Genomic DNA, 115,343 nt, shown 5'->3' with positions numbered 1-115,343 from the left:
TCGAAGGCGATATCGCCTTCATCGGCCCGGGGTTCGAGCTGCACGGCCGTGGCGACCTGGCCGGCGTGGCGGTGGACCACTTCGATGCAGGCATCGCCGATTTCGGCGCCTCCCAGCTGTACGTCAAGGCGGCCAGCCGCAGCGACGCCGGCGCGCTGCTGGCGATGCTCAAGCAGAGCCCGCTGCACAAGACCTATGCCGATTCGCTGGACAACCTGGCGGCCAAGGGACCGGCGGCGGTGACCTTCGACCTGCTGCAGCCGCTGCACCACGCCGAGGGCGGCGGGCACCTGCAGGGCACGGTGGATCTGGACGGTGCCACGCTGTCGGACAAACGTTTCGACCTGACCTTCGAGGCGATGCGCGGCCAGGCCAGGTACAGCCAGGACGGGTTCGGTGCCGAGGCACTGGCCGTGCGCCACCTGGGCCAGGACGGCCAGCTCAGCCTGCGCGCCGGCGGTTATGCGCGTGACCCGCAGCATGCGTTCGAAGCCGAGCTGGCCGCGCGGATGGATGCCGGCCAGCTGCTGGACCGTGCGCCCGAGCTGGGCTGGCTCAAGCCTTACATCGAGGGGACGTCGCGCTGGACGATCGGGGTGACGCTGCCCAAGCTGGCGCCGGGCGGCAAGACCGCGCCGCCGACCCTGCTCACCCTGCACTCGGACCTGGTCGGCACCCGGCTGGACCTGCCGGCACCGCTGGACAAGCCAGCCGAGGTGCCCCTGGCCACCGCCGTGAAGGCGCAGCTGCCGATGGGCGCCGGTCGGGTGGACGTTGCCTTCGGCGAACGCCTGGCCTTGGCCGCGCGCACCCACGACAACAAGACGGGCGTGCAGGTCACGCTGGGCAGCGCCACCGTTGACCGCGACCCGCCCGCCAGCGGGCTGGTGGTCAACGGCCGCAGCGGCTCGCTGGATGCCCTGGACTGGATCGCGCTGGCGCGTTCGCCGGGCGGGACACCCGGTGCGGACCCGATGCCGCTGCGCCAGGTGGACGTGCAGGTCGGGCAGTTGCTGCTGGCTGGCGGCGTGTTCGCGCAGACGCGCCTGCAGCTGCGTCCGACTCCCACCGGCGTGGACGTGCGCCTGGACGGACCGTCGCTGTCGGGCGACCTGAGCGTGCCCAATGCCGATGGCGCGGCCATCGTCGGCAAGCTGGACCGGGTGCACTGGCAGTCGCTGCCCACCCCCGTGAAAGCCCCGGCCGATGGCGCGCCGATCATCCTGCCGGCCGACGCCAGCTTGCCGGCGCGGGTCCAAGCCAGCGCCAACGACACCAACCCGGCGAAGATTCCGCCGCTGTCGCTGGACATCAACGACCTGCAGTTCGGCAAGGCGCGGCTGGGCCAGGCCGTGCTGCGCACGCGTCCGTTCGGCAACGGGCTGAGCGTGGACCAGCTGCAGTTCCGCGCGCCCAAGCAGGCGATCGACATCCAGGGCCGCTGGCTGGGCATGGGTGAGGCGGCGCACACCCAGTTCCAGGTCAAGGTCGACAGTGAGGACCTGGGCGGGCTGATGCAGAACCTGGACTACGGCGGCCAGCTGCGCGGCGGGCAGGGCCAGATCAACCTGGATGCCGGCTGGCAGGGCGGTCCATCGGACTTCCAGCTGGGCGCATTGCAGGGCCAGATGCAGGTGCACGCACGCAACGGCCAGCTGCTGGAGCTCGAGCCGGGCGCCGGCCGCGTGCTGGGCCTGCTCAGCGTGACCCAGCTTCCGCGCCGGTTGATGTTCGATTTCCGCGATTTCTTCTCCAAGGGCTTTGCCTTCAACCAGGTGGAGGGCACGCTGGCGTTCGCCGACGGCATGGCCACCACCGACAAGGTGCTGATCGAAGGCCCGGCCGCCAACATCAGCATCCGCGGCCGCACCGACCTGCGCCGCCAGCAGTTCGACCAGACCATCGACGTCAATCCGCGCGCCGGCAACCTGCTTACCGTGGTCGGCGCCGTCGCCGGCGGTCCGGTCGGCGCGGCGGTGGGCGCGGCCGCCAATGCGGTGCTGTCCAAGCCGCTGGGCGAGATCGGTGCCAAGACCTACCGCGTGACCGGTCCCTGGGCCGAACCCAAGGTCGAAGTGATCGACCGCGACGACGCGCCGCCACGTTGATCCCGGCCGTTACCCCCACAATGTCCCGCGCACGGCTTGCGATATCGGCCCGCGCCCACAGATCAAGACCATGACCGACAACGCACTCACCCTTGCCCAAGACCGCCTGCTGCTGCCCGCCGGGCTGGATGCCGGTGGCCTGGAACGCACCTTTGGCACCCTGTTGGGTCCCGGTATCGATTTTGGCGACCTGTACTTCCAGCACGCCCGCCGCGAAAGCTGGAGCGTGGAAGATGGCATCGTGAAAGACGGCGCCCATTCCATCGAACAGGGCGTGGGCGTGCGCGCCATTGCCGGCGAGAAGACCGGGTTTGCCTATTCCGACGACATCCATGGCGATGCGCTGCTGGGCGCGGCGCGCTCGGCGCGCGCGATCTCCCGCGAGGGCGGGGCGCAGCCGGCGCGGTCGCTGGTGCGCGGCAATGCACGCGCGCTGTACCCCGCACTGGACCCGATCGATGGCATGGGCAACGAAGCGAAGGTGGAGGTGCTCAAGCGCCTGGACCGTTTCCTGCGTGCGGCCGACCCGCGCGTGCAGCAGGTGATGGTGAGCCTGTCCGGTGGCGTGGATACCATCCTGATCGCGCGCAGCGACGGCGTGCTGGCCGGCGACATCCGCCCGCTGGTGCGGCTGAACGTGCAGGTGATCGTGGAGCAGCACGGCCGCCGTGAATCGGGCTATTCCGGCGGTGGCGGGCGCTACAGCTACGAGGAACTGTTCGCTGACGGGCGCCCGGAGGCCTTCGCCCGCGAAGCGCTGCGCCAGGCGCTGGTCAACCTGGACGCCATTCCGGCCCCGGCCGGGGTGATGACCGTGGTGCTCGGCCCGGGCTGGCCCGGCGTGCTGCTGCACGAGGCGGTCGGCCATGGCCTGGAAGGTGATTTCAACCGCAAGGGCACCAGCGTGTACGCCGGCCGTATTGGCGAGCGCGTGGCCGCGCCGGGCGTGACCATCGTTGACGACGGCACCCTGGACGGTCGCCGCGGCTCGCTTAACATTGACGACGAGGGCCACCCGACCCAGTGCACCACGCTGATCGAGGACGGCATCCTGGTCGGCTACATGCAGGATTCGCTCAATGCACGCCTGATGGGCGTGGCCCCGACCGGCAACGGCCGCCGCGAATCGTTCGCGCACATGACCATGCCGCGCATGACCAACACCTACATGCGTGCCGGCCAGCATGACCCGGAAGAAATGATCCGTTCGGTCAAGCGTGGCCTGTACGCGGTGAACTTCGGTGGCGGCCAGGTCGACATCACCAGCGGCAAGTACGTGTTCTCGGCCACCGAGGCCTACCTGATCGAAGATGGCAAGGTCACCGCGCCGGTGAAGGGCGCGACCCTGATCGGCAATGGTCCGGAAACCATGCAGAAGGTGCGCATGATCGGCAACGACCTGGCCCTGGACGAAGGCGTGGGCGTGTGCGGCAAGGATGGCCAGAGCGTGCCGGTGGGCGTGGGCCAGCCGTCGCTGCTGATTGATGGCATCACCGTGGGCGGCACCCAGGCCTGATCGCCGGATGCGCCCGTCCTGCCAGCCCGGCTCAGTCTTCGGCGCTGTCGGCGTCGCCGATGTCGCCGTCGTCGGTGTCAGCCGCCGTCGCTTCCAGGCCCAGCGCGGCCGGCAGCAGCAGGGTGCGCAGCACCTGGTAGATTTCACGGAAGGCACGCGGCGGCTTGTTCTTGGCCCGCTCGGCCTGCGCATTGCGCACCAGCGTGCGCAGCTGCTGGCGGTCGGCCTGCGGGTACTCGGCCAGCAGCGCGCTCAGCGCGGTGTCGCCGTCCTTGAGCAGGCGCTCGCGCCAGTCCTCGGCGCGGTGCAGCGCGGCCACTTCGCGGCGCGAGGTATCGCTGTTGGCGTCCAGCGCATCGCGGATCGCGTCCAGGGTGGCATCGTCCTCGCGGCGCATGTGCTTGGCCAGGAACGCCAGCTGGCGCTTGTGGGCGATATGGGCGGTGATCCGCTTGGCCTCGGCGATGTGCGGCAGCAGGTCTTCCGGCACCGGCACGCGGGCCAGCTGGGCCGGGGTCAGCGACACCAGCTTCTCGCCCAGGGCCAGCACGTCCAGCGCGTCGCGCCGGTTCTGGCTGCGGCTGATATCAAGGAATTCACCGGTTTCTTCGTCGCGTCCGCGCATCGTCTTCTTTCCACATCCAGAACTGTGCCCGGCGTTGCGCCAGGCACTCACCCGTACAGGATAAAGCATTGAACGTGATCTCCCCTGAAGCCCATGCCGCCGACGACAGCCTGCCGAGGCTGGAACAGCTGGCCGACATCTCCCAGCAGCTGCTGGCCCGGGCCCGGGTGCTGGGCGCCACCCAGGCCGAAGTCAGCTGCAGCGAGGAGCGCGGGCTGGATGTGAACGTGCGCCTGGGCGAGGTCGAAACGGTGGAATCCACCCGCGATCGTGGAATCGCGGTCACGGTCTACTTCGGCCAGCGCAAGGGCAGCGCCAGCACCGCCGACCTGCAGCCGGCCAGCCTGGAATCGACGGTGGCCCAGGCCTGCGCGATCGCCCGGCATACCGAGGACGACGAGGCCGCCGGCCTGGCCGACCCGGACCTGATGGCGCGCGAGTTCCCGGACCTGGACAGCTGGCACCCGTGGGCGCTGCAGGCCGACCAGGCGGTGGATCTGGCGCTGGCCTGCGAAGCGGCCGGGCGCGAGGCCGACCCGCGGATCAGCAACTCCGACGGCGCATCGGCGTCCACCGCCACCAGCCTGTCGGTCTATGCGAACTCGCACGGGTTCATCGGCCGTGACCGCAGCAGCCATCATTCGGTGGGCTGTGCGCTGATCGCAGGGCAGGGTGACGGCATGCAGCGCGACGGCTGGTACAGCAGCGCGCTGGCCCGCGAAGACCTGGAAGATGCGGCGTCGATCGGTCGCCGCGCCGCCGAGCGCACCCTGGCCCGGCTCAACCCGCGTTCGATGGCCACCGCGCAGATGCCGGTGCTGTATTCGCCGGAAGTGGCGCGCTCGCTGATCGGCCACCTGCTGGGTGCGGTGTCCGGCGGGGCGCTGTACCGCCGTGCCAGCTTCCTGCTCGACAGCGTGGGCACGCAGCTGTTCCCGGACTGGTTCGCGATCGAGGAGCGGCCGCTGCTGCGCCGTGGCCTGCGTTCGACCGCGTTCGATGGTGATGGCGTGGCCACCCGCGATTCGTCGCTGATCGAAGGCGGGGTGCTGCAGCGCTATGTGCTGGGCAGCTATTCGGCGCGCAAGCTGGGCCTGGTGACCACGGGCAACGCCGGCGGTGTGCATAACCTGCGGGTGCATTCCAACGCGGGCGATCTGGCCTCGATGGCGCGGCAGATGGGCAACGGCCTGCTGGTGACGGAGCTGATGGGGCAGGGCGTCAACGGCGTCACCGGCGATTACTCGCGCGGGGCCGGCGGCTTCCGGGTGGAAAATGGCGAAATCCAGTACCCGGTCGACGGGATCACCATCGCGGGCAACCTCAAGGAGATGTTCGCGGCGATCGAGGCGGTGGGCAGCGACATCGACCGCCGCTCGCACGTACACGTCGGCTCGATCCTGGTCGGGCGGATGACCGTTGCCGGTAACGATTGACGGCATCGATTGACGTATCCTGTGCCCGCTGCCTCGGCAGGCGGGGAGCCTGCCACGCACCACCCATACACTGGACAAGGAGTTTCACGTGAGCGAATTCGACAACATCACCGCCCCGCCGCCGCCGCCGACCAGCGCCGGCCCGGTTCCCAGCGACCAGCGCACCATGGCGCTTGCCGCGCACCTGCTGGGCATCTTCACCTGGTTCATCGGCCCGTTGATCATCTGGCTGATCAGCAAGGACGACGCCAGCAAGGGGTTCGTCACCGACCAGGCCAAGGAAGCGCTGAACTTCCAGATCACCATCGCCCTGGCGATGATCATCTGCTTCATCCTGATGATCGTGATCATCGGCGGCCTGCTGGCGCCGCTGGTGGGCATCCTCAACATCGTGTTCTGCATCATTGCGGCGGTGAAGGCGAACAACGGCGAGGCTTACCGTTATCCGTTCACCCTGCGCCTGATCAAGTGACCGCTGGCGTGTACCGGGCAACGCCCGGTGCCGCCGAGGTCACGGTAGATACCGACCGTTGGTCGGTATTCCACAAAAAACGCCCGGCAATGCCGGGCGTTTTTCGTTCTGATCCGTGACGCCACGGCCTGCGTGGCTGCCGTACCCACCAACGGTCGGTACCTACCGTCAGTGGTTGCGCTCGACCGCCAACCGCCCAAGCGCACGCAGCGCATCAGCGCGTTCGTCATACCCGGCAAGACTGTCGTGCATGCGCTCGCTCAGCGCCGCAAGTTCAGCTTTGGCACCGTCCATTCCCAACAACGCCGGGAAGGTGGATTTGGCCTGCGCCTGGTCCTTGCCCGCCGTCTTGCCGAGCTGTTCGGAACTGGCTTCCACGTCCAGGATGTCATCGCGGACCTGGAAGGCCAGGCCGAGGGCGTTGGCAAAATCATCCAGCTGCAGCAGGTCCGCGTGCGGCGCATCGCCGCACAGCGCGCCCATGCGGACCGCCGCGCGGATCAGCGCGCCGGTCTTCAATGCATGCATGTGCTGCAGGTCGGCCAGCGGCTGCGCGTGGCCCGTTGCATCGATATCCAGCGCCTGGCCGCCGCACATGCCGGCCGCACCCGAGGCGTGGGTCAACGCCTGCAGGCAGTGCACCCGCAGCAGTGCCGGCAACGCCGCATCGGCCAGCAGCCCGAACGCGCGCGTCTGCAGCGCATCGCCGGCCAGGATCGCCGTGGCTTCGTCGAAGGCGATGTGCGTGGTCGGGCGGCCGCGACGCAGGGCGTCGTCGTCCATTGCCGGCAGATCGTCGTGCACCAGCGAATAGGCGTGGATCAGCTCCACCGCCATCGCCGGTGCGTCCAGCGCATGTTCGTCGGCACCGAAGATCTGCCCGCTGGCGTACACCAGCAGCGGGCGCATGCGCTTGCCGCCACCGAGCACTGCATAGCGCATCGCCTGGTGCAGGCGCTTGGGCGCCTGTTCCGGCGGGGGCAGGCTGGCGTCGAGCTGGCTTTCAATGCGGTCGCGCCAACGCGCGAACGTGGACTCAACCGTCATGGCTGGGCGGGTCGAACGGCTCGGCGGTTTCCGGGCGGGCCGGGTCGCTGAGCAGCCGCACGCGCAGTTCTGCCTGCTCCAGCGCCTGCTGGCACTGGCGGTACAGGCCCACGCCACGCTCGTAGGCGCTCAGCGACTGCTCCAGGCTCATGTCGCCGGTTTCCATCTTCTCCACCAGCTGCTCCAGTTCTTCCAGCGAATGCTCGAAGTGGGCGACCGGGGAGGCGTCAGTGGGGGATTTCTTGGCCATGCGGCAAGTGTGAAGCGCCAGCCCCAAGGGGTCAATTCACGCCGCGCCCGGCGTCCAGCGCAGTCGGGCGTGCTGTTCATCCAGCCACTGCTGCAACGGTGCCGCGATCACCTGGTCGCCGGCCGCAACCAGCACCTGGTCTGCATACAGCAGCGGCACCTGGCGGCGCTGCCACGGAGGCAATCCGCTCTGTTGCAGCAGATCTTTCAGCGCGTGCGAATGACTGCGCCCGCGCAGCTGGATGCGCTCGCCGCCCCGGCGTGCGCTGACCTGCACCGGTTCACCCAACCGCTGGGCGCCGATCAGTGCCAGTTCGCCACCATCGGGGAGTGCCAGCGGGCTGGCGCCATCCCAATGCACGCTCCAGTCCAGCGGCAGTGCCAAGGCCATCGGCAGCAGGTACAGGTGGCCGCGCCAGCGGCGGATGCGCACGCCCTGCCAGGCGAACTGCGCATCGGCATCCTGGGCAGCGGGCAGCAGTTCGCGTTCGATGGCCTGGACGCCCGCGGCCGGCAACGGCGGTTGTCCGGCGCTGCGCACCCACTGCCGCAGCAGCCGCGCGCGGCGCTCGCGCGGCTGCCGTTGCAGCTTGGCGCAGTCGAGCACGCCGGGCGACACCGTGCAGCGCCGCAAGGCGTCGTGGTCGGAGGCATCGAGCAGGCGCTGCGCCTGCGCGCTCAGTTCGGCGCTGCGTGCGAACGCCGCATCGGCCTGCGGCCAGCGCTGCTGCAGCAGCGGCAGCACGTGCAGGCGGAGGAAGTTGCGGTCGGCCACGTCGCTGGCATTGCTGGGGTCTTCGATCCACTCCAGCCCGTGCGCCGCCGCATGCGCCCGCAGGTCGCTGCGCGGGATCTGCAGCAGCGGGCGCCAGATCGATCCGGCACCGAACGGCGCATGCGCCCGGATCGCCGCCAGGCCATCCACCCCGGAGCCGCGCAGGGCCCGCAGCAGGAACGTTTCGGCCTGGTCATCGCGGTGGTGCGCCAGTGCGAGGTGTTCGCCTTCGCGCAGGACGCGGGCGAACGCTTCGCGGCGAACGTGGCGTGCCGCGGCTTCCAGGCCCGCACCGCTGTCGCGCGGCACCGCCACGCGGATCACCTGCAGCGGAATCGACCAGGCCGCGCAGATCGCCTCGCAGTGCGCCGCCCAACGATCTGCATCGGCCTGCAGGCCGTGGTGCACGTGCACCGCATGCAGGCCGGCGGCGCGCTGTGCGGGTGACTGGGCCAGCCAGTGCAGCAGCACCGTCGAATCCAGTCCGCCACTGAAACCCACCAATACGGGTGCGGGCAGGTCGGGGGCAGGGGGCAGCGCAGTAGGCATCGAATGGGACATGTCAGGCAGAGGGCCAGTATCGGCCCTGCCGGAAGCCGACGCCATCACGCGGCTTCAACCGCATGATGGGGCCGCCGGCACGCTGCATCAGTTGCCTGCGTCCTTGCGCTCGAACGCCTTGGGTGCGGGCAGTTCCACCGGCACGCCCTTGGCGTTGCAGGTGCCGGCATCGCACAGGCGCTGGCGCAGGCGCGGGGTGGCCTGCACGATCATGTGGTAGATCGCGTTCTGTTCCATGGTGCCGCGCACCGCCTTGCTGCCCGGGCCACGGGCCCAGATGCCGACATCTTCGCCGCCGTGGCTTTCGCTCTTCATCGGCACCAGCGCTTCCTGCATGTAATCAGGGTGCTCGGTATCCACGTGGGTCAGGTCCGGGCGGCCCTTGGCCGGGTCGAAGCTGCTCGGGTTGTGCGGGTAGGCCTTGGGGCCTGCCGGCTGCTGGTTGGTGGCGCCGGTGAAGCCGGGGCCATTGGCGTAGCTGAGGGTGGTGTAGGGCAGGCCGAGGCCGTCGCGGGCGAGGTCGAGCGCGCCGGCGCCGTCTTCGCCGCCCTTGTCCTTGACCTTGCCGAGGATCGGGTTGCCACGCGCCGGGTAGCCCACGAAGTTGAGCGTGTGCGAGTGGTCGGCGGTGACGATGATCAGCGTGTCCTGGTCGGAGGTGGCCTCCACCGCTGCACGCACCGCGTCGGACAGCGCCACCGTATCGCTGAGCGCACGGTAGGCGTTGCCGCTGTGGTTGGCGTGGTCGATGCGCGCGCCTTCCACCATCAGCACGTAGCCTTCCTGGTGGCGCGACAGGTTGGCGATGGCCGCCTGGGTCAGTTCTGCCAGGCTGGGCTCGCCGGACGGGTCGTCCTTGCGTTCGATCTCATAGCGCATGTGGTCCGGCTCGAACAGGCCCAGGATCGCCGGGGCGTTGGCGGCGGCCTGCAGCTGCTGCGCGTTCCAGACATAGGCGCCCTGCGGGTGCGCCTGCTTCCATTCGCCGACGAGGCTGCGCCCGTCCAGGCGCAGGCCCACCTTGTCGTCGTACTCCGGGTCGGTTTCTTCCACGTTGGTGAACTGGGCGCGACCGCCGCCCAGTGCCACCAGCGGACCTCGCCCGTAACGCGAGGTGTCCAGCAGCTGCTGGGCGATGTCCTTGCAGCCGGCCGCCTTGGCCGCCTCGGGCAGGTCCGCGTCGCTTTCCCAGTTGCGCTCGGGCGAATGGGCGTAGGTCGCGGCCGGGGTGGCGTGGGTGAGGCGCGCGGTGGTCACCACGCCGGTGGCCATGCCGGCGCTGTCGGCCAGCTGCAGCCAGGTCAGCAGGCCCTTGCCCAGGCTGTCGGCGCAGTCGCTGCGGCTGCCGGCGCTGACCCCGATGGCGCCCATGTGGGTCTTCACGCCGGTGGTGATGGCGGTCATGGTGCCGGCCGAATCCGGGGTCTGCGAATCGGTGTTGTAGGTCTTGCTGAACGCGGTGGCCGGGAAGCGCTCCCAGGAGAGCAGGTTCTCTTCGCCCGGGTTGCCGTTGCGCTGGCCCTCGAAGATGCGTGCGGCGGCCACGGTGGTCAGGCTCATGCCATCGCCCAGGAACAGGATCACGTTTTTGGCGCGGCCGTCCATCGCTCCACTGCCGGCGGCACGGGCGGCGCCGCTGCGGTACCACCACTGCGGGGTTTCACCGACCGGGTGGGCCACTGCCGGTACATCGACCTGAACGGCGCCGGCGTTGGCGCGGGAAGCGGGGGCGGAGGCGGCGCAGGCGCCAAGCAGCAGGGTGGTGGCGAGGGCCGCCACAAGAGGCGTGAAACGGGACATGGACGCGCGTATCTCAATGGTGAAACGGGCGTTCATTATGCAGAACGCCGCAAGGCACGCCGATGACACGCTGATTTGTTTCTGTGCGCCTCGTCCGCAGGGGCGCGTTGGGCTAAGGTGAGGGGCTGTCACCCACTCCCTGGAATGCTCATGACGCTGGTGTCTGCCTGGCTGCGGATCCCGTTCTGGCAGCGCGTACTTGGCGGCTTCGTGCTCGGCGCGCTGGCCGGCTGGCTGCTTGGCCCCGCCGCCGAAACCTGGTTCGGCCCGCTGGGCGACCTGTACGTCACGCTGATCAAGATGATCGCGGTGCCGCTGGTGTTCTTCGCGGTGATCAACGCCATTTCCTCCCTGCACGGGCAGAAATCGGTGGCGGCGCTGGGCGGGCGCACCTTCCTGTGGTTCATCATCACCGCCGCGCTGGCAGTGGGCATCGGCCTGGCCGTGGGCACCCTGATGCAGCCGGGTACCGGCAACCTCAGCCTGAGCATGGACCACGGCTACACGCCGCGCGAAGTGCCCAGCGTGGTCAAGGTGGTCATGGACGTGGTGCCATCCAACGTGTTCTACGCGCTCACCGGCATCGGCACCAAGGTCAACGCGGCCGGCGAGACGGTGCTGGCCGCGGGGCGCGGTTCGATCCTGCCGGTGATCTTCTTCGCCGGCCTGCTCGGTTTTGCCATGGTCAAGCTGGGCGACAAGGTCGCCGAGGCGCGCAAGCTGACCGGGCAGATGAGCGACATCATGATCCAGGTCACCCGCTTCGTGCTGGAGATGACCCCGCTGGGCACCTTCGGCCTGATCGCCGGGCTGGTGGGCAGCTACGGCTTCGAAAAACTGTTGCCGCTGGGCAGCTTCGTGCTGGCGCTGTACGTGGCCTGCGCGCTGCATATCGTGCTGGTGTACGGCAGCCTGCTGCTGGTGCACGGCCTGAACCCGCTCAAGTTCTTCCGTGGTGCCGCGCCGGGCATGCAGGTGGCGTTCGTCAGCTCGTCCAGCTTCGCGGCGATGCCGGCGGCAATGCGTTCGATCACCCACAACCTTGGCGTGAACAAGGACTACGCGTCCTTCGCGGTGCCACTGGGCGCCAGCATCAAGATGGACGGTTGCGGCGCGATCTATCCGGCGCTGTGCGCGGTGTTCATCGCGCAGTACACCGGCGTGCCGCTCACCCCCGAGCAGTATGTGGTGGTGCTGATCGCTTCGGTGCTGGGCAGCTTCGGTACAGCCGGGGTACCCGGTACGGCGGTGGTGATGGCCACGGTGGTGCTGAGCGCAGCCAACCTGCCGCTGGAGACCATCGGCTACCTGTACGCGATCGACCGGATCCTGGACATGATGCGCACCATGACCAACGTCACCGGCCAGATGCTGGTGCCGGTGCTGGTGGCCAAGGAAACCGGGCTGCTCGACCGCGAGGTCTACGACAACCCGTCCACCAACCTGGGCGTGGACGAGGGCGAAGAGCGCACCTCTTAGCACGATCGGTCAGGTCGTCATGCAGCGGGCCGGCGATTGTCGGCCCGTCTGCGTTTGATGACTGCGCACTGTGACATCTGTATCCGACGGTGTAACAACGCTGATACACCTACATGTGAAGTGAGCGTTATCCGCCTTCCTGACGCGCGCACGTTCGTGTTCAGGACGCGTGAACGCCACGCGGGTGTAACACCTGCGTTGCAGTGACAGCGGTCGCTGCCGGCAACATGCCCGCAAACAGGGCCTTTCGGACTTGGCACGATTGCTGCTCCATCCCTCCGCATGTATCGGGAGGTCGCAATGGACAGCGTTCGCGTACGGAGCAAGGCAACGGCGGTGACGTGGCTGCTGCTGGTGATGGTGCTGGCACCGGCAGCGGTGCAGGCCTCGGGCGCACGGCAGGGCGTGAAGCAGCAACCGGGTGAAATCGTGCTGCTGCGGGATGTATCCGCGCGGCCGGCGTATCGGCCCGCTCCCCCGGGCGTGGCCTTGATAGCCGATCCCTCGCCCAAGCGCGAAGTCGCTGGCGCACTGGGCACCTCGACCGGCATGGACGAACTGAGCGACGACGATTACGCCTCGCTGGGCTCCAACACCGGCCTCTCTGCGGGGCACCCGCAGACCACCGTGGAGCGCGTCACCACCAGCACCATCAACAGCACCCTGGGCAAGGCCACCAGCAGCGGTGTGCTGTCGGGCAGCTCGCTCGGCCGCAGCATCGGCGGGCCGATGGGCGCGGTGGGCAACGCCACCCGCGGTATCGGTGACCAGGTGCGCGGTGCGCTGGCGCAATTCCCGCTCGGCCAGCCGGCCGGTGCGCCTGCAGGTGGGCCCGGCAAATGAAGCGCGCCACCGTGCTGCTCTCGCTGGGGCTCTCGCTGGCGCTGCCACTGCCGCTGAACGCGCAACAGGCAGACGACTACGCCGGCATGCTGGGCTACCTCAACAACACCCGCCTGGAGGGCCGCGCGCTGAGCGGCGCCGACGGCGCCATGGTGGTCAACATGGCCGCCGGCGACCTCAACCTGCAGGCCAACCTGCTGGGTATCGCCAGTGGCGAAAACGCACAGGTCAACATCGATGCACGCCAACGCCTCGCCGGCAACCGCGTGCGCGCCGATGGCGCGCTGGATGCCAGCGCCAGCATCGGCGGCCAGGCACTGAACGGCGCCAGCGGCGTCGCCATGATCAACCAGGCCAGCGGTATCGGCAACGCGGCGCTCAACGTCGTCACGGCCACGCTGGCGCAACAGGGCATACGCGAGACGAACGACGAGGCCTTGGCCGCGTCGGGGGCACTCGCGTCAGCAGGGGGGCAGGGCACCGCACGTCGCGGTGGTTCCGCCGGAACCCGCAGTGTCGCCGTGGAGGACACCGCACTGCAGGGATTCGACGGCGTTCTGCAACTCAATCAAATCGCGGGTACCGGCAACACCACCGCCAACCAGTTGGGCATTTCGGTGCAGTCCACCCCGTGAGCAGTTCCATCCACCCGATTGACCGTGAAGAGAGAGGGCACCATGAACACCATGAACAAGACGGTACTTGCGCTGGCCATCGCAGTTGCGGCTACCGCATCTGCCTCCGCACAGGACAACCAGAACGCAAGCGCGTTCATCAACCACATCCACAACGTGTGGGAAACCCGCACCAACACCAACACGAACACGAACACCAACCTCAATACCGACGTTGATACCAACATCAACACCGATATCGACACCGATGTCGACACCGACATCACCACCAGCATCGATACCGATATCGATACCAACATCGATACCAACATCCGCAATGACTGGGATTCGCGCACCCGCGTACGCAACAACAGCACCACCAACACCAGCTCCGACACCAGCACCAGGACCACGACCAAGAGCTACAGCGACACCAGCGACGTGAACCACACGCGCAATGTCTCGGTCAACGAAAACGTGCAGAAGAACAGCAACATCCAGGCAGACGAGCGCAAGGAAAAGAACAACCACGGCGTGGACGTGAACCTGGAATCGGACCTGCAGGTGGGTGCGGACGTGCAGTTCCGCGGCCGTCCGACCGTCTCGGGTGACCTGGAAGTGGACTCGGCCGCGATTGCCATCATCGACAACCGCCAGTCGATCACCGACAACGAAGGCGACAACCAGCTGCTCGAGAACAATTCCTCGATCAGCGAAAACGTGGCGCAGGACGCGTCGGGCAACCTCGGCTTCAACACTGCCGCCGGTGACAACAATGCCCAGGACAACGCCGCCTCGCTGTCCGCCGCCGATGCTTCGTTCACCTTCGGCATGTCCGATGCGCAGGTGTACGTGAACCAGTACGGCGCCGGCAACACCACCACCAACGAAGGCGTGGTCAACAACTCCAGCCTCAGCGGCAACGCCTTCCGCGGCGCCACCGGCAACATCGGCGTGAACAGCGCCGCCGGCAACAACAACGAGCAGAAGAACGCCCTGGCTGCGTCGGTGTCCACCGCCCGCATGGCCACCGCGAGCATCAGCTCGAACCAGGTGTCCACCGGCAACAGCGTGTCGAACGAGGGCTACGTGAAGGCCATGCGTGACACCACCCAGGTCACCCTGCGTGGCAACGTCCGGGGCGGTACTGCAGCCATCGGCGTGGGTGGTTACGCCGGTCGCGGCAATGCCTACCAGAAGGAAAACTTCTACCCGGATACCTGGAGCGGCTCGTCGCACACCGGTGGCAACCAGACCGGGCACATCGACCTGGATGCTGACGCCCAGGGCGCCACCGACAACCCGTACAACGAAGGTGCGGGCGGTCTCGCCTTCGACACCGACGAGCGCGGCGTTCTGGCGTACGGTGAAGTGGGCTATGCCGATCTGCAGGCCAGCCTGAGCGGTACCGTGGCCACCACCCGTTGGGTCGTGGAACGTGCCGAAAACAACGCTTCGCTGTCGGGTGACTCGTTCCGCGGCGCCAGCGGCAACATCGGCGTGAACGTCGCAGCCGGCACCGGCAACCTGCAGGCCAACAGCCTGGCCCTGGCCGTGGCCCAGCCGTCCACTGGCGGCAACCCGGGCGGCGGTGGCGGCGAGTAACGCTGTCCGTTTTCGCAGGCAACACGCGTTGAGCGCAACAAACCCGGCCATCCGCCAATGGCCGGGTTCCCCGGGAGCCCCTGTTCCATCCTCCCCCTTTGGGGCAGGGGCTCCTTCCTTCTTCCGGAGCCATGCCGATGTGGTCGACCCGAGCCCTTTGCTGCGCGTTGTCACTGCTGATCCTGCCGGTGGGCGCCTCGCGCGCCGGTGATGTGTCCTTCAGCGGCGTGCTGCCCAATGGCGCGGTGTACTCCCAGCGCGTGGAGAGCATGCAGGAACGGCGCTTCCGCAACGTGGTGCGCCAACACACCGATTACAGCTGCGGCGCGGCCGCTTTGGCCACGATCCTGCGTTATGCCTACCACCTGGACGCGGACGAAGGCACGGTGATCGAAGGAATGATGGGGGTGTCGGACCCTGAACTGGTCCACCAGCGTGGCTTCTCGCTGCTGGACATCAAGCGTTACGTGGAATCGATGGGCATGCGTGGGCGCGGCTACCGCGTCAACGAAGAGCGCCTGCGCTCGCTGCGCGTGCCCGGGTTGGTGTTGATGGATGTGCGTGGCTTCCGCCACTTCGTGGTCCTCAAGCAGGTCCGCGGTAACGTGGTGGACGTAGCGGACCCGATCCTGGGCAACCGCAGCATCCCCGTCAACGAATTTCTCGAATCATGGCCGTCGCGCGCCGTGTTCGTCGTGATCGGTACCGATTTCGACCGCAACACCGTGTTGCTGCAGCCAGGCGAACAGCCAAGCGCGCGTTCGCTGTATGCACGGCAGGGCCCGATCACCGACGCGGAACTGGTGGATTTCGGTTTCACCCACGCCGATCTGTTCTAGGAGGCACCATGAACATCGCAAACTGGACGCACAGTGCATTGCTCATCGCGTTGCTCGGGGTCGCCCCGGTACACGCCGCCGATGCACCCACGGCGCAGGAGCAGGGACGCCCCGGCAAGGGATTGAGCGAGATCCCCGACCCGGAACTGAAACTGATGCGCGGCCGCTACACCGTCAACGGCAATGCCGTGGCCTGGTTCGGCGTGACCATGGTTTCGCAATGGCAGGCCGGCAACCAGTCCGCACAGAGCGCGCTGACCCTGGGCATGGATTTCAGCCATGGCGGCAACACGCCCAAAGTGAGCTTCACGCCCAGCGTCACCGTCACCGCGGCCGACGCGCCGCTGCCGGAAACCCCGGGGCGCAGCGTGGATTCGAGTGGCCTGCAGAACGTGGCCGGGCTCACCCAGAGCATCCAGGTGGCCGGTGACAACAACGTGGCCAGCAACGCCACCCAGTTGAACGTGCGCGAAGGCACCGCACCCACCACCACCGAACAGAGCGCCCCGCAGGCCAGCGCGCAGCAGGGCGGCGTGAGCGCCGTGGCCCAGCAGGATGGCAACAGCGCCAGCGTGCAGCTGCAGATCCAGGGCGTGGGCCAGGTCCAGCAATGGATCCGCAACGGCAGCGTCGGCCAGAGCATCGCCGTGGCCAGCGATGGGCAAACGGCCAGCAACCGCATGCAGATCGACCTGGTGCGGCAGACCCTGGCCAACAGCGCGTCGCTGAACCAGAACGTGGCCCAGGCGATGAACCTGGTACGCGGCGTAGGCATGGGGCCCGGCCAGTAACACCGGTCGGGTGGGGGGAACGACACCAGAACGCAGGGCAAGGAAATGCACACCTCGATATGCACGACACCGCTGGCGCTGGCGGCGCTGGCACTGACCGCGTCAGCTGCGGCAAACGCCCAGGACGCACCGGCCACCCCGGCAGACGAAGCAGACGTAAAAGCACTCATCCAGCAGCTGGAAACGCTCAAAGCCAATTACGCCCAGGAAGTGCGCCGGCTGCGCGAACTGGACATGCAGGTGCAGGCCATGCAGGCCCGCTTGAGCGGCAAGACCGCACCGCTGGCCGGCGCCGCCCCGCCCGAACCGCTGCCCTCGAGCACCCCCGCCGCACCCCCGACCGGCGATGGCTACGCCAGCACCGCCGCCGAAGCGCAGCAGGCCAAAGAAGCCTCGCGCCGCAGCGTCGACGACGTCAAACAACAGACCTCGACCCTGTTCACCCGCCGCTTCACACTGGAAAACAGCCTCAGCTACGCACGCTACGACCGCAAGCAGCTGACCCTCAACGGCTTCCTCGCCCTCGACGCGATCTTCCTCGGCAACATCGCCATCGAAAACGTCGAGTCCGACACCCTCACCTACAACCTCGCCGCACGCTGGGGCCTCACCCCGCGCCTGGCCCTGAACCTGGACGTGCCGTACCTGGCCCGCAAGACCGTCTTCCAGAAGGGCGGCGCCGGCGGCTCGGCGGCGGCCATCGCCCAGGAAGAAACCACCGGCAACGGCATCGGCGACATCAGCCTCAGTGCCAACTACAAACTGTTCTCCGAAAAAGGCCGCTGGCCCGAAACCGTGTTGACCGTCGGCGCCACCGCCCCCACCGGCCGCGAACCCTACGGCCTGAGCTGGAAAGTGCTCGAGCGCGACGATGACGACTTCATCCGCTTCGCCGTGCCCGAACAGCAACCCACCGGCAACGGCGTCTGGCAGGCCAACGTCGGCCTGTCGGCGGTCAAGACCGCCGACCCGGCCATCCTGTTCGCCAACATCGGCTACATCCACTCGTTCGAAAACAGCTTCGACGACCTCGACGCCAACCCCGATACCGTCAACCCCGGTGACGTCAAACTCGGCGGCTCGTACTACTTCGGTGCCGGCGTCGCGTTCGCCTTCAACGAACGCACCAGCCTCAGCATCTCCTTCAGCGACAAGCTCAGCGCCCGCGCCTCCACCCGCTTCAAGGGCGGGCAGTGGGTCAAGATCGTCGGCAGCGACGCCAACGCGGCCACGCTCAACCTGGGCATCACCTACGCACTCAACCAGAACACCACGATCGTGAGCCTGCTGGGGATCGGCCTGACGCCGGATTCGCCGGACTTCACCCTGGCATTCAAGGTGCCGTACATCCTGTAACGCGCGTATCGACCAGCGGTCGATACCTACCGCGGCCATGGTGACGGCCGGCCAACGGAAGGCATCAGCGAAGCCCCAGCTTTTCCCATGGCCACCGACCCGATGTCGAAGGGTCGGCGGGGGCGGGTTTGCGGGACCGTAGAGCGCCATGGATGGCGCGAACGAGCCTACATGGGTGAAGGCGCACTGCTTGCGAGGCACTGCCTCGCGTGCGACTGAACGCACAGCCGCTGGCGGCTGGGCCGGGCCGCGGAGCGGGACTTGCGGCGTGTCCCGCAAACCCGCACCCGCCGGCCCAAAGCCCGTACGTTCGCAAACCAAGGCGTTTGACGTTAGCGCAACTCAGGCAGGGCGAGTTGATGCTTGCGGCAGAGGCGATACACGGTCACACGAGACACCTGCATCGTTCGGGCGCAGGCAGTGATGTTGAACGCGTTATCGCGCAGGGCCTGCAACAAGGCATCGCGCTCGGCCGCCTGGCGCGCGTCGTGCAGCAGCCGCTGCGGCATCTCCACCTGCGGTGGCAGCAGCTCCAGATCGGCCACATTGATCAGCTCGGCCTCGCTCACGATCGCCGCCCGCTGCACCCGGTTCAACAGCTCGCGCACATTGCCCGGCCAGTTGAACCGCAGCAGCGCCTGCGCCGCTTCCGTCGTGAACCCGCGCGCGCGCGTCACGTGCCGACGGCGGAAACTGGCCAGGAAATGCTCCGCCAGCAGCACGATGTCGCTGCCGCGGTCGCGCAGCGCCGGCATCGGCAAGCGCAGCACATTGAGCCGGTAGAACAGATCGCGGCGGAACTGCCCACGCTCCACCGCCTGCTCCAGATCAATGTGCGTTGCCGCCACCACCCGTACATCCACCGCCAGCGGATGATTGCTGCCCACCCGCTCGATCGTGCCTTCCTGCAGCACCCGCAACAGGTTCGTCTGCGCATCCAGCGGCAGGTCGCCGATCTCGTCAAGGAACACCGTGCCCCCGCTGGCCGTCTCGAACAGGCCCAGCCGACGCGTCGCCGCACCGGTGAACGCCCCACGCTCATGCCCGAACAGTTCCGACTGCACCAGCGCCGCCGGAATCGCCCCGCAGTTCACCGCCAGGAATGGCCGCGCATGCCGCGGTGACAGCGCATGCAGTGCCTGCGCCGCCAGCTCCTTGCCCGTGCCCGTTTCACCCGTGACCAGCACCGGCAGTTCCACCGGCGCGAACTTGCGCAACGCCGCCCGTGCCACCTGCAGCACCGCACTGTTCCCGACGAGTGCCTGTGCACCGGCCGGCGAACGCGTCTCGTCGCCGTCCGCCAGGTGCTGCAGCCGCTGTACCAGGCTGGAGAGATCCAGCGGCGCCGTGAACGTCTCCACACACCCCGCCAGCAACGACTGCAGCGGCGGCGGCGTGGGGTAGGGCCCGGGCGGCAGGATCGCCAGCACGCGCATGTGCCGGTGCTGCTCCAATAGCGCCTGCAGGTGCTCCACGTTGCCGGGGGCCGCCCCGCGCAGGTCAAGCAGCCCGACCACCAGGTCGCTGCCGCGCATGCCGATGGCCACGCATGCATCGCTGGCCACCCCGCGCACCTGCCACCCTTCCGCTGCCAATGCGGCGCGCTCGGCCGCGTGTGGTTGCCCAAACCAGATCACACACCGGGCCGGAAATTCAGGGACTGCCGCCATGCGTCACCTTTACTGGAAAGATCCCGGGCGGTGTCTACTGGTCGGCGTGACCCCGGCGAGCCGCCCCACGCCGGAGTCAACAACCCCTGCCGAAGCCGGCCTGGGCTGGTCGCACGCACTTGGAATTGCTCGAACGACAGTAGGGACAACGCCGGTTGCCCCCGTTACCGGCCACCGGCGCCCATAACGAAAAAGGCCGCTGCACGGGGCAGCGGCCTTCAAATGGCGGGGCGGGCCGGCCGGCTCAGAGCTCGACGCGGCGGGCCTGCATGAACTTGCCGCTCCAGTAACCCGAGACCAGGCTGTCCACGCGGACGTCCTTGCCGGTGCTGGGGGCGTGCAGGAAGCGGCCTTCGCCCACGTAGATGCCCACGTGGTCGACCCGGCCCCTGCGGCCGAAGAACACCAGGTCACCGGCCGCCAGCGCGTTGCGGTCGTTGATCAGCTCGGCTTCGCCGTCATGGGCCATTTCACGCGAGACGCGCGGCAGGTCGATGCCCAGCGCGGTCTTGAATACGTAGCCGACCAGCCCGCTGCAGTCGAAACCGCTGTCCGGCGAGGTGCCGCCCCAACGGTACGGGGTGCCCAGCAGCGTCATCGCACGGCGCAGCAGCGACTGCACCTTGCCATTGTCGGCGGCCCCGCCGACCACGACGCCATTGGCGCCGGAGCTGGCATCGTAGTTGGCCAGCAGGCGGCTCAGGTCGCCGGCGAACATCGCCGAGCGGTCCATGAGCGGAATGGTGTCGTTGGCCGCCAGGTGCGGAAGCAGGGCGGCGAGGGTGGCACTGGCAGCGGCATCGGCCTTGCTGCGGGCCGGCGCGTCAGCCTTGGGCTTGGCGGCGGCGGGGATCTCGGTGGCGGCTGCGGTGGCAACCGGAGCAGCATCGACGGCGGTCGTCGGTGCCGTCTGCGCCCAGGCCGGAAGGCTGGCCAGGCAGAGGGCGAAAGCGATAAGAGCGGGGCGGGCAGTGCGCCGGAAAGTGGCGGTCTGGCCTTGGCACGTCAGGTCGGCTGTCGTCACGCGGCGGTCACTGAATAAAAACGATGGGTGATGATGCCGTGTAAGACGTGTGATTTGGTACAAATTTCGTTAAATTTTCGTTTATATGAACGTGATGAAGGTCACATTTTTAGACCTTTGCCCTGTTCATTTCAGTGAAGGACACGTTTCGCCCCTGTGTAGTGCTGCTTCCAGTAGGTGCCGCCGAGCGAATCCAGCCGGACCGTTCCGCCGGTGCTCGGGGCATGCACGAAGCGCCCTTCGCCCACGTAGATGCCGACGTGGAAGACGTTGCCGCGGTCGCCGAAGAACACCAGATCGCCCGGTGCCAGCCGCTGCGGATCGATCTTCGGTCCCTGCACCGCCGCCAGGTCGCGCGAAGTCCGGGGCAGCTTCAGGTCCAGCATTTCCCGGTACACGTAGGCCACCAGCCCGCTGCAGTCAAAGCCCGACTCGGGGGTGTTGCCGCCGTAGCGGTAGGGCGTGCCGACCAGCCCGATGGCGCGCATCAGCACCGCATTGGCCGCCTGCGGGTCGTTGGGTACCACCGTCGGCCAGACCTGGGTGGAGGCGGCCGGCGCACTCGGGCGGGTGGTCTTGCCGCCGCCGCAGGCGGCCAGCAGGGCCAGGGCAAGCACGGCGGCAACCCGGGCAACAGAGCGGTTCAAGCGCGGAACTGGCGTCATGTGCGTGATGTCCGGATAATGCGCGGCCTCAGAAGGCCGTCATGATGGCGGCGTACTTGGCGGGCGACAACCCGTCCCACCCGTCTGCCCTGGCAGCCTCAGCACAAGAGTTCCGCATGAAGATCGAAAAAGACCGCGTCGTCCGCTTCCATTACACCGTCGCCGAGCAGGGCCATGAGCCGATCGAGAGCTCCAGGGACCGTGACCCGCTGGCGATCCTGATCGGCCACGGCAACATCATCCCGGGCCTGGAAGCCGCCATGCTCGACAAGGAAGCCGGCGCCTCCTTCGAGGTCGATGTGAAGGCCGCCGACGCCTATGGCGAGCGCAAGGAAGGCCTGAGCCAGCGCGTGCCGAAGAAGCACTTCGGTGAAACCCGCCTGGTGAAGGGTCAGCAGGTCGTGCTGCAGACCAACTTCGGCCCGCGCGCCGTGACCGTTGAAAAGGTCGGCATGAGCGTGGTCGACGTGGACCTCAACCACCCGATGGCCGGCAAGGACCTGCACTTCTCGGTCGAGATCGTCGACGTGCGTGAAGCTGCTGCCGCAGAACTCGAGCACGGCCACGTGCACGGCGACGGCGGCCACCAGCACTGAGTGCAGGCCACCGTATGAGGCAACGGCCCGCTTCGGCGGGCCGTTGCGTATCTGCAGCCCCGAAATGCCGGGCGGCCTGCGGGCTGCGGCGGCATACTGTCCGCCCTGCCAAGTGAGTCGCCCGTGAAGCCTGTTTCCCCCACGCTGCAGCCGGTGGCTGCCGGCGACCGCATCGAAGTCATCGACATCCTGCGCGGGGTCGCGCTGCTGGGCATCCTGTTGATGAACATGGAAGCGCTGAGCGGCCCGCTGGACCTGGCCTTCACCGGCATCGACCCGCACTGGCAGGGGCTGGACTACTGGATTGATGCCGCCGTCTACGTGCTGGTGCAGGGCAAGTTCTTCACCCTGTTCTCGCTGTTGTTCGGCGCCGGCTTTGCGATCATGGCGCAGCGTGCCGAAGCGGCGCGCCGCGACTTCACGACCTTCTACCTGCGCCGCAGCGGCGGGCTGCTGCTGATCGGCCTGTGCCATGCGTTGCTGGTGTGGTCCGGCGACATCCTGGTGATCTACGCGCTGGTGTCGTTGCCGCTGCTGGCCACGCGCGAAGCGCCGCAACGCTGGCTGCCGGCGATGGGCGTGGCCACCTACCTGTGTGCGGCGGCGATGATGCTGCTGCTGGGCGCGATGCTGGGCCTGGTCGGACAGGTCGAAGGCGATGGCGGCGCCCTCGGCTCGGCCATGGCGCAGGGCCAGCAGACCGTCGAACTGCAGCGTCAGGCGTATGGCCATGGCAGCTTCGGCCAGGCGGTGGCGCAGCGGGCCAGCGATCTGGGCACGGCCCTGTCCGGGGCGCTGATCATTGGCCCGGAAGTGCTGGGCATGTTCCTGCTCGGCAGCTGGTTCGCACGCAGTGGCGCGCTGGCCGACCCGGCGCGGTTCGAGCGCCTCTACCGTTGGTTGCGGCGCGGCGCGTTGCCGGTTGGACTGCTGTTGATGCTCATCAGCGCGAGCTGGGTGCCGTACCTGGCGCCCGGCACGTTCACCCCCACCACCGGCGCGGCGTATGCGCTGTCGTCGGTGGCCAGCCTGTTGATGTGCCTGGGCTACCTGGCCTGGATCGTGCGCTGGCGGGACCGCCTGCGCGTGCTGGCGCCGATGGGGCGGATGGCGCTGACCCAATACATCCTGCAGTCACTGGTCTGCACCTGGCTGTTCTACGGCTACGGGCTGGGCGCGTTTGAAACGATGCCGCGTGCCTGGCAGGTTCCGTTCGCGGTGGCGCTGTTCGCATTGCAGGTGCTGCTCAGCCATGCGTGGCTGCGCCATTTCCGGTTCGGGCCGCTGGAGTGGATCTGGCGCGCGATGACCTACGGGCGTTGGCCAGCGTTGCGCCGATGAAACGATTCAGGCCGCGTCGTCACGTTTGAATCGCGACGTGGCGTGGCATGCTGGCGCCCATGACAACGCATTACGACTACGATCTGATCGTGCTGGGCGGTGGCTCCGGTGGCCTGGCCGCCGCCTTCCGCGCAGCGCAGCACGGCAAGCGGGTGGCGATGCTGGAACCGGGCGAACTGGGCGGTACCTGCGTCAACGTGGGCTGCGTGCCGAAGAAGGCGATGTGGCTGGCGGCCGACCTTTCCGGGCGGATCGGCCTGGCTGCGGCGATGGGCTTCGATGTACCGGCGCGACCGGCGCTGGACTGGAAGGAACTGGTGGTGCATCGCCAGGCTTACATCGCCAACATCCATGCCAGTTACCTCAAGCGCCTGAACGACAGCAAGGTGGTGCGCGTGCCGCGCAAGGGAAGGCTGCTGGATGCCCACACGGTGGAATGCAGCGATGGCATCCGCATCAGCGGGGAACACGTGCTGCTCGCCACCGGTGCCCACCCGCAGCGCCCGGACATTCCCGGCGCCGAACTGGGGTCGGTGTCGGACGACTTTTTCAACCTGTGCGGCGCCCCCGGGCGCGTGGCGATTGTCGGTGGCGGTTACATCGCCGTGGAACTGGCCGGCCTGCTGCAGGCACTGGGCAGCCGCGTCACGTTGCTGGTGCGCGGCGAACGCCTGCTGGAGCGCTTCGACGCGGAGCTGACCGCACAGTTGGCCGAGAACCTGCGCCACCAGGGCGTGCAGCTGCACTTCAATTACCGGCTGCGCGAACTGCGGCGCGAGGGCGATGATCTCATTGCCTACGGCCACGATGGCCCGGCCGAACCGCACTTCGACCAGGTGTTCTTCGCGACCGGTCGGCGTGGCAATAGTGCCGGGCTGGGACTGGAGGCACTGGGCATCGTGGTCGGTGACAAGGGCGAGGTCGAGGTTGACGACTGGCAGACCACGGCGGTGCCCAGCGTGCACGCGGTGGGCGATATCGCAGGCAAGGTAGGCCTGACCCCAGTGGCCATCGCCGCCGCCCGCAAGCTGATGGACCGCCTGTTCGGCGGACAGCCGCAGGCGAAGATGGATTACCAGAACATCGCCAGCGTGGTGTTCTCGCACCCGGCGCTGGGCGCGGTGGGCTTGAGCGAAGAAGAGGCGCGCGCCCGTCACGGTGACGTGCGCATCTACCGCACCAATTTCCGACCGATGCTGCAGGCGCTGGCCGATGGCACCCAGCGCAGCCTGTTCAAACTGGTCTGCGTGGGCGAAGAGGAGCGGGTGGTAGGCGTACACCTGCTCGGCGAATCGGCCGACGAGATCCTGCAGGGTTTCGCGGTCGCGGTGAAAATGGGCGTCACCAAGGCCCAGCTCGACGACACCGTCGCCATCCATCCGACATCGTCGGAAGAGGTGGTGTTGATGCGCTGAGGCGTATCAACACCACCTGGGTAGCTGCCGACCGTTGTTCGGTAGACATCCGCTGATGCGACAATGCGTGGGATGTCGCACGCGCTTCCCACCTCCTCCCCACGCCTTGCCACCTCCGGCATCCTGCTCGCCGCCGTCGGCGCGGTAGCCGCCTCCGGCAAGGCCGTGATCGTCAAACTGGCCTATCGCCACGGCGTGGACGCTACCACGCTGCTGGCATTGCGCATGCTGATGGCGTTCCCGTTGTTTGCGTTGCTTGCAGTCTGGTCGGCCCGCCGCGCCACCGCCTTGTCCTGGGCCGACCGGGGGCGGGTGGTGTGGCTGGGCTTCACCGGCTACTACCTTTCCAGCCTGCTCGACTTCCAGGGACTGCAGTACATCAGCGTGACCCTTGAACGGCTGATCCTGTACCTCAATCCCACCCTGGTGCTGCTGATCAGCCTGGTGCTGCTGAAAAAGAAGCCCGGGCGCTGGCAGGTGGCCGCGCTGGTACTCAGCTATCTCGGCGTGCTGCTGGCCTTCGGCCACGACCTGCAGCTGGAAGGCGGGCGCATCGTACTGGGCAGTGCGCTGGTGTTCGCCAGCGCGCTCAGCTACGCGCTGTACCTGTTCGGCAGCGGCCAGGTGGTGGCGCGGATCGGCGCGGTCCGGCTCACCGCCTATGCCAGCTGCGTGGCCTGCGTGCTGTGCGCGCTGCACTTCGCGGTCCTGCACCCGCTGCCGGTGCTGTTCCAGCAGCCGGTACCGGTGTACTGGCTGTCGCTGGTCAACGCGACGGTCTGCACGGTGCTGCCGGTGCTGGCGATCATGCTGGCGGTGAAGCGGATCGGCTCGTCGCTGGCCGCGCAGGTGGGTATGCTCGGGCCGGTATCCACCATCGTGATGAGTCTATGGCTGCTCGACGAACCCATGGGCCCCTGGCAGATCCTGGGGACGGCGCTGGTGCTGGTCGGCGTGCTGCTGGTCAGCCGCGTGCGCGCGTGAAAAAACCCGCGTCGCCAGCCGACGACGCGGTGGACGCTGCCGCGCAGGCGCGCGAGCGCATCCTGGCGGTGATCCGTGCCATTCCGCGCGGGCAGGTGATGGGCTACGGCCAAGTGGCCGCCAAGGCCGGGCTGCCGGGCCGGGCACGACTGACCGCACGTGTGCTGGGCATGAACGAAGATCCGGAGCTGCCCTGGCACCGGGTGCTGCGCTCGGACGGGCGGATCGCGATGCCGGAAGGCTCGCGTGGCTGGCGCGAGCAGAACCAGCGGCTGCGCGCCGAAGGGGTGGTGATGGAGCGCGGGCGGGTCAAGCACATGCCGCGTGGCAGCGGCGATGACCTGGACGCGGCGGTGTGGGGACCGGGCTAGCCCGTTATGATGGGCGCGGTTCCAAAGGATGCCCCCATGTTCCCGCGACTGCCCACCGTCACCAAGGCACTGTTGATCGCCAACATCGTGCTGTTCCTGCTGCAGCAGCCGTTCCTGCTCGGCAACGGCACGTTCGAGCCGTTCATGCTGCAACCGCTGCGCGGTGGCTTCGACCCGTTCTCGCCGGGTGGCAATTTCCAGCCGTGGCAGCTGCTGACCTATGGGTTCCTGCACGGCAGCTTCGGGCACCTGTTCTTCAACATGCTGGCGCTCTTCATGTTCGGTGCGCCGCTGGAGCAGACCTGGGGCGAGAAGCGCTTCCTGACCTACTACCTGGTGTGCGTGGCCGGTGCCGGCCTGTGCCAGCTGGCCGTGGGCGCCATGATCGCCGACCCGGCCACCGTGCTGGGCGCATCCGGCGGCGTGTTCGGCCTGTTGCTGGCCTACGGCATGCTGTTCCCCAACCAGCGCGTGATGCTGCTGTTCCCGCCCATTCCGATGAAGGCGCGCACCTTCGTCATCGTGTTCGGCGTGATGGAACTGGTGCTCGGCGCCACCGGTTGGCAACCGGGCGTGGCCCACTTCGCCCACCTGGGCGGCATGTTGTTCGGCTGGCTGCTGATCCGCTACTGGCGGGGGCAGCCGCCATTCAACCGGCGCCCGCCAGGTGGCCCTAAGCGGCCCAACCACCTGCACAGCGTGAAGTAACTGCGCGACGTTCGCGCCGCCGCCAGCCTCTACCGGCAGGTGGCTCTACGTGCATGAAAAAGGGCGCCCCTGGGGGCGCCCTCATTCAATCCATCAACGTTTCGCTCAGCGCCAGATCTTGATCTGGTCGCTGTCCACGCGCTGCATCGGCTGTCCCGGCTTGCAGCTGAAGGTGGCACCGAAGGCGGGCAGGTTGGACAGCGGCACGTTGGTGCGCCACTTGCCCGGGGCCAGCGTGTCCGCGGTCAAGCGCTGCGCGGCTTCGCCCGGCGAGAGCTGCTGCGGCCACAGGCTGGCCCAGGCGCGGAAGAAGCCCTGCTGCGCGGCCGGCTTGGCGGCGGGTTCGGCCGATTGGTAGGCCGCCCATGCCAGTTCCACGCCGGCCAGATCGGCCAGGTTCTCTTCGCGGGTCAGTTCGCCATTGACCTTGGCCCCCTTCACGCCGGGGAAGTCCAGGCTGCTGTACTGCGCGGCCACGCGGTTGCCCAGCAGGTTCCAGGCGGTCTTGTCGGCCGGGGTCCACCAGCTGCGCAGTTCGCCCTTGGAATCGACCAGGGCACCCTTGGCATCGATCGCACGGTTCAGTTCGTGGGCAACCAGCGCGCCGAAGCTGCCGTACTTGTCGGCGTTGTCGGCCTTGGCATTGAACACCGGGCCCTGCAGCACGGCGGCTGTGACGATCAGGCGGTTCTGCGCGATGTCATAGGCCAGTGCCGGCTGCTGCGGCAGCACGTCCCAGCGGCGGTCGGCGTTGCCTTTGCCGATGCGCTTCATTTCTTCGCGATGGCGCCAGGTGGAGGCGATCAGCATGTTGCCGCCGAAGCTGCCACGGCCCATCGGCTGCACGCTGTAATCGAGGTCGCGCAGCGGCGTGCCGATCTCGATCTTCAGCGCGGCCAGCTTGGCTTGTGCTTCGGTCTTGGCTTCCGGGCTCAGCCAGCCGCTGGCCTTGACCGCCTCGATCTGGGTTTCGCGGATCTTGTCGACGATCACGGCGGCCTGGCGGCGATCGTCGGCCGACAGGTAACGTGCGGCATATTCACGACCGACCATCGGACCGGCGGCCACGTTCATCGCATCCAGCACCTGCTCCCAGCGGGCCGGGGCGATGGTTTCGCCACGGATCACGCGGCCGCGGAATTCAAACTCCGCGTCGCGGTAGGCCTTGGACAGGTAGGGGGCCATGGCATCGCCCACGCGCCAGCGCAGATAGGCCTTCCACTGGTCCGGCTTGATCCGGGTGACCATGCCGTCGAGCGCCTTGAACAGCTCCGGGTCGGACAACGAGACCAGGTCGTCGTTGACGCCCTGCGCCTTCAGGAACGCATCCAGCTGCAGGTTGCGGAAGCGGCTGTTGAGTTCCTTGGTGGAAATCGGCGCGTAGTTGTTGAACGGATTGTTGATGCCGGCCAGCGACTGCGCATTGCGCGCCAGCTCGGTTTCCAGCGCGATCACCGCCTGCGATTCGGCCTCCAGCTTGTCGGCCGGGGTGCCGGTCAGGGCCAGGATCTGCTTCACGTACGCACGGTAACGGCCCATCAGCGCCACGGTATCGGCGTCGGTGCGGGTGTAGAAGGCCGGGTCGGGCAGGCCCATGCCGCCCTGCATGAAGTAGCCGATGTGGCGATCCAGCGCCTTCAGGTCCACGTCCGGGGCGAAGTTGAAGGCCACCGGGATGCCGACCTGGTGCAGGGCGGCAATCGAGGCCGGCACATCCTTGGCCTTCTTGATGGCGTTGATGCGGGTCAGCAGCGGCGCGATCGGGGCCGAGCCGTCGGCTTCCACGGCCGCTTCATCCAGGCCGCTGGCCCAGAAGTCGCCCAGCAGCTTCTGCACGTTGCCCTGCGGTGCCTTCATCGCGCCGTCCAGCAGCTCGCGCTGCTGCACGCGGGTGCGCTCGGCGAGCTGGCCAATGGCGGTGGTGGCACCGGTCTGCGGCACCGGGTTGGCCTTCAGCCAGCCGGCATTGGTGGCGTCATGGAAGTCGCTGCACTGCGCGCTCACCGCGGGCGCACGGCTGGCGGCCTTCTTCTTCGGGGCGGCGGAGGCGTCGGTGACGACCAGGGTGGCCAGGCCCAGGCCGAGGGCGATGGCAAGCGGACGAAGGTTGGGCATGCGAAACAAATCCAGGAGGATTGAAGACCGCGGAACTATAGCAAGCTCGCATGAAAACGCAGCATTCACCGGCGCCGACGGTAGCCCCGGCCGTTGGCCGGCAACCGGGCAAACAAAAAGGCCCGGGAAAATCCCGGGCCTTTCTGCTTCACGCCACCGCGTGAACCATTACCAGATCACCACCTGCTTGTCGCCGGCGCGCACCATCGGCGTACCCGGCTTGCATTCGAACGCGGCCGCGAAGGTCGGCAGGTTCGACGGCGCGCCCATGGCACGGAACGCGGCCGGGGCGTGCGGATCGGTGGCCAGGCGGACCTTGGCGTTTTCCGGGGTGTACTTGGTGCGCCACACGGTGGCCCAGTTGAAGAAGAAGCGCTGGTCGCGGCTGAAGCCGTCCACCTTCGGGTCTTCCTTGCCGGCGCTGGCCTTCTGCAGGGCGTCGTAGGCAGTGGCCAGGCCGCCCAGGTCGGCGATGTTCTCGCCCAGGGTCAGCTTGCCGTTGACCGCCTGGTCGCCGACCTTGTAGCCGTCGAACTGGTTCACCAGCTTGCCGGTCAGCCCGCTGAAGTTCTTGGTGTCCGCATCGGTCCACCAGTTCTCGAAGTTGCCGGTCGGCCCGAAGCGGCTGCCCTGGTCGTCGTAGCCGTGGGTCATTTCGTGGCCGATCACCGCACCGATGCCGCCGTAGTTCAGCGCGTCGTCGGCCTTCGGGTCGAAGAACGGCGGCTGCAGGATGGCGGCCGGGAACACGATCTCGTTCTGCAGCGGGTTGTAGTAGGCGTTGACCGTCTGCGGGGTCATGCCCCACTCGGTCTTGTCCACCGGCTTGCCGATCTTGCCCAGCGCGAACTTGTAGTTGAATTCGTTGGCCGCGCGCACGTTGCCGAAGTAGCTGTCACGGCCGGTGCTCAGGCCGCTCCAGTCGCGCCACTTGTCCGGGTAACCGATCTTCGGGGTGAAGGTTTCCCACTTGGCGATGGCCTTGGCCTTGGTCTCATCGCTCATCCAGGTCAGGCCCTGGATGCGCTCCTTGAGCGCAGCGGCCAGGTTCTTGACCAGCTCTTCCATCTTGGCCTTCGACTCGGGCGAGAAGGCGACCTTGACGTACAGCTGGCCGAAGGCTTCACCGGCATCGTTTTCGATGGTGCCCAGCACGCGCTTCCAGCGCGGCTTCATTTCCTTCTGGCCGTTGAGGGTCTTGCCGTAGAACTCGTAGTTTTCCTGGGCGAAGGTGTCAGCCAGGAACGGCGACGCCGCATCCACGGTGTGGAAGCGCAGGTACGAACGCCACACCGACGGGTCGGTGTCGCCCAGCGCCTTGCTGACTTCCTGGTGGAAGCTGGGGATGGCCAGCGAGAACTTCTCCGGCGCGGCAATGCCCTGCGCTTCGAAGAACCGGCTCCAGCTGAAGTTCGGGGTCAGCTTGTCGGCGTCGGCCACGGTGACCGGGTTGTAGTACAGCGAGACATCGCGCGAGAGCTGCTCGCTGGACTTGGAGGCCTTGGCCAGGCGGGTTTCGAACTTGACCACGTCCGCGGCCTGCTTGGCGGCGTCGGCAGCGGCCACGCCGGACAGTTCCAGCACCTTGGCCACGTGCGCCTGGTAGGCCTTGAGCTTGTCGGCGTTCTTGGCGTCGGTGTAGTACGTGGTGTCCGGCAGGCCCAGGCCACCCTGGCTGGCGTAGGCCATGTTCATGCTGGAGTTCTTGAAGTCCGCTTCCGGACCGAACCCGAACAGCACGTTTTCGCCCTTGGCGGCGGTGGTGCGCAGGTAGTTGGCGATGGCGTCCTTGTCCTGCAGGCCGTCGATGGCGGCCAGGTCGGCCTTGATCGGCTCGATGCCCTGCGCGTTGATCTTGGCTTCGTCCATGCCGGTGGCCCAGAAGTCGCCGACGATCTTTTCGATGCCGGTCGGGTTCTTCACCGCTGCGACCTGTTCGGCCAGCTGGTGCTGCACGGCGACCGAGCGCTCGTCCAGGATGGTGAAGGCGCCCCAGCTGGTGCGGTCGCCCGGGATTTCATTGGCGGCCAGCCACTTGCTGTTCACGTAATCGCCGAACGCGGTGCAGGCGTCCAGGCTCTTGTCCAGGTCGGACGGGTGGAAGGCGTTGTAAGCCGGCAGCTTCGCTTCGTCGAGCTTGAACTCGGTGGCGGCCGGGGCGGCGGCGGTCGGGGTGGCGGTGGAGGCCGCGCTGTCCGTAGCCGGGGTTTCGTTCTTGCCGCAGCCGACCAGCGCGGCCGAAACGGCCAGGGTCAGCAGGACAATCTTGGGAGTACGAGAGATCACTAGTATGGCCTCCGGGCCGAAGAATCTTTCAGGAAGGCCCCCTGATGGGGGCCGTGGGCCAGACGATACGCCGCTGGCCCGGCCTGCAAGGGTGTCGAAGGTCATGTATACAGCGAGCATGGACACTTCAACGACGCGTGCTTGGGATGCAGTCATCATCGGCGGCGGGCACAACGGCCTTGTCTGCGCGGCCTACCTGGCCCGGGCCGGGCAGCGGGTGCTGGTGCTGGAACGGCGGCCGGTGGTGGGCGGGGCGGCGGTCACCGAGGAGTTCCATCCCGGTTTCCGCAATTCGGTGGCTTCCTATACGGTGTCGCTGCTGCAGCCGCGCATCATCCAGGCGTTGGCGCTGGCCCAGCACGGGCTGCGGGTGGTGCCGCGGCGGATCAACAACTTCCTGCCGCTGGACGGGGATTACCTGTTGGCCGGTGCCGGGCTGACCCGTTCGGAGGTGGCGCGCTTTTCCGCACGTGATGCCGAGCGCCTGCCGGCCTTCGAGCAGCGCCTGGAGGCATTCGCCGATGTGCTGCGCGATCTTGCGCTGCAGGCGCCGCCCAACGTGGGTGAAGGCCATTGGCTGACCCAGCTGCCGGCGCTGTGGCAGGCCGGCCAGCTCGGCAGGCGGCTGCATGGGCTGGCGCCGGCGTTGCGCCAGGAACTGCTGGACCTGTTCACCATCTCGGCCTCGGAATACCTGGACCGCTGGTTCGAAAGCGAGCCGATCAAGGCCCTGTTCGGGTTCGACGGCATCGTGGGCAACTACGCCAGCCCGGACGCGCCCGGCTCGGCCTACGTGCTGCTGCACCACGCCTTTGGCGAGAGCAACGGAGTGAAGGGCGCCTGGGGCCACGCCATCGGCGGCATGGGCGCCATCACCCAGGCTATGGCGCGCTCGGCCATCGCCGCCGGGGCGAGCATCCGTACCGACAGCGGCGTGCGCAGGGTCGTCGTCGAGCAGGGGCGCGCCGTAGGGGTGGAAACGCTGCAGGGGGATGTCATCCGCGCCCGCAGGGTGGTGGCCAACGTCAATCCCAAGCTGTTGTACGAACAGCTGCTCGCGCCTGGGGAGGTGCCACTGGCCACGCGCGAGCGCATGGCGAACTGGCGCTGTGGTTCAGGCACGTTCCGCATGAACGTCGCGCTGTCCGGCCTGCCCTCGTTCTCCGTGCTGCCCGGGGCAGGGGACCACCTCACGGCCGGCATCATCATGGCGCCCACGCTGGCTTACATGGACCGCGCCTACCGCGATGCGCGCCAGCACGGCTGGTCACGCGAACCGATCGTGGAAATGCTGATCCCGAGTACGCTGGACGACTCGCTGGCGCCGCCCGGCCAGCACGTGGCCAGCCTGTTCTGCCAGCACGTGGCCCCGGTGCTTTCCGGCGGGCGCAGCTGGGATGACCACCGCGACGAAGTGGCCGACCTGATGATCGCAACGGTCGAGAAGCACGCGCCGGGATTCAGTGCACTGGTGCTGGGCCGGCAGGCGCTCAGTCCGCTGGATCTTGAGCGCACCTTCGGGCTGATCGGCGGCGACATCTTCCATGGCGCGCTCAGCCTCAACCAGCTGTTCAGCGCCCGGCCGATGCTGGGACAGGCCGACTACCGCGGTGCCCTGCCGGGCCTGTACCTGTGCGGTTCGGGGACGCATCCTGGCGGCGGCGTCACCGGCGCGCCGGGACACAACGCGGCACAGGCCATTCTTCGCGAATAAAAAGAGGCCACCCGAAGGTGGCCGATAATCATCGGGAGCCCCCGACCGTGGGTCGGGTGCCCCTCAGCGGCGATTACAACCCGCCGCCACCACACCCCTTGCCCAGGTAATCATCGATCAGCCGCAGCTGGTCGCCCATGATCGCGCGCGTCCACGCCGGGCCATGCGCGTAATCGGCGATTTCGTGGTACTCCACTGGCTGGCCGGAATTCTTCGCCTTGGCCACGAACCATTCGGACTGTTCGATCGGCACGGTGCGGTCGCGGTCGCCGTGGTAGACCATCAGCGGGATCTTCATCTCGCCGGCCTTGTCCAGCGGGTTCAGGCCGTCCACCGTCTTGGCCTGGGCCTGGCGGAAGAACGGGTTGGTGTAGAACCGCGACCAGATCTTCTTGATGTCCGACACGCCGGCACCGGCAATGGCGCACTTGTACAGCCCGTTGGGCCGCACCGATGCGGCGAATGCCGAGTAGCCGCCGTAGGAGAAGCCGAACATGGCGATGTGGCCGGGCTGGGCGATCTTCTGGTCGATCATCCACTTGGCGCCGTCATCCTTGTCGTCCTGCATCTTCTGGCCCCACTCGGCATCGCCGGCCATCCACAGCTTGCGGCTCCAGTCGGCCGAGCCGCGGAACTGCGGGCGCAGCACTGCCATGCAGCGCGATGCCATCAGCGGCACCCACATGGAACCGTCGAAGTCCATGCCATCGCGCGCCCACGGACCGCCGTGCGGGTGCACAACGGCCTTCCACGGACCGGCACCGCACAGTTCGGTGTTCGGGGTGGTCAGGAAGGCGGGAATGTCCAGCCCGTCGCGCGCCTTGTAATAGACCAGCTTGGTCGTGCCCAGCGCGGCCGGGTCGATCTGCGGGTAGGACTTGGCCAGCTCGGTCAGCTGCCCGTTGTTGAACAGGTAGTAGGTGGGCGGGTCGGACGGGCCGGACACCACCACCAGGAACGTCTTGAGGTTGGCGCTGTAGTCCAGCAGGCGGATCGACCTGCCACCGTCGAGCTGGGTGGTGGCGCGCTGGCCCGTGCCCGGATCGACCAGGGTGACCTCGCTTGCCTGGATGCCCAGGGCCTGGCGCAGGCCCTGTTCCAGCGCCTTGAAGGTCGGATCGGTCCACTGGATCTCGTTTTCGCGCGGGCCGCTGTAGCCGACGCCGAGCAGTGCACCGAACGGCACGCCGTCCACGTTTTTGTAGCGGTTCAGCACCACGGTGCCGGCATTGAAGAACTTGTGCTCGAACAGCACTTCCTTCTGCTTGCGCGCGGCGATGTCGTATTCGTAGATGACCGTCTTGTCGCGGCCCACGTTGCTCTGGATGAACGCGATGTTCGGGTCATCGGCGAAGCCGACCACCTGGTTGATGTCGCGATCCTTCACATGCGAACGGAAGTGTTCTTCCCAGGAGCCGGTAGCGGGGTTGCGGAATTCAGTGGCGATATACGCACCGGTGCCATCCACATCCTGGCGCAGGCGCGCGCGCAGTTCGCTGTTGAGATCGGTGACATAGCCGGCCACGCGCTCTTCGGTTTTCTGGATGCGCTGGGAGGTGAAGCTGCGCAGGTTCACCTTGTACACGTCACCGGAATTGCTGCCCGAACCGTTCACCACCAGGATGTGGTCCGGGTCGTTGGGCAGGGTATCGAGCACGGTGGAGTTGGACAGGGCCTGCTCCAGTTCTTCGTTGCGGCTGGTGGCACGGGCCGGACTGATCGGCTCCTTCCACTGCTTGCCTTCGATGTCGGTGATGAAGAACTTGCTGATGAAGGTCTTGTTGACCCGGTCGGTACGCAGGTCGTAAGGCTGCCACAGGGTGACGGCCAGCAGGCCGTTCTTGATGAAGCTCACGCTCTGGAACTTCATGCGGCCGGCACCGATGACGGTGGGCGCCTTGTCCAGGGCGTTGGTTTCCCAGACGACGATGACGCGTTCTTCGCCGTTGGCGCGCAGGCCGGCGATGTGCTTGCCATCGGGCGAGAGTGACAGGCTGGAAATGGCCGGGAAGGCGGCCATCTGCTCGATGGTCGGTGCCACCGGCTTGGCGTGCAGGAGCGAGGAAGCACTGGCCAGGGCGGCCAGCAGAAGAATCCGTTTCATTGATGACCTCTGTTCGTGGAGCGGGCCGGCCACCGGTTTACCAGGGCCGGAAACGAGACCGCCGCCCCGAAGGGCGGCGGCTCGCGAAGCGGGATCAGAACGAGTAGGTGACGTTTGCGAAGTACTGGCGGCCCCAGTAGTCGAAGCCGCTGTACAGCAACGCATTGCCGACGGTGCTGTACACACCCTGGGAAATGGTCGGCGGTTCCTTGTCCGCCAGGTTGCGCACGCCGACAGTGGCCGACCACTTGTCCGCTTCGTACTGCACCGAGAACGACTGCAGGAAGTAGTTCGGGGTGTAGATCTTGTACGGCGAGGTGTCCGGCTCGAACAGGCCCGGGTTGCGCTCCTCGTAGTACGCGTAGCTGTCCATCTTGTCGATCCAGTCCAGGCCGTAGCGGACCTGCCATTCCTTCCACTTGTAGGCCATGTCGAAGGTGGCGGTGTTCGCCGGGGTGCCCAGCATGCCCGCGTAGTTCACCAGCGGATCGTCCTGGAAGATCCTGCTGGACTGTTCGATGTAGTGGGTGAACTGGGTGGTGGTGCGGAACTCGCCCGGCCCGATGTCACGGACATAGCGCAGGGTCAGGTCCACGCCGCGCACCTTGTCGGTGGAGACGTTGATGAAGCCGTTGGTGACCGTCAGTGCGTTGTTCAGCGGGTTGCGGTCAACCAGGCGGCACAGGCCGTTGCCGGCAAGGAAGTCGGCGGTGGCGCTGCCGTAGCAAGCGTTCAGGATGCCGGCGCCGCCTGCGGCCTGCACGCCGTTCTCGACCTTGATGTCGAAGTAGTCGGCGGCGAAGGACAGGTCACCGAAACCGCTGCCGAACTCCGGCTGGATCACCACGCCGAGGGTCTTGGCAGTGGAGGTTTCCGCCTTCAGGCCGGTTTCCGCGCCACCCTGGGTGATCACGGTCACGCCCTGGGTTGCGATGTAGTCGGCCGGCAGGCCTTCGGCGGCGCAGTTCTGGTAACGGATCGACGACGGATCGCGGTCGCTGTACTCGTTGCAGGGATCGGAGGTGCTGCCCAGGAAGCCGGTGGTGCCGCCCAGGAACTGTTCGTACAGCGCCGGGGCGCGGTAGGACGTGCCGTAGGACGCGCGGAACGACAGCCACTTCACAGGGGTCCACAGGCCGCCGATCTTGTAGGTCTCATCCGAACCGTACGACTCGTAGTCGGTGTAGCGGCCGGACAGGTTGAGGGTCAGCTCTTCGGCAGCGGTGACGCCCGACAGCAGCGGGAATTCCAGTTCGCCGTAGACTTCCGTGACGGAGTCGCTGCCGCGGGTCGGCGCCGCCGAGGTCAGGTTGAACAGGTCGCCGTCGATGGAGTACTGCGACGGGCTGTCGTCGATCTTGGCTTTGCGGTATTCGGCACCGAACGCGCCGCGGACCGTGCCGTGCGGCATGTCGAACAGCGGGCCGTTGACGTTGAAGTTGACCGTGTCTTCCTTGTACATGGTGTTGCCGGTGACCGGCACGAACACCCAGTTCTTCCAGTCCGCCGGCAGGTTGCCGCCGATGGTGTTGGAGTTCAGCGCCGGTGCGGCGATGCAGCCGTTCGACGGGTCGACGCAGGAATAGCCGCCGGCACCGTTGGAGACCACGTTCAGGCTCTGCGCCAGGCGGCTGGTCAGGAAGCTCTGGAAGGTGTAGTCGGCGTCATTGTCCGAGTGCATGACATTGAAGTCGTACTTCCAGTCCGCCGTCAGGTTGCCCCGCAGGCCGGCGTTGAAGCGGTAGTAGTCGACGTTCTGCTTGCTCTGGTCGTTGCCGAAGCCGATGAACGCACGCACGCCCATGTTGGCGCCGTTGGTCAGGTTGGTCGCCGGGCCGGCGACGCTGTCACGCAGGTTGGCCGGGATCAGCGGGCTGCCTACCGCATAGTCCAGCGACAGCTGGCGGTAGCCGGTCTGGGTCGACTTGCGCTTGTTGCCCAGGAACTCGTAGTACAGCTCGGCGTCACCCAGCACGCCGGTGTCGAAGCCGCCCTGCAGGAACAGGGTGTGGGTCTTGGCCGGCGAGATCAGCGACTGGTTCAGCATCGCGTCGTCGAAGGTATCGCGGGTATAGGTGTCCACGCCTTCATAACCGACCAGGCCGGTGGTGACGGCCGCGTTCGGACGCCAGCGGTTGAAGCGCGTACCGGCACCACCCGGGGCAGCAACGCCGGTGCGGGTGTTGGTGCCGATCGTGTTGATGGTCACGCCGCCCGCATCGAGGGTGTAGCACTTGGACTTGCCGGTCAGCGGGTCGATGAAGTCGCCGCTGCCCCAGTAGTCACCCACGTCGATGTCGCGGTACTTGTCGGTGGCGCAACGGGTCCAGTCGCGGTCGCGCAGGCTCAGGTCGTTACGGGTGTAGTACTCGTACGAACCGGAGAAGTGCGAGCGCTCGCCGGTGGTGCCGAACATGATCGAGTAACGGCGCTGGTCACCGCCGCCACCGTCGGTGGCGTTGTGCTGCCCTTCAAAGGAGACGCCGTCGACCTTGGTCTTGGTGACGATGTTGATCACGCCGGCCACGGCGTCGGAGCCGTAGATCGACGAGGCGCCGTCCTTCAGGATTTCGATGCGGTCCACGATCGAGTTCGGGAGCACGTTCAGGTCGGCCGAGCCGACCGCGCCACGCGAACCGGCCGGCGCCACGCGGCGGCCATTGAGCAGGATCAGGGTGCGGGTCGGGCCAAGGCCGCGCAGGCCGAGGGTGTTGGCACCGGGGCCGCCGTCGGTGACGTAGCCGCCGTACGCATTGTTGATCTGCGAACTGCCGGTGGTCACCGCGGTGCTCTGCAGGACGTCGGTGGTGGAGTTGAACCCGGCGAGCACCGACTCCTGGCGGGTCACGACCTGCACCGGCGACACCGAGTTGAAGGTATCGCGGCCAATGCGCGAACCGGTCACGGTCACGGTGTCGAAGTTCGTGGTGGCCTTGGCCTTCTCGGCGGCGACTTCTTCGGCCGTCTTGGTCGAAGTGGTGTCCTGCGCGAATGCCGGCGCGGCCGCGAACACCATCGCGGTAGCCAGGGCGAAGCTCAGCGGATGACGGCTGAGCGACTTGCGATTCATCATGTGTGGATCCCCTTGGAACGATCGATTGCGTCAAACACCGGTGACATGGACCAGCAGGCGTCTCCGTGTGCCCTCGGATCAGGTCTTGGCAATGGCTGCCCCCCTGTTCACCAGCTTCACGAGCTGATGATTCGAGGTTAACACGGGCTTAACGCGCCCTGTCAACTGTTCATCAAGAGGTCATAAAGACAAGATACGCAAAGCCATGCTTTCGTTCTCATCTGTGTTGCAACATGTTGAAAAGTAATGACTTAATAATGGTTTGTGATGAAACCATTCCCTCCGTACCGTGACGGATGCACGGTTCACTTTTTGGCCGCACCGCACCACGAAATCCGTTCCTGACGTGCCAATGTCGTGATAATCGTTTCCGGGACAGCGCAAGGACAGGGCAGGACAGCGGCCTGGCACCGCAGGGACGCCCTGTATAGTGGCGGGCTGTCCCGTTCGGCTTTTCCGGAGTTCCCGCAGTGAGTGCCAGCCCGTCTCGACGTCCCCATGCCAGCCAGGTGCAGAAGGGCCTGACCCTTCATCCGCGCGTCCGCAACGTGATCGCGGTCGGGTCAGGCAAGGGCGGGGTAGGCAAATCCACCACGGCGGTAAACCTGGCCGTGGCGCTGGCCCGCCTGGGCGCGCGGGTCGGGCTGTTGGATGCCGACATCTACGGCCCCAGCGTGCCGATGATGCTGGGCCTGAGCGGCCGCCCGGAAAGCCCGGACAACAAGTCGATCGAGCCGCTGCGCGCGTTCGGCGTGGAGACCATGTCGATCGGCTACCTGATCGAGGACGAGACGCCGATGATCTGGCGCGGTCCGATGGCGACCTCGGCCATGACCCAGTTCTTCAACGACACCCTGTGGGATGACCTGGACTACCTGCTGATCGACCTGCCGCCGGGTACCGGCGACATCCAGCTGACCCTGACCCAGAAGATTCCGCTGGCCGGCGCGGTCATCGTCACCACCCCGCAGGACATCGCCACGCTGGATGCGAAGAAAGCGCTGAAGATGTTCGAAAAGGTCGAGGTGCCGGTGCTGGGCATCGTCGAGAACATGGCCGTGCACACCTGCAGCAACTGCGGCCACATCGAACACCTGTTCGGCGATGGCGGCGGCGAACGCATGGCCGCGCAGTACGGCGTGCCCCTGCTGGGCTCGCTGCCGCTGGATATCGGCATCCGCGAGCAGGGCGATGCAGGCACCCCGATCACCGCCGCCGCGCCGGAGTCGCCGGCCGCGCAGGCTTACCTGCGCGCCGCCGAGCGGCTGGTGGAGGAAGTGGCCAAGCGCCCGCGCGCCAGCATTCCGATCCTGTCCTCGCTGCTCTGATCGCCTAGAATCGCCCATTCCCGCACCCAGGACTCCCCATGAGCATCAAGAGTGACCGTTGGATCCGCCGCATGTCCGAACAGCACGGCATGATCGAGCCGTTCGAAGCCGGCCAGGTCAAGCAGGCCAACGGCCAGCGCATCGTCAGCTACGGCACCTCCAGCTATGGCTACGACGTGCGCTGCTCGCGCGAGTTCAAGGTGTTCACCAACATCAACTCCACCATCGTCGACCCCAAGCACTTCGACCCGGGCAGCTTCGTGGACATCGTGGGCGACGAGTGCATCATCCCGCCCAACAGCTTCGCGCTGGCGCGCACCGTGGAGTACTTCCGCATTCCGCGCGACACCCTGGTGGTGTGCCTGGGCAAGAGCACCTACGCGCGCTGCGGGATCATCGTCAACGTGACCCCGCTGGAGCCGGAGTGGGAAGGCCACGTGACCCTGGAATTCAGCAATACCACGCCGCTGCCGGCGCGCATCTACGCCAACGAAGGCGTGGCCCAGATGCTGTTCTTCCAGGCCGACAGCGACGACATCTGCGAGACCTCGTACAAGGATCGCGGCGGCAAGTACCAGGGCCAGACCGGCGTGACCCTGCCGCGCACCTGAGCGGCGGGGCAAATGAAAAAGCGCGGATCGCTCCGCGCTTTTTTTTGGTTATTTCCCGCGTCCGAACAACAACCCGATCCCTACTGCCACCAGGATCACCGGCCACCAGGTAAGGATCAGGCGACCCAGGTTCATGTTGGTCCAGCCCAGGTTGCTGGCCAGCAGGAACAGGCCGACGAGGATCAGGACGATGGCGGCGACAAGGTTGGAGCGCATCAGGGGCAGGGTCCGCTTAGGGCTGGGGCGAATATCCTAGCCGTTCCTTCCACATCGCGACACGCTCCTGCAGCACGGCCGCATCGAACGGATGGGCCTGGCCATGCCCCCACACCGGTGCCGGCCACGCCGGATCGCCCACATGTCGGCCGACCACGTGGAAGTGCAGCTGCGGCACGATGTTGCCCAGCGTGGCGAAGTTGATCTTCTCCACCCCGTCGGTGCCCTTCAGCGCCCGGCAGCATCGGTTCAATTCCGTACGTAGCTGGTCCTGCTGGTTGCCGTCGAGCTCCAGCCATTCGGTGATGCCGGTCACGCGCGGCACCAACACCAGCCACGGGAACCGTTCGTCGTTCATCAACCGCACTTGCGACAGCGGGCCTTGGTCCACCAGCACACTGTTGGCGGCCAGGCGTGAATCCAGTTCAAAATCGCTCATCCAAGATGCTCCGAGAAGAAGTCCAGGGTGCGTGTCAGCGCCAGCTCGGCGCTGTCCGGATCATACGCATGTCCGACGCTGCGGTTAAAGGCATGGTCGGCTGGATAGACGAAGGTGGCCATCTTGGGCAGCTTCTCGCGGTGGGCCTGGATGGCCTCGGGCGGAATGCTCTTGTCCTGCGCGCCGAAGTGGAACATGACCGGCGCCTTGGGCGTTTCGTCCAGGAACTGCACGTTGCGTGCGCCGTAGTAACTGACCGACGGCAGGCCCAGGCGCAGGGCCGAGAGCAGGGCGATGGTGCCACCCCAGCAGTAGCCCACCGTGCCGACCTTGCCGGCCGGGGCCAGCCGTGAGGCCGCCGCGCGCACCACTTCCAGCGCCTTCTCCACGCCCAGTGCATTGACGTGTTCCAGCCCCTGCTTCACCCCGTCCGGGTCATAGGGCAGGGCATCCGGGTCGGAATCCGCCTCGTCGACCAGGTCGAAGAAGGAGGGGGCCAGCACCGCGTAGCCCTTCGCAGCAAAGCCCTCGGCGACCTCGCGGATGTGGGCGTTGGTGCCGAAGATCTCCTGGATGACCACCAGGCCCCCGCGCGGCTTGCCCTCCGGCGTGGCCTGCCAGGCCCGGACCGGACCGTGATGCGTATCAAGCGTGACCCACTCACCCATTGCCAGACTCCTGTTGGTTCAGGCGTTCATTATCGGCGCGCTGCAGGTTAGCGGGGTGTCGCGGGCATGCCGGGATTGGCGGTTGGCGTTGCCGGAGCCGCCGATGCATTCAGGGCCGGGGCCACAACGCCGGTATACTTGCCGCCGTTTCCGGCCCCAGGTCCCCGCGCCATTCCGGCGTGGGCCCAGGCCCCCAGAGTCCCGCGATCCATGTCCCAGCTGAACCCCAAAGTCGGCTTCGTCAGCCTTGGCTGCCCGAAGGCCCTCGTCGATTCCGAGCGCATCCTCACCCAGCTGCGGGCCGAGGGTTACGACATCGTTCCTTCCTACGATTCGGCCGACGTGGTGGTGGTCAACACCTGCGGCTTCATCGATTCGGCGGTGACCGAGTCGCTGGATGCGATCGGCGAGGCGATGAACGCCAACGGCAAGGTGATCGTCACCGGCTGCCTGGGCAAGCGCCCGGAAGAGATCCGCAAGGCGTATCCGGACGTGCTGGCGGTGTCTGGCCCGCAGGACTACACCAGCGTGATGGAGGCGGTGCACGCCGCGCTGCCGCCCAAGCATGACCCGTTCGTGGACCTGGTACCGGACTACGGCATCAAGCTGACCCCGCGCCACTACGCCTACCTGAAGATTTCCGAAGGCTGCAACCACCATTGCAGCTTCTGCATCATTCCGTCGATGCGCGGCAAGCTGGTCTCGCGCCCGGTCGATGAGGTGCTGCGTGAAGCCGAGCGGCTGGTGCGTGGCGGCGTGAAGGAACTGCTGGTGGTGTCGCAGGACACCTCGGCCTATGGCGTGGACGTCAAGTACGCCGAGCGCATGTGGCGCGACAAGGCCTACCAGACCCGCATGAAGTCGCTGTGCGAAGGCTTGTCCGAGCTCGATGCCTGGACCCGCATGCATTACGTGTACCCGTACCCGCACGTGGATGACGTGGTCCCGCTGATGGCCGAAAACCGGATCCTGCCGTACCTGGACATTCCGTTCCAGCACGCCAGCCCGCGCATCCTCAAGCTGATGAAGCGCCCGGGTGCGGTCGACAAGACCCTGGAGCGCGTGCAGCGCTGGCGCCAGCTGTGCCCGGACATCACCGTGCGCTCGACCTTCATCGTCGGCTTCCCGGGCGAGACCGAGGCCGAGTTCGAGGAACTGCTGTCGTTCCTGGATGAGGCGCAGCTGGACCGCGTGGGCGCGTTCGCGTATTCGCCGGTCACCGGCGCCACCGCCAACGACCTGCCCGGCGCGGTGCCCGAAGAAGTGAAGCAGGAGCGCCTGGCGCGCTTCATGGCCCGCCAGGCCGACATTTCCGCTGCGCGCCTGGAAGCCAAGATCGGCACGGTGCAGCAGTGCCTGGTCGATGCGATTGAAGACGGCATCGCGGTGGCCCGTTCCAAGGCCGATGCGCCGGAGATCGACGGCCTGGTGCACATCCAGAACGCCGATGAAGCCAGGCTGCGCGTGGGCCAGTTCGTGGACGTGGAAATCACCGAGAGCGATGACCACGACCTCTACGGCGACGCGCTGATCGACGAGAGTGCGGCCAGGAAGCTGCTCGACCTCAAGGTGCTGTGACCGACGCGGCCGCCCCCGGGGCGGTCGGCCGTCGGCGTTTCGTCGCGCCGGCGCGCGCGGACGTGGATCGGGCGTGCTTCGCCCATCCGCTGTTCGCCGCGTTCGCGGATTACCAGGGCCTGATGGTGGCCGCCGACTGGCCGACCATTTCCGCGTTGAACCGGCAGCTCGCTTTATCGGGAAAGCAGCTGGTGGAGCAGGACGACGCACTGCTGGCCGACGGCCTGCACTACGAGCAGCGCATTGCACGCGGGCAGATCGCCACGCGCCCGTGCAACTGGCATGACCTGTTCAATGCACTGGTGTGGGCGCGCTACCCGGCAGTGAAGGCCGCGCTCAATGCACGCCAGTGCCAGGACATCGAGCGCAACCCGCCCGGCCAGCGCACGCGCGCGCAGGCCGCGCTGACCCAGTTCGACGAAACCGGCGTGATCGTGCGGGTGCGCGATGCGTCGTTGCTGCACGCATGGGGCCGCCACGACTGGCACGCGTTGTTCGTCGACGGCGCGGCGCGGTGGCGCAGCGGCGACATCGCCATATCCGCCGTGTTCGGGCATGCGTTGATGGAACAGGCGCTGCTGCCGTCGCGATTGCTGGTGGGCAAGTGTGTAGCGGTGCAAGGCGATGATGATGCGCAGGTGGTGGAGCAGGTAGCGCAGGCCATCGCGCGTGCCGACGTGCTCAATGATCCGCTGGAGCTGCGGCCACTGCCGTTGATGGGGATCCCCGGTTGGCATGCCGCGCAGGGCGCGGATTTCTACCAGCTGGCGGACTATTTCCGGCCCCTGCGGGAGGGCCGGCAGTATCCGGCGCCGCTGCGTCACGACCAACGGTCGTGACCTACCGCTCCCCGGCCGCGGTGCCACCAGGCCGGTAGCCCACGACCGTTGGTCGTGGGTGCGCGATCAACCGGGATACTCCACCGCCAGGATCGCAAACCCGGTCCGCCCGCTCGGCAGTTCCACTTCGAACTCGTCATCCACGCGCTTCTTCAACAACGCACGCGCCAACGGCGAATCGATGCTGATCCACCCGGCACCCGCATCGGTCTCGTCCGGCCCAACGATGCGATACCGGCTGACATCGCCGCTGTCCATGTTCTCCAGCTCCACCCACGCGCCAAAAAACACCGCCTGCGGGTCGGTCGGCACGGTATCCACCACCCGCAGCGACTCCAGCCGTTTGGTCAGGTAGCGCACGCGCCGGTCAATCTCGCCCAGCTGCTTCTTGCGGTAGGTGTACTCGGCATTCTCCGAGCGGTCGCCCTCCGCCGCGGCCGCGGCCAACGCCTTGACCACCTCCGGCCGGCGCACGCGCCACAGCTCGTCCAGCTCGCTCTTCAACCGCTGGTGGCCCTGTGCGGTGATCAGGGCCGTGCTCTTTTCCGCAGGGGGACGCCAACGCGACATCGGTCAGCGCTTGCCCCCGAAAATGCCGCCCAGGATGCCGCGCACGATCTGGTTGCCCAGCTTGGTGCCCATGGTGCGGGTGGTCTGCTTGGCCATCGTTTCGATCATGCCCTGGCGGCGCTTGGTGCCGAAGATCGCATCCTTGATCGACTGCCCGAAGCCGCCTTCCTGCTGCTCATCCTGCTCACGGGTACGCGCCTTGGGCGCGTCGGGCTGTTCCACCACCTTGGCCGCGCGCTGGGCCAGCAGCTCCGCTGCCGATTCGCGGTTCACTGCGGTGTCGTAGCGGCTGCCGACCGGGCTGCCGGCGCGTACCTGCGCACGCTCGGCCTCGGTGATCGCGCCCATCCGGCAGCGCGGCGGGGCGATCCGGGTCTGCTGCACGGGGGAGGGGATGCCTTTGTCCTGCAGCGTGGACACCAGCGCCTCGCCGGTACCCAGCTGGGAAAGCGCCGCCACCACGTCCAGCTTCGGGTTTGGTACGAAGGTTTCGGCGGCGATCTTCACCGCCTTCTGGTCGCGCGGGGTGAACGCCCGCAGCGCGTGCTGCACGCGGTTGCCCAGCTGGCCCAGGATGTTGGCTGGCACGTCGTCGGGGAACTGCGAGCAGAAGTACACGCCCACGCCCTTGGAGCGGATCAGCCGCACCACCTGCTCGATGCGCTGCACCAGCGCAGCCGGCGCGTCGTCGAACAGCAGGTGCGCCTCGTCGAAGATGAAGACCAGCTTGGGCTTGTCCAGGTCACCCACCTCCGGCAGCGTCTCGAACAGCTCCGACAGCAGCCACAGCAGGAAGGTCGAGTACAGGCGCGGCTTGAGCACCAGCTGGTCGGCGGCCAGGATGCCGATCACGCCGCGGCCGTCGTGATTGACCCGCATCAGGTCGGCCAGCTCCAGCGCCGGCTCGCCAAAGAAGGATTCACCGCCGTCCTGCGACAGCCGCAGCAGCGAACGCTGGATCGCCGCCACCGTCTGCGCGCTGACCAGGCCATATTCGGTGGAAATGTCCTTGCGCTCGTCGGCCACCAGGCCGAGCAGGGCACGCAGGTCGTCCAGGTCGAGCAGCAGCAGGCCACGGTCGTCGGCCAGTTTGAACACGATGTCCAGCACCCCCGACTGGGTGTCGTTGAGCTCCAGGATGCGCGCCAGCAGGGTCGGGCCCATTTCGCTCACCGTAGTGCGCACCGGGTGGCCCAGCTTGCCGTACAGGTCCCAGAAGATCGTGGGGCTGCCGGCCGGCGCGTAGTCGGCCACGCCGATCTCCTTCGCGCGCTGCAGCAGCGCCTCGGTGCCGGCGCCGGGCACGGCCAGGCCGGAGACATCGCCCTTGACGTCGGCCAGGAACACCGGGACGCCAATGCGCGAAAAGCCTTCGGCCAAGGTCATCAGGGTCACGGTCTTGCCCGTGCCCGTCGCCCCGGCCACCAGACCATGGCGGTTGCCCAGTTTCGGTTGCAGGGTGACGGGGACATCGTCGGTAATGCCTTTGCCGAGCAGGATCGGATCCATGGTCAACTCGCTCTGTGGACGGGCTATGTGAATGGGCAGGATTCTAAACGTCGGCGGGTATCGGGCACCTGACCGGGTTGCCCCGATGCGAGTGGCACGGCTACTCTGCCCTGTCTTTTGCCCACAGTGCCAAAAATGCCCGTTCCTGTCCTGCTTGCCCGTGGTTGGCCGTTGTTGGCGCTCGCTTCCCTGCTGTCGTTCGTCCCCGAGGCCCATGCCCAGCGGGTCTCCGCCCGTGACAAGGTCAAGGTCGAAGCCCTGGAGCAGCGCATGGCCGCGGCCGAAAAGCGCTATGCCGATGCGCTGGTGCTGGTCAACAATGCCGACCCCAAGGGCAAGAACGAAGGCGATGCCGCGCTGGAGGACATGGAAGATGTCATCAGCGCCTGCATTGCGCAGAAGGGGTGCCAGGTCAGCAACCTGCTGGTGACCTACAAGCGCCTGCTGAAGAACAATGCCGACGCGCGCGATGGTGACGACAGCGACGCGATCGCCGTCGATGGCGGCCTGCTGGAGGCCGACCCGGACCATGTGGGCCCGCTGACCGCCGATGTGCCCGAAGCGGCGCGTGCCGCCGCGCTGCTCAACGACAAGCGCCATGCCTTCGACAGCATGGTCGAATACAACCCGGCCGTGCAGGCCGGCATCCGCCGCTGGCTGACCGACATGCGCCCGGCGTTGATGAACTCCTACGAGAATTACCAGAGCCTGCGCGCGGTGATGTGGCCGGAGTGGGAAAAGCGCGGCCTGCCCGAGGCGCTGCTGTTCGGGATCATGGCCAAGGAGTCCAACGGCCGCGTACACGCGTCCTCCCGCGCCGGCGCCGCCGGGCTGATGCAGTTCATGCCGGCCACCGGCCGCCGCTTCGGGCTGGGCCCGGACGGCACCGGCTTCGACACCCGCTTCGACGCGCGCAGCGCCGCCGAGGCCAGTGCCAATTACCTCAACGAGCGCATGCGCGAGCTCAACAACAACGTGGAGCTGTCGCTGGCCGGCTACAACGGTGGCGAAGGCCGTGCCGGGCGGGTGTATCGCCAGAACGTGGGGCAGAGCTTCTGGGTGGACAGCGTCTACAACCAGTTCCCGGCCGAAACCAAGGACTACGTGCCGATGGTGATCGCCGCCGCGTGGATCTACCTGCACCCGCAGCAGTACGGCGTGGACTTCCCCAAGGTCAGTGCGCAGCCGGCCACCATCCGCCTGGCCAAGTCCACCACCATCTATGAGCTGACCATCTGCCTGGGCAGCACCGGCACCCGCGACGGCTACATGCGCGCGCTGCGCAACCTCAACCCGCGCTATGAAGCCGACGGCTGGATCCCGGCCGGCACGCTGATCAACGCCACCACCCGCATTGCCGGGCTGTACAACCGCTACTGCGTCAGCGGCCCGCGCGCGGACCTGGCGCGCACGCTGATCACCGCCGATCTCAATGCGGCCATCGTCCGTCCCACCGTGGCCAGCTACACCGGCAACGTGGCGGTGGGCAGCGTGGTGCCGGTGGCCGGCCTGCAGGCCAGCACCCCGGTGGCCACCGCCCCGGCTGCGCCGGTGGCAGTACCGGCGCCCAAGCCGAAGGCCAAGCCGGTGCGAAGCCACAAGGTGGGCAAGGGTGAGACCCTGGGCCGGATCGCCGACAAGTTCGATTGCGATGTGCGTGAGCTGGCCAAGGCCAATGGGCTCAAGGCGCCCGCGTATGCGCTGCGCCAAGGCCAGTCGATCAAGCTGCAGGGCTGCGGTAAATAACTTCCGGGGAACACTGATGGATATCACCGCAATCAACGAGATGTTCGCCAACATCCGTGAAAACACCGACTGGGACCTCAACGGCAACCTGGTGTGGGGTTACTTCTTCGTCAACACCACGCCGGAGCCGCTGCACGGGCTGGCCAGGGTGCTGGAAGGGGAGGGCTACACCGTGGTCGAGGTGTTCGAGCCGGAGCTGGAAGAAGGCGAAGCGGAGTACCACGTGCTGCACGTGGAGCGGGTGGAAACCCACACCGAAGCGTCGCTGGACAAGCGCAACCACGAGCTGCAGGCGCTGGCCGAAGCCAACGGGGTCGAGGATTACGACGGGATGGATGTAGGGCCCGTCGAGTTCGCGCACGATCCGGGTAATGCTTGAAAAAAAACGCCCCGTGGAAACGGGGCGTTTTTTTCGTGTACGTGCGCAGGGTCATGGCGTTGACACGCATGGCGTGTCACTACGATCCTTGGTCGCTTGGGGTTGGGGTCGCATGTTGATGGTGGGTGGCACACGTTGCGTAGGGACACGCCATGCGTGTCCGCTTCTCAACGAAGGGTGGCCAACGCCTGGCCCAGCTGCACGGCATGCTCGGCATCCAGGTGCGGGGCGAAATCGGCCACGCCCGGCGGCAGCAGCACGATCACCGTGGAGCCGTAATTGAAGCGCGCCATCTCGGCAAACCGTTCCAGGGTGATGCCCTTGCCACGGTAATCCTTGCGGGTGATGGTGTCGCCATAGGCCGGAATCTCTTCGCCACCCCAGACCGTCTCCACGCCCGACACCAGCAGCGCGCCCACCATCACCTGCACCATCGGGCCGAAGTCGGTGTCGAAATGGCAGACCAGCCGCTCGTTGCGGGCGAACAGCCCCGGGACGTTGTTGACTGCCGCCGGGCCCACGCTGAACAGGCGGCCGGGAACGTGCACGGTTTCGCGCAGGGTGCCGGTCCACGGCATGTGCACGCGGTGGTAGTCCTTCGGCGACAGGTAGACGGTGGCGAACAGGCCGTGGTGGAACACCTCGGCGTCGGCTGCATCGCCCAGCAGCTCGGCGGCGGTGAACGACTGGCCCTTGGCCTGGAAGATGCGGCCATCCTCAATGGCACCCAGCTGGCTGATCCGGCCGTCGGCCGGCATCACCAGGGTGCGGGCGCCGGCGTCGGGCACGCGCGCGCCGGGCTTCAGGGCGCGGGTGAAGAACTGGTTGAACGTCCGATAGCTGCGCGGGTCGGGATTGGCCGCCTCGGCCAGGTTCACCCCGAATTTTTCGGTCACGGTGTCGATCAGCCAGCGCGAGATCCGCGGGTTGCTGGAATACGCCAGGCGCCGCGCCATCGACGACAGCAGGCGGTGGGGCAGGACGTAGCTCAGCGTGGTGGTCAGGCTCATGGGGCGGATTTCTCGGTCAACAGGTTCAGGTCGCGGGCAATGGCCTGCGGGTTGAAAGGGGGGCGGATCAGGCCGGCCAGCCTGCCGTCCGGGTCCAGCACGGCCAGGCTGGCCGAATGTTCCAGGGTGTAGTCCTGCGGGTTTTCTTCAAAGCCCTTGCCCGGCACCTTCTGGAACACGAAGCCCAGCGCAGTGGCAAAGCGCTCCAGCGAAGGCACGTCGGCGGTGGCCGCCAGGGTGTCCTTGTGGAAGGCATGCACGTATTCGCCCAGGCGTGCCGGGGTGTCGCGCTCGGGGTCCACCGAGACGAACACCAGGCGCGGGCGCAGGCTCTCCGGCAGGGTTTCCCACTGTTTCTGGGCTTGGGCCAGGTCGGCCAGGGTGGTCGGGCAGATGTCGGGGCAGGACAGGAAGCCCAGGAATACCAGGGTCCAGTGGCCCTTGAGCTCGCCGGGAATCAGCCGGGTACCGTCGGACTGGCCCAGGTTGAAGTCCGGCAGCGGGCGCGGCTGCGGGTAGAAGGTGATCGACTCGGTGGCCGGGCGGTTGCCGGCCGGTTTGGGCGCGAATACCTTCTGGGCGACGACCAGGCCGAGCCCGGCGGCCAGCGCGATGAGCAGGATGATGCCGACATTGCGATTGAACATGAAAGGCCCGTACCCGAAGGGGCCTCCATGATAGGGGATGGGGGGCGGCGGTTTCCGTTTCCGCTGCAACGGATGCCGTGCTGCGCCGCAGCGCCTATAATCTGGGGCCACTTTGTCTGTTGCCCTGCCATGACCGCCGAAACGGCCGCCGAACTCCATACGATCATCGACCTGATCCGCTACGGCACCAGCCGTTTCAACGCCGCCGGGCTGACCTTCGGGCACAGCTACGACAACGCCCTGGACGAAGCCACCCAGCTGGTCCTGCACGCGCTGCACCTGCCGCACGACCTCGGCCCGGCCTATGGCGCCGCCCGCGTGCTCGCATCGGAGAAGGCCGAGGTGCTGGCCCTGTTCGAGCGCCGCATCAGCGAGCGCCTGCCGGCCGCCTACCTGACCGGTGAAGCCTGGTTCGCGGGCCTGAGCTTCAAGAGCGACCGCCGTGCCCTGGTGCCGCGCTCGCCGATCGCCGAGCTGATCGAAACCGGCTTCGAGCCGTGGCTGGCCGGCCGCGACGTACACCGCGCGCTGGACCTGTGCACCGGTTCGGGCTGCATCGCCATCGCCATGGGCCACTACTACCCGAACTGGGAAGTGGACGGCGTGGACCTCAGCGATGAGGCCCTGTCCCTGGCTGAAGAGAACAAGGAACGCCTGCAGGCGCACAACGTCACCCTGCTCAAGTCGGACCTGTTCAACGGCCTCACCGGCCGCCACTACGACCTGATCGTGACCAACCCGCCGTACGTCACCAACGACGAAACCGACGCGCTGCCGAAGGAATACTCGTACGAGCCCGAAATGGGCCTGCGTGCCGGCGACGACGGCCTGGACCTGGTGCTGAAGATCCTGCGCGACGCGCCGCTGCACCTGAGCGAAGACGGCCTGCTGATCTGCGAAGTGGGTGAATCCGAACAGCACCTGGTCAAGCTGCTGCCGGAAGTCGATTTTGCGTGGGTTGAATTCAAGGTCGGCCAGATGGGCATCTTCGCGGTCGAGTGCCGCGAGCTGATCGCCCACAGCGCCCGCATCACCGAACTGGCAGCGCAGCGGCCGTGAGTTCCAATACCTTCGGCAAGCTGCTTTCGGTCACCACCTTCGGCGAATCGCACGGTCCGGCGATCGGCTGCGTGATCGACGGCTGCCCGCCGGGGCTGGAGATCAGTGCCGACGAATTCGCCCACGACCTGCAGCGCCGCGCCACCGGCAAGAGCCGGCACACCTCGGCGCGGCGCGAGGCCGATGAGGTCGAGATCCTCTCGGGCGTGTACGAGGGCCGCACCACCGGTACGCCCATTGCGCTGCTGATCCGCAACACCGACCAGCGCAGCAAGGATTACAGCAACATCGCCCAGCAGTTCCGCCCGGGCCATGCCGACTACAGCTACTGGCAGAAGTACGGCATCCGCGACCCGCGCGGTGGCGGCCGCTCGTCCGCGCGCGAAACCACCATGCGCGTGGCCGCCGGCGTGATTGCGAAGAAGTGGCTGCTGCAGCGCTTCGGGGTGACCGTGCGCGGTTACCTGTCGCAGCTGGGCGAGATCACCCCGACCGGCCATGACTGGTCGGCGGTGGAAGACAATCCGTTCTTCTGGCCGGTGGCCGAACAGGTTCCCGCGCTGGAAAGCTACATGGACGCGCTGCGCAAGTCCGGCGATTCGGTCGGCGCGCGGGTCAACGTGGTGGCCGATGGCGTGCCGCCGGGCTGGGGCGAGCCGATCTACGGCAAGCTCGATGGCGAACTCGCCTCGGCACTGATGAGCATCAACGCGGTCAAGGGCGTGGAGATCGGCGACGGCTTTGCCAGCGCCGCCCAGAAGGGCACCGAACACCGTGACCTGATCACCCCCGAAGGCTTCGCCAGCAACCATGCCGGCGGCATCCTCGGCGGTATTTCCACCGGCCAGCAGGTCACCGCCTCGATCGTGCTCAAGCCCACCTCCAGCCTGCGCCTGCCGGGTGCCACGGTGGATGCCAGTGGCGCCGCAGTAGAGGTGATCACCACCGGCCGCCATGATCCGTGCGTCGGCATCCGCGCCACGCCCATCGCCGAGGCGATGATGGCGCTGGTGCTGATGGACCAGGCGCTGCGCCACCGCGCCCAGTGCGGTGACGTGGGCGAGATCACGCCACGCATTCCCGGCGCCATCGATGGCTGAGACGCGCCCCCGGGTCTGGGTCAGCCAACCGCTGTTCGATGACGTCATCGAACAGCTCGGGCAGCATGTCGAGCTCGCGATGACCCACGAGGTCACCCGCTACACGCCCGCGATGCTGGCCGAACAGCTGGCCCGGGTCGATGGGGCGCTGATCACCCTCAACGAACGCATCGGCCCGGCCGAGATCGCCAACGCGCCGCAGCTGCGCGCGATCGCCAACGTCGGCGTGGGGTACAACAACCTGGATGTCAGCGCGCTCAGCGCGGCCGGCATCCTGGCCAGCAACACCCCGGATGTGCTGACCGAAACCACCGCCGACCTCGGGTTCGCGCTGCTGATGGCCACCGCGCGGCGCATCACCGAATCCGAACGCTGGCTGCGCGACGGCCAGTGGGGCCAGTGGTCGTTCCAGACCATGCTGGGTGCCGACATCCATGGCAGCACGCTGGGCATCCTGGGCATGGGCCGGATCGGGCAGGGCATTGCCCGCCGTGGCGCGCTCGGCTTCGGCATGCGCGTGCTGTACCACAACCGCTCGCGCCTGCCCGAAGCCACCGAAGCCGAGGTAGGCGCGCAGTATGTCGAGCTGGACACGCTGCTGGCGCAGGCCGACCACCTCGTGCTGGTGCTGCCGTACAGCCCGTCCTCGCACCACATCATCGACGCCGCCGCACTGGCGAAGATGAAGCCCAGCGCCACCCTGGTGAACATCGCCCGCGGCGGCATCGTCGACGAACTGGCCCTGGCCGATGCGCTGGCCCATGGCCGGCTGGCCGCCGCTGGTCTGGACGTGTTCGAAGGCGAACCGACGGTGCGCCCCGAGTTGCTGGCCCTGCACAACATCGTGCTTACCCCGCACATCGGCAGCGCCAGCCAGGCCACGCGCCGGGCGATGGTGCAGCTGGCCGTGGACAACCTGCTGGCCGCGCTCGGCCTCGGCGCGAACGCCGGCAACCCGCCGAGTGCGATCAACGCCGACGCCGTGGCCGCCGTGAAAACCGGCGCCGCCACCGTGGGCGGCAAAAAAACCGACGACGCCAAACGATAGGGAACCGCGCGGCCATCACGTGAGGTTCCCCGAGCCCAATCCGCAACGCGTGTCCCCTTCTTCACCACGGTAGGTACCGACCGTTGGTCGGTACATCATCAAAGAGAATTCCATGAGCAATCAAGACCGTCGCTTCCACGTCGCAGTCGTCGGTGCCACCGGCGCCGTCGGCGAAACCATGCTGGCCATCCTGGCCGAACGCAACTTCCCGATCGCCACCCTGAGCCTGCTCGCTTCCTCGCGTTCGGCCGGTGGCGACATCGAATTCGACGGGAAGAAGATCAAGGTCCAGGACCTGGCCACGTTCGACCCGAACGGCGTGGATATCGCGCTGTTCTCCGCAGGTGGCAGCGTCTCCAAGGAGTTCGGCCCGAAGTTCGCCGCCGCCGGTGCGGTGGTGATCGACAACTCCTCGGCCTTCCGTTACGACGATGACGTGCCGCTGGTGGTGTCCGAAGTGAACCCCGAGGCACTGAAGAACCGCCCGCGCGGCATCATCGCCAACCCGAACTGCTCGACCATGCAGATGCTGGTCGCGCTGGCCCCGCTGCACCGCCAGTACGGTATCCAGCGCATCAACGTCGCCACCTACCAGTCGGTCTCCGGCGGTGGTCGCTCGGCGCTGGAAGAACTGGGCAAGCAGACCGGCCAGCTGCTCAGCTTCCAGGAGATCGACCCGCAGCGCTTCCCGGTGCAGATCGCCTTCAACCTGATCCCGCACATCGACGACTTCCAGGACAACGGCTTCACCAAGGAAGAAATGAAGCTGGTCTGGGAAACCCGCAAGATCCTCGGCGATGACAGCATCCTGGTGAACCCCACCGCCGTGCGCGTGCCGGTGTTCTACGGCCACTCCGAAGCAGTCACCATCGAAACCCGCGACAAGGTGACGCCGGATGCAGCACGCGAGCTGCTGTCGCGTTCGCCCGGCGTGGAAGTGGTGGACAAGCACGAAGCCGGCGGTTACCCGACCCCGGTCACCCACGCATCGGGCACCGATGCGGTGTATGTCGGCCGCATCCGTGAAGACCTGTCGCACCCGCGCGGCCTGAACCTGTGGATCGTGTCGGACAACATCCGCAAGGGCGCCGCGCTCAATGCGGTGCAGCTGGCCGAGCTGGTGGCAGCCGAAGGCTGAGATGGAGGTGCCACGCAGGGCGTGGTACCTGCCACGTCCTTCGTGGCTGTATTGGTCGGGAATCGCTATATTGCCCGCATGAAGAACCGGGTTCCGGGCGCATCGCGCCCGCTCAAGTATGTCTCGACCCTGCTGCTGGCCCTGGCCAGCAGCTCCGCCATGGCCCTCGGGCTCGGCGACATCCGGGTGCTGTCCAAGCCCGGGCAACCCCTGCTGGCGGAGATCCCGGTCATTTCGGCCGATCCGGCCGAGCTCGAGAACCTGCGCGTTGCGCTGGCCTCGCCGGTGACCTTCGCGCGTGTCGGGCTGGACCGCCCGACCGGGCTGGTAAGCGAGCTGCAGTTCGAACTGACCCGCGATGCCAACGGCCGTGCCGTGGTGCGGGTGAGCTCGCAGGCGCCGGTGACCACGCCGTCGCTCAACTTCCTGATTGAAGCCGACTGGGGGCAGGGCCGCCTGGTCCGCGAGTATTCGGCGCTGGTCGATGCGCCGGACAGTGCGTTGGCCGTGGCCGAACCGGAGATCGTCGCGCCGGCCGGTGCGATGTCCAACGCCATCGTGCGCGAGCCCGAACCTGCACCGGTGCAGCCGCCGGTAGCGCAGGCCGAGCCCACGCCCTCGCGCACCGCGCCGGTTCCCGCACGGCCCGCCGCCCCATCGCGCTCCGCTCCGTCCGCGACGCCGGCGGCCACGGCCGCTGATGGCAGCATCACCGTGCAGCGCGGCCAGACCCTGTCGCAGATTGCCGGCAGCGTGGCCCGCGAGCAGGGCATCAGCCGCGACCAGGCAATGATCGCCCTGTTGCGTGCCAATCCCGATGCCTTCATCCGTGGCAACGTGAACCTGCTCAAGCAGGGCGCGGTGCTGCGCAGCGCCGGTACCGACGCTCCGGTCGATGCCGCCCAGGCCGCCGCCATGGTGCGCGAGCACGCGGCGCAATGGCGCCAGTCGCGCTCGGCCATTCCGCAGCCGGTCGCCAGTGGCGTCGCCGCCGCGCCGGCCGCCACGGCGGCACCTGCACCAGCGGCCACCGCCGCCGCCGCAGGTGGACGCCTGGAGATCGCCCCCGCGGTCGCCGCTACCGACAACAACGCAGGTACAACCACCGGCACCGCTGCCGGCAGCGAGGGTGACATGCTGGGCAACGAACAACTGCGGCAGGCCAAGGAAGACGTGGCTACCCGCGATGCCGAGATCCAGGAGCTGCGCAACCGCGTGGCCGAACTCGAGAAGCTCAAGCAGCAGCAGGCCTCGCTGATTGCCATGAAAGACACGGACCTGGCCGCCGCGCAGCAGCGCCTGGGCGAAGCCCCGGCCACGCGCGAGGCAGGCAGTGGCGGCTGGGCCTGGCTGGGGTTGGCGGTGCTGCTGCTGATCGTGGCCGGTTGGGCCGTGGCCCGTCGGCGCAAGCCGTCGCCGCTGCCGCCCCTGCGCCGCGAGGGACTGGATGCAGCCAGCCTGGCCGCTGCCGTTCCCGCCGCCGATTACGTGGACGAACTGGCGGCCCAGCAGGACGTGGCCGCTGACGAGCCCGACCTGCGCGATGCGCCGGATTACGTGCTGGCCGAGCCGGATGTGCTCGACGCGGGGCGACGCGAGCCGGTGTTCACCCTGGAGCCGCAGCCGGGCCGCCCGGTGCAGGACGTCGAGGAGACGGTTGCCCCCCCGGTGGTGCCGGCCGCACCGGTTGCCGCCGAAGACGTCGTTCCGCCGCATGCGCTCGAAGCGGCGGCGCAGCCGTCCTATCGAGGCGTGTTTGAATTCCCCGAGGACGCTGCTGTGGCGGCCGAAGCAACCGTGCCGGTCCAGCACGACCCGGCCCCGCTCGGTGCACCCGGTCGCGACCGCCTTGAGCTGGCCATCGCCTACCTCGACCTGGGCGATGCGGAAACCGCCCGCATCCTGCTGATGGAGGTTGCCCAGGCGGGCGACCCGCACAGCCAACAGCAGGCGCACGAGCTGCTGTCGCGGCTCGGATGATCCGCGTCGGCCGCCCTCCCGCATTTGAAGTGAAGTCCTGAACATGCGTTACGCCTTGGGCGTGGAATACGACGGCAGCGAGTTCAAGGGCTGGCAGCAGCTCGGTGAGAGCGGCTGCCCCAGCGTGCAGGCCAGCCTGCAGGACGCCCTTTCATCGGTGGCCGCTGCGCCGATCCAGGTGGTCTGTGCCGGGCGCACCGATGCCGGCGTGCACGGCGAATGCCAGGTGGTGCACTTCGAGACCGATGTGGCGCGTGATCCACGCGGCTGGACCCTGGGCACCACCACCCGGCTGCCACGCTCGATCGCGGTGCGCTGGTGCGTACCGGTGGCCGACGACTTCCACGCCCGCTTCTCCGCCCGCGCCCGGCGGTACCGCTACCGGCTGCTCAACCGGCAGATCCGCCCGGCACTGCACCGGCAGACCCTCAGCTGGGAGCGCCGGCCGCTCGATGCCGCGCTGATGCACCAGGCCGGGCAGGCCCTGCTCGGCGAGAACGACTTCAGTGCCTTCCGGAGCGCCCAGTGCGAGGCGCTGCACGCCCGCCGCGAGCTGCAGGCGATCAGCGTGACCCGCCAGGGCGAGACCGTGGAGGTCTGCGTTCAGGCCAATGCATTCCTTCATCACATGGTGCGCAATATCGTCGGTTCATTGATCCTGATTGGCTGTGGGGAAAAGCCGGTGTCGTGGATGGCCGAGCTGCTGGCTGGCCAGGACCGCACCGTGGCCGGCCCGACCGCACCGCCGCAGGGCCTTGTATTCGTTGGCCCGTTGTACCCCGACAACTGGCACCTGCCCGCCGAGGTCACCCTATGAGCCGCTCTTTCTACCGCACCCGCATCAAGTTCTGCGGCATGACCCGCGCCGGCGACGTGCGCCTGGCCGGCGAACTGGGCGTGGATGCGGTCGGCTTCATCTTCGCCCGGGAAAGCAAGCGCCGCGTCGCCCCGGCCGAAGCCCGCGCCATGCGCCAGGCGATCGCGCCGATGGTCGACGTGGTCGCGCTGTTCCGCGACAACACCAAGGAAGAAGTGCGTGAAGTGCTGCGCACCGTGCGGCCGACCCTGCTGCAGTTCCACGGCGACGAAGACGAATCGTTCTGCCGCAGCTTCAACATGCCGTACCTGAAGGCGGTGGCGATGGGTGGGCGTGAAGAGGTCAACGCCCGCCAGCTGCAGCTGCGCTACCCCAGCGCGGCCGGCTTCCTGTTCGACAGCCACGCCCCGGGCGGCGGTGGCGGCACCGGCGTGGCCTTCGACTGGACCCGCCTGCCGACCGGCCTGCACCGCCCGTTCCTGCTGGCCGGCGGCATCACCCCGGACAACGTGTTCGACGCCATCGTGGCCACCCTGCCGTGGGGCGTGGACGTCTCCAGCGGTATTGAAAGCGAGCCGGGCATCAAGGACGGCTACAAGATGCGCAAGTTCGTCGAAGAAGTCCGCCGCGCCGACTGTCACGAAGCCGATTAGGCCCAAGGGCCAATCCGCGATGGCTCCCGACCGTTGGCCGGGAGCCCTTCTGCGTCGGAAACGCCTATGTGCGTATCCGCCGATTTCACGTAGCATCGACAGGACAGGACGCGGCCAGCCCGGCGCGTAGTCGCGGGAGGCCGGAGTGTCTCCTGCAGGACGCCGCGGGGGCGGCACCGATGCAGGGAAGTAGTGGAATGGCGGAATTTCTCACTGTCGCGCTTGCGTTTCCCACGTTGCCTTACAGCATCGTGCTGGCGTTCGCCATGGTCTATTGGCTGTTGGCCGCCTGTGGGGTGGTGGACGACGGCATCGGCGGCGACGGCGTGGACCTTGAGCTGGGCGATGACGGCCTGCACGGCCTTTCCGGCATGTTCGCCCGGCTTGGCCTCGGCGGCGCCCCGGTCATGCTGGTGATCGCGCTGCTGGCCTTCTTCGGCTGGACCGCCACCTATTTCGTCCACCTCTTCCTGCTGCAGCCGCTGCCGGCGCCGATGCGCTGGCTGGCCGGCAGCGCCACTGCGGTGTTGGCGCTGGTGCCGGCGGTACCGGTCACTGCCGGGCTGCTGCGCCCGATCCGTCGCCTGCTCCTGCGGCTGCGCCCGGTGCCGCAGCGGTCGCTGCTCGGCCGGGTCGGGGTGGTCGCCTCGCCGCAGGTCACCGGCGAGGCCGGCCATGCCACCGTCGACGACGGCGGTGCCGGACTGATCCTGCAGGTGCGCGTGCGCGACGGCGTGCCGCTGCCGCGCGGCGAGCGCATCGTCCTGCTCGACTACCTGCCCGAGACCAACCACTACCTGGTGGCCCGTGAACACGGGCACCCCGCGCTTTCGTTCCAAGACAGCCTGATTCCGGGCGATAAGGAGATCCACCGATGAGTTTTGCGACCATGGCCCCCTTCCTGATCGGGGTGGGCGCCCTGCTGGTGCTGATGCTTGGCCTGGCCGGCCTGTTCAAGGCGTTCTACCGCAAGGTGGACCAGGGCGTGGCCCTGATCGTCAACGACATGAGCGCCCAGCCCAAGGTGCATTTCACCGGCGCCCTGATCATTCCCGTGCTGTACCGCGCCGAGCTGATGCGGATCAGCCTGATCACCCTGCAGATCGACCGCCGTGGCAAGGAAGGCCTGATCTGCCGCGACAACATGCGCGCCGACATCGCGGTGGCGTTCTACCTGCGGGTCAATGAAACCCAGGCCGATGTGCTGCGCGTGGCCAAGGCCATTGGCGCCGACCGCGCCTCGGACAAGCATGCGGTCGATGAACTGTTCAATGCCAAGTTCTCCGAAGCGCTGAAGACGGTGGGCAAGAAGTTCGAGTTCACCGAACTGTTCGAGAAGCGCCAGGAGTTCCGCGACGAGATCATCGCGGTGATCGGCAACGACCTCAACGGCTATGCGCTGGAAGACGTCGCCATCGATTACCTGGAGCAGACCCCCAAGCTGCTGCTGGACCAGAACAACATCCTGGACGCGCAGGGCATCCGCAAGATCACCGAGCTCACCGCCGCGCAGAACGTGGTGACCAACGAGCTGGAACAGAACGAAAAGCTCGCCATCACCAAGAAAAACGTGGAAGCGCGTGAAGCGCTGCTGGCGCTGGAGCGCCAGCAGGCCGAAGCCGAAGCCCGCCAGAAGCGCGAGATTGAAACCATCCAGGCCCGCGAGCAGGCGGAAACCGCGAAGGTGCAGGAAGAGCAGCGCCAGTTGTCCGAGCAGGCCCGCATCGAAGCGCAGGAAGTCATCGAAATCCGCGAGCAGAACCGCATGCGCGAGGTCGAGGTGGCCGAACAGAACCGCCAGCGCGCCGTCGCCATCGAAGCCGAACGGGTCGAACGTGCGCGCCAGCTGGAACAGGTCACCACCCAGCGCGAAGTGCAGCTGCAGGGCGTGGAGCGGGACAAGGTGGTCGAGTCCGGCAAGATGGACGTGGCCAACATCACCCGTGAGCGCATCGCCATCGACAAGACCGTGGCGCAGGAAGAAGAGCGCATCAAGGAAGTGCGTGAAGTCTCCGAGGCCGATCGCCAGAAGCAGGTGCTGATCCTGGAGGCCGAAGCCAAGGCGCAGGAACTAATGGTGCGCCAGGTCAAGGAAGCCCAGGCAGCCGAGACCTCGGCCAAGCACCGCGCGGTGGAGATCACCACGCTGGCCCAGGCCGAACACGAAGCCGCAGGCAAGCAGGCCGAAGCCAAGCGCCTGCTGGCCGACGGTACCCGCGCCGAACAGGCCGCACCGGGCCTGGCCGAAGCGCAGGTGCGTGAAGCGTCCGCGCTGGCCATCGAAAAGGTGGGTATCGCCGAGGCCCGCGTGATCGAGGCCAAGGCCGAAGCGAGCCTCAAGCGGGGCACCAACGACGCCCGCGTGCTGGCCGAGACCCTGCAGGCGCAGGCCCAGGGCGAAGAGCAGATGGGTCGTGCCCGCGCCAGCGCCACCGAATCGGTGGGCGGCGCCGAAGCGGGCGTGGTGCAGAAGAAGCTGCTGGCCGAGGCCGAAGGCCTGGTCCGCAAGTTCGAGGCCATCGCGTCGCTGAGCGATACCGCGCGCGGCCACGAAGAGTTCCGCATGATGCTCGACAACAGCCTCAAGCAGGCCCTGGCCTCGATCGAAGCGGGCAAGGAAGTCTCGCGCGAGAACGCCGGCGTCATCGCCAGCGCGCTGCGCAATGCCGACATCGACCTGGTAGGGGGCGACGGTGGCATGTTCGAGAACCTGATCAAGGCGGTGTCGCTGGGCAAGTCGATCGAAGGGCTGGCCGGCAAGAGCCCGATCGTGCAGGACCTCATGCAGCGCTACCTGGGGGTCGCGCCGCGCGAGGACAGCCCGCGCAAGATCGAAGACCAGCACCTGGCCGAGGTCGAAACCGTGTCGGCCACCGTGGTCGACGCCCGCTGAGCCCCGATGGCGCGCCGCGCGCGCGCCGTCGACGCCCTCTCACTGGCCGGCCTGTCCGGCCGGTTGTCCGTGAGCCGGAAGGAAGCCGATGTCTGATACCGCCCAACGTCCCGAGCCGTCGCCGCCGGAAGCCACCACCACCGTCGACCAGGCCGTTGCCCAAGGGGGTGCCTATGAAGTGCTGCGCCGCCGGTTGGGTGACCAGGGCGGCCGCCTGCGCGGCCTGGCCGATGCGCTCAACCAGCAGCGCCTGGCCGAATTCGGCGACAGCCGCCTGGAGGTCACCGGCCGCTTTCGCATCCGCAGCGAGAACAACTGCGTGGGCCGCGACATCGTGCAGGTCGGCCCCGACCTGCTGCTGTTCGGTTACAACGTTTTCCTGGGGCTGAAGACCCAGACCCGCGTGGAAGACGTGTTCGGGCTGTACCGGCTGGTACAGGCGGGCGAGGGCTACGACGTGGTGCCGGTGGAAGCCAAGGGCAGCTTCCTGGCGCAGGCCGCCTTCGTGCACGACTTCGGCGAACTGTATGCGTACTACAAGCACGCGCGCCTGCTGCAGCTGATCAAGGTCGGCGACAAGCTGCTGGCGTCCTTCCAGATCGGCGAGCGCAGCACCGACGTGCGCGTGTTCCGCTGGGCGGTCGCCCGCGATGGCGCGCTGACCTATCTGGACGCCCGCGGCGAACGCGATATCGCGTTGCCGCCACCGTTCGATTTCGAATGGACCCGGGCCACCCGCGACATGGCGGTCAGTGGCCGCCATTCGCACCTGAACATCCTCGATACCCTGTTCGTCGAGACCACCGGTGGCGACCTCACCATCAAGGTGGAGAACAACACCGAAAGCGGGCAGGGCATCTACAGCGAACCGGTCGACGACAGCACCCAGTCACTGGATGACGCGCAGTTCGATTTCGTCCGGGTCGGTTCGCTGGTGCTGCTGAAGGTGTTGCCGTACCGCGAAACCACCTGGCGCGGGCTGATCTACAACACACTCACCGGCACCATCACGCGCAACGATGCGATCGTGCAGGCCTGCGTGCAGCTGCCCGAAGACCACGGCATCATCTTCCCTGGCGGCTACTACCTGCAGAGCGGCGAGCACAAGGCGTTCGACGCGGCCATGCAGGGCATGCAGTTCAAGCGCGCCATCCGCTCGCCGAACGGCGAAGATGTGCTGTACATCTTCTATGAGCGTGAAGGCGGGCGCTCGGCGCTGTTCGTGTACAACACCATCCAGCGCGTGCTGCAGACGCCGGTGTTCGGCCACGGCTACGCCTTCCTGCACGATGGACGGATGGTGCTGTTCCATGCCGAAGGCACCGAGCCCACCCGCATCCACCCGATGCAGGTGTGGCAGACCCCCTTCAGCAGCGACGAGTTCGCCGCGAGCCGGCCACCCGGCAACACCTTCATGGGCCGGATCGGCAATGCCGAACTGGTGCGCGGCATTTCCAACCTGTTCGACCTGGCCCGCACCATCGAAGGCCAGGATGTGTCGGTGCAGCGCTACCAGCGCCTGGTGCAGGACACCCGGCGGCTGTTCGACGCCCACCACTGGCTGGACGACGCGCAGTGCGACGGGGCCGCCGGCCTGCTGCGCGAGATCAGTGCCACCGGTGAGTCGGTGCTGGACGAGTACGAAAAGGTACAGTCGATCCGGCAGCAGTCGGCGCAGGCCATGGCCCAGGCGCAGGCCGGCCAGAAGGCCCTGCTGGCCCGCCTGCAGCCGGAGAACTGGACCGAAGTGCAGGCCTTCGTGGAGGCGCTGAACGCGATCTCCACCCAGCGTGGCCACCTGTTGACCATCCGCGATTACCGTTACATCGACACCGATGTGATCGATGCGATGACCGCCGCCCTGCAGGAGGCCCACGATCGTATCGGTACGGCCACCGGCCAGTTCCTGGGCGGCGAGCAGGCACTGGCGCCGCTGGGCGCCCGCCTGCAGGTGCTGGACGAAGCGGCCCAGCAGGCCGAGAGCGCCCGCGTGCTGGACGAGCAGCTGGCTGGCATGCGTGCGATGGCGGCCGACCTGGACATGCTGTCGACGCTGATGGCCGGGTTGAAGGTGGATGACGCCAGCGCACGCACCCGCGTGGTGGAATCCATCTCCGCGGTGTACGCCCGGCTCAACCAGAGCCGGGTGCGCGCCGAACAGCGTCGGCGCACGCTGGGGTCGGCCGAGGCGGTGGCGCAGTTCGCCGCGCAGTTCGCGCTGTTCTCCCAGGCCATTACCAGCGCGCTGGCCATGGCCACCGACCCGGAGCGGGCCGACGAGCAGATGTCGCGCCTGCTGGTGCAGCTGGAAGAACTGGAAAGCCAGTTCGGCGAGCACGAGCAGTTCCTGGGCGACATCCTGGCCAAGCGCGAAGAACTGATCGAAGCCTTCGAAACGCACAAGCAGGCGCTGCAGGACGAGCGCCAGCGCAAGGCGCGTTCGGTGCTGGACGCCGCCACCCGCATCCTCGATGGCCTCGCCAAGCGCACCGAGCGCTTTGCCAGTGCCGACGAGCTCAACGCCTTCTTCGCCGGCGACGCGCTGGTGCTCAAGCTGCGCGAGTTGGCCGGGCGCCTGCGCGAGCTGCGCGACAGCGTCAAGGCCGACGATGTCGAAGCGCGCCTGAAGGGCGTGCGCGACCAGGCCGTGCGCGCGCTGCGCGACCGTACCGAGTTGTTCGAGGAGGGGGGCAACGTGGTCCGGCTGGGGCCGCGCCACCGCTTCAGCGTCAACACCCAGGCGCTGGACCTGACCCTGCTGCCGCGCGGGGATGAGTTGGCCATCCACCTGACCGGCACCGACTTCCTGGAGACACTGCACGACCCGGAGCTGGCCGGCCTGAAGGCATACTGGCAGGTCGGGCTGGAGTCCGAATCGGCGCAGCTGTATCGGGGCGAGTACCTGGCCGGGAGCCTGCTGCAGGCGGCGATGGAAGGCCGCGACGGCCTTGAGTTGGCCACCCTGCAGCGCAGTGCCGCCGAGCCCGACGCGCTGGAACGTATCGTGCGCGACTTCGCCGCCCCGCGTTACCGCGAAGGGTACGAGCGCGGCATCCACGACCACGACGCCAGCCTGATCCTGCACGCACTGCTGCCGCTGCAGCAGGCTGCAGGAACCCTGCGGTACGCGCCACGCGCCCGCGCGTTGGCAATGCTGTTCTGGTCCGCGCAGCAACGCCGCGACGATGTCATGCAGTGGCCTGCACGACAGGCCGGTGCCGATGCGATCGTGCGCCTGTTCGGGTCACGCGAAGGCCAGCTGGCGCTGCTGGCCGAGATCGACGCTGCGCTGTCCGGCTTCGTCGAAGAGCGCAAGCTGCCGTTCGACCCGGTGCAGGTACAGGCCGCGGCAGCGTATCTCGCCGCGGAACTGGGCGCCGGCGAGCCGGTGTTCAGTACCAGCCGTCATGCGCAGGCGCTGCTGGATGCACTGGGCCAGCAGCTGCAGGCCGCCGGCCAGCGCGAGGCCTTCGACCGTGCCCTGCAGCGCGAACAGGACGGCCTGGCGGCGCGCTGGGCACTGGCCGGGCAGTGGCTGCGCGCGTTGTGCCAGCTGCCTGCGTTCACCGACCACCTCGCCTATGCCGATGAAGCGGCGGCGCTGCTGCTGGTTGCGCGCACGTTGCGCACCCGGCCCAGCGACGTGGCGCTGCTGGTACAGGTTGACGGCCTGCTGGGTGAGCACGCGCGCGTGCGGAAGGGGCGCCTGCTGCTGTCGCTGGATGACTTCCTGGCCCGCCTGCGCGACCACCTGCAGGTGTTCGTGCCGGCGTTCCATGCCTACCAGGGCGTGCGCCAGCGCATCATCGGCCGAGAGCGCGATGCCCTGCGCCTGTCTGAATTCAAGGCACGGCCGCTGTCGTCGTTCGTGCGCAACAAGCTGATCAACGATGTGTACCTGGGCGTGATCGGCGACAACCTCGCCAAGCAGATGGGCACCGTCGGCGAGAACAAGCGCAGCGACCTGATGGGTCTGCTGATGATGATCTCGCCGCCCGGCTACGGTAAAACTACCTTGATGGAGTACGTGGCGCACCGGCTGGGCCTGGTCTTCATGAAGATCAATGGCCCCGCGCTGGGGCATGAAGTGCGTTCGCTGGATCCGGCCCAGGCGCCGGACGCCACGTCGCGGCAGGAACTGGAAAAGCTCAACCTGGCGCTGGAGATGGGCAACAACACCATGTTGTATGTCGACGACATCCAGCACACCCATCCGGAGTTCCTGCAGAAGTTCATTTCCCTGTGCGACGGCACCCGCCGCATCGAAGGCGTGTGGCGCGGGCGCACCCGTACCTACGACATGCGCGGCAAGAAGTTCTGCGTGGTGATGGCCGGTAACCCGTACACCGAGTCCGGCGAAGTGTTCAAGATCCCGGACATGCTGGCCAACCGCGCCGATATCTACAACCTGGGCGATGTGCTGGGCGGCATGGAAGATGCCTTCACCCTGAGCTACATCGAGAACAGCCTGACCTCCAACCCGGTGCTGGCCCCGCTGGCCACCCGCGACATGGCCGACCTGTACCTGCTTGCCGAGCGGGCTGCAGGCAAGGAGGTCTCGACCAACGCGCTCAGCCACGCCTACAGCGGTGCGGAGATCAACGAGATCGTCGCCACCCTGCAGCGCATGCTGCGCGTGCGCGACGTGGTGTACCGGGTCAACCAGCAGTACATCGCCAGTGCCGCGCAGGACGATCGCTACCGTACCGAACCGCCGTTCCGCCTGCAGGGCAGTTACCGCAACATGAACAAGCTGGCCGAGAAGATCTCGCCGGTGATGAACGACGCCGAGCTGCAGCAGCTGGTCTCCGACCACTACCTGGGCGAGGCCCAGCTGCTTACCACCGGTGCGGAAGAGAACCTGCTCAAGCTGGCTGAGCTGCGCGGGATGCAGGGCGACGAAGAACAACAGCGCTGGGCCCAGATCAAGCGCGATTTTCTGCGCAACAAGGCCATGGGCGCCGGCGACGCCGATGTGGGCGGACGGGTGGTGGCGCAGCTGGCCGATATCGCCAGTGCGCTGCAGCCCAGCGCTGCCCCGGCGGCGGTGGAGGAAGAACCCGCACCGTGGCCCGCGCTGCTGACCGCGCTGGACCGGCTGGCCCAGGCCCACGCCGCCAGCGTGGCCCCTGCGGCCGTGCCCGCCGAGGCGCCCCTTGCCGAACCCCTGTCGAAAGGGCTGCAGCAGGGCCTTGCGCCATTGCTGCAGCTGCTGGGCCAGTCCAATGCGCAGCAGGCCCGCACCGGCGAGACGCTGGCGTTGTTGGCCAGCTGGGTGCGCCAGCAGGCCGAGCGCGAGCCGGCACCGGCCGCACGTCCGCGCGTACGCCGCGCCAGCACGCCTGAAGAGCGCGCGCTGGATGAGGCGCTGATGCGCCATTTCTACGGCGAATCGGCATGGCCACCGCGTGACGCGGCCGCTGCGGACGACGCGCACGCATGAGCGCGGGCTGGCCCCTGCCGACAGCACCGGCTCCCGATGCCGCCGATCTGGCGCATTGGGGAGAAGCGGTGGTGGCCGCCGTGGGACAGCGGGATGCAGCGACCCCGGCAGCCGCACGGGCAGCACACCCATTGCTGGACCTGTTGGCGCAACTGGCACTGGTGCTGCAATCGACCGCGCCCGGTGGCGTGCGCCGGCAGACCGGCTGGTGGGGGCGTCTGCTTGGCCGCGACGTTGAAGGCGAGCTGGACGCGCGCGACTGGCAGTCGCGCCTTGGCGTCTTGTTGGCCCAGACCGACGTGGCAGCGCAGGCGCTGCGGGAACAGAGCAGCAGCTATCCCACCGCGCAGGCCAACGCGCTCGATGCGGCACGGGCCATCCAGCGGTGGGCGGATGCCGGCGCCGCACAGCTGTCCACGCTGCCCGCACAGCTGCAACCGGTACTGGCCCAGCGCGTGGACCACCTGCGCCGGTTGGCCGCCGTGCGGCAGCTCGAAGCGGGGCAGTGGCAGCTGTTGCTCGAACAGGACCGCGCCCTGCTGGCGCGCAGCCAGCGCATCACCGAAACGTTGTTGCCGGCCTGGCGGCAGGCGGTACTGGCGCGCCGCGCCGGTGACCAGCAGCAGCGCAACCAGCAGGCCGCGCAGCTGCAGGCACAGATCACCGCCGAGCTGGCCTCGGCGCAGGCTAGACTCGACTGACCCCCATACCCGATTGACCCCTATCAAGGAGATCACGCCATGACCCAGGACCCGCAGGACAGCACCGCGCTTGCCGTGGCACCGGCCGCCGTCGACGACGCCACCCTGCAGGCCCTCGGGCTGGTAGCTGATGACCTGCCGCGCATCGCGGAAATCGGCCGCAGCCTGGAGGACATCCGTCCGGGCAACCTGCAGGTGTTCGGGCGCGAAGCGGCGGCCAGGACCGCGGCGTTTTCCAGCCAGCTGCTTGACCAGGTGCGCAACCGCGACCTGGACGCCAGTGGCGACAAGCTGGGCGAAGTGGTGCGCATCGCGCGCACGCTCAAACTGGATGGCCTCACCCAGCGTTCCAAGGTGCCGGTGATCGGGGGGCTGATCGACAAGCTGCGCGCCTCCAAGGGCGAGCTGGTGCAGAAGTTCAGCGACACCAACCGCCAGATCGAGCAGCTGCTCGGCGATGTCGGCAGCCAGCAGGCACTGATGGGCCAGCGTGTGGGCGAGTTCGACCGCATGCACGAGATCGTGCGCGACGAACGTCATGCGCTGGGCCTGCACATCGCCGCCGGCAAGCAGCGGCTGGCCGGCCTGCGCAGTGAACAGCTGGCCGGTGCCGGCAGTGAAGATCCGCAGGTGCGCATCCGCCAGGGCGAGCTGGACAACGCGATCCGGCTGCTCGACAAGCGGGTGGGCGACCTGGTGGTGATGCAGCATGCGGCCGATCAGTCGCTGCCGATGATCCGCCTGATCCAGGCCAATGCGATCCAGCTGATCGAGAAATTCAACACCGTCCGCGACATCACCATTCCGTCGTGGAAGCGCCAGTTCGCGATCCAGCTTTCGTTGAGCGAGCAGAAGCGTGCGGCGGAACTGTCCAACACGATCGATGACGCCACCAACGAGCTGATGCGGCGCAACGCAGACCTGATGCGGCAGACCTCGGTGGACACCGCCAAGGCGAACCAGCGTGCGGTGATCGACGTGGCGACCCTGCGCCACACCCACGAGCAGCTCATCGCCACCGTGGAAGAAGTCCGCACCATCCACCGCGAAGGCATGCAGCAACGCCAGCAGGCCGAGGTGGAACTGGCCAAGCTGCGCGACGACGTTCAGCAGCGCCTGGCGGCCCCCACTGCTGTGTAAGTGGGGGAACGACCCTACCGCAGCTGTTTGGCCAACCACCCGGCCAAGGATTCCACCCGCGGATCCTGGCCACCCTCCGGGGTGGCCAGCACCCAGAAGCCACCGGTTGCGGCAAAACCCCACGGCGCCAGCAGGCGCCCGGCCGCCAGCTCATCGGCCACCAGGGGCTCCGGCGCGATCGCCACGCCGAGTCCCGCCACCGCCGCCTCCAGCAGGTAGTACAGGTGCTCGAACCCGGTGCCCAGCTGCAGCTGCGCCGGATCCAGCTGATGCGACAACGCCCAGTCCGGCCACGCCTGCGGGCGCGAGGTGGTGTGCAGCAGAGGCTCGCGCAGCAGTGCCTGCGGTGGCTGCTGGCGCAGGCGCACCGCAGCCGGATGCTGCGGGCTGACCACCACGCCGACCCGTTCCGGGGCCAGTTCGCGCACCTGCCAGCCACGCGGCCACGGCGGCTGCGCCAGCAGCAGCACCGCATCCAGCGCCTGCTGCTGGTCGGTGAAGCTGCCGTCCTGCGCCGACCAGTGCAGCGGCACCTGCGGCAGGTCGGCCTGCAGCGCGGGCAGGCGGGGAATCATCCAACGCGCCAGGATGCTGCCGCTGCAGCCCAGGACCAGCGCCTCGGGCCGCTGCCGGCGCTGCAGGGTGTCCACCGCCTCGCGGATCTGGGTGAACGCCCCGGCGCAGGCAACCTGCAGCGCCTGGCCGGCGGCGGTCAGGCGCAGGCCGCGGCCGGCGCGCTCGAACAGCGCCAGCCCCAGGTGCTCCTCGAGCAGCCGCAGCTGGCGGCTGATCGCCCCGTGGGTCACATGCAGCGCTTCTGCGGCGCGTGCCACGCCGCCCAGCCGGGCGGTGGCCTCGAAGCTGCGCAGCGCGTTGAGGGGCGGCAGTGGCGTCTGGCTCATGTGAGTTTTCCTGACGTGTTTGTGCAGATAATATCGATATTCCGGTCACCACATGTGCGCTAAATTGTCAGCCTGTCTCCAACGGCTGTCGCGTCATGTCCGTATCGCCCGTCCCCCCCATCACCGATTTCCACGCCTATCCCGACGCCAACGGCCATTTCGGCCGCTATGGCGGCAGTTTCGTTGCCGAAACGCTGATCGGGCCACTGCAGGAGCTGGCGGCGGCCTATGACGAAGCGCGCCGTGACCCCGCATTCATTGCCGCCTATGACAAGGACCTCACCCATTACGTGGGCCGGCCCAGCCCGATCTACCACGCCGAGCGGCTGAGCCGGCAGGTCGGCGGCGCGCAGATCCTGCTCAAGCGCGAAGACCTGAACCACACCGGCGCGCACAAGATCAACAACACCATCGGCCAGGCCCTGCTGGCCGCGCGGATGGGCAAGAAGCGCATCATCGCCGAGACCGGTGCCGGCCAGCACGGCGTGGCCAGCGCCACCGTGGCCGCACGGCTGGGCCTGGAATGCGTGGTGTACATGGGCGCCACCGACATCGAGCGGCAGAAGATCAACGTCTACCGCATGAAGCTGCTGGGTGCGACGGTGGTGCCGGTCACATCGGGCTCGGCCACGCTCAAGGATGCGCTCAACGAAGCCATGCGCGACTGGGTCACCAACGTGCGCGATACCTTCTACATCATCGGCACCGTCGCCGGCCCGGATCCGTACCCGCGCATGGTGCGTGACTTCAACGCCATCGTCGGCCGCGAAGCACGCGCACAGATGCTCACCGATTACGGCCGCCTGCCCGATGCGATCACTGCCTGCGTCGGCGGCGGCAGCAATGCCATCGGCCTGTTCCATGCCTTCCTCAACGATCGCGACGTGCGCATCGTCGGCGCCGAAGCGGCCGGTGACGGCATCGAGACCGGGCGCCACGCGGCCTCCATTGCGGCAGGCCGCCCGGGCGTGCTGCATGGCAACCGCACCTATGTGATCTGCGACGACGACGGCCAGATCATTGAAACCCACTCGGTCTCGGCCGGGCTGGATTACCCCGGCGTGGGCCCGGAACACGCGTTCCTGGCCGACGCCGGTCGCGCCGAATACGTGGGCATCACCGATGATGAAGCGCTGGCTGCGTTCCACCAGCTGGCGCACAGCGAAGGCATCCTGGCCGCGCTGGAATCCAGCCACGCGGTGGCCCAGGCGATCAAGATCGCGCGCGAGCTGCCCAGCGACAAGCTGGTGCTGTGCAACCTGTCCGGCCGTGGTGACAAGGACGTGCACACCATTGCCGCGCGCGAGGGCCTGGTTCTGTGAATCCAGTGCTGCGCCAGGGACGTGCGCTGCTGATCGTGGTCGGTCTGGCCGGTTGCAGGCCGCCCGAGCCGCCCGTGCTGGCCCCTGCGGCGACGCCGGCGGCCATTGCGCCGGCCCGGCTGCCGGCGAGCAATGATGATGTGGCAGATCGCCCGTTCGAGGATGCACCGCAGGACGCACCGCCCGCGGACCAGACCGATGCGCCGGCCGTGGTCTCGGTCGCGCTGGATCATGCCGGCGACGTGCTGATCGGCCAGCGTTTCAGCGAAGTCGAAGCGGACGGCGCATGGCATTCGGCCGGCCTGAGCGAAGGCGATGGTGCGCGCGCCTGTGAGTACTACGAGCGTGGCAGCCTGCCCGAAGGGGTGTCGATGATGGTCGATGACGGCCACGTGCAGCGCTTCGACCTCGACACCATAGACGGTTCCTACGAGGCGATTGTCCAGCCGGGGCCGTTCGGCCTGCGCCTGGGCATGTCGCTGGACGACGCGCTCAAACGCCTGCCCCCCGGCAGCACCCGCACACCGCATGCCTACGACCCGGACGTGGGTGAGTACCTGACCTGGCAGGACCCCGGTTCGGATCTGGCGATCCGGCTGGAGATCTTCGGCGGGGTGATATCGAAGCTGTACTGGGGCGCCAGTGGCGCCGTTGAATTGAAAGAAGGATGTGCCTGAGATGCCTGTTGCCCGTATCGACGCCTGTTTCGCCCGCCTGCGTGCCAGTCGCCGCAAGGCGCTGATTCCGTTCATCACCGCCGGCGATCCGGGCCTGGATGCGACCGTGCCGGTGATGCATGCGCTGGCCGCTGCCGGTGCGGACGTGATCGAACTCGGGGTGCCGTTCTCTGACCCGATGGCCGATGGCCCGACCATCCAGCGCAGCTCCGAACGCGCGCTGGCGCGCGGCGCTGGCCTGCGTTACGTGCTGGACACGGTGCAGGCGTTCCGGCGCGACGACACCACCACCCCGGTGGTGCTGATGGGGTATCTGAACCCGGTGGAGATCCACGGCACGGCGCACTTTGCCGAGGCGGCGATCGCGGCGGGCGTGGACGGTGTGCTGCTGGTGGACCTGCCGCCGGAAGAGGCGGCCGAAACCCTGGAGATCTTCACCGCTGCCGGCCTGGCCCTGATCCTGCTGGCATCGCCGACCACGGCGGACGCCCGGTTGGATCTGCTTTCGTCGATGGCCAAGGGTTATCTGTATTACGTAAGCTTTGCCGGTGTCACCGGTGCGTCGGAACGGCTCGACAGCAGCGCTGCCGGTACCCGCCTGCGTGACCTGCGCAGCCGCTCGACCGTGCCGGTGGTGGCAGGGTTCGGCATCAAGGACGCACAGAGCGCCGCCGCCATGGCCGTGGAGGCCGATGGCGTGGTGGTCGGCAGCGCGCTGGTGGCGGCCTTGGCCGAGACGGTCGATGCCACTGGCGCTGCCCAGGTGGCGCGTACCTTCCTGCAGCCGCTGCGCGCCGCGCTGGACGCCTGAGAAGGCCGCAACGTACGGCCCAGCATGGTTTTCACGCCGGGATAACCCCGCCGGCAGGGGGTCCCGGCCGTGGAACGGGTGAGCTAGACTGTCCGCCTTTGCGGCCCTCGGGCCGCCCTGAACGGAAGTGTCATCCCGCATGAGTTGGCTCAGCAAGTTGATGCCGTCGGGCATCCGCACCGACAACGTCCCCAGCAAGAAGCGCAGCGTCCCCGAGGGCCTGTGGGAGAAGTGCAGCAGCTGCGGCAGCGCGCTTTACGGTCCTGAGCTGGAAGAGAACCTGGAAGTCTGCCCCAAGTGTGGCCACCACATGGCCATCCGCGCGCGGGCGCGCCTGGCGTCGTTGTTCGACGCTGACAGCACCACTGAAATCGCCGCGCGCCTGGGGCCGACCGACCTGCTCAAGTTCAAGGACCAGAAAAAGTACAGCGAGCGCATCAAGGCCTCGCAGAAGAACACCGGCGAATACGATGCACTGATCGCCATGCAGGGTCTGCTCAAGGGGCGGCCGCTGGTGGCCTCGGCCTTCGATTTCGCCTTCATGGGCGGCTCGATGGGCTCGGTGGTCGGCGAGCGCTTCTCGCTGGCTGCGGAAAAGGCGCTGGAAATCGGCGCGCCCTACGTGTGCTTCTCCGCCAGTGGCGGTGCGCGCATGCAGGAAGGCCTGTTCTCGCTGATGCAGATGGCCAAGACCTCGGCCGCGCTCGGTCGCCTGCGCGCGGCGGGGCTGCCTTACATTTCGGTGCTGACCCATCCCACCACCGGTGGCGTGTCGGCGTCGTTCGCGATGCTGGGCGACATCAACATCGCCGAGCCGCAGGCGCTGATCGGCTTCGCCGGCCCGCGCGTGATCGAGCAGACGGTGCGGGAGAAGCTGCCGGAAGGTTTCCAGCGCTCGGAGTTCCTGCTCGAGCACGGCGCCATCGACCAGATCTGCGACCGCCGCGAGATGCGTGACCGCCTGGCCGACCTGCTGGCCATGCTGGGCCGCCAGCCCGCCCCGGAGGCTGCTGCTTGATGGGCGCGCGCAGGTATTTCGGCACCGACGGCATCCGCGGTCGGGTCGGGCAGGGCGTCATCTCGGCGGACTTCGTGCTGCGCCTGGGCAATGCGCTGGGCCGCGTGCTGACCGAGCGTAACGGTCATCGGCCGGTGGTGGTGATCGGCAAGGACACGCGCATTTCGGGCTACATGTTCGAAGCGGCGCTGGAAGCCGGGCTGGTTGCGGCGGGGGCCGACGTGCAGCTGCTCGGGCCGATGCCGACCCCGGCGGTCGCGTTCCTGACCCGTACGCTGGGCGCAGACGCCGGGATCGTGATCAGTGCCTCGCACAACCCACATTACGACAACGGCATCAAGTTCTTCTCCGCCGATGGCGAGAAGCTCGACGATGCAACGGAGCTGGCGCTGGAAGCGGCGCTGGATACCGAGTTCACCACGGCCGATTCGGATCGGCTGGGCAAGGCGGCACGCGGTCGTGATGCGGTGGGCCGCTATATCGAGTTCTGCAAGGCCAGCGTGCCGCGCGGGTTTGACCTGCGCGGGTTGAAGATCGTGCTGGACTGCGCGCACGGCGCCACGTACCACATCGCGCCGCTGCTGTTCCGGGAACTGGGCGCGGAGGTGGTGGCCATCGGTGCAGAGCCGAACGGGGTCAACATCAACGATGGCGTCGGTTCGATGCACATCGACAACCTGGCGGCCAAGGTGCGTGAGGTGGGTGCAGACCTGGGCATCGCGTTCGATGGTGACGGTGACCGCGTGTTGATGGCCGATGACCAGGGCAATCCGGTCGACGGTGATGACCTGCTGTATGTGCTGGCCCCGTCGTGGCAGCGCAGTGGGCGCCTGCGCGGCCCGGTGGTGGGCACGCTGATGACGAACTTCGGGCTGGAGCAGGCGCTGGAGCGCCTGGGCCTGCCGTTCCAGCGCAGCAACGTGGGCGACCGCTACGTGCACCAGGCGCTGGTGGAAGGTGGCGGGGTGCTCGGTGGTGAAGCGTCGGGGCACCTGTTGTGCCTGGATCGCGCCACCACCGGCGATGCGATCGTCAGTGCGCTGCAGGTGCTGGAAGTGCTGCGTCGCGAAGGCAAGAGCCTGCGCGAATCGCTGGTAGGGCTGACCCGGGTACCGCAGAAGACGGTCAACGTGCGCCTGGCGGGTGTTTCTGCAAAGGTGATCGTGCAGTCCGAAGGCGTGCAGTCGGCACTGGCCGCTGCGCAGCAGGCGGTCAAGGGTCGCGGCCGCGCGTTCCTGCGCCCCTCCGGCACCGAGCCGGTGGTGCGCGTCACGGTTGAAGCAGATACCGCCGAGCTGATGCAGGCCACACTGGACAGCCTGTCCGGCGCGGTGAAAGCAGCAGCCGCAGCGTAATGAAAAACCCGGCTTCGGCCGGGTTTTTTTGCGTTACGGCCCCGGCACCATTTTTTTCTGCCTGGCCTTGAAGCGGTTGAACACCGGCGCGATCAATGGGTGGTAACTCCACGCGATGCGCTTGCGCAGCCAGCTGGCGGGGCGATTGCGGATGGCGAAACGGTAGATGTGTTCCGGATCGCCGCCGACCACGTTGCGGCCGAACGGGTGGGTGGTGTGCAGGTAGCGGAAGCCCTGCGCGCGTGCGATGGGCAGGTAGTCCTCGTCGAAATCGCCGTAGGGCCAGCACAGCGTGTCGGACACTTCGCCGAGCTGTTCCTGCAGCACGCTGCGCGCCATTTCCAGGTCGCGGGTGATGCCTTCGCGCTTCTGTTCGCGGCTGATGTCCTGCTTCATCCAGCGCGTGTGGGTGTGGGTGTGGCAGTGCACTTCGAAGGTGCCGGCGTCGATCATGGCGCGCGCTTCGCTCCAGCGCATCATCACGTCGTCGTGGCGGTTCTCGCGCAGGATCGCCGCCTCACAGCCGCGATGGTCAGGCGTGGGGGGCAGTGCCGCACCGGGCTGGCCGGCGTGCGGCCGTACCGGGCCTTCGCCCATCCAGCCGGTGACCACGAACACCACGGCGTGCATGCCGTACTTCTGCAGGATCGGGTGGGCGTACACCCAGTTGTCCAGGTAACCGTCATCGAAGGTGATCACGATGGACTTCCGTGGGACGGGCCTGCCGGCCAGGAAGCCGGCGTACTGCTCGAGCGTGAGCGAGGTCCAGCCGTTGCCGGCCAGCCAGGCGATCTGGCTTTCGAAGTTTTCCGGCGATACCGTGATCATGCCCGGCGAGGGCGACACGTGGTGGTGCATCAGCACCGGCACGGTTCTAGCGTTGGCCATGGCCCAGTTCCTTCAACCACTGGTGGTAGTAGTGTTCGGTGGCTTCAGTGTGCCCGGTCGGGGTGAAGCGGTGCGCGCAGCGCATCCAGTCCCACCCGGCCTGGCCCATCTGCCGGCGGCGCTCCGGCTGCTCGACCAGGGTCTGCAGCGCTCGGGTGAGCGCGGCCTGGTCGCCGAGCGGGGCGAGCAGGGCGTTGCTGCCTTCCACCAGCATCTCCGGCACGCCGCCGACCCGGGTGGCCACGATCGGCACGCCGACGTAGGCGGCCTCGAGGAACACCGTGCCGGCCGCCTCCTTGTGGGTGGCAAGGGCAAAGATGTCGAAGCCGGTCATCAACCGGCAGGCGCCGTGGCGGTAGCCGAGCAGGTGGACCTGCGCGGCGATGCCGAGCGCTTCGCGCAGCGCCTTGAGTTGATCCAGCACGGGCTGGCCGTCGCCCACGATCACCAGCTGCAGGTTCGGCTGCTGGCGGCACAGCGGGGCCATGGCGCGCAGCAGGTCGGCGTGGCCCTTGGCTTCGCGCAGCACCGCGACGCAGCCGACCACGATCTGGTCATCGGTGAAGCCGAGTTCGCGGCGAACTTCGGCACGGGTTTCCTGCAGGCACTGCCAGGCATCATCGCTGTGCGCCTGCGACCACTGCGGCGGCACGGCGATGGGCGGAACGATGCCGATGTGGCCGTCGGCCACCCCGCGGTGGACCAGCAGCTGCTTCACGAAGCTGCTCACGGTCAGCACCCGGTGCGGCAGGCCGGTGTAGGTGAGCAGGGAGTTGACCGGGCTCATCAGGTGCCGTGAACGCACCACCAGCGGCGCGCCGGCCAGGCGCGCACCGGCGGCGGCAATGAGTGCGTCGCGGCGGCTGGTGGTGTTGACCACGTCATAGGTGTGCCGGCGCACCAGCCGTTTCACCGACCAGATGCCGCGCAGCAACCGCAGCAGCCCACCCATCTTCAGCGCATGCACGGTGAAGCCCGCTTCGCGCGCCACTTCGCCCAGGCGTGCACCGGGCTGGCACAGCAGCGATACGTCGTGGCCGCGCTCGCGCATGGCCAGCATGTGCCGGTAGATGTAGATCTCCTGGCCGCCAAATCCCTTGGCGGCTTCCGTGTGCAGGATTTTAAGGGGCTTGTTCATCATGAACGTTCCAGGGGTCTGGATAATCAACGTCATTGCTTGCGGAAGTGGGTCAACGCGTTCCAGGCAGTCCGCACTGCTGCCGGGTCCGGCGGCTGGTCGTGCAGGGGCAGGTAGTGGGCGTCCAGGGTGGTGGCGTTGCCGAACTTGTCGAACACGTAGGTGCGGTTGCCTTCACGGATGCCGCGCTGCGACCAGCTTTCCACCAGCAGGGGACGCGCCGGGCGGGTGGCGTCGAACAGGTCCTGGCCGGTGCTGAAATCGGCCAGCGCGTTCTCGCAGCCCAGCCCGTGACGCATCAGGGTCGGCACCCAGTCTTCATGGCTGCTGGCGGCGTCGTGCCGTGCCGGGTCACGCCCGGGCCAGTGCAGCACGAACGGCACCTGCATCTGGTAGTCGGAGAAGTTGCCGTTGTGGCCCCAGTAGTTCAGGCCCAGGTCGTTGAATTCTTCGGCGTGGTCGCCGGTGACCAGCACGATGGTGTTGTCGGCCTGGCCACTCTCGCGAAGGGTCGCCAGCAGCTGGCCGATCAAGGCATCGGTGTAATGCACGGCGGTGCGATAGCGGTTGCGCTCGGGCGTGGCGTCGTGCTCGTCGTCGAAGGCAAGGAAGTTCACTTCCGTGGCCATCGGCGTGGCCAGCGCAGGGTAGGCCTCCGGCAGGTGGTACGGCGCGTGGGTGCTGTCCAGGAACACCATGCCGAACCAATGGCCGCCGCCGGGCTGGCGGATGTCCGCACCGAGCGCATCGACGATGTGCTGGTCACGCGCGGCGACCGGCAACGACGACGGCGCGGTATGCAGCTGGTTGCGTACCTGGGCGAACACGGTGCGGTCGAATTCGGGGCTGTACAGGGGTGCACTGCCGTACAGGTGCAGGTCGTAGCCCTGTTGCTGCAGCACCTCGAACAGGATCGAGCCGCGCTGTTCGCTGAGCATGCTGGACCAGTAGCCGCCGGGCAGGCCGTAGAGCAGGCCGAACAGGCCATAACGGGTGGCATTGCCGCTGCTGTAGTGGCGGTCGAACACCTCCGATTGCTGCGCCAGCGCCCAGGTGTTGGGCATGGTGGTGGCATCCAGCGCGTCATGCCGCAGCGATTCGAGCACCACCACCAGCACATTGGGTTGGGTGTGGCTCTGGCAGCGCAGCGGCTGCAGCGGGTACTGCAGCTGGCTGTGGCGCGGGTCGGGCAGGTTGGCCTGCGGCAGGCTGCGTACGCCAAGGCGGTGCATGTGGCGCTTGGCGGTGATCGGCTGCGCCCACGGCAGGTAGGCCCACTGGCCGGTCACGGCGCGCTCGCCCAGGGCGTCGTAATAGGCCGTGGCGATCTGGCCGGTAGCCATCAGCGCCAGTCCGGCAGCCCAGGCCAACAGCACCGGGCGGCGCCGGGCGCGGTCGGGCACCAGTTTCCAGCAGGCCCAGGCCAGCAGGACTTCGGCGGTGGCCACGGCCGCCAGCACGCCCAGCGACTGCAGCCAGCTCTGCCAGGACAGGGCCACCTGGTCCTGCAGCGCGCCCCCGAACACCATGTTCATCACCATGGCATTGAGGTGGAAGCGGTACAGCGCGAAGACCTTTGCATCCACCAGCAGCAGGCACAGCCACAGGCCCTGCAGCAGCACGGCGCTGACCACCAGCGGCCGCGGCGAGCGCGGCCACAGCCCCACGGCCAGTGGCAGCAGCGACACCAGGCTGCCGAAGGCAAGGAAATGACCCGGAAGGGCAAGGGCCAGGTAGCCCAGCCCCAATGCGCCACCGGGGTTGTCGTGCAGGGGCGTATTGCCCAAGGCGATGGCAATGGCCACGCAGGCGTTGATGGCGGTGAACAGGCTCAGCCAGCCCAGTCGCGTCCAGCGCGTGGGTGCGGGCAAAGGGGAGGCGGGGCGCGATACGTCCATGCAGGGTCGGTCAGATAGGGTGAATCGGAAGACGTGGCGGCGGCGTCCTGTGCCGCCCGGCCGCGTCGACGCGGTGGGCGGGCGCATTGTATCGGTTTGTATCAACCTATCGGCGGCGTCGATTGTCCGATCTGGCACAATGTTCAGCCGGGCCACAGGCGTGGCCCCGCATACCCACCACGAACAAGCCAGGAATCGCTGTGAGCCAGATCCCCACCCTCGACATCACCCGTTTCGACAGTGACCGCGATGCCTTCGTCGCCGAGCTGGGGGCGGCCTACCGTGAATGGGGTTTCGCGGGCATCCGCAACCACGGCATCCCGCAGGCGGACATCGACGCGGCCTACGACGTATTCAAAGCCTTCTTCGCGCTGCCGGAAGCCACCAAGCTGCAGTACCACCTGCCGGGCACCGGCGGTGCGCGTGGCTACACGCCGTTCGGCGTGGAAACGGCGAAGGGCTCAAAGCACTTCGACCTGAAGGAGTTCTGGCATATCGGCCGTGAGATCCCGGACGACTCGAAGTACCGTGACGTGATGGCCCCCAACCTGTGGCCGACCGAGGTCCCGGGCTTCAAGGAGAAGGGCTACGGCCTGTACCAGGAACTGGACAAGCTGGGCTCGCGCGTGCTGTCGGCCCTGGCGCTGCACATCGGCCTGCCGATCGACTTCTTCGCGGACAAGACCAACAACGGCAATTCGATCCTGCGCCCGATCCACTACCCGCCGATCACCGCCGACGACATCCCGAACGTGCGCGCGGGCGCGCATGGCGACATCAACTTCATCACGCTGCTGGTGGGCGCCAGCGCGGCCGGCCTGGAAGTGCAGTCGCACGAGGGCAAGTGGGTGCCGTTCACCTCGGACGCGGACACCATCGTGGTCAACATCGGCGACATGCTGCAGCGCCTGACCAACCACGTGTACCCGTCCACGATCCACCGCGTGGTCAACCCCCCGGGCGAGCAGGCCCGCCAGCCGCGTTACTCCGTGCCGTTCTTCCTGCACCCGAACCCGGACTTCCTGATCGACGTGCTGCCGACCTGCATCACCCCGGAAAACCCGAGCCGCTACCCGGAGCCGATCACCGCGCATGGGTTCCTCGAAGAGCGACTTCGTGAGATCAAGCTGAAATAAGAACAAGGCCACCGAAGGGTGGCCTTGTTCATTTCAGCGTAGCCCCGGCCGTTGGCCGGACGCTCTTGGATCCGGGTCCATCAATCCGTGATGGATGATTGCGGTTGGGTATAAACCCCGGACGCCGAGGGGCAGTGGTGCGTCACCGGTTCCGGACGCGTTGCCGCGCTGCGCGCGGTGTCCGGCCAACGGCCGGGGCTACGACCTGGTGCGGGCGTATCGGGATCGGGATCAATCAACCATGGGCCCATCGCGGATCCGGTGGGCTGGTCCGACCTGTATCCAATATCCATTTGAAATGTAAGCGTTTTCGGGAAACGCGCATTCGTTACATCCGGTATCATTGCCGGCTGATACCCCAAAGGAGCCCCGCCATGCGCCGCAAGATCGTCGCCGGTAACTGGAAGCTGCACGGCAGCCGTCAATTCGCGACCGACCTGGTCAGCGATATCGTCGCCAGCCTGCCGAAGGGTGGGGTAGAGGTCGTCATCCTGCCGCCGCTTCCGTACCTGGGCGAGCTGGTCGAGGCCTTCAAGGGCCGTGCCGTCGCTTTTGGCTCGCAGGACGTCAGCTCCAACGAAAAGGGCGCCTACACCGGCGAAGTCTGCGCCGCCATGCTGGCCGACGTCGGTGCCCGCTATGGGCTGGTCGGCCATTCCGAGCGCCGCCAGTACCACAAAGAGAGCAGCGAGCTGGTGGCCCGCAAGTTCGCCGCCGCCGTGCATGCCGGCCTGGTGCCGGTGCTGTGCGTGGGCGAAACCCTGGAGCAGCGTGAGGCTGGCCAGACCGAAGACGTCATCGCCAGCCAGCTGGCGCCCGTGCTGGAGCTGGTTGGCCCGGCCGGGTTCCAGCATGCCGTGGTGGCCTATGAGCCGGTCTGGGCCATTGGCACCGGCCGCACCGCCACCCAGGAGCAGGCCCAGCAGGTCCACGCGTTCATCCGTGGCGAAGTGGCCAAGCTCGATGCTAGAATTGCCGATTCGTTGCCCATCCTGTACGGCGGCAGCGTGAAGCCCGACAACGCAGCGGAACTGTTCGCGCAGCCCGATGTCGATGGTGGGCTGGTGGGCGGCGCCTCGCTGGTGGCCGCGGATTTCCTGGCCATCGCCCATGCGGCGGCCGCTATTTGACATGCCCGAGGGCGGATTCGAAATGCTGATGTTGATCCTCAATGTGGTCTACGTGCTGGTCGCGGTGTCCATGATCGCGCTCATCCTGATGCAGCGTGGTTCCGGCGCGGCCGCAGGCTCGGGTTTCGGTGCCGGCGCTTCGGGCACGGTGTTCGGCGCGCGCGGCGCGTCCAACTTCCTGTCCAAGTCGACCAAGTGGCTGGCCGTGGTGTTCTTCGGCATCAGCCTGTTCATGGCCTGGTACGCCAGCCATGGCGCGCGCCCGGCGGTCCAGCAGGACCTCGGCGTGATGTCTGCCCCGGTTGCGCCCAGCGCCCCGGCGGTCCCCGCAGGTGAGCTGCCGGCCGTGCCGAAGGCCCCGGAAGCCGCTGTCCAGCAGCCGGTTCCGCAGGCTACTGTGCCGGCTCAGGCGGAAACGCCGAAATCGGGTGAAGAAAAGCCTTCGGAAGGCTCCCAGACTCCCTGAAGACGGTTACAATATGCGGCGCGTTGGGGGATTCGATTGGAACTCCCGGCGCGATACGTAAGCCCAGGTGGCGGAATTGGTAGACGCACTACCTTGAGGTGGTAGCGACTTAGGTCGTAGGGGTTCGAGTCCCCTCTTGGGCACCATTTTGTTTGTAAGCGGATACGTCTGGCGCGCAAAGCGCCAGTAGCGTTTTCCGTCCACTCCCCCATGCCAAGACGCCTGCAGGCGTGGCGGCAGAGGCAAGAGAGAATCGCTGTGCTGGCCGAATATTTGCCGTCTCTGCTGTTTCTGATTGTTGCCACCGGTATCGGCGTTGCGCTGATGCTGGTCGGCCGGTTCCTCGGTCCCCGGCGTCCCGATCTGAAAAAGCTCTCGCCGTACGAATGCGGCTTCGAGGCTTTCGAGGACGCGCGCATGAAGTTCGATGTGCGCTACTACCTGATCGCCATCCAGTTCATCGTATTTGACTTGGAAATCATCTTCATCGTGCCGTGGACCCAGGTCTTCATGGAGCTGGGCGCACGTTCGCTGGTCACGATGGGCCTGTTCGTGGGCATGCTTTTCCTCGGTTTCATTTACGTCTGGAAGAAGGGAGCGCTGGAATGGGAGTAATTCAGACTCTCGATGGCCTGATGAACAACCCGGTCCCGGAAGGGCGGGTCGATGACATCCTGCGCCCCGAAGGCGACAACCCGCTGCTCGAGAAGGGCTATGTGACCACCAGCGTCGACGCGCTGTTGAACTGGGCACGTACCGGCTCGATGTGGCCCATGACCTTCGGTCTGGCCTGCTGCGCGGTTGAAATGATGCATGCCGGTGCCGCGCGCCTGGACCTTGACCGCTACGGCGTGGTGTTCCGCCCGTCGCCGCGCCAGTCCGACGTGATGATCGTGGCCGGCACCCTGGTCAACAAGATGGCCCCGGCCCTGCGCAAGGTCTACGACCAGATGCCGGACCCGAAGTGGGTCATCTCCATGGGCAGCTGCGCCAACGGTGGCGGCTACTACCACTACTCGTATGCAGTGGTGCGTGGTTGCGACCGCGTGGTGCCGGTGGACGTGTACGTCCCCGGTTGTCCGCCTACCGCCGAAGCGCTGGTGTACGGGATCCTGCAGCTGCAGAAGAAGATCTGGCGTACGCAGACCATCGCCCGCTGACATTCCTCCTGACAAGAGCACGCCAAGCCCCCATGGCAGAGCAAGCATCCTTCATCGACCGACTTTCCGCACGTTTCGCTGGTGCGCAGGTCTTCGTGGTCGAACCCCGCGGCGAAGTGACGCTGGAAGTGCCCGCCGCTGACTGGCATGCCACCGCTCTGGCGCTGCGCGACGAATTCGGTTTCGAACAGGCCGTTGACCTGTGCGGCCTGGACTACCTCGGCTACGGCAGCGACGAGTGGGACACCTCCGATGTCTCCTCGCAGGGCTTCAGCCGTGGCGTCGAGGGCAAGTCCGTCGGCCGTTTCGCCTGGGGCGAGTTCCCCACCCGCGAAACCAGCGATGGCGCCCAGCCGCAGCCGGTGCCGCTGCAGCGCTACGCCGTGGTCGCCCAGCTGCGTTCCTACCAGCACAACCTCACCATGCGCATCCGCTGCTTTGCGCCGAACGAGGAACTGCCGGTGGTCGCCTCGCTGACCAGCGTGTGGCCGGGCCTGAACTGGTTCGAGCGCGAAGCGTTCGACCTGTTCGGCGTGATCTTCGAAGGCCACCCGGACCTGCGCCGCATCCTGACCGACTACGGCTTCGTGGGGCATCCGTTCCGCAAGGACTTCCCGCTCATCGGCAACGTCGAAGTCCGCTACGACGAAGAAAAGAAGCGCGTTGTCTATGAGCCGGTCACCTCGGTCGAGCCGCGTGTCGGCGTGCCGCGCGTGATCCGTGACGACGCCCGTTTCCAGACCGCTGCCGGCGAAAGCGCGCAGACGGAGGCAAGCAAGTGAGCCAGATCCACCAAGCCCACCAGGCGTTTGCGAGCAACCCGGCCGAACTGCGCCAGGAAATCCGCAACTACACCATGAACTTCGGTCCCCAGCATCCGGCCGCGCACGGTGTGCTGCGCCTGATCCTGGAAATGGACGGCGAAACCATCATGCGCGCCGACCCGCACGTCGGCCTGCTGCACCGTGGTACCGAAAAGCTGGCCGAATCCAAGCCGTTCAACCAGTCCATCGGTTACATGGACCGCCTGGATTACGTGTCCATGATGTGCAACGAGCACGCCTACGTGCGCGCCATCGAAACCCTGATGGGGATCGAAGCGCCCGAGCGTGCCCAGTACATCCGCACCATGTTCGATGAAATCACCCGCATCCTGAACCACCTGATGTGGCTGGGTTCCAACGCGCTCGACCTGGGCGCGATGGCGGTGATGCTGTACGCCTTCCGCGAACGCGAAGAGCTGATGGACTGCTACGAAGCGGTCAGCGGCGCGCGCATGCACGCGGCGTACTACCGTCCGGGCGGCGTCTACCGCGACCTGCCGGACCAGATGCCCAAGTACAAGGAATCGCGCTGGCACAAGGGCAAGGCCCTGAAGAACCTCAACGCCTCGCGCGAAGGTTCGCTGCTGGACTTCCTGGAAAACTTCACGGTCGAGTTCCCCGGCCGCGTCGACGAATACGAAACCCTGCTCACCGACAACCGTATCTGGAAGCAGCGTACGGTCGGCATCGGCGTGGTCAGCCCGGAACTGGCGCATGCCTGGGGCATGACCGGCGTGATGCTGCGTGGCTCGGGCGTGGCCTGGGACCTGCGCAAGAAGCAGCCGTATGCCAAGTACGATGCCGTGGATTTCGACATCCCGCTGGGCAAGGAAGGCGACTGCTACGACCGTTACCTGGTCCGCGTGGCCGAGATGCGCGAATCCAACCGCATCATCAAGCAGTGCGTGCAGTGGCTGCGTGCCAACCCCGGCCCGGTCATGGTCAAGAACTTCAAGGTCGCCCCGCCCAGCCGCGAGGACATGAAGGACGACATGGAAGCGCTGATCCATCACTTCAAGCTGTTCAGTGAAGGCTACTGCGTCCCGGCCGGCGAAACCTACGCCGCGGTTGAAGCGCCCAAGGGCGAGTTCGGCTGCTACCTGATGTCCGATGGCGCCAACAAGCCGTTCCGCGTGCACCTGCGCGCGCCGGGCTTCGCCCATCTGTCCTCGATCGACTCGGTCGTGCGCGGGCACATGCTCGCCGACGTGGTGGCCATGATCGGCACCTACGACCTGGTGTTCGGCGAGGTGGACCGGTAATGGCCACCGCATGCACGATGCCTGACACCCGCCGGCTGCTGCCGGCGCTGCAGGTTCTGGTTTTTAACGATTTGGTATTCGCTGAGGTCGGCCGATGAAGGCGACGGGTAATTTCGAGGCGGCGCGTGACGTCGACCCGATGGTGGTGTTGAGCGACAAGACGCGCGCGCACATCGATCACTGGCTGTCCAAGTTCCCGCCGGACCGCAAGCGTTCGGCGGTGCTGCAGGGCCTGCACGCCGCCCAGGAGCAGAACGCCGGTTGGTTGACCGACGAGCTGATCGCCGGCGTGGCCAAGTACCTGGACCTGCCGCCGGTGTGGGCCTACGAAGTGGCCAGTTTCTACTCGATGTTCGAGCTGGAAAAGGTCGGCCGCCACAACGTCGCCTTCTGCACCAACATCAGCTGCTGGTTGAACGGCGCCGAAGACCTGGTCGCGCATGCCGAGAAGAAGCTCGGCTGCAAGACCGGCCAGTCCACCGCCGATGGCCGCATCTACCTCAAGCGCGAAGAAGAATGCCTGGCCGGTTGCGCCGGTGCGCCGATGATGGTCATCAACGGCCATTACCACGAGCGCCTGACCGTCGAGAAAGTCGACGAGCTGCTGGACGGGTTGGAGTAAGACATGGCACATCATCACGCACCCCAGGGTCCGGTCGGTCCCGCACCGCTGCCGCACCAGGTGGTCTACACCACCTTGCACTACGACACCCCGTGGTCGTACGAGAACTACCTCAAGACCGGTGGTTATGCCGCCCTGCGCAAGATCCTCGAAGAGAAGATTTCGCCGGAGCAGGTCATCGAGATGGTCAAGCAGTCGAACCTGCGTGGCCGCGGTGGCGCCGGCTTCCCGACCGGCCTGAAGTGGTCCTTCATGCCCAAGGGCACCATGCAGAAGTACATCCTGTGCAACTCGGACGAATCCGAGCCGGGTACCTGCAAGGACCGCGACATCCTGCGCTACAACCCGCATTCGGTGGTGGAAGGCATGGCAATCGCCTGCTACGCCACCGGCAGCACCGTGGGCTACAACTACCTGCGCGGTGAGTTCCACCACGAGCCGTTCGAGAACTTCGAGCAGGCCCTGGCCGACGCGTATGCGAACGGCTGGCTGGGCAAGGACATCCTCGGCAGCGGCGTGGACATCGACATCTATGGCGCGCTCGGCGCCGGCGCCTACATCTGCGGCGAAGAAACCGCGCTGATGGAGTCGCTGGAAGGCAAGAAGGGCCAGCCGCGCTACAAGCCGCCGTTCCCGGCCAACTTCGGCCTGTACGGAAAGCCGTCGACGATCAACAACACCGAGACCTATGCCTCAGTGCCGGCGATCATCCGCAACGGCCCGGAGTGGTTCCAGGGCCTGAGCCTGACCAAGAACGGCGGCCCGAAGATCTTCTCGGTCTCCGGTTGCGTGCAGAAGGGCGGCAACTTCGAAGTGCCGCTGGGCACCACCTTCGACGAGCTGCTGGAAATGGCCGGCGGCCTCAAGCCGGGCCGCACCCTGAAGGGCGCGGTGCCGGGCGGCGTCTCGATGCCGGTGCTGAAGGCCGAAGAGCTCAAGGGCCTGCAGATGGACTACGACACCCTGCGTGCCCTGGGCACCGGCCTGGGGTCGGGTGCCATCGTGGTGCTGGACGACAGCGTGTGCTGCGTCAAGTTCGCCTGCCGCATCAGCCAGTTCTTCCACAAGGAATCCTGTGGCCAGTGCACCCCGTGCCGTGAAGGCACCGGCTGGATGCACCGCGTGCTCGAGCGCATCGTCGCCGGCAAGGCCACCATGGAAGACCTGCACCAGTTGAAGGCAGTGGCCGGCCAGATCGAAGGCCACACCATCTGCGCGTTCGGTGAAGCGGCGGCATGGCCCATCCAGGGCTTCCTGCGCCAGTTCTGGGACGAATTCGAGTACTACATCGTCAACGGTCATTCGATGGTTGACGGCAAGAAGGTGGAGGCAGCCGCCGCATGAGCGCGCAACCCAACAATCCTGGTGGCACCCCGGCGATCGTGCCGGAAGGGCATGTGACCGTCGAGATCGACGGCCAGTCCCTGGTCGTGCCCAAGGGCTCGATGATCATCCAGGCCGCCGACAAGGCGGGCATTTCGATCCCGCGCTTCTGCTACCACGAGAAGCTGCCGATCGCGGCCAACTGCCGCATGTGCCTGGTCGACGTTGAAAAGTCGCCCAAGCCTGCGCCGGCCTGCGCCACCCCGGTGATGGATGGCATGAAGGTCGCCACCCGCAGCGAAAAGGCCCTGAAGTTCCAGCGTTCGGTGATGGAGTTCCTGCTCATCAACCACCCGCTGGACTGCCCGATCTGCGATCAGGGCGGCGAGTGCGAGCTGCAGGACGTCTCGCTCGGCTACGGCCGTTCGGTGAGCCGCTTCAACGAGCGCAAGCGCGTGGTGCCCGACGAGGACATCGGTCCGCTGGTCGCCACCGAAATGACCCGCTGCATCCAGTGCACCCGCTGCGTCCGCTTCACCGCCGACGTTGCCGGTACCTATGAACTGGGTGGCATGTACCGCGGTGAAAACCTGCAGATCGGCACCTACGACGGCAAGCCGCTGACCACCGAGCTGTCCGGCAACGTCGTCGACGTGTGCCCGGTCGGCGCGCTGACCAACAAGGTGTTCCAGTTCCGCGCCCGTCCGTGGGAACTGACCGCGCGCGAGTCGCTGGGTTACCACGACGCGATGGGCTCGAACCTGTTCCTGCACGTGCGCCGCGGCGAAGTGCTGCGTTCGGTGCCGCGCGACAACGAACTGGTAAACGAATGCTGGCTGTCCGACCGCGACCGTTATTCGCACCAGGGCCTGTACAGCGCCGACCGCGCCGTCAAGCCGCTGCGCAAGGTCAATGGCGAATGGCAGGAAGTGAGCTGGGCTGAAGGCCTGGCCGCTGCCCGCGAGATCCTGTCGGCCAACAAGGGCGACGACCTCGGCGTGCTGGTGCACCCGTCGGCCTCGAACGAGGAGGGCGCCCTGCTGGCCCGTCTCGCCAGCGGCCTGGGCACCGGCAACATCGACCACCGCATCAACAACCGCGACTTCTCCGACGCCGCCACTGCCGAGATCTTCGGCCTGTCGCTGGCCGAGATCGAAGGCGCCGACAGCATCGTCGTGCTCGGCAGCAACATCCGCCACGAGCTGCCGCTGCTGCACGCCCGCCTGCGCAAGGCGCAGACCACGCGCAACGCGAAGATCCACGCGATCAACCCGGTCGATTTCGATTTCGCCTTCAAGCTGGCCGGCAAGCAGATCGTGGCCCCGTCGAAGTTCGTCGAGGCCTTGGGCAACGCCGACCTGCGCCAGGCCGTGACCGGCACCGCCGTGCTGATCGTTGGTGGCATCGCCGAAAACCACCCGCAGGCTGCCGCGATCCGCGCTGCCGCGCGTGACTTCGCCGCCGCCACCGGCGCCAAGCTGTGCCGCATTCCGCAGGGCGCCAATGCCGTGGGCCTGTCCCGCGCCGGCGTGCTGCCGGCCGGCAAGGACGTCAACGCCATGCTGGCACAGCCGCGCAAGGCCTATGCCCTGTACGGCATCGAGCCGGGCCTGGATTTCGCCGATACCGCCGCCGCCCGCAAGGCGCTGGCCGGTGCCCAGGTGGTGGCGTTCAGCCAGTTCGCCTGCGCCTCGACCCGCGATGTGGCCGATGTGATCCTGCCGATTGGCGCGCTGCCGGAAATCGACGCCACCCTGACCAACCTCGATGGTCGCGAGCAGTCGGCCCGTGCCGGCGGCAAGTTGCCGGGCGAGGCCCGTGAAGGCTGGCGCGTGCTGCGCGCACTGGGCGGCGAACTGGCCCTGGCCGGTTTCGAGTTCACCGACCTGGCCGGCCTGCGTGCCAGCCTGGCTCCGGTCAGCGTCACCGTGTCCACCTCGGCGGCAACGCCGGTGACCGGCGACGGCCTGGAAGTGGCGTCCACCGCTGCGATCTACCGCACCGATGCGGTGGTCCGCCGCGCCCAGGCGCTGCAGTCGCACCCGCTCAACGCCGCGCCGCGCATCGTGCTCAATGCCGATGACGCCGCCCGCCTGCAGATGGTCGAAGGGCAGATGGCCAAGGTCGGCACCGATGCCGGTCGCGCCACGCTGCCGGTGGTGGTCGACGCCCGCGTCGCCGCGGGCTCGGTCTGGATTGAATCGGGCCACGGTGCAACCGCACCGCTGGGTGCCGCACGCGTAACGGTGGTGGCTGCATGAACGAATTGCTGTTGAACGCGGTCGACCCGCTCCACCAATGGCTCCTGGGCCTGGGTGAGATCGGCGCGCTGCTGTGGATCGTGCTGAAGATCCTGGTGATCGCCATGCCGGTGATCATCGCGGTGGCATTCTTCGTGGTCTGGGAACGCAAGCTGATCGGCTGGATGCACGTCCGCCACGGCCCGATGTACGTGGGTATGGGCATCTTCCAGGCCTTCGCCGACGTCTTCAAGCTGCTGTTCAAGGAGATCATCCAGCCGGCGAGCTCGCACAAGGCGATGTTCGTGCTGGCGCCGCTGATCACCCTGGCACCGGCCTTCGCGGCCTGGTCGGTGGTGCCGTTCGATGCGCAGGTGGTGCTGTCCAACGCCAACGCCGGCTTGCTGTACCTGCTGGCGATGACCTCGCTGGGCGTGTACGGCATCATCCTGGCCGGTTGGGCGTCCAACTCCAAGTACGCCTTCCTGGGTGCCATGCGCGCCTCGGCGCAGATGATCAGTTACGAAATCGCCATGGGCTTTGCCCTGGTCGGCGTGATGATCGCGGCCGGCAGCCTGAACCTGAGCAGCATCGTGATGGCGCAGGCCGGCAACTCCGGCTTCTTCGACTGGTTCCTGATTCCGCTGTTCCCGCTGTTCATCGTGTACTGGGTGTCCGGCGTTGCCGAAACCAACCGCGCGCCGTTCGACGTGGTGGAAGGTGAATCGGAAATCGTCGCCGGCCACATGGTCGAGTACTCCGGTGGTGCGTTCGCGCTGTTCTTCCTGGCCGAATACGCCAACATGATCCTGATCAGCTTCCTGATCTCGATCTTCTTCCTCGGCGGTTGGCTGAGCCCGTTCCAGGGCTGGATCACGGCGGACATCTCGCCGTGGATCGACTGGATCTGGAAGGGCGGTGCCCCGTGGCTGCTGTTGAAGGTGTTCTTCTTCGCCAGCGCCTACATCTGGTTCCGTGCCAGCTTCCCGCGTTTCCGTTATGACCAGATCATGCGTCTGGGCTGGAAGGTCTTCATCCCGCTCACCATCGCGTGGATTGCGGTAACGGCTGTGATGGTGTTCTACGGCGTGATCCAGAAGGGCGTCTAAGTGATGAATCGAATTACCCATTACTTCAAAAGCCTGCTCCTGCTCGAGCTGCTCGGCGGTCTGTGGCTGACCCTGAAGTACACGTTCAAGCCCAAGTACACGCTGATGTACCCGATGGAGAAGTTCCCGCAGTCGCCGCGTTTCCGTGGCCTGCATGCGCTGCGCCGCTACCCCAACGGGGAAGAGCGCTGCATCGCCTGCAAGCTGTGCGAAGCGGTGTGCCCGGCGCTGGCCATCACCATCGATTCGGCCAAGCGCGAAGACGGCACCCGCCGTACCACCCGCTACGACATCGATCTGTTCAAGTGCATCTTCTGCGGCTTCTGTGAAGAAAGCTGCCCGGTGGACTCGATCGTCGAGACCCATATTCTCGAGTACCACTTCGAGAACCGTGGCGAAAACATCGTTACCAAGCCGCAGCTGCTGGCCATCGGTGATCGGCTTGAAGCCGAAATCGCCGAGCGTCGTGCCGCCGATGCCGCTTTCCGCTGAGGTTGAATGATGGATTGGGTAAATATCTTCTTCTGGGTCTTCTCCATCGTGGCGGGCATTTCCGCTGCGGCGGTGATCAGCGTGCGCAATCCGGTCTACGCCGTGCTGTGCCTGATCCTGACCTTCTTCTCCGTGGCCTGCATCTGGATCCTGGTTGGCGCTGAATTCCTCGGCGTGGCGCTGGTGCTGGTCTACGTCGGCGCGGTGATGGTGCTGTTCCTGTTCGTGGTGATGATGCTCGACATCGACGCCTCCAACCTGCGCGAAGGCTGGGTCCGGTACCTGCCGCTCGGCCTGGTGGTCGCGGTCACCATGCTGGTGCAGATGCTGATCCTGATCGGCGTGAAGGGCAGGGCGGTCAACCCGCTGCCGGCCGACAACGCCGCCGCGCTGGCCGCCGACAGCTCCAACATAACCTGGCTGGCACGCAGCCTGTTCACCGAATACCTGCTGCCGTTCGAGTTCGCCGCCGTCATTCTGACCGTGGCCGTGGTCGCCGCCGTGATGCTGACCCTGCGTCGCCGCACCGGCCTGAAGACCCAGAACCCGACCGAGCAGACCATGGTCAAGGGCCGTGATCGCCTGCGCGTGGTCAAGATGGCGTCGGAAACCCCGGTGGTCCACACCAACACCAAGCCGTCCAGCAACGAGGAGGCTGCCCCGTGATCACCCTCGGTCATATCCTGGCACTCGGCGCGCTGCTGTTCTGCATCAGCCTTGCCGGCATCTTCCTCAACCGCAAGAACATCATCGTGCTGTTGATGTCCATCGAACTGATGCTGCTGTCGGTGAACATCAACTTCGTCGGGTTCTCGCGCGAAATGGGCGACACGGCCGGGCAGCTGTTCGTGTTCTTCATCCTCACCGTGGCCGCGGCCGAGGCCGCGATCGGCCTCGCGATCCTGGTAACCCTGTTCCGTACCCGCCGCACCATCAATGTCGGCGAAGTCGATTCGCTGAAGGGCTGATCCGTAGATGGAAATTACTCTCTCCAAGAGTCTGTTGATCGCCGTGGTGCTTGCACCACTGGTCGGCAGCATCATCGCTGGCCTGTTCGGTCGTCAGGTAGGGCGCATCGGCGCGCAGACCGTCACCATCCTGGGTGTCGCGGTCAGCTGCGTGCTGTCCAGCTACGTGTTCTACCAGCTGCTGTGGGGTGGCGCGCAGCCGTTCAACCAGAACGTCTACACCTTCTTCGAGGTTGGCCAGTATTCGGCGCATGTCGGTTTCATGATCGACAAGCTGACCGCGATGATGATGGTCGTGGTCACCTTCGTGTCCTTCCTGGTCCACGTGTACACCATCGGGTACATGCAGGATGACCCGGGTTACCAGCGCTTCTTCAGCTACATCTCGCTGTTCACCTTCTCGATGCTCACCCTGGTGATGAGCAACAACTTCCTGCAGCTGTTCTTCGGCTGGGAAGCGGTGGGCCTGGTGTCGTACCTGCTGATCGGCTTCTGGTTCAAGCGCCCGACCGCGATCTTCGCCAACATGAAGGCGTTCCTGGTCAACCGCGTGGGTGACTTCGGCTTCATCCTGGGTATCGCCGGCGTGCTGTGGGTGTTCGGTTCGCTGGACTACGCCACCGTGTTCGCCAATGCCTCGGACATGCTGGTCAACAGCCAGTACTCGCACATCCAGGTGTGGTCCGGTGCGATCACGCTGTTTGGCAGCTCCCTCCAGATCACCGAGGCACCGGTCATCTGGGCGACCGCCACCATCATCTGCATCTGCCTGTTCATCGGCGCCATGGGCAAGTCGGCCCAGGTTCCGCTGCACGTGTGGCTGCCGGACTCGATGGAAGGCCCGACCCCGATCTCGGCGCTGATCCACGCCGCGACGATGGTCACCGCGGGCATCTTCATGGTCACCCGCATGTCGCCGCTGTTCGAGCTGTCGCAGACCGCGCTCAACTTCGTGCTGTTCATCGGTGCCACCACCGCGTTCTTCACCGGCCTCATCGGCATCGTGCAGAACGACATCAAGCGCGTGGTCGCGTACTCCACGCTGTCCCAGCTGGGCTACATGACCGTGGCGCTGGGCGTGTCGGCCTACTCGGCGGCCGTGTTCCACCTGATGACCCACGCCTTCTTCAAGGCGCTGCTGTTCCTCGGCGCGGGCTCGGTGATCATCGCCATGCACCACGAGCAGGACATGCGCAAGATGGGCGGCCTGCGCAAGTACATGCCGATCACCTTCATCACCATGTGGATCGGCACCCTGGCCCTGGTCGGTACGCCGTTCTTCTCCGGCTTCTACTCCAAGGACACCATCATCGAGGCCGCGCAGCACCACGCGCACGTGTCGTCGAGCTGGGTGGCGACCTATGGCTACTGGGCCGTGCTGGGTGGCGTCATCGTCACCAGCTTCTACAGCTTCCGCCTGCTGTTCCTGACCTTCCATGGCAAGGAACGCTTCCGCGATGCGCATGATGATCATGGCCATGACGATCACCATGCCGCCGATGCTCACCACGCCGATGCCCATCATGCCGACGCCCACCACGGTGACGCGCACCATGACGACCACGGCCATGGCCACGGTCCGCATGAGCCGCACGAAACTCCGTGGGTGGTGACGCTGCCGCTGATCCTGCTGGCGATCCCGTCGATCCTCATCGGTTTCTTCAGCATCGGTCCGATGCTGTACGGCACCGACTGGGCCGGTCACCATGCCGAGCACGGCATCCCGGGCCAGGTGCATTCGTTCTTCACCGGCGTGGTCGATTTCTACGACCCGGCACGCAACACCATTGGTGCCCTGGCGGAAGAGTTCCATGGTCCGGTGGCGTTCGCCCTGCACGGCATGATGGCTCCGGCCTTCTTCCTGACCGTGGCGGGCTTCCTGCTGGCGGCCCTGTTCTACCTGTGGAAGCCGGAACTGGCCACGAAGTCGCGCAAGACCTTTGCGCCGCTGGTGTCGGTGCTGGAGAACAAGTACGGGTTCGACAAGCTCTGGATCGGCGGTTTCGCCGGTGGCGGCATCAAGCTGGGCAAGGTTTCGCGCGCGATCGACACGAACATCGTCGATGGTGTGGTGGTCAACGGTTCGGCACGCCTGATCGATCTGGCGGCCAACCTGCTGCGTCGCACCCAATCCGGTTTCCTCTATCACTACGCCTTCGCGATGATCATCGGCCTGATTGCCCTCCTGGGCGTCCTGATGCATTACCTGCGTTGATGACCTGTACGGAATAAGAAGACGTGTCGAACTGGCCTCTACTCAGTGTTCTCATCTGGCTGCCGATCCTCGGCGGTGCCTTGATCCTTGCCATCCGTGATGCGCAGACCGCCCGTTGGGCGTCGCTGGGCGTGGCGGTGCTGACCTTCGTGATCAGCCTGTCGCTGCTCAGCGGCTACGACGTGGCCAACGACGCACTGCAGTTCGTCGAGACCCGCGCCTGGATCCCGGCCTACGACATCGGCTACAACCTGGGCGTGGATGGCATCGCCATCGCGCTGATCCTGCTGACCACCCTGGTCTCGGTGCTGGCGCTGATCGGTGCCTGGAGCGCCATCGACAAGCGGGTCAACCAGTACGTGGCCGCCTTCCTGATCCTGGAAGGCGTCACCGTGGGCATCTTCGCTGCGACCGACGCGATGCTGTTCTACGTGTTCTTCGAAGCGATGCTGATCCCGATGTTCCTCATCATCGGTGTCTGGGGCGGCCCGCGCCGCATCTACGCCGCGCTGAAGTTCTTCCTGTACACCTTCCTCGGCTCGGTGCTGATGCTGGTGGCGCTGATCTACCTGTACCTGAAGGGCGGCAGCTTCCAGCTGGCCGACCTGTACCAGCTGCAGCTGTCGGCCCAGGAGCAGACCTGGATCTTCTTTGCTTTCCTGATCGCCTTCGCGGTCAAGGTGCCGATGTTCCCGGTCCACACCTGGCTGCCGGACGCCCACGTGGAAGCGCCGACCGCCGGTTCGGTGATCCTGGCCGCCATCGCGCTGAAGATCGGTGGCTACGGCTTCCTGCGCTTCAACCTGCCGATCGTGCCGGATGCTTCGCAGGAATGGGCATGGCTGGTCATCGCGCTGTCGCTGATCGCGGTGATCTACGTCGGCCTGGTCGCCCTGGTCCAGGACGACATGAAGAAGCTGATCGCCTATTCGTCGATCGCGCACATGGGCTTTGTCACCCTGGGCACCTTCATTGCCCTGTGGCTGGTGCGTGATGCCGGCAATGCCGATGCAGCCCGCCTGGGCCTGCAGGGTGCGATGGTGCAGATGGTCTCGCACGGCTTCGTGTCCGGCGCGATGTTCTCCTGCGTGGGCGTGCTGTACGACCGCATGCACAGCCGCCGCATCGCCGATTACGGCGGCGTGGTCAACGTGATGCCGTGGTTCGCCACCTTCGCCATGCTGTTCTTCATGGCCAATGCCGGCCTGCCGGGCACCAGCGGTTTCGTGGGCGAGTTCATGATCATCATGGCCAGCTTCCAGCGTAATCCGTGGCTGGCCCTGGCCGCCGCAACCACGCTGGTGATCACCGCTGCCTACACGCTGTGGCTGTACAAGCGCGTGTTCTTCGGTGAAGTGGCCAACGCGCATGTGGCCGAACTGAAGGACATCAACGGCCGTGAGTGGCTGGTGTTGGGTGTGTTCGCCGTGGGTACGCTGGCGCTGGGTCTGTATCCCAAGCCGCTGACCGACCTGATGGAACCCTCGATCGCGAAGCTGGCGATGCAGATCGCATCCAGCAAGTTGCTGTAATTCCAGGATTTGATGATGACCACCTCGCCGCTGTTGCCACTGACCGCCGCTGACCTGCCGCCGCTCGCTCCGGAGCTGGTGCTGATCGGCAGCGCGTTCACCCTGTTGATCCTCGATCTGTTCATCAGCAAGCAGAACAAGATCTGGACCCACCTGTTCTCGGTCGCTGCACTGGCGGTCGTGCTGTTCATGCTCGCCACCGGCGTGGGCGGGCAGGGCGAGGTCTTCCACGGCATGTTCGTCCGCGATACCGCGGCCGATGTGATGAAAGCTGTGATCGTGCTCTGCAGCGGCCTGACCCTGGTCTATGGCTGGAGCTATCTGCGCGAACGCGATCTGTTCCAGGGCGAAATCCCGGTACTGATCCTGTTCGCCACCTCCGGCATGATGATCCTGGTCTCGGCCGGCAGCCTGCTGATGGTGTACCTGGGCCTGGAACTGCTGGCGCTGTGCTCCTATGCGCTGGTCGCCAGCAACCGTGACAACGGCCTGGCCACCGAAGCGGCGATGAAGTACATCGTGCTGGGTTCGCTGGCCTCGGGCCTGCTGCTGTACGGCATGTCGCTGGTCTACGGCGCCACCGGTTCGCTGCACCTGGATGCCATCAACGCGGCCATCCCGAACTCCGACGAGAAGATGCTGCTGCTGACCGGCGCGGTGTTCATGATCGCCGGCGTGGCCTTCAAGCTGGGTGCGGCGCCGTTCCACATGTGGCTGCCCGACGTGTACCAGGGTGCCCCGGCACCGGTTGCGCTGTTCATCAGCTCGGCCCCGAAGCTGGCCGCATTCGGCATGGCCTACCGCCTGCTGGAAGTGGGCGTGGGCCCGCTGTCGGACGAATGGAAGTACCTCATTGGTGGCCTGGCCGCGCTGTCGCTGGTGATCGGCAACCTGATGGCGATCGCGCAGAGCAACCTCAAGCGCATGCTGGCGTACTCGACCGTGTCGCACATCGGCTTCCTGCTGCTCGGCATTGCCGGTGGTGGCGAGCGTGGCTATGCGGCGGCGCTGTTCTACGCCCTGAGCTACGCGATCATGTCCACCGCCGGTTTCGGCGCGATCATCGCGCTGTCGCGCAACGGCTTCGAAGCCGAGAAGATCGACGACCTGAAGGGCCTCAATGCCCGCAACCCGTGGATGGCAGGCCTGGTCCTGTGCATCATGGCATCCATGGCCGGCATCCCGCCGTTCCTGGGCTTCTGGACCAAGCTGGCGGTGCTGGGCGCGGCCATCAACGGCGGCATGCTGTGGCTGGCCATCCTGGGCGTCATCTGTGCGGTGATCGGTTGCTTCTACTACCTGCGCGTCATCAAGGTCATGTATTTCGATGAGCCGGTGGGCGAGCCGCTCCCGGCCAACAACGACCGCGTGCTGGGCGTGGTGCTGGGCGTGAATGCCCTGGCGCTGCTGGCGCTCGGTCTGGCCTGGAACCCGATCATGGTGTGGTGCCAGCAGGCTTTTGCGCATCTCGCCTGAAAAACGATACAAAGCTGCGCAATTAGTGTAATATTCGTTTCCTGAGTTGTTGATGCAGCGGTTTCGCCAGAACATCGTTGCGGTACGGATCAACTCAACCACTTCTGCTGCGGGGTGGAGCAGTCTGGCAGCTCGTCGGGCTCATAACCCGAAGGTCGCAGGTTCAAATCCTGCCCCCGCTACCAAATAGCCCCGGTGCATGCCGGCGGCAGTGGACGAAAAAGCGATCCCGGCAACGGGGTCGCTTTTTTGTTGGGTGGTGCAGGGCAGGGGCGGAGGGGCAGGGCCCCGCTCTACACGCCCTTTTAATTGCGGTGGGCGTATTTCGTGGGCTTGTCGGGGGACACACGCATAAGTCGGCCAGTCGGCCGGGGGTAATCGTGTCCTCATCTACGTCCGCGCTGGGCTATAACGGGGTGTTGCATGAGGCCGCAGGGTCACTCACGGCGTCGGCGCCCCCGATCACGCCGCCGACCCCGACGGCACCGGCCGTGAATCGACGGCTCTCAGCGCCGGCGCGGTTGGGCTCGCCAGGGTTGTCCAGCCGGGTGGCGCCGTCGAGCCCGCCGCCGAACGTCGCGATCCAGCGCGCGCAGCCTCGATGTCGTGCCTTCGTTTCGTCGGACCTGCCGCCGCCACCGCCGCCGCCGTCGCCATCTGCCCTGCGCACACGTGATCGGCAACGGGTGCCGCTGCGGGCGCGCGAGGCGAACATCCGCCAACGGTCGGCACGGTGGGAACAGGCGAAGCCGATTTACCCGGTATGACGCCGTCGTGTGCCATTCGCTTTGCAGGCTTGAGCCGCCGGCAGGCTGGTCATGCCCTGCCGGCAGTGCGCGTGCGACTCGGCTACAACGGCGTGTTGCACGAGCCGGGCAGGTGCTGGCAGTTTCTGGGCAATGGCTACCGGATCTACAACCCGCGGCTGGGGCGCTTCCACAGCCCCGACGACAGCAGCCCCTTCGACCGTGGTGGGATCAACGCCTATAGCTATTGCGCTGGCGATCCGATCAACCATGCCGATCCCACCGGCCACTTCCTGATGCCGATCGCGACGTTACTCGGAGGTGGCGCGGTGGCGTTGTTCGGCGCGTCCGGTGCAGTTGCCATCACCGGCGACAGCAAAAGTGCAAAGTTCCTGGCCGTGCTGGGAGGCGCCTTTGCTGTCGCGGCGCTGGCGGCGCTCGGCGCTCGCGCCCTGGTCCGCAGGCAATCGAGCTCGCGCCTGGGAGAGGTGCGCATCCACCGCGGAAAGAACAAGGACTGGCTCGACGTCCATGGAAGTTCCAACGGGTCCCTGGTCGGCAACACGCCCATGGACGGTACCGAGATGACCGCGTTTCTCAGGTCGAAGGGGCTGGGCGACAAGCCGCTGATCTATCTGTCGTGCAACTCGGGGACCGGGCCGGCGCCGCAGGCGCAGGTGGTGGCCGATGGCCTGGGGCAGCCGGTCATCGGCTTCGTGGGCCCGGTCGCAGGCAATGCGTTCACCCACAGGCCCATGGGCGTGTACCACGCCAGGGTGTTCCATCCCCAGACCGGACTTGCACGGGTAAACACGGCCATCCGCAATACCGCGCTGAACCGGAGAACCCGGGCGGGCGTGATGCAGCGCATGTCGGGCTTGCGGTGAGGCATGCGGCCATGTCGCTGGGCTTTCACGGTGAACTGCATGGCGCCGGTACCCAGTGGCAGATCCTGGGGAACGGGTATCGCGTGTACAGTCCTGTTTTGAGGCGGTTCCATCGACCGGACAGCCTGAGTCCGTTTGCAGAAGGAGGCCTCAATGCCTATGCCGCGTTCGGCGGCGATCCCATCAACCTGGCCGACCCCAGCGGTCATTTCGCACAGCTTGTTGTGGGCGCAGCCGTGTTGGCGGGCGCTGGGGCCCTGGTGGGCTCGGCCGCAGCCGGGACGAAGGGGGAGGGCACCACGGCCGGTATCCTGGCCGCCGTTGCGCTGGGCGTGGGCGTGGCGGCAGGAGGAATGCACATGCTGCGGGCGTCCTCGCGCGTGACCGCAGTGGGCGTGCCCCCAACCACGCCACCGGTGCCAACCGTGCAGCCCGGCCGGACCGTGCGCATCGGCGAGTTGCGCTTTGCTTCGGGAGCGCGCGGCGATGAGCTGGTCGCCCATGGGCTTCCCTTCGCCACCGGCTCTACGGGTGCGGTGAGCGGGCACGCGCTGGGCCGGCAGGTGAGCACGGCGGTGGGCCCAGGCTATCGCTTCAAACCGATCAACATGCTGTCCTGCTACTCCGCCGTCGGCGGACGCTATGCGTCGCAGGCGCAGCGGTTGGCCAACAAACTCAACGTTCCGGTCAGGGGATACAGGGGGCGCACCCATGGAATGCAGGCACGGAACTCCAATGCGGGTCCCGACGACCACATATCCACCGTGTTCCGTCCGCAGACCGGCGTCGCCAGGACGGTCACCTCGGTGCTCAACACCGCGCTGCACCCGGTCGGTCGGGGCATGCGTGTGCTTGCCCGTGCGGCGCAGGCGGTGCGGTCGCGCTGAGGGTGCAATCGTCGTGGCGAGCCTTCATCACCGCTCTTTAATTGTGCCGGGCCAATCATCTGCGCGTCGGGGGACACAGGCCTGGCGCGAACTGCGCCTTGAAGGGGGCGTCATGTCGTCGGTTTCCACCTCTGCGCCACACGCCAGCCGCTGCTATCCCTGTAGCTGGCTTGGCTACAACGGCCAGCTGCATGAGCCGGGTGTTGGCTGGCAATTCCTGGGCAATGGCTATCGCATCTACAACCCGATGCTGATGCGCTTTCACAGCCCCGACCATGTCAGTCCGTTCGGCAGGGGGGGAATGAACTGTTACGCCTATTGCGAAGGCGACCCGGTCAATCGTGTCGATCCGAGCGGGCAATACCTGTTGCCACTGGCCACCTTGATGGGACTCGGCGCGGCGACCATGGGCGGACTGGCAATCTCCAAGGGAGTGGAAGGCGACAAAGAAAGCGCGGCGCTGTTCGGCGTCATTGCCGGCGGGCTCTTGGTCGGCGCAGGGATGGTGGCGGGGATGCGCCGCATCTTCGCGCGACAATCGCCGCCTCTGAAACTGGGGGAGGTGCGCTTCCGGGCGGGGCGCAACCAGAACGTCGTGGATGTGCATGGTTGGGAAAATTCATCACGGGTGGGGGCGGAAAACCTGGACGGCACCCGGCTCGCGGCGCTGGTGAATAAAAAGGGCATGGGGAACAGGCCGATCCACCTGGTGTCATGCAGGTCGGCCGACGGACCCGTTTCCCAGGGCCAAGTGCTGGCCGATGCGACGGGGCAGAAGGTGACGGCGTATCGCGGGCCCGTCTTCGTCAGTAGTTTCACCGGCAAGCCAACGGGCAAATACCACAGGGTGGTTTTCCGTCCGCAGCCGGAGCCGCAGAGATCGATTACCGCGATCCGTAATACGGACCTTCATCGACAGGTATGGCAGCCGCGGCACAACGCGCACACACGAAGAGCGGCTCCCCCGGATGATCCTCGACCGCCTCGAGGGTTGCGATAACCAGAAAGCTGCTTTACAATTCCGCTTCTGCTGCGGGGTGGAGCAGTCTGGCAGCTCGTCGGGCTCATAACCCGAAGGTCGCAGGTTCAAATCCTGCCCCCGCTACCACAGAAAATCTGCAGTGCAGATGCAGTAGACGAAAAGGCGATCCTGGCAACGGGGTCGCTTTTTTCGTTGGAGCGGGCAACGGCATCGACGAAGCTGAATGCAGGGACGGATCCGGCCATCTGGCGCCCGCGCCCGTTGCACCAGCGCGGTGCAACCGCTATCATCCACGGCTTAGCGGACTACCTGACTGGACCCATTCCCTGGAATGCGGACCGTCCCGCGACCGGCTTCCGGGCCGTGCGACTTCCCCTCAGGTAGTCGTGACCCCCCGGAAGGCTGGGCTCGCAGCTTCACGCACCGCGCGTGATCTGCAACCGGAATCCAGCATGACCGGAGTCGTACCGGACAAGGGGCCCAGCGGGCCCTTTGTTGTTTCCGGGCCCCAGGCCGTGCGCCGGGGCAGCACCTCTTTCAACGAACCAAGGCAGACTGTGAGCGACAAGGCAACCGAAATCGCGAATCTGCTCGCCCCCACCGTTCAGTCGCTGGGTCTCGAGCTGCTGGGTGTGGAGTACCTGACCGCCCCGGGCGGCGCAACGCTGCGCCTCTATATCGACGTGCCGCTGGCAGAACAGCCCGAGCGTGTCGTCAACATCGACGACTGCGAACGCGTGAGCCGCGAAGTGTCGGCCCAGCTGGACGTGGAAGACCCGATCACTGCCAACTACACGCTGGAAGTGTCCTCGCCCGGCGTGGATCGTCCGCTGTTCACCTTCGACCATTTCGAACGTGCGGTGGGCGAGTCGGCCAAGGTCACCCTGAAGCTGCCGCAGGACGGCCGTCGTCGCCTGCAGGGCGAAATCCTCGGCGTCGATGCCGAGCAGAAGACCGTCACCTTCAAGGTCGACAATTCCCCGTTTACCGCCGACGTCGAGAATATCGAGAAGGCACGCATCATGCCGGACTGGGCCGCCCTCGGCCTGGCTCCGACCAAACCGACTGGCCCGGCACCCAAGCAGGGTGGCAAGGCGAACAAGAAACCATCCAACGAGCCGGCGGCCAAGAAGCCGCGCGCGGAGTGAGCCAACAATGAGCAAGGAACTTTTGCTGGTAGTGGACGCGGTCGCCAATGAAAAAGGCGTTCCGCGTGAAGTGATCTTCGATGCGATCGAAGCAGCACTGGCGTCGGCCGCGAAGAAGCGCTATCCCGATGAGGAAGTGCTGGCGCGCGTGTCGATCGACCACAAGGACGGCACCTACGAAACCTTCCGCCGCTGGGAAGTGGTGGCCGATGACGTGGTGATGGAATCGCCCGACCGCCAGGTTCGTCTGATGGATGCCATCGACGAAGCCGAAGGCGTCGAAGTGGGCGATTACATCGAAGAGCAGATCGAAAACCCGGACTTCGGCCGCATCGCGGCGCAGGCCGCCAAGCAGGTGATCGTCCAGCGCGTGCGCGAAGCCGAACGCCAGCAGGTGGTCGATGCGTGGAAGGACCGCGTGGGCGAGCTGGTCACTGGCGTGGTCAAACGCGCCGAGCGCGGCAACATCTACGTGGACCTGGGCGGCAACGCCGAGGCCTTCATCCCGAAGGACAAGGGCATTCCGCGCGACGTGCTGCGCGCTGGCGACCGCGTGCGCGGTTACCTGGCCGAAGTCCGTTCGGAGCCGCGTGGCCCGCAGTTGTTCATCAGCCGCGCCGCCCCGGAGTTCATGATCGAGCTGTTCAAGCTCGAAGTGCCGGAAGTGGGCCAGGGGCTGGTCGAGATCAAGGCCTGTGCCCGCGATCCGGGCGACCGCGCCAAGATCGCCGTGCTCGCCCACGATGCGCGTACCGATCCGATCGGCGCCTGCATCGGCATGCGCGGTTCGCGCGTGCAGGCGGTGTCCAACGAGCTCAATGGCGAGCGCGTGGATATCGTGCTGTGGAACGACAACCCCGCCAACTTCGTCATCAATGCGATGGCGCCGGCGGAAGTGCAGTCCATCATCGTCGATGAAGACAAGCACTCCATGGACCTGGCCGTCGCTGAAGAGCGCCTGGCCCAGGCGATCGGCAAGGGCGGCCAGAACGTGCGCCTGGCCAGCCGCCTGACCGGTTGGCAGCTCAATGTGATGACCCAGGACCAGGTGACCGCCAAGTCCGAGGCAGAGCAGGGCGTTGCCCGCCAGCTGTTCATGGACAAGCTGGAAGTGGATGAAGAAATCGCCGCCATCCTGGTGACCGAAGGCTTCAACACCGTGGAAGAAATCGCCTACGTCCCGGTCGGCGAACTGCTGGCCGTGGAAGGCTTCGACGAAGACATCGTCGAAGAGCTGCGTGCCCGTGCCCGCGATGCGCTGCTCAACGAAGCGCTTGCGGTGGAAGAGGGTCTGGAAGATGGTTCGCCGTCCGAAGACCTGCTCGCCCTGGATGGCATGGACGAGGCAACCGCCTACGCCCTGGCCGGCCACGGTGTGCGTACGAGTGAGGACCTGTCGGACCTGGCCGCCGATGAGATCCTCGAGTTCGGTATCGAGGACATGGACCAGGAGCGCGCCGCCGCCCTGATCCTTGCCGCCCGAGCCGAGGAGATCGCCCGCCTGGAGCGCGGCGAATGAGCCAGCGATGAACAGTGCCCTGACCCGATCAGGGCTTAGACTCCGCGCTGCCTTCGCCCGTTTCGGAGGAGCGCCAACCAGATCATAGGATCCGAATGTCGCAGCAAACCACCATCCGCAAGCTTGCCGAACTGGTCAATACGCCGGTCGAAAAACTGCTTGAACAGCTTGCCGAGGCCGGCATGAAGTTCAGCGGTCCCGACCAGGTCGTGACCAGCACCGAGAAGGTGAAGCTCCTGGGCTTCCTTCGTCGTTCGCATGGCAAGACCGAGCAGCCCGTCGAAAGTGCCGACGAAGCTGCAAAGAAGATCACCCTCAACCGTCGCAAGTTGCAGGAAGTGACCGTCAGCGCCGGCCGCAGCAAGACCACCGTCAATGTTGAAGTGCGCCAGAAGCGCACCTACACCAAGGACGCCAGTGGCAAGGCGATGACGCCGGATGAGGAACGCGCCGACATCCTGCGCAAGCTGGAGGAATCCCGCCAGCGCAATCTGGACGAGCAGCGTGCACTGGCCGAGAAGGACCGTGCGCGCGATGAGGAAATCGCACGCAAGCGCCAGGAAGAGATCGACGCCAAGGAACGCGCCGAAGCCGAGCGCAAGGCTGCCGAAGCCGCTGCGGAAGCGGCGAAGAACGCCCCGCCGGCACCGGTAGCCGCGCCGCGCCCGGCCGCCAGCGAAGCGCCGGCCCGTGCCGCGCGTCCGTCTACGCCTGCACCGGCACGTCCGGCCGCACGTGCGGACGACCGCAACTCGAACAACAACAACCGCCCGGGCTCCAAGCGCGACGACGATGGTGGCAACCGCTTTGCCGGTCAGCTGCACCTGTCGGCCGCCGATCGCGCGCGCCGTGGCAACAACAGCAACTCGCGCGGTCGCCCGACCGGTCGCACCCAGCACGGCGGCCGCCGTGACAGCAACCAGTCGCGCAGTGGCGGTGGTGCCCATGGTTTCGAACGTCCGGTCGCACCGATCGTGCGTGACGTCACCATTGGCGACACCATCACCGTGGCCGACCTGGCCCAGAAGCTGGCCGTCAAGGGCGGCGATGTGGTCAAGGCGCTGTTCAAGATGGGCGTGATGGCCACCATCACCCAGACCATCGACCACGACACCGCCGCGCTGGTGACCGAAGAACTCGGCCACAACGTGATCCGTGCCAACACCAACGACGCCGAAGACGCGCTGCTGGCGTTGAACGAAGGCGAGCAGGGCGAAGCCGTTGCGCGTCCGCCGGTGGTCACCATCATGGGCCACGTCGACCACGGCAAGACCTCGCTGCTGGATTACATCCGCCGCACCAAGGTAGCCACCGGCGAAGCCGGCGGCATCACCCAGCACATCGGTGCGTACCACGTCGAAACGCCCAAGGGCGTCATCAGCTTCCTGGATACCCCGGGCCACGCCGCGTTTACCTCGATGCGTGCCCGCGGTGCCAAGCTGACCGACATCGTGGTGCTGGTGGTGGCTGCTGACGACGGCGTCATGCCGCAGACCAAGGAAGCGATCCAGCACGCCCGCTCGGCAGGTGTGCCGCTGATCGTGGCGATCAACAAGATGGACAAGTCCGGCGCGGACCCGATGCGGGTCAAGAACGAACTGCTCACCGAGCAGGTCGTGGCCGAAGACTTCGGTGGCGACATCCAGATGGTCGAGATCTCGGCCAAGGCTGGCATGGGCATCGACGAACTGCTGGACGCCATTTCCATCCAGGCTGAACTGCTGGAACTGAAGGCCGTGGCCGAAGGCCGCGCCAGCGGCGTGGTCATCGAGTCCTCGCTGGACAAGGGCCGCGGCCCGATCGCCACCGTGCTGGTGCAGCAGGGTTCGCTGAAGAAGGGCGACTACCTGGTCTGCGGTATCCAGTACGGCCGCGTGCGCGCACTGTTCGACGAGACCGGCAAGCAGCCCGACCAGGCCGGCCCGTCCATCCCGGTGCAGGTGCTGGGTCTGTCCGGCGTGCCGGATGCGGGCGATGACTTCGTGGTGGTCGAGGACGAGCGCCTGGCCAAGGACGTCGCGCAGCAGCGCGAAACCAAGCGCCGTGAATCGCGCCTGGTGCAGTCGGCCGGCAGCCGCATGGAAGACATCATGGCAACCCTGGGCAAGGGCGATGGCCAGCAGGTGCTGAACCTGGTGATCAAGGCCGACGTGCAGGGTTCGGTGCAGGCGCTGAGCCAGGCACTGGTCGCGCTGTCCAACGACGACATCCGCATCAACGTGATCCACTCCGGCGTGGGCGGCATCACCGAATCCGACGCCAACTCGGCCGTGGCCTCCAAGGCCACTGTGATCGGCTTCAACGTGCGTGCGGATGCTTCCGCCCGCCGCATCATTGAATCCAACGGCGTGGACCTGCGTTACTTCTCGATCATCTATGACGTGATCGATCAGGTGAAGCAGGTGGCATCCGGCCTGCTCGGCGTGGAAATCCGCGAAGAGATCATCGGTATCGCCCAGGTGCGCGACGTGTTCCGCAGCTCCAAGTTCGGTGCCGTGGCCGGCTGTATGGTCATCGAAGGTACGGTCAAGCGCAGCAAGCCGATCCGCGTCCTGCGCGACAGCGTGGTGGTGTTCGAAGGCGAGCTGGAATCGCTGCGTCGCTTCAAGGAAAACGTCGAGGAAGTCCGCAACGGTACCGAATGCGGTATCGGCGTGAAGGCTTACAACGATGTGAAGCCGGGCGACCAGATCGAGTGCTTCGAGCGTATCGAAGTGCCGCGCACCCTGTAATGTGGAAGCGGCCCGACCAACGGTCGGGCCCTGCCAGGTCTCGGGACCCGTCCGCCTGGTCCCGGTCCCACCGGTAGGTCACGACCGTTGGTCGTGACCCGCCCATCCGAATATTGAAGAGTTCCCCGTGCCGAAAACCTTCCATCGAACCGACCGTGTTTCCGCCCAGATCCGCCGTGAGCTGGGTACGCTCGTGCATAACCTCGTGCGTGTACACGGCTTGCCCTCGGTGAGCGTTTCCGACGTCGAAGTCACCCGTGACATGGCCCATGCCAAGATCTTCGTCACCGCTTTGATGCCGGAACGTTCGGCCGAAGCGATGAAGGGGCTCAAGGAGCTGGCCTGGGAGCTGCGCATGGACCTGGCCAAGGCCATGAAGCTGCGCCACGTGCCGGAGCTGCACTTCCACTACGACGATTCGGTCGACCGTGGCGAGCACATCGACAACCTCCTGCGCGACCTGCCCGACACGCTCGCGGCCGAAAAGAGCCGCAACGCCAAAGACGGCGACGACGGCGACGACGGCGAAGACAAACCCGAATAAACCAACAGCCCGCAAGGGCTGTTGTCCTGTATGGCCCGCCCTGCGTGCCTGCACGACCAATCCCGGCGAAACACCATGACCCGAATCACCTTCCGTCGCCTGGACGGCATTCTCCTGCTCGACAAGCCCACCGGCATGAGCTCCAACGCCGCGCTGCAGGTGGCCCGCCGCCTGTTCCGCGCCGAGAAGGGCGGCCACACCGGCAGCCTGGACCCGCTGGCCACCGGCCTGTTGCCGCTGTGCTTCGGTGAAGCCACCAAGATCGCCGGCCTGCTGCTGGGCGCGGCCAAGGCCTATGACGCCGACATCGTGCTGGGCCAGACCACCGATACCGACGATGCCGACGGCAGCGTGTTGCTGGAGCGCGCGGTACCGGCTATCAGCCGCGAGCAGCTTGAAGTGGCCCTGGCCCCCCTGAAGGGCCGGATACGTCAGCGTGCCCCGATTTTCTCGGCGCTCAAGCAGGGGGGTGAACCGCTGTACCTGAAGGCCCGCCGGGGCGAGACCATCGACGCGCCCGAACGCGATGTGGAGGTCCATGCCATCGAGATCCTGGACCAGCAGCCGACCCGGCTGTCGCTGCGCGTGACCTGCGGTTCAGGCACCTACATCCGCAGCCTGGCCCGCGACCTGGGCGAAGCGCTGGGCTGTGGTGCGCACATTGCCGGCCTGCGCCGGCTCTGGGTGGACCCGTTCCGCGACGCCCCCATGGTCAGCCTGGACACCCTGCGCGCCTTGGCGGAGCAGGGCGACGAGCCTGCCATGGAGGCATTGCTGCTGCCGTTGGCGGCCGGCTTGGCCGACTATCCTCGGGTCGATCTGGATGCTGAACAGGCGCCGCGCTTCTGCGTGGGCCAGCGCCTGCGCGATCCGGCCTGGCCGCCCGGTACCGTGGCCGTGTATGGCCCGGAGGACCGCATCCAGGGGCTTGGCGAGGTCGACCCGACCGGCCGGCTGTCCCCCCAGCGCCGCTTCAACCTCTGACCCGGACCTACCCGGCGCTTGTCCCGGGAGGCCGCGACCGTTACAATTTCGCGGCCTTTTCAGGCTTTCCCGCGTCTGCGGGTTCATCCTTTCGTTAACGGCGAGTCGCGCGGTACGCCAATGGGGCGTTTCTGCGGGCCACGCATCCAAGAGAAAACAGATATGTCGATCGACACCCAGAAGGTCATTGAAGACAACAAGCGCAGCTCGGCCGATACCGGCTCCCCGGAAGTCCAGGTTGCCCTGCTCACCGCCCGCATCGAACTGCTGACCGGCCACTTCAAGACCCACAAGAAGGATCACCACAGCCGTCGCGGTCTGCTGCAGATGGTCAACCGCCGCCGCAGCCTGCTGGACTACCTGAAGAAGAAAGACGCCGTTCGTTACAAGGCCCTGATCGAAAAGCTCGGCCTGCGTCGCTAAGCAAGAATCCCGACCGCGGCGCAGGAATGCGCCGCGGTTTTGTTTTGGTAGTACCGCATCAAACGCCAGGACCGGACTTCCGGTCACCCGTCGGCGGCAAGGGTCGCCCGCGGTCCATTCGAAGACAGCATTTCCCCAAGGACATCCCCCGTGGCAAAAATCACCAAAACCTTCCAGTACGGCAAGCACACCGTCACGCTTGAAACCGGCGAAATCGCCCGTCAGGCCGGTGGCGCCGTCATCGTCAAGTTCGACGACACCGTGCTGCTGGTCTCCGCCGTGGCTGCCAAGAGCGCGCGTGAGGGCCAGGACTTCTTCCCGCTGACCTGTGATTACCAGGAGAAGTTCTACGCCGGTGGCCGTATCCCGGGTGGCTTCTTCAAGCGCGAAGGCCGTGCGACCGAAAAGGAAACGCTGATCTCGCGCCTGATCGATCGTCCGATCCGTCCGCTGTTCCCGGAAGACTACAAGAACGAAGTGCAGATCATCGCCACGGTCATGTCGCTGAACCCGGACATCGACGGCGACATCGCCGCGCTGATCGGCGCCTCGGCTGCGCTGTCGCTGGCCGGTACCCCGTTCAAGGGTCCGATCGCCGCTGCCAAGGTGGGTTACAAGAACGGTGAGTACATCCTCAACCCGACCGTGACCGAACTGAAGGATTCGGAGCTGGAACTGGTTGTGGCCGGTACCGCCAACGCCGTGCTGATGGTTGAATCCGAAGCCGCGCTGCTTTCCGAAGACGTGATGCTGGGCGCCGTGACCTTCGGTCACCGCGAAATGCAGAAGGTCATCAACGCCATCAACGAGCTGACCGTGGAAGCCGGCACCAAGCCGTCGACCTGGGTCGCCCCGGCCAAGAACGACGTGCTGATCAGCGCCCTGCAGGAAGCCATCGGCCCGCGCCTGGGCGAAGCCTTCCAGGTGCGCGACAAGCTGCAGCGCCGTGACGCCATCTCGGCGATCAAGAAGGACGTGGTCGAGTCGCTGGCAGGCCGCGTGGCCGCTGAAGGCTGGAACCCGGCCGAGTTGTCGAAGGAATTCGGCGAGCTGGAATACAGCACCATGCGCAACTCGGTGCTCGACACCAAGGTCCGCATCGACGGTCGCGCGCTGGACACCGTCCGCCCGATCGCCGTCAAGACCGGCATCCTGCCGCGCGTGCACGGCTCCTCGCTGTTCACCCGTGGTGAGACCCAGGCCATCGTGACCATCACGCTGGGTACCGCCCGCGACGGCCAGGTGATCGACGCCGTGTCCGGTGAGTACAAGGACAACTTCCTGTTCCATTACAACTTCCCCCCGTACTCGGTGGGTGAGACCGGCCGCATGATGGGCCCGAAGCGTCGCGAAATCGGCCACGGCCGCCTCGCCAAGCGCGGCGTGCTGGCAGTGATGCCGTCGCTGGAAGCCTTCCCGTACACCATCCGCGTCGTCTCGGAAATCACCGAGTCGAACGGTTCCTCGTCGATGGCCTCGGTCTGCGGTTCCTCGCTGGCCCTGATGGACGCCGGCGTGCCGGTGAAGTCGCCGGTTGCCGGTATCGCCATGGGCCTGGTCAAGGAAGGCGAGCGCTTCGTCGTCCTGTCCGACATCCTGGGTGACGAAGATCACCTGGGCGACATGGACTTCAAGGTTGCCGGTACCGCTGAGGGCATCTCCGCCCTGCAGATGGACATCAAGATCGAAGGCATCACCGAAGAAATCATGAAGCAGGCACTGCAGCAGGCCAAGGCCGGCCGTCTGCACATCCTGGGTGAAATGGCCCACGGCCTGACCGCGCCGCGCCAGGAGCTGTCGGACTACGCGCCGCGCCTGCTGACCATCAAGATCCACCCGGACAAGATCCGCGAAGTGATTGGCAAGGGTGGTTCCACCATCCAGGCCATCACCAAGGAAACCGGCACCCAGATCGACATCCAGGACGACGGCACCATCGTCATCGCTTCGGTCAATGCCATCGCTGCGCAGGCTGCCAAGGCCCGCATCGAGCAGATCACCTCGGACGTCGAGCCGGGCCGCATCTACGAAGGCAAGGTCGCCAAGATCATGGACTTCGGCGCGTTCGTCACCATCCTGCCGGGCAAGGACGGCCTGGTCCACGTCTCGCAGATCTCCAGCGAGCGCGTCGAGAAGGTCGGCGACAAGCTGAAGGAAGGCGACGTGGTCAAGGTCAAGGTGCTGGAAGTCGACAAGCAGGGCCGTATCCGCCTGTCGATGAAGGCCGTCGAGGAAGGCGAAGGCGCCTCGGCCGAATAATCGACCGCAACACCAAGGTAGGTGACGACCGTTGGTCGTCACCCCCTGAAAAAAAACGGGCCTTCGGGCCCGTTTTTTTTGCCTGTCGCAAGTCAATACGTTTCCCATTAGCGGCGCCAGAAGATGTCCGCCGGACAGATTCGCAGGACATCCAACCAAGACCGTGCGCGCCTTGATAACGTTGGCCCATCGTGATCCACGGAGTCGCCATGTCCCCTCTGTCTACTTCCCTGCTGGGCGCCGCCATCGCGCTCGCGCTGCCCATCGCGAGCCACGCCGCACCGGCTTCGAATGCGGTGATTGGGGCCTACTATCCGGGCGGTTCGGCCGAGCGCTATCCAGTGGCGTCCATTCCCGCCGATACGCTGACCCATCTGTTCTACGCGTTTGCGCGCATCGACGACGGCAAGTGCGTGGTGGACGACGGCGCTGCAGCGCACTTCAAGGCGCTGGCCGCGCTCAAGCGCGAACACCCGCAGCTGCACACCATGATCTCCATCGGCGGCTGGAACGCCGGCGGCTTCTCCGATGCAGCGCTTACGGCACAGAGCCGCGACCGTTTCGTGCGATCGTGCGTGGCGATGTTCTTCGAGCAGCATCGCGGCAGTTTCGACGGCGTGGATATTGACTGGGAATTCCCGGTCTCCGGTGGCCCGCTGGAGATCACCGACCGTCCTGAAGACCGCCACAACATGACCCTGCTGGTGCAGGAGTTCCGCCGCCAGCTCGATGCGCTGGACGACGGCAAAGGTCCGCATCGGCTGCTGACCGCCGCACTGCCGGCCGGCCGCGTGCAGACCGACGGTCCTTACGACCCGGCGCTCAGTTACGAGTTGAAGGAACTGGGCCAGGCGCTCGATTTCATCAACCTGATGAGCTACGACATGGGCACGGGCTTCTCCAAGGTGTCCACCTTCAACGCGCCGCTGCGCGAAGTGCCGCAGGACCCGCTCGCACCGGAGCAGCGCCGCTGGAACAGCGTGGAAGGCGCGGTGGAGTATTACCGCCAGCATGGCGTGCCCAACGACAAGCTGGTGCTGGGCGTGCCGTTCTACGGGCGCGGCTTCAAGGTGACCACCGAATCTGCCGATGGCCTGTACCAGCCCTACAGCGCCCCGTTCGATGCCGGTGACTGGCGCCGCATCAAGCAGGAACTCCTCGACAAGCCCGGCTGGCAGCGGCACTGGCACCCGGTGGCGCAGACGCCGTGGCTGTACAACGCCGCCGACAAGGTGTTCATCAGCTACGAAGACACGGACTCGATTCGCCTGCGCGCGGACTACGCCAGGGACCAGAAGCTGCGCGGCGTGTTCACCTGGGAACTGACCGGCGATGACGACCAGGCCAGCCTGTTGAAGGCCATGGCTGCACCGTTCAAGTGAAGCCGGCTACACGCTGAAAGCATGCCGATGGGGGATAGCAGGTAGGGTCGGTTCCCAAACGACTGCCGATAGCGGAGATTGCTCGATTGACGCATGACCGTCAAACGGAGTCGCGCGTTTCCGGATTTCTCCGTTCGTTGGTCATTCGTCGCCCTGCCGATCATCCCTATCGGCGGTCGTTCGGGAACCGACCCTACCGCTGGATTGCTCCCCGGTGATCGGGTGTAACGTCCGGGCCGAGCCTGCACTATGCTTGCCGGCATGACGAGCGTTCAGCTGCTGGACCTGCACATCGACCGCGCCTTGCAGCAGGTGCGGCGCGGTGATGCGGTGCTGCCGGTCAGCGGGCTGAGCTGGCGGTTGCTGGACTGTCTGTTGGAGCACGGCACCGATTTGGTCGACTTCGATACGCTGGCGCGGGAGGTCTGGGCGCCGGCCGTGGTGGGTGAAGATGCGATCAGCCAGCGGGTGAAGCTGCTGCGCCAGGCCTTGGGCGATGACAGCCGCCGGCCGCGCTATGTGCGCTCGGTACGCGGCCGGGGCTACCAGTTATGCGCGCCGCCCCAGGCGTGCGCACCGATGGCGCCACCAGCGCCGGTAGAGCCATCCGCGGCGGCTGCGGTGACCGCCGCAACTGCCGCACCTGCGGCGGCGCCGGAGGGGCCGCAACGGAGGCTGCACGCGCGATGGGCTTGGCTGGCGGCGGGCGTGGCTGCTGCCGGCGGCATCATCGCCGTCATCGTCCAGCGGCCGGACAACGCGGCGCACTCACCCGCAGATCCGGTGCTGCAACGCGCCGCGTATTACGCCGGCATCGGCCAGGCCAGCAACAACGAGCGTGCGATCACCCTGTACCGCCAAGCGCTGCAGATCGACCCCGATTCCAGCGCCGCACGGCGTGGCCTGGCGCGAGCATTGGCCGCCGATGCCTGCCTGTTCAACGGCAGGCCGGGGAACGCGCAGGAGGCACTGCAGCTGGCCGGGCAGGTGTTGCAGGCGGCCCCTGACGACGCCGCCGCGCATGCGCTGCGCGGGTACGCCCATGATTGCCTTGGCGCGATGCCGCAGGCGATTGCCGATTACGAGCAGGCGCTGCTGCGCGATCCCGACGATGAGCGCACCCGCGCCTCGCTGGCCTACCTGCAGCAGGAGCAGGGCCACCTGGCGCAGGCGCTCAATGCCAACCTCAGCCTGCGCGCGCCCGAGCGGATCCGCTTCCGCGACGTGCAGGTCGCCCGCGAACTGGAACTGCTTGGCTTCACCGACGCCGCCGCACGCCGCCATGCGCGCAACTTCCAGCTGTACCCGGACAATGTCTTCAGCAACATTGCATGGCCGCGTGCGCTGATGAACATGGGCGAGCAGGACAAGGCGCGGCAGGCGCTGGACCAGGCGCTCGCGCGCGGCACCCCGCATCCACAGCTGCTGCGCCTGCACGGCGAACTGCTGTTGATGGGTGGCGACCGGCAAGGTGCGGCAGAGGCCTTCGAGCAGGCACGCCTGCTGCGCCCGCTGCAGTCGTTGGGAACGACCCTGGCCGGCCTGCAGCAGGGCAGTGGCACGCCGTCCCCGGAATGGATTGCCGCGCGCCTGCGCGAGGTGACCGCGCAGGCTGACGACGGCTGGTCGGACGCGGCCGTGGAACGTGCCCTGCTGCACCAGGCGCAGGGTGATGCAGGCGCGGCCATCGCCGACCTGCACCGCGCCGTGGATGCCGGCTTCCGCGACGCCGCGTGGCTGCGGGTCACCCCGCTGTTCGCCCCGCTTCGGCAGGCGCCCGGATGGGAGCGCCTGCTGGCCCGGATCGAAGCGGACGTGGCCGCGCAGCGGGCGCAGGTACTGGCAGCGTCCTGGCGCCCCGATGACCTGAAGGGCCTCAGCGCAACGCCGGCAGCAGGAACCCGGTAAGCACGCGGCGCGACTGGGCATGGGCGTAGCTGCGGTTGTAGGCCTTGCTGGTCACCACCGCGACCAGCTTCTTCTCCGGCATCACGAACACATAGTTGCCGCCGTTGCCCGACATCGCCCACACCGTGGTTTCCTTCCCGTCCACCGGCAGCTTCAGGCCCCACCACTGGTAGCCGTAGTCGCTGCCGTCGTCGGTCTGCGCCTGCGGGCGGATCATTGCCGCGATGTAGTCGGCAGGCACCAGCTGTTTGCCCTGCCAGCGTCCCCCGGCCAGCACCAGCTCGCCCAGCCGGGCCAGATCACGGGTGCGGTAGCGAGTGCCGCCGCCGCCCATGCCGATGCCTTCGGGGGAACGGTTCCAGTGACTGCGGGTAATGCCCAGCGGGCGTTCGAGCGCCTGCGCGGCGTAGTCGGCCAGCGGCAGTTTCGTGGCCCGTTCCAGCACCGCGCCCAGTACGAACGAATCGGCGGTGCAGTAGGCGTGCGCGCGGCCGTGCGGGCTGTCCTCCGGCCGGCTCATCCAGGGCGCGAAGCCCTTGACCGGCAGCGCCAGCGCGAAGTCCAGCCAGCGCTCGGTCACGTACATGCGCTCTTCGTTGCCGGCGGAAAATTGATTCTGGTCATCGCATTCCCACAGGCTGCTCATGGTGAGCAGGTCTTCGACCGTGGTGCCGCGCAGGCGGGGGTCGACCGGGTGCTGCGCGGTGAACTCCGGGAAGTAGTCGTAGACACGCGCCTGCACGCCCGGCAGGTGCCCGTCGCCGATGGCCGCCCCCACCAGCAGCGAGGTCACGCTTTTGCTGGCCGAGCGTACGTCGTTGAGCGTTTCGGCATCGGCGCCGTTGAAATAGTGTTCGTAGGCCACCGTGCCATCCACCAGCAACAACACGCTGGTGACCTGTTTGATCTCGTCGCTGGCAACGGCTGCCTCCAGCGCGGCGAGCGGGGCAGGGTCGAGGCGCGGCGAGGCGGCCTGAGCCGCGATGGGCAGGCAAGCGGTGATGGACAGGACCAGTGCGGCGAAACGACGGGCGGGGTGGGGCATGGTGGCGCTCCTCGGAAGTGAGGTGCCACTACGCCAGCACCGCGTCTGAAGTGCTGGAAGAACGCCTGAAGAATTCTGAAAGCGGCACCCAGCCTGCATCTGGCGATGCAAAGCGGGCCACGCGCTTTGTCCGTTACGCCCGCGTGTGCGCCCATACGCTGTTGGGGTCGCCGTTTACCGCCCGGCGCTGCGTTGCGCGCGCCATGGCGGCAAAGCCCAGCGCCATCGCCAGCGCCACGCCGTCCACCCAGAACAGCGGCCAGTAGCCGCGCGCGGCGCTGGTCCACAGCCACAGCCCGCTCATCGCACCGTGCACCACCGGGATCAGCGCGGTCACCGCCGCCGCCGCCCACAGCAGCTCCACCGCCGCCCTGGACGGCGCGCGCAGCGCTGCCCACAGGGCGCAGCCGCCCCAGACCAGGAAGCAGGTCCAGCGCATGCCCGCATCCGCATGGGCCGGGGCCAGGTGCTCCAGCAGCTGCACGCTCACGAACGCCGCCGACACCGCCACGCACAGCCCGATGCACACGCCTACCGTGGCCCGCGCCATGTTCACCTGCGCGCGTCCCTGGGTGGCCTGGCGGCGCTTGCGGCGCGACTCGATCCACAGCAGGTTGCCCGAATAGAACAGGAACGCCCCGCCCAGGCCGAGTACGAAGTACAGCCACGGCACCAGCCCGTTGCCGAATTCGCCGAAGTGCAGCGCATAGGCCGCCGCCAACGTGGCGTGGTTGGCATCGCGATGCCCCGGCAGCTGGGTGTGCAGCACATCGCCGGTATTGGCATCCATCGCCACCGCGCCCAGCGGGCCCAGCGACACGCCGCCATCGCCGGTGATCTCCATCACGGCGTTGCGGTCACCGGCATTGGCCAGCTTCAGGTAGGCCGGTTCGAACACCGCCTGGCCCTTGTCATTGGCCACCGCGATCGCCCGCGCATGCAGCATCGCCAGGCTGCCGGCGCGCACCGGCTCGTTGGCGGGCGCGCGGATCGGCGCGGTATCGGTCGCCCCCGGCAGCGCCGCCAGCAGCTTGCCGTCGTAGATCAGCGGGTTCAGCGCGGCCATCTGCAGGAACATCAGGCACAGCAGCGCACCGGTGACCGCGAACAGCAGGTGGAAGGGCAGGCTGAGCACGCCGATCACGTTGTGCGCGTCCTGCCACATCTGCTTGAAGTTGCGGCCCGGACGCAGCGCGAAGAGGTCGCCCACCAGCTTGGGCAGGTGGATCACCAGCCCGGACAGCAGCGCCAACCCGTACAGCAGGCTGACCACGCCCATCAGGTAGATGCCGGCCACCGGCAGGCCCAGCGTGTAGTGCAGTTCGTTGACCAGCTCGGCCAGGCCGGCCTGTGGCGGGGTGGGGCTGCCATCCACGTGGTCGGCCCAGGCAAACAGCCAGGTGCCCTTGGCATCCTGCCAGTACGCGATGGACTGTGGCGTTTCCGCGCCGGGGAAGGTCATGCCCACGTGCTTTCGCGCATCCGGGTGTTTGGCCAGCACGCCATCGAGCAGCCGCTGTGCATCGTCCAGGGTCTGCGCCGGCTGGTCCATGCCCTGCGGCGACTGCCACAGCGGCAGGTCATGGTGGAACACGGTGATGGCGCCGGCATAGAACGCCACGAACAGCGCAAAGCCGGCCACCAGGCCAACCCAGGTGTGCACGGTGGTGAAGGTGCGCAGGGTGAGCGAACTGAATTTCATCGAATAGGCCTCACTGCACCCAATGGAAGTGGCGCAGCAGCCACAGCAGGCCGAAGCCGAACGCGGCGCTGGCACTCAGCCACCCCCACGCGCGCGGCCCGGTGCGGAACGCGAAGGCCCACAGCGCGGCCAGCATCCACAATGGAATGAAGGCGATCATGCCGGGCACGATCACCGACTGCCACGGACCCGGCGGCAGCCAGGTGATCAACCCGGTGACGGCCGCAGCCACGAAGAAGCCCGCCAGCAGGCCGGCCAGTGCACGTGCCCACATCAGCGCCGCGCCTCCGCATCCGGCCGCGTCCAGGCAGCAACATAGGGCAACACCATCGCCGTGAGCATCCAGCCGCCGAGGGTCACGCAGAAGCCGGTGGCAAAGCCCAACTGGCCCATCCACAGCCACAGCGAGGTGGCCGCCGCCACCAGCCCGAGCTGGCGGCCCAGCCGCCCCGCGCGGCGCAGGCGGGGCCAGCGGCAGTGCGGGGAGGCAGCATAGAAGGCCAGCGCCGAAAAGGCCGAGGCGGCGCCGGCCAGCGC

General features: G+C 66.9%; 97 protein-coding genes and 3 tRNA genes (2 of these 100 cut by a window edge). 73 read left to right on the top strand and 27 right to left on the bottom strand.

Annotated features, from left to right (window positions below; translation table 11 throughout):
- Together AC06E7_RS01065 and tldD are read left to right on the top strand one after the other, a co-directional pair.
- On the top strand, positions 1-2,108 hold the 3' portion of the coding sequence (locus AC06E7_RS01065) for a YhdP family protein (RefSeq protein ID WP_478062545.1). It extends 1,732 nt beyond the left edge of the window; only the last 2,108 of its 3,840 coding nucleotides appear in the window; its start codon lies beyond the left edge, outside the window; the stop codon is at positions 2,106-2,108.
- Between the two features lie 70 nt (positions 2,109-2,178).
- A complete protein-coding gene (gene tldD, locus AC06E7_RS01060) occupies positions 2,179-3,624 on the top strand; it encodes a metalloprotease TldD (RefSeq protein ID WP_184126485.1) in 1,446 nt (481 codons plus the stop codon).
- Between the two features lie 31 nt (positions 3,625-3,655).
- Here tldD and yjgA read toward each other — a convergent pair whose 3' ends face one another.
- Complete coding sequence (gene yjgA, locus AC06E7_RS01055; RefSeq protein WP_478062542.1) at positions 3,656-4,249, bottom strand: ribosome biogenesis factor YjgA; 594 nt, start codon at positions 4,247-4,249, stop codon at positions 3,656-3,658.
- A 68-nt stretch (positions 4,250-4,317) separates the two neighbouring features.
- On the opposite strand from yjgA, the gene pmbA reads away from it, so the two are divergent.
- Positions 4,318-5,685 (top strand): metalloprotease PmbA, encoded by a 1,368-nt coding sequence (pmbA, locus tag AC06E7_RS01050; RefSeq protein WP_478062540.1) that lies wholly within the window; start codon positions 4,318-4,320, stop codon positions 5,683-5,685.
- Between the two features lie 88 nt (positions 5,686-5,773).
- Complete coding sequence (locus AC06E7_RS01045; RefSeq protein ID WP_478062538.1) at positions 5,774-6,157, top strand: DUF4870 domain-containing protein; 384 nt, start codon at positions 5,774-5,776, stop codon at positions 6,155-6,157.
- A 168-nt stretch (positions 6,158-6,325) separates the two neighbouring features.
- Here AC06E7_RS01045 and AC06E7_RS01040 read toward each other — a convergent pair whose 3' ends face one another.
- From AC06E7_RS01040 to AC06E7_RS01025, 4 genes are all read right to left on the bottom strand, one after another.
- Positions 6,326-7,204, bottom strand: coding sequence for a polyprenyl synthetase family protein (locus tag AC06E7_RS01040; protein ID WP_210130782.1), 879 nt, complete (start codon positions 7,202-7,204; stop codon positions 6,326-6,328).
- Positions 7,194-7,454, bottom strand: a complete 261-nt coding sequence (locus AC06E7_RS01035) for an exodeoxyribonuclease VII small subunit (RefSeq protein ID WP_068853531.1) — start codon at positions 7,452-7,454, stop codon at positions 7,194-7,196. Before AC06E7_RS01035 ends, AC06E7_RS01040 begins: the two co-directional genes overlap by 11 nt.
- 36 nt (positions 7,455-7,490) lie before the next feature.
- The gene (gene tilS, locus AC06E7_RS01030; RefSeq protein WP_478062537.1) at positions 7,491-8,777 is read right to left on the bottom strand and encodes a tRNA lysidine(34) synthetase TilS; all 1,287 of its coding nucleotides are present in this window, start codon (positions 8,775-8,777) and stop codon (positions 7,491-7,493) included.
- Between the two features lie 99 nt (positions 8,778-8,876).
- Positions 8,877-10,589: an alkaline phosphatase gene (locus AC06E7_RS01025; RefSeq protein ID WP_478062535.1), complete on the bottom strand. Its 1,713-nt coding sequence runs from the start codon at positions 10,587-10,589 to the stop codon at positions 8,877-8,879.
- A gap of 150 nt (positions 10,590-10,739) precedes the next feature.
- Between AC06E7_RS01025 and AC06E7_RS01020 the strand changes: the two genes are divergently transcribed.
- The 7 genes from AC06E7_RS01020 (at position 10,740) to AC06E7_RS00990 (ending at position 18,116) form a co-directional block, all read left to right on the top strand.
- On the top strand, positions 10,740-12,068 hold the full coding sequence (locus AC06E7_RS01020) for a dicarboxylate/amino acid:cation symporter (RefSeq protein WP_184126492.1): 1,329 nt from the start codon (positions 10,740-10,742) through the stop codon (positions 12,066-12,068).
- 300 nt (positions 12,069-12,368) lie between these two features.
- Positions 12,369-12,911: a hypothetical protein gene (locus AC06E7_RS01015; RefSeq protein WP_217537144.1), complete on the top strand. Its 543-nt coding sequence runs from the start codon at positions 12,369-12,371 to the stop codon at positions 12,909-12,911.
- Complete coding sequence (locus tag AC06E7_RS01010; RefSeq protein WP_478062533.1) at positions 12,908-13,546, top strand: hypothetical protein; 639 nt, start codon at positions 12,908-12,910, stop codon at positions 13,544-13,546. The genes AC06E7_RS01015 and AC06E7_RS01010 overlap by 4 nt, the downstream gene beginning before the upstream one ends.
- A 42-nt stretch (positions 13,547-13,588) precedes the next feature.
- Entirely contained in the window at positions 13,589-15,130 is a 1,542-nt protein-coding gene (locus AC06E7_RS01005) for an adhesin (RefSeq protein WP_217537149.1), read from the top strand.
- Between the two features lie 137 nt (positions 15,131-15,267).
- The gene (locus AC06E7_RS01000) at positions 15,268-15,969 is read left to right on the top strand and encodes a C39 family peptidase (protein ID WP_478062532.1); all 702 of its coding nucleotides are present in this window, start codon (positions 15,268-15,270) and stop codon (positions 15,967-15,969) included.
- An 8-nt stretch (positions 15,970-15,977) separates the two neighbouring features.
- The gene (locus AC06E7_RS00995) at positions 15,978-16,760 is read left to right on the top strand and encodes a hypothetical protein (RefSeq protein ID WP_478062530.1); all 783 of its coding nucleotides are present in this window, start codon (positions 15,978-15,980) and stop codon (positions 16,758-16,760) included.
- A 45-nt stretch (positions 16,761-16,805) separates the two neighbouring features.
- Positions 16,806-18,116: a transporter gene (locus AC06E7_RS00990; protein ID WP_068853510.1), complete on the top strand. Its 1,311-nt coding sequence runs from the start codon at positions 16,806-16,808 to the stop codon at positions 18,114-18,116.
- Positions 18,117-18,448: 332 nt separating this feature from the next.
- Here AC06E7_RS00990 and AC06E7_RS00985 read toward each other — a convergent pair whose 3' ends face one another.
- From AC06E7_RS00985 to AC06E7_RS00975, 3 genes are all read right to left on the bottom strand, one after another.
- The gene (locus tag AC06E7_RS00985; RefSeq protein ID WP_478062528.1) at positions 18,449-19,786 is read right to left on the bottom strand and encodes a sigma-54 interaction domain-containing protein; all 1,338 of its coding nucleotides are present in this window, start codon (positions 19,784-19,786) and stop codon (positions 18,449-18,451) included.
- Between the two features lie 244 nt (positions 19,787-20,030).
- Positions 20,031-20,795 carry a C40 family peptidase gene (locus AC06E7_RS00980; RefSeq protein WP_249834377.1) on the bottom strand — a complete coding sequence of 255 codons (765 nt, stop codon included), beginning with the start codon at positions 20,793-20,795 and terminating at the stop codon, positions 20,031-20,033.
- A gap of 146 nt (positions 20,796-20,941) precedes the next feature.
- Positions 20,942-21,475 (bottom strand): C40 family peptidase, encoded by a 534-nt coding sequence (locus tag AC06E7_RS00975; protein WP_336443242.1) that lies wholly within the window; start codon positions 21,473-21,475, stop codon positions 20,942-20,944.
- 116 nt (positions 21,476-21,591) lie between these two features.
- Here AC06E7_RS00975 and AC06E7_RS00970 point away from each other — a divergent pair, with 116 nt between their 5' ends.
- The 6 genes from AC06E7_RS00970 (at position 21,592) to AC06E7_RS00945 (ending at position 26,890) form a co-directional block, all read left to right on the top strand.
- The gene (locus AC06E7_RS00970; protein ID WP_478062526.1) at positions 21,592-22,071 is read left to right on the top strand and encodes an FKBP-type peptidyl-prolyl cis-trans isomerase; all 480 of its coding nucleotides are present in this window, start codon (positions 21,592-21,594) and stop codon (positions 22,069-22,071) included.
- 96 nt (positions 22,072-22,167) lie between these two features.
- On the top strand, positions 22,168-23,412 hold the full coding sequence (locus AC06E7_RS00965; RefSeq protein WP_478063602.1) for a DUF418 domain-containing protein: 1,245 nt from the start codon (positions 22,168-22,170) through the stop codon (positions 23,410-23,412).
- Positions 23,413-23,471: 59 nt separating this feature from the next.
- The gene (gene gorA / locus AC06E7_RS00960) at positions 23,472-24,827 is read left to right on the top strand and encodes a glutathione-disulfide reductase (protein WP_426805806.1); all 1,356 of its coding nucleotides are present in this window, start codon (positions 23,472-23,474) and stop codon (positions 24,825-24,827) included.
- A gap of 63 nt (positions 24,828-24,890) precedes the next feature.
- A complete protein-coding gene (locus AC06E7_RS00955; RefSeq protein ID WP_478062524.1) occupies positions 24,891-25,811 on the top strand; it encodes a DMT family transporter in 921 nt (306 codons plus the stop codon).
- Positions 25,808-26,182 (top strand): MGMT family protein, encoded by a 375-nt coding sequence (locus tag AC06E7_RS00950; protein WP_478062522.1) that lies wholly within the window; start codon positions 25,808-25,810, stop codon positions 26,180-26,182. The genes AC06E7_RS00955 and AC06E7_RS00950 overlap by 4 nt, the downstream gene beginning before the upstream one ends.
- A 36-nt stretch (positions 26,183-26,218) precedes the next feature.
- Positions 26,219-26,890 carry a rhomboid family intramembrane serine protease gene (locus tag AC06E7_RS00945; RefSeq protein WP_478062520.1) on the top strand — a complete coding sequence of 224 codons (672 nt, stop codon included), beginning with the start codon at positions 26,219-26,221 and terminating at the stop codon, positions 26,888-26,890.
- 105 nt (positions 26,891-26,995) lie between these two features.
- Here the strand turns inward: AC06E7_RS00945 and AC06E7_RS00940 are convergent, their stop codons facing one another.
- Positions 26,996-29,005: a M13 family metallopeptidase gene (locus AC06E7_RS00940; RefSeq protein ID WP_068853496.1), complete on the bottom strand. Its 2,010-nt coding sequence runs from the start codon at positions 29,003-29,005 to the stop codon at positions 26,996-26,998.
- 168 nt (positions 29,006-29,173) lie between these two features.
- On the bottom strand, positions 29,174-31,288 hold the full coding sequence (locus AC06E7_RS00935) for a M13 family metallopeptidase (RefSeq protein ID WP_449324786.1): 2,115 nt from the start codon (positions 31,286-31,288) through the stop codon (positions 29,174-29,176).
- A gap of 121 nt (positions 31,289-31,409) precedes the next feature.
- Here AC06E7_RS00935 and AC06E7_RS00930 point away from each other — a divergent pair, with 121 nt between their 5' ends.
- Entirely contained in the window at positions 31,410-33,005 is a 1,596-nt protein-coding gene (locus AC06E7_RS00930; protein WP_478062518.1) for a phytoene desaturase family protein, read from the top strand.
- Between the two features lie 73 nt (positions 33,006-33,078).
- On the opposite strand, the gene AC06E7_RS00925 is transcribed toward AC06E7_RS00930, so the two are convergent.
- Both AC06E7_RS00925 and AC06E7_RS00920 read right to left on the bottom strand, forming a co-directional pair.
- Positions 33,079-35,109, bottom strand: coding sequence for an alpha/beta hydrolase family protein (locus AC06E7_RS00925; protein WP_320457408.1), 2,031 nt, complete (start codon positions 35,107-35,109; stop codon positions 33,079-33,081).
- A 94-nt stretch (positions 35,110-35,203) separates the two neighbouring features.
- Positions 35,204-38,182 (bottom strand): TonB-dependent receptor plug domain-containing protein, encoded by a 2,979-nt coding sequence (locus tag AC06E7_RS00920; RefSeq protein ID WP_478062515.1) that lies wholly within the window; start codon positions 38,180-38,182, stop codon positions 35,204-35,206.
- 470 nt (positions 38,183-38,652) lie between these two features.
- Between AC06E7_RS00920 and apbC the strand changes: the two genes are divergently transcribed.
- Both apbC and dcd read left to right on the top strand, forming a co-directional pair.
- Positions 38,653-39,510: an iron-sulfur cluster carrier protein ApbC gene (gene apbC / locus AC06E7_RS00915; RefSeq protein WP_068853486.1), complete on the top strand. Its 858-nt coding sequence runs from the start codon at positions 38,653-38,655 to the stop codon at positions 39,508-39,510.
- Between the two features lie 38 nt (positions 39,511-39,548).
- Positions 39,549-40,121, top strand: a complete 573-nt coding sequence (dcd, locus tag AC06E7_RS00910) for a dCTP deaminase (protein ID WP_068853484.1) — start codon at positions 39,549-39,551, stop codon at positions 40,119-40,121.
- A 48-nt stretch (positions 40,122-40,169) separates the two neighbouring features.
- Here the strand turns inward: dcd and AC06E7_RS00905 are convergent, their stop codons facing one another.
- From AC06E7_RS00905 to AC06E7_RS00895, 3 genes are read right to left on the bottom strand one after another with little or no spacing between them, the layout of a single operon-like run.
- The gene (locus tag AC06E7_RS00905; RefSeq protein WP_093533394.1) at positions 40,170-40,337 is read right to left on the bottom strand and encodes a LiaI-LiaF-like domain-containing protein; all 168 of its coding nucleotides are present in this window, start codon (positions 40,335-40,337) and stop codon (positions 40,170-40,172) included.
- 16 nt (positions 40,338-40,353) lie between these two features.
- Complete coding sequence (locus AC06E7_RS00900; RefSeq protein ID WP_068853482.1) at positions 40,354-40,776, bottom strand: HIT domain-containing protein; 423 nt, start codon at positions 40,774-40,776, stop codon at positions 40,354-40,356.
- Entirely contained in the window at positions 40,773-41,444 is a 672-nt protein-coding gene (locus tag AC06E7_RS00895) for a dienelactone hydrolase family protein (RefSeq protein WP_217537178.1), read from the bottom strand. The genes AC06E7_RS00900 and AC06E7_RS00895 overlap by 4 nt, the downstream gene beginning before the upstream one ends.
- A 210-nt stretch (positions 41,445-41,654) precedes the next feature.
- Here AC06E7_RS00895 and rimO point away from each other — a divergent pair, with 210 nt between their 5' ends.
- Positions 41,655-43,022, top strand: coding sequence for a 30S ribosomal protein S12 methylthiotransferase RimO (gene rimO, locus AC06E7_RS00890; RefSeq protein WP_184126508.1), 1,368 nt, complete (start codon positions 41,655-41,657; stop codon positions 43,020-43,022).
- Complete coding sequence (locus tag AC06E7_RS00885; RefSeq protein ID WP_478062511.1) at positions 43,019-43,861, top strand: DUF3025 domain-containing protein; 843 nt, start codon at positions 43,019-43,021, stop codon at positions 43,859-43,861. Before rimO ends, AC06E7_RS00885 begins: the two co-directional genes overlap by 4 nt.
- A 66-nt stretch (positions 43,862-43,927) precedes the next feature.
- On the opposite strand, the gene greB is transcribed toward AC06E7_RS00885, so the two are convergent.
- Complete coding sequence (greB, locus tag AC06E7_RS00880) at positions 43,928-44,431, bottom strand: transcription elongation factor GreB (RefSeq protein WP_478062509.1); 504 nt, start codon at positions 44,429-44,431, stop codon at positions 43,928-43,930.
- Between the two features lie 3 nt (positions 44,432-44,434).
- Positions 44,435-45,940, bottom strand: a complete 1,506-nt coding sequence (locus tag AC06E7_RS00875) for a helicase HerA-like domain-containing protein (RefSeq protein WP_184126511.1) — start codon at positions 45,938-45,940, stop codon at positions 44,435-44,437.
- 135 nt (positions 45,941-46,075) lie between these two features.
- Between AC06E7_RS00875 and AC06E7_RS00870 the strand changes: the two genes are divergently transcribed.
- Positions 46,076-47,686, top strand: coding sequence for a transglycosylase SLT domain-containing protein (locus AC06E7_RS00870; protein WP_068853469.1), 1,611 nt, complete (start codon positions 46,076-46,078; stop codon positions 47,684-47,686).
- A 16-nt stretch (positions 47,687-47,702) separates the two neighbouring features.
- Positions 47,703-48,065 (top strand): ribonuclease E inhibitor RraB, encoded by a 363-nt coding sequence (locus AC06E7_RS00865; protein WP_184126513.1) that lies wholly within the window; start codon positions 47,703-47,705, stop codon positions 48,063-48,065.
- 167 nt (positions 48,066-48,232) lie between these two features.
- Here AC06E7_RS00865 and asd read toward each other — a convergent pair whose 3' ends face one another.
- Together asd and AC06E7_RS00855 are read right to left on the bottom strand one after the other, a co-directional pair.
- Positions 48,233-49,075, bottom strand: a complete 843-nt coding sequence (gene asd, locus AC06E7_RS00860; RefSeq protein ID WP_320457402.1) for an archaetidylserine decarboxylase — start codon at positions 49,073-49,075, stop codon at positions 48,233-48,235.
- Entirely contained in the window at positions 49,072-49,722 is a 651-nt protein-coding gene (locus AC06E7_RS00855) for an SCO family protein (protein ID WP_068853463.1), read from the bottom strand. The genes asd and AC06E7_RS00855 overlap by 4 nt, the downstream gene beginning before the upstream one ends.
- A 129-nt stretch (positions 49,723-49,851) precedes the next feature.
- On the opposite strand from AC06E7_RS00855, the gene prmB reads away from it, so the two are divergent.
- The 12 genes from prmB (at position 49,852) to AC06E7_RS00795 (ending at position 67,694) form a co-directional block, all read left to right on the top strand.
- The gene (prmB, locus tag AC06E7_RS00850) at positions 49,852-50,781 is read left to right on the top strand and encodes a 50S ribosomal protein L3 N(5)-glutamine methyltransferase (protein ID WP_068853461.1); all 930 of its coding nucleotides are present in this window, start codon (positions 49,852-49,854) and stop codon (positions 50,779-50,781) included.
- Entirely contained in the window at positions 50,778-51,881 is a 1,104-nt protein-coding gene (gene aroC, locus AC06E7_RS00845) for a chorismate synthase (RefSeq protein WP_478062507.1), read from the top strand. Before prmB ends, aroC begins: the two co-directional genes overlap by 4 nt.
- Positions 51,874-52,929, top strand: a complete 1,056-nt coding sequence (locus AC06E7_RS00840) for a 2-hydroxyacid dehydrogenase (RefSeq protein WP_478062505.1) — start codon at positions 51,874-51,876, stop codon at positions 52,927-52,929. Before aroC ends, AC06E7_RS00840 begins: the two co-directional genes overlap by 8 nt.
- 112 nt (positions 52,930-53,041) lie before the next feature.
- Positions 53,042-54,067 (top strand): aspartate-semialdehyde dehydrogenase, encoded by a 1,026-nt coding sequence (locus AC06E7_RS00835; RefSeq protein WP_068853455.1) that lies wholly within the window; start codon positions 53,042-53,044, stop codon positions 54,065-54,067.
- Positions 54,068-54,145: 78 nt separating this feature from the next.
- Complete coding sequence (locus tag AC06E7_RS00830; RefSeq protein ID WP_478062503.1) at positions 54,146-56,047, top strand: type IV pilus assembly protein FimV; 1,902 nt, start codon at positions 54,146-54,148, stop codon at positions 56,045-56,047.
- A 43-nt stretch (positions 56,048-56,090) separates the two neighbouring features.
- On the top strand, positions 56,091-56,864 hold the full coding sequence (gene truA, locus AC06E7_RS00825; protein WP_478062501.1) for a tRNA pseudouridine(38-40) synthase TruA: 774 nt from the start codon (positions 56,091-56,093) through the stop codon (positions 56,862-56,864).
- The gene (locus AC06E7_RS00820) at positions 56,861-57,517 is read left to right on the top strand and encodes a phosphoribosylanthranilate isomerase (RefSeq protein ID WP_068853448.1); all 657 of its coding nucleotides are present in this window, start codon (positions 56,861-56,863) and stop codon (positions 57,515-57,517) included. Before truA ends, AC06E7_RS00820 begins: the two co-directional genes overlap by 4 nt.
- A gap of 197 nt (positions 57,518-57,714) precedes the next feature.
- A complete protein-coding gene (locus AC06E7_RS00815) occupies positions 57,715-58,395 on the top strand; it encodes a hypothetical protein (RefSeq protein WP_478062498.1) in 681 nt (226 codons plus the stop codon).
- Positions 58,392-60,410: a hypothetical protein gene (locus AC06E7_RS00810; protein WP_478062496.1), complete on the top strand. Its 2,019-nt coding sequence runs from the start codon at positions 58,392-58,394 to the stop codon at positions 60,408-60,410. The genes AC06E7_RS00815 and AC06E7_RS00810 overlap by 4 nt, the downstream gene beginning before the upstream one ends.
- 88 nt (positions 60,411-60,498) lie before the next feature.
- Positions 60,499-65,853 carry a DNA repair ATPase gene (locus tag AC06E7_RS00805; protein ID WP_478062495.1) on the top strand — a complete coding sequence of 1,785 codons (5,355 nt, stop codon included), beginning with the start codon at positions 60,499-60,501 and terminating at the stop codon, positions 65,851-65,853.
- On the top strand, positions 65,850-66,554 hold the full coding sequence (locus AC06E7_RS00800) for a hypothetical protein (protein WP_478062493.1): 705 nt from the start codon (positions 65,850-65,852) through the stop codon (positions 66,552-66,554). The genes AC06E7_RS00805 and AC06E7_RS00800 overlap by 4 nt, the downstream gene beginning before the upstream one ends.
- A gap of 39 nt (positions 66,555-66,593) precedes the next feature.
- Positions 66,594-67,694: a toxic anion resistance protein gene (locus tag AC06E7_RS00795; protein ID WP_478062492.1), complete on the top strand. Its 1,101-nt coding sequence runs from the start codon at positions 66,594-66,596 to the stop codon at positions 67,692-67,694.
- 14 nt (positions 67,695-67,708) lie between these two features.
- Here the strand turns inward: AC06E7_RS00795 and AC06E7_RS00790 are convergent, their stop codons facing one another.
- Entirely contained in the window at positions 67,709-68,596 is an 888-nt protein-coding gene (locus tag AC06E7_RS00790; protein WP_478062490.1) for a LysR family transcriptional regulator, read from the bottom strand.
- A gap of 95 nt (positions 68,597-68,691) precedes the next feature.
- Between AC06E7_RS00790 and trpB the strand changes: the two genes are divergently transcribed.
- The 5 genes from trpB to glmM all read left to right on the top strand — a co-directional run bounded on the left by trpB (position 68,692) and on the right by glmM (position 73,779).
- On the top strand, positions 68,692-69,918 hold the full coding sequence (gene trpB, locus AC06E7_RS00785) for a tryptophan synthase subunit beta (protein ID WP_068853434.1): 1,227 nt from the start codon (positions 68,692-68,694) through the stop codon (positions 69,916-69,918).
- Positions 69,915-70,595, top strand: coding sequence for a hypothetical protein (locus AC06E7_RS00780; protein ID WP_478062487.1), 681 nt, complete (start codon positions 69,915-69,917; stop codon positions 70,593-70,595). The genes trpB and AC06E7_RS00780 overlap by 4 nt, the downstream gene beginning before the upstream one ends.
- 1 nt (position 70,596) lies before the next feature.
- Positions 70,597-71,406, top strand: coding sequence for a tryptophan synthase subunit alpha (gene trpA, locus AC06E7_RS00775; RefSeq protein WP_478062485.1), 810 nt, complete (start codon positions 70,597-70,599; stop codon positions 71,404-71,406).
- Between the two features lie 139 nt (positions 71,407-71,545).
- A complete protein-coding gene (accD, locus tag AC06E7_RS00770) occupies positions 71,546-72,424 on the top strand; it encodes an acetyl-CoA carboxylase, carboxyltransferase subunit beta (RefSeq protein ID WP_217537218.1) in 879 nt (292 codons plus the stop codon).
- Entirely contained in the window at positions 72,424-73,779 is a 1,356-nt protein-coding gene (glmM, locus tag AC06E7_RS00765) for a phosphoglucosamine mutase (protein ID WP_184126527.1), read from the top strand. The genes accD and glmM overlap by 1 nt, the downstream gene beginning before the upstream one ends.
- A gap of 33 nt (positions 73,780-73,812) precedes the next feature.
- On the opposite strand, the gene AC06E7_RS00760 is transcribed toward glmM, so the two are convergent.
- From AC06E7_RS00760 to AC06E7_RS00750, 3 genes are read right to left on the bottom strand one after another with little or no spacing between them, the layout of a single operon-like run.
- Complete coding sequence (locus tag AC06E7_RS00760; RefSeq protein WP_478062482.1) at positions 73,813-74,667, bottom strand: polysaccharide deacetylase family protein; 855 nt, start codon at positions 74,665-74,667, stop codon at positions 73,813-73,815.
- Positions 74,654-75,805, bottom strand: a complete 1,152-nt coding sequence (locus AC06E7_RS00755; RefSeq protein ID WP_478062480.1) for a glycosyltransferase family 4 protein — start codon at positions 75,803-75,805, stop codon at positions 74,654-74,656. Before AC06E7_RS00755 ends, AC06E7_RS00760 begins: the two co-directional genes overlap by 14 nt.
- Before the next feature lie 32 nt (positions 75,806-75,837).
- Positions 75,838-77,703 (bottom strand): sulfatase-like hydrolase/transferase, encoded by a 1,866-nt coding sequence (locus AC06E7_RS00750; RefSeq protein ID WP_478062479.1) that lies wholly within the window; start codon positions 77,701-77,703, stop codon positions 75,838-75,840.
- A 200-nt stretch (positions 77,704-77,903) separates the two neighbouring features.
- On the opposite strand from AC06E7_RS00750, the gene AC06E7_RS00745 reads away from it, so the two are divergent.
- From AC06E7_RS00745 to AC06E7_RS00590, 32 genes are all read left to right on the top strand, one after another.
- Complete coding sequence (locus AC06E7_RS00745; protein ID WP_068853418.1) at positions 77,904-78,839, top strand: isopenicillin N synthase family dioxygenase; 936 nt, start codon at positions 77,904-77,906, stop codon at positions 78,837-78,839.
- Positions 78,840-79,213: 374 nt separating this feature from the next.
- The gene (tpiA, locus tag AC06E7_RS00740; protein WP_478062478.1) at positions 79,214-79,969 is read left to right on the top strand and encodes a triose-phosphate isomerase; all 756 of its coding nucleotides are present in this window, start codon (positions 79,214-79,216) and stop codon (positions 79,967-79,969) included.
- Positions 79,970-79,991: 22 nt separating this feature from the next.
- Positions 79,992-80,435 carry a preprotein translocase subunit SecG gene (gene secG / locus AC06E7_RS00735; protein WP_095363552.1) on the top strand — a complete coding sequence of 148 codons (444 nt, stop codon included), beginning with the start codon at positions 79,992-79,994 and terminating at the stop codon, positions 80,433-80,435.
- A 61-nt stretch (positions 80,436-80,496) separates the two neighbouring features.
- Positions 80,497-80,581, top strand: a tRNA-Leu gene (locus AC06E7_RS00730).
- A gap of 112 nt (positions 80,582-80,693) precedes the next feature.
- On the top strand, positions 80,694-81,050 hold the full coding sequence (locus AC06E7_RS00725; protein ID WP_026069699.1) for an NADH-quinone oxidoreductase subunit A: 357 nt from the start codon (positions 80,694-80,696) through the stop codon (positions 81,048-81,050).
- The gene (locus AC06E7_RS00720) at positions 81,041-81,595 is read left to right on the top strand and encodes a NuoB/complex I 20 kDa subunit family protein (protein WP_017354657.1); all 555 of its coding nucleotides are present in this window, start codon (positions 81,041-81,043) and stop codon (positions 81,593-81,595) included. The genes AC06E7_RS00725 and AC06E7_RS00720 overlap by 10 nt, the downstream gene beginning before the upstream one ends.
- Before the next feature lie 32 nt (positions 81,596-81,627).
- Complete coding sequence (locus tag AC06E7_RS00715) at positions 81,628-82,377, top strand: NADH-quinone oxidoreductase subunit C (RefSeq protein ID WP_068853414.1); 750 nt, start codon at positions 81,628-81,630, stop codon at positions 82,375-82,377.
- The gene (locus tag AC06E7_RS00710; protein WP_068853412.1) at positions 82,374-83,681 is read left to right on the top strand and encodes an NADH-quinone oxidoreductase subunit D; all 1,308 of its coding nucleotides are present in this window, start codon (positions 82,374-82,376) and stop codon (positions 83,679-83,681) included. Before AC06E7_RS00715 ends, AC06E7_RS00710 begins: the two co-directional genes overlap by 4 nt.
- A 94-nt stretch (positions 83,682-83,775) precedes the next feature.
- Positions 83,776-84,303, top strand: a complete 528-nt coding sequence (gene nuoE / locus AC06E7_RS00705) for an NADH-quinone oxidoreductase subunit NuoE (RefSeq protein ID WP_070207226.1) — start codon at positions 83,776-83,778, stop codon at positions 84,301-84,303.
- A 3-nt stretch (positions 84,304-84,306) separates the two neighbouring features.
- Positions 84,307-85,647 carry an NADH-quinone oxidoreductase subunit NuoF gene (nuoF, locus tag AC06E7_RS00700; RefSeq protein ID WP_093532774.1) on the top strand — a complete coding sequence of 447 codons (1,341 nt, stop codon included), beginning with the start codon at positions 84,307-84,309 and terminating at the stop codon, positions 85,645-85,647.
- On the top strand, positions 85,644-87,887 hold the full coding sequence (nuoG, locus tag AC06E7_RS00695; protein WP_478062475.1) for an NADH-quinone oxidoreductase subunit NuoG: 2,244 nt from the start codon (positions 85,644-85,646) through the stop codon (positions 87,885-87,887). Before nuoF ends, nuoG begins: the two co-directional genes overlap by 4 nt.
- A complete protein-coding gene (gene nuoH, locus AC06E7_RS00690; RefSeq protein ID WP_184126532.1) occupies positions 87,884-88,975 on the top strand; it encodes an NADH-quinone oxidoreductase subunit NuoH in 1,092 nt (363 codons plus the stop codon). Before nuoG ends, nuoH begins: the two co-directional genes overlap by 4 nt.
- Positions 88,976-88,978: 3 nt before the next feature.
- A complete protein-coding gene (gene nuoI, locus AC06E7_RS00685; protein WP_068853404.1) occupies positions 88,979-89,467 on the top strand; it encodes an NADH-quinone oxidoreductase subunit NuoI in 489 nt (162 codons plus the stop codon).
- A gap of 6 nt (positions 89,468-89,473) precedes the next feature.
- Positions 89,474-90,133, top strand: coding sequence for an NADH-quinone oxidoreductase subunit J (locus AC06E7_RS00680; RefSeq protein ID WP_176472628.1), 660 nt, complete (start codon positions 89,474-89,476; stop codon positions 90,131-90,133).
- Positions 90,130-90,435: an NADH-quinone oxidoreductase subunit NuoK gene (gene nuoK, locus AC06E7_RS00675; protein WP_068853402.1), complete on the top strand. Its 306-nt coding sequence runs from the start codon at positions 90,130-90,132 to the stop codon at positions 90,433-90,435. The genes AC06E7_RS00680 and nuoK overlap by 4 nt, the downstream gene beginning before the upstream one ends.
- 7 nt (positions 90,436-90,442) lie before the next feature.
- A complete protein-coding gene (gene nuoL / locus AC06E7_RS00670; protein ID WP_447786047.1) occupies positions 90,443-92,650 on the top strand; it encodes an NADH-quinone oxidoreductase subunit L in 2,208 nt (735 codons plus the stop codon).
- A gap of 23 nt (positions 92,651-92,673) precedes the next feature.
- Positions 92,674-94,182: an NADH-quinone oxidoreductase subunit M gene (locus AC06E7_RS00665; protein ID WP_068853397.1), complete on the top strand. Its 1,509-nt coding sequence runs from the start codon at positions 92,674-92,676 to the stop codon at positions 94,180-94,182.
- A 15-nt stretch (positions 94,183-94,197) separates the two neighbouring features.
- Positions 94,198-95,658 (top strand): NADH-quinone oxidoreductase subunit NuoN, encoded by a 1,461-nt coding sequence (gene nuoN / locus AC06E7_RS00660; RefSeq protein ID WP_184126535.1) that lies wholly within the window; start codon positions 94,198-94,200, stop codon positions 95,656-95,658.
- Between the two features lie 108 nt (positions 95,659-95,766).
- Positions 95,767-95,843 (top strand) — tRNA-Met (locus AC06E7_RS00655).
- Between the two features lie 653 nt (positions 95,844-96,496).
- Positions 96,497-97,291, top strand: coding sequence for an RHS repeat-associated core domain-containing protein (locus AC06E7_RS00650; protein ID WP_478062470.1), 795 nt, complete (start codon positions 96,497-96,499; stop codon positions 97,289-97,291).
- 11 nt (positions 97,292-97,302) lie between these two features.
- Positions 97,303-98,178 carry an RHS repeat-associated core domain-containing protein gene (locus tag AC06E7_RS00645; RefSeq protein ID WP_478062468.1) on the top strand — a complete coding sequence of 292 codons (876 nt, stop codon included), beginning with the start codon at positions 97,303-97,305 and terminating at the stop codon, positions 98,176-98,178.
- Positions 98,179-98,290: 112 nt separating this feature from the next.
- Positions 98,291-99,178, top strand: coding sequence for an RHS repeat-associated core domain-containing protein (locus AC06E7_RS00640; protein WP_478062466.1), 888 nt, complete (start codon positions 98,291-98,293; stop codon positions 99,176-99,178).
- A gap of 31 nt (positions 99,179-99,209) precedes the next feature.
- Positions 99,210-99,286 (top strand) — tRNA-Met (locus AC06E7_RS00635).
- 431 nt (positions 99,287-99,717) lie between these two features.
- Positions 99,718-100,308, top strand: a complete 591-nt coding sequence (gene rimP, locus AC06E7_RS00630; protein ID WP_176472586.1) for a ribosome maturation factor RimP — start codon at positions 99,718-99,720, stop codon at positions 100,306-100,308.
- Positions 100,309-100,315: 7 nt separating this feature from the next.
- Positions 100,316-101,827, top strand: coding sequence for a transcription termination factor NusA (gene nusA, locus AC06E7_RS00625; RefSeq protein ID WP_447786039.1), 1,512 nt, complete (start codon positions 100,316-100,318; stop codon positions 101,825-101,827).
- A gap of 95 nt (positions 101,828-101,922) precedes the next feature.
- Positions 101,923-104,559 (top strand): translation initiation factor IF-2, encoded by a 2,637-nt coding sequence (infB, locus tag AC06E7_RS00620; RefSeq protein ID WP_478062463.1) that lies wholly within the window; start codon positions 101,923-101,925, stop codon positions 104,557-104,559.
- A gap of 127 nt (positions 104,560-104,686) precedes the next feature.
- Positions 104,687-105,103: a 30S ribosome-binding factor RbfA gene (gene rbfA / locus AC06E7_RS00615; protein WP_217537262.1), complete on the top strand. Its 417-nt coding sequence runs from the start codon at positions 104,687-104,689 to the stop codon at positions 105,101-105,103.
- Between the two features lie 75 nt (positions 105,104-105,178).
- Complete coding sequence (gene truB / locus AC06E7_RS00610) at positions 105,179-106,087, top strand: tRNA pseudouridine(55) synthase TruB (RefSeq protein WP_478062461.1); 909 nt, start codon at positions 105,179-105,181, stop codon at positions 106,085-106,087.
- Between the two features lie 162 nt (positions 106,088-106,249).
- Entirely contained in the window at positions 106,250-106,510 is a 261-nt protein-coding gene (rpsO, locus tag AC06E7_RS00605) for a 30S ribosomal protein S15 (RefSeq protein WP_068853379.1), read from the top strand.
- Between the two features lie 150 nt (positions 106,511-106,660).
- On the top strand, positions 106,661-108,769 hold the full coding sequence (gene pnp / locus AC06E7_RS00600; RefSeq protein ID WP_068853377.1) for a polyribonucleotide nucleotidyltransferase: 2,109 nt from the start codon (positions 106,661-106,663) through the stop codon (positions 108,767-108,769).
- Positions 108,770-108,978: 209 nt separating this feature from the next.
- Complete coding sequence (locus AC06E7_RS00595; RefSeq protein WP_478062459.1) at positions 108,979-110,151, top strand: glycoside hydrolase family 18 protein; 1,173 nt, start codon at positions 108,979-108,981, stop codon at positions 110,149-110,151.
- Positions 110,152-110,412: 261 nt separating this feature from the next.
- Positions 110,413-112,059, top strand: coding sequence for a winged helix-turn-helix domain-containing protein (locus AC06E7_RS00590; RefSeq protein WP_478062458.1), 1,647 nt, complete (start codon positions 110,413-110,415; stop codon positions 112,057-112,059).
- On the opposite strand, the gene AC06E7_RS00585 is transcribed toward AC06E7_RS00590, so the two are convergent.
- From AC06E7_RS00585 to AC06E7_RS00570, 4 genes are all read right to left on the bottom strand, one after another.
- Positions 112,028-113,104, bottom strand: coding sequence for a serine hydrolase domain-containing protein (locus AC06E7_RS00585; RefSeq protein ID WP_478062456.1), 1,077 nt, complete (start codon positions 113,102-113,104; stop codon positions 112,028-112,030). The two genes, AC06E7_RS00590 and AC06E7_RS00585, sit on opposite strands and share 32 nt — an antisense overlap.
- Positions 113,105-113,237: 133 nt before the next feature.
- Complete coding sequence (locus tag AC06E7_RS00580; protein ID WP_478062454.1) at positions 113,238-114,806, bottom strand: PepSY-associated TM helix domain-containing protein; 1,569 nt, start codon at positions 114,804-114,806, stop codon at positions 113,238-113,240.
- A 10-nt stretch (positions 114,807-114,816) separates the two neighbouring features.
- Complete coding sequence (locus AC06E7_RS00575; protein ID WP_068853362.1) at positions 114,817-115,080, bottom strand: hypothetical protein; 264 nt, start codon at positions 115,078-115,080, stop codon at positions 114,817-114,819.
- Positions 115,080-115,343 carry the 3' portion of a hypothetical protein gene (locus AC06E7_RS00570; protein WP_068853359.1) on the bottom strand. Its footprint extends 36 nt past the window's final position, so the window shows 264 of its 300 coding nt (coding positions 37-300); its start codon lies beyond the right edge, outside the window — the gene reads right to left on this strand; the stop codon is at positions 115,080-115,082. The genes AC06E7_RS00575 and AC06E7_RS00570 overlap by 1 nt, the downstream gene beginning before the upstream one ends.

This window comes from Stenotrophomonas sp. Steno-Z4, assembly GCF_056393145.1.
This window is presented reverse-complemented; position numbering and strand designations above follow the sequence as displayed.

What these genes read in the sequence shown, in the direction of transcription:
- nuoE (WP_070207226.1), top strand. Translation starts at nt 83,776, where the DNA reads ATGAAGGCGACGGGTAATTTCGAGGCGGCGCGTGACGTCGACCCGATG.
- AC06E7_RS00895 (WP_217537178.1), bottom strand. Translation starts at nt 41,444, where the DNA reads ATGGGTGAGTGGGTCACGCTTGATACGCATCACGGTCCGGTCCGGGCC.
- AC06E7_RS00955 (WP_478062524.1), top strand. Translation starts at nt 24,891, where the DNA reads ATGCGTGGGATGTCGCACGCGCTTCCCACCTCCTCCCCACGCCTTGCC.
- rimO (WP_184126508.1), top strand. Translation starts at nt 41,655, where the DNA reads ATGTCCCAGCTGAACCCCAAAGTCGGCTTCGTCAGCCTTGGCTGCCCG.
- AC06E7_RS00855 (WP_068853463.1), bottom strand. Translation starts at nt 49,722, where the DNA reads ATGTTCAATCGCAATGTCGGCATCATCCTGCTCATCGCGCTGGCCGCC.
- AC06E7_RS00925 (WP_320457408.1), bottom strand. Translation starts at nt 35,109, where the DNA reads ATGAAACGGATTCTTCTGCTGGCCGCCCTGGCCAGTGCTTCCTCGCTC.
- nusA (WP_447786039.1), top strand. Translation starts at nt 100,316, where the DNA reads ATGAGCAAGGAACTTTTGCTGGTAGTGGACGCGGTCGCCAATGAAAAA.
- AC06E7_RS01010 (WP_478062533.1), top strand. Translation starts at nt 12,908, where the DNA reads ATGAAGCGCGCCACCGTGCTGCTCTCGCTGGGGCTCTCGCTGGCGCTG.
- AC06E7_RS00810 (WP_478062496.1), top strand. Translation starts at nt 58,392, where the DNA reads ATGAGTTTTGCGACCATGGCCCCCTTCCTGATCGGGGTGGGCGCCCTG.
- AC06E7_RS00805 (WP_478062495.1), top strand. Translation starts at nt 60,499, where the DNA reads ATGTCTGATACCGCCCAACGTCCCGAGCCGTCGCCGCCGGAAGCCACC.
- AC06E7_RS00640 (WP_478062466.1), top strand. Translation starts at nt 98,291, where the DNA reads ATGTCGTCGGTTTCCACCTCTGCGCCACACGCCAGCCGCTGCTATCCC.
- AC06E7_RS00995 (WP_478062530.1), top strand. Translation starts at nt 15,978, where the DNA reads ATGAACATCGCAAACTGGACGCACAGTGCATTGCTCATCGCGTTGCTC.
- trpB (WP_068853434.1), top strand. Translation starts at nt 68,692, where the DNA reads ATGTCCGTATCGCCCGTCCCCCCCATCACCGATTTCCACGCCTATCCC.
- AC06E7_RS01020 (WP_184126492.1), top strand. Translation starts at nt 10,740, where the DNA reads ATGACGCTGGTGTCTGCCTGGCTGCGGATCCCGTTCTGGCAGCGCGTA.
- AC06E7_RS00680 (WP_176472628.1), top strand. Translation starts at nt 89,474, where the DNA reads ATGATGGATTGGGTAAATATCTTCTTCTGGGTCTTCTCCATCGTGGCG.
- yjgA (WP_478062542.1), bottom strand. Translation starts at nt 4,249, where the DNA reads ATGCGCGGACGCGACGAAGAAACCGGTGAATTCCTTGATATCAGCCGC.
- AC06E7_RS00820 (WP_068853448.1), top strand. Translation starts at nt 56,861, where the DNA reads ATGAGCCGCTCTTTCTACCGCACCCGCATCAAGTTCTGCGGCATGACC.
- accD (WP_217537218.1), top strand. Translation starts at nt 71,546, where the DNA reads ATGAGTTGGCTCAGCAAGTTGATGCCGTCGGGCATCCGCACCGACAAC.
- AC06E7_RS00715 (WP_068853414.1), top strand. Translation starts at nt 81,628, where the DNA reads ATGGCAGAGCAAGCATCCTTCATCGACCGACTTTCCGCACGTTTCGCT.
- tldD (WP_184126485.1), top strand. Translation starts at nt 2,179, where the DNA reads ATGACCGACAACGCACTCACCCTTGCCCAAGACCGCCTGCTGCTGCCC.
- AC06E7_RS00760 (WP_478062482.1), bottom strand. Translation starts at nt 74,667, where the DNA reads ATGGCCAACGCTAGAACCGTGCCGGTGCTGATGCACCACCACGTGTCG.
- gorA (WP_426805806.1), top strand. Translation starts at nt 23,472, where the DNA reads ATGACAACGCATTACGACTACGATCTGATCGTGCTGGGCGGTGGCTCC.
- truA (WP_478062501.1), top strand. Translation starts at nt 56,091, where the DNA reads ATGCGTTACGCCTTGGGCGTGGAATACGACGGCAGCGAGTTCAAGGGC.
- AC06E7_RS00930 (WP_478062518.1), top strand. Translation starts at nt 31,410, where the DNA reads ATGGACACTTCAACGACGCGTGCTTGGGATGCAGTCATCATCGGCGGC.
- AC06E7_RS00940 (WP_068853496.1), bottom strand. Translation starts at nt 29,005, where the DNA reads ATGCCCAACCTTCGTCCGCTTGCCATCGCCCTCGGCCTGGGCCTGGCC.
- AC06E7_RS01035 (WP_068853531.1), bottom strand. Translation starts at nt 7,454, where the DNA reads ATGGCCAAGAAATCCCCCACTGACGCCTCCCCGGTCGCCCACTTCGAG.
- greB (WP_478062509.1), bottom strand. Translation starts at nt 44,431, where the DNA reads ATGTCGCGTTGGCGTCCCCCTGCGGAAAAGAGCACGGCCCTGATCACC.
- nuoN (WP_184126535.1), top strand. Translation starts at nt 94,198, where the DNA reads ATGACCACCTCGCCGCTGTTGCCACTGACCGCCGCTGACCTGCCGCCG.
- AC06E7_RS00755 (WP_478062480.1), bottom strand. Translation starts at nt 75,805, where the DNA reads ATGAACAAGCCCCTTAAAATCCTGCACACGGAAGCCGCCAAGGGATTT.
- AC06E7_RS00985 (WP_478062528.1), bottom strand. Translation starts at nt 19,786, where the DNA reads ATGGCGGCAGTCCCTGAATTTCCGGCCCGGTGTGTGATCTGGTTTGGG.
- AC06E7_RS01015 (WP_217537144.1), top strand. Translation starts at nt 12,369, where the DNA reads ATGGACAGCGTTCGCGTACGGAGCAAGGCAACGGCGGTGACGTGGCTG.
- AC06E7_RS00870 (WP_068853469.1), top strand. Translation starts at nt 46,076, where the DNA reads ATGCCCGTTCCTGTCCTGCTTGCCCGTGGTTGGCCGTTGTTGGCGCTC.
- AC06E7_RS00595 (WP_478062459.1), top strand. Translation starts at nt 108,979, where the DNA reads ATGTCCCCTCTGTCTACTTCCCTGCTGGGCGCCGCCATCGCGCTCGCG.
- AC06E7_RS00815 (WP_478062498.1), top strand. Translation starts at nt 57,715, where the DNA reads ATGGCGGAATTTCTCACTGTCGCGCTTGCGTTTCCCACGTTGCCTTAC.
- nuoF (WP_093532774.1), top strand. Translation starts at nt 84,307, where the DNA reads ATGGCACATCATCACGCACCCCAGGGTCCGGTCGGTCCCGCACCGCTG.
- AC06E7_RS01040 (WP_210130782.1), bottom strand. Translation starts at nt 7,204, where the DNA reads ATGACGGTTGAGTCCACGTTCGCGCGTTGGCGCGACCGCATTGAAAGC.
- AC06E7_RS00875 (WP_184126511.1), bottom strand. Translation starts at nt 45,940, where the DNA reads ATGGATCCGATCCTGCTCGGCAAAGGCATTACCGACGATGTCCCCGTC.
- AC06E7_RS00865 (WP_184126513.1), top strand. Translation starts at nt 47,703, where the DNA reads ATGGATATCACCGCAATCAACGAGATGTTCGCCAACATCCGTGAAAAC.
- AC06E7_RS00795 (WP_478062492.1), top strand. Translation starts at nt 66,594, where the DNA reads ATGACCCAGGACCCGCAGGACAGCACCGCGCTTGCCGTGGCACCGGCC.
- tpiA (WP_478062478.1), top strand. Translation starts at nt 79,214, where the DNA reads ATGCGCCGCAAGATCGTCGCCGGTAACTGGAAGCTGCACGGCAGCCGT.
- AC06E7_RS00990 (WP_068853510.1), top strand. Translation starts at nt 16,806, where the DNA reads ATGCACACCTCGATATGCACGACACCGCTGGCGCTGGCGGCGCTGGCA.
- glmM (WP_184126527.1), top strand. Translation starts at nt 72,424, where the DNA reads ATGGGCGCGCGCAGGTATTTCGGCACCGACGGCATCCGCGGTCGGGTC.
- AC06E7_RS00750 (WP_478062479.1), bottom strand. Translation starts at nt 77,703, where the DNA reads ATGGACGTATCGCGCCCCGCCTCCCCTTTGCCCGCACCCACGCGCTGG.
- AC06E7_RS00920 (WP_478062515.1), bottom strand. Translation starts at nt 38,182, where the DNA reads ATGATGAATCGCAAGTCGCTCAGCCGTCATCCGCTGAGCTTCGCCCTG.
- AC06E7_RS00800 (WP_478062493.1), top strand. Translation starts at nt 65,850, where the DNA reads ATGAGCGCGGGCTGGCCCCTGCCGACAGCACCGGCTCCCGATGCCGCC.
- truB (WP_478062461.1), top strand. Translation starts at nt 105,179, where the DNA reads ATGACCCGAATCACCTTCCGTCGCCTGGACGGCATTCTCCTGCTCGAC.
- infB (WP_478062463.1), top strand. Translation starts at nt 101,923, where the DNA reads ATGTCGCAGCAAACCACCATCCGCAAGCTTGCCGAACTGGTCAATACG.
- AC06E7_RS00905 (WP_093533394.1), bottom strand. Translation starts at nt 40,337, where the DNA reads ATGCGCTCCAACCTTGTCGCCGCCATCGTCCTGATCCTCGTCGGCCTG.
- secG (WP_095363552.1), top strand. Translation starts at nt 79,992, where the DNA reads ATGCTGATGTTGATCCTCAATGTGGTCTACGTGCTGGTCGCGGTGTCC.
- AC06E7_RS00840 (WP_478062505.1), top strand. Translation starts at nt 51,874, where the DNA reads ATGGCTGAGACGCGCCCCCGGGTCTGGGTCAGCCAACCGCTGTTCGAT.
- AC06E7_RS00835 (WP_068853455.1), top strand. Translation starts at nt 53,042, where the DNA reads ATGAGCAATCAAGACCGTCGCTTCCACGTCGCAGTCGTCGGTGCCACC.
- AC06E7_RS00975 (WP_336443242.1), bottom strand. Translation starts at nt 21,475, where the DNA reads ATGACGCCAGTTCCGCGCTTGAACCGCTCTGTTGCCCGGGTTGCCGCC.
- AC06E7_RS00830 (WP_478062503.1), top strand. Translation starts at nt 54,146, where the DNA reads ATGAAGAACCGGGTTCCGGGCGCATCGCGCCCGCTCAAGTATGTCTCG.
- asd (WP_320457402.1), bottom strand. Translation starts at nt 49,075, where the DNA reads ATGAGCCTGACCACCACGCTGAGCTACGTCCTGCCCCACCGCCTGCTG.
- nuoI (WP_068853404.1), top strand. Translation starts at nt 88,979, where the DNA reads ATGAATCGAATTACCCATTACTTCAAAAGCCTGCTCCTGCTCGAGCTG.
- AC06E7_RS01000 (WP_478062532.1), top strand. Translation starts at nt 15,268, where the DNA reads ATGTGGTCGACCCGAGCCCTTTGCTGCGCGTTGTCACTGCTGATCCTG.
- trpA (WP_478062485.1), top strand. Translation starts at nt 70,597, where the DNA reads ATGCCTGTTGCCCGTATCGACGCCTGTTTCGCCCGCCTGCGTGCCAGT.
- AC06E7_RS00970 (WP_478062526.1), top strand. Translation starts at nt 21,592, where the DNA reads ATGAAGATCGAAAAAGACCGCGTCGTCCGCTTCCATTACACCGTCGCC.
- AC06E7_RS00580 (WP_478062454.1), bottom strand. Translation starts at nt 114,806, where the DNA reads ATGAAATTCAGTTCGCTCACCCTGCGCACCTTCACCACCGTGCACACC.
- AC06E7_RS00945 (WP_478062520.1), top strand. Translation starts at nt 26,219, where the DNA reads ATGTTCCCGCGACTGCCCACCGTCACCAAGGCACTGTTGATCGCCAAC.
- rpsO (WP_068853379.1), top strand. Translation starts at nt 106,250, where the DNA reads ATGTCGATCGACACCCAGAAGGTCATTGAAGACAACAAGCGCAGCTCG.
- nuoH (WP_184126532.1), top strand. Translation starts at nt 87,884, where the DNA reads ATGAACGAATTGCTGTTGAACGCGGTCGACCCGCTCCACCAATGGCTC.
- dcd (WP_068853484.1), top strand. Translation starts at nt 39,549, where the DNA reads ATGAGCATCAAGAGTGACCGTTGGATCCGCCGCATGTCCGAACAGCAC.
- AC06E7_RS00720 (WP_017354657.1), top strand. Translation starts at nt 81,041, where the DNA reads ATGGGAGTAATTCAGACTCTCGATGGCCTGATGAACAACCCGGTCCCG.
- AC06E7_RS01025 (WP_478062535.1), bottom strand. Translation starts at nt 10,589, where the DNA reads ATGTCCCGTTTCACGCCTCTTGTGGCGGCCCTCGCCACCACCCTGCTG.
- prmB (WP_068853461.1), top strand. Translation starts at nt 49,852, where the DNA reads ATGACCGCCGAAACGGCCGCCGAACTCCATACGATCATCGACCTGATC.
- AC06E7_RS00575 (WP_068853362.1), bottom strand. Translation starts at nt 115,080, where the DNA reads ATGTGGGCACGTGCACTGGCCGGCCTGCTGGCGGGCTTCTTCGTGGCT.
- AC06E7_RS00585 (WP_478062456.1), bottom strand. Translation starts at nt 113,104, where the DNA reads ATGCCCCACCCCGCCCGTCGTTTCGCCGCACTGGTCCTGTCCATCACC.
- AC06E7_RS00590 (WP_478062458.1), top strand. Translation starts at nt 110,413, where the DNA reads ATGACGAGCGTTCAGCTGCTGGACCTGCACATCGACCGCGCCTTGCAG.
- AC06E7_RS00900 (WP_068853482.1), bottom strand. Translation starts at nt 40,776, where the DNA reads ATGAGCGATTTTGAACTGGATTCACGCCTGGCCGCCAACAGTGTGCTG.
- nuoG (WP_478062475.1), top strand. Translation starts at nt 85,644, where the DNA reads ATGAGCGCGCAACCCAACAATCCTGGTGGCACCCCGGCGATCGTGCCG.
- AC06E7_RS00790 (WP_478062490.1), bottom strand. Translation starts at nt 68,596, where the DNA reads ATGAGCCAGACGCCACTGCCGCCCCTCAACGCGCTGCGCAGCTTCGAG.
- AC06E7_RS00645 (WP_478062468.1), top strand. Translation starts at nt 97,303, where the DNA reads ATGTCGCTGGGCTTTCACGGTGAACTGCATGGCGCCGGTACCCAGTGG.
- tilS (WP_478062537.1), bottom strand. Translation starts at nt 8,777, where the DNA reads ATGCCTACTGCGCTGCCCCCTGCCCCCGACCTGCCCGCACCCGTATTG.
- AC06E7_RS01005 (WP_217537149.1), top strand. Translation starts at nt 13,589, where the DNA reads ATGAACACCATGAACAAGACGGTACTTGCGCTGGCCATCGCAGTTGCG.
- nuoL (WP_447786047.1), top strand. Translation starts at nt 90,443, where the DNA reads ATGGAAATTACTCTCTCCAAGAGTCTGTTGATCGCCGTGGTGCTTGCA.